The sequence below is a fragment of the Methylobacterium sp. Leaf465 genome, assembly GCF_001424705.1.
Classification (GTDB): Bacteria; Pseudomonadota; Alphaproteobacteria; order Rhizobiales; family Beijerinckiaceae; genus Methylobacterium.
Map to the genome: position 1 here is coordinate 1 of NZ_LMRA01000002.1, position 109,797 is coordinate 109,797.

Below are 109,797 nucleotides of genomic sequence, written 5' to 3' on the forward strand. Positions count from 1 at the left end.
AAGCTGCCGGTTCCCGACAACATCACCCTCTTGTCCCTGCCGGCGCGCTCACCCGAACTCAACCCGGTCGAGAACCTCTGGCAGTTCATGCGGGACAACTGGCTCGGAAACCGGATCTTCCAATCCTACGACGACATCCTCGATCACTGCTGCGACGCCTGGAACAAGATCATCGCCCAACCCTGGCGCCTCATGTCCATCGGACTGCGCCGATGGGCCCATGCGTTCTGATCAGTGAGGATTGGTATGAGTCCCAAAGGTCTTCCTTTTTAGGCGTAAAGCCCAACATCTGTCGGCATATGAACAGTGAAGGCCTTGCCTTCGGAGATCCATCCAGGGCCAGCCGCTCCCTGATTGATGCTGGCGGTCTCTTCGGAAGATGCCGAGAAGTGATGCTGACCCGTCTGGGTATTATAGAAGCGATCAAGTGTCAGGTGTCCTGGCCCAGCCACATCGTTGTATGCTGCGAACGCTACGCCTTCGTAGGTATAATTGGGAATCGTCGCTAGGATGACGTCGCGCTCCGCGACACTGTCCGTCAGGAAGTGCGTTCCCCCCTTCGTATCGAAGAAACGGAAAACGTTGTGGGTATCCGGACCCTTATCGGGTGTTGACCACGCTGCACCCTCGTAATTGAACGTTGGCATGCTTGACTGGATTTGCGCTTTCTCGACTGCGCTTGCCGTGTAGAAATGATTGCCAGTCTGTGTGTCGAAGAAGCGAAAGATTGGACTCAGATGCTCGGGGGCAGCCAAGGCTAAAGCCGCCGGGTAGCTTTGAGCGACTGTCGAAGCTTGCGGCGACGCCGTCGGTTGGACTGATATGGGAGCCTGGACCGGCGCCGTGACCAAATCGGCGTTGTGGACCAAAATGAAATCGCTGGTGCCAACGGCGATCTTGCCGGTGAGTTCGATTTTCAGATCGGCCTTCAGGTTGCCATCTGCATCGACTTCGATCACTGTCGTCGTGCTGGCGTAGGTAGAGCGGAACTGCCAAGCATGGCCGGTGAAGCTCTCGGAATCAAGCCATTGCCAGTCGGCGAACGCCTTGGGCGCACCGGCGATGGAGGCCAGATCGATCCGGTCCTGACCCTGAACGAAATCTCCGATGCGGTCGATGCCATCGTCCGACAGGAATTTGTACACGAAGATATCGTTCCCGATACCGCCAGTGATGAAATCTCGCCCGCCGCCGCCCGCGATGACATCGTCGCCGTCCCCGCCTTCGATATAGTTGGAGTCGCTGCCGCCGATGATGTAGTCGTTCTTCGCAGTTCCTTTGATCGCGGCCCCCGGCGCGCTTGCGGAAATCATATTAAGAGTCAATGGGTCGGGCAGAGATCCGGCTGCTTCGAGGCCCGGTGTCGCAGGTCCTCCGGTGGCGTGAAGGTTGTTGGCATAGACCATATCCTTGGGGCGAGAACTCTGCTCGAGCTCGCCGTATTTGCCGTAATCGACGACGTTACCGGTGATCCTCACGCTGCTCACCGAACCGACCTGGGCGGCGGTGTGGGTCTGGGTCGCGCCGTCAGATACGAGGATGCTGTAGCTGCCCCCTAGAATGATATTGTTCTTGACCAGAACGTCCGAAACGTTGCCCATCTCACCGGTGATACGAACGGCATTGTTTGTTTCGGCTGGCGCATCCTCACGGGAACGCCAATCAATGACGTTCTCGGAGATCACGACTGGGCTGATGGTCTTGCCGATCCAGATCGCGTCCGCGTGTGCGCCAGTCGTATATGCCCCCCCGGCAAAGTAGTTCGCGCTGATTGTTCCGCTCTGAATGGAAACTGCATCAGAAGGCGCATCAAGGAACGTGTTATGGGTGAGAATTGTATTTTCGCCACGCGAGGTAATAAAATCGACATAACCGACCTTGCTGATCTTCAGGCCGTCGAATGTCGATTGATCGACCGTAAGGTTCTTTGTCCCGGGAAATGCATTGATCGCGTAAATACCGGCTGACGCGTCAAAATACGAATTCTTGATGGTAATGTTGTCGGCTTGGATGTTTATGGAAACACCACGGAAGTCATAGCCATCTAGAATGAGGCCAGGCTTTGTGATGGACAGAACATTTAGGTCTTTGTTGTAGTATGCGCCATCAATCGACACCAAATATTTAAAACTCTTCGTTTGTACGACGCCAGTGAGGGCGCCAATCTTTGTATGAAAAGCGCCCACACCCGTTATATCAGATATTTTTGCAATTGCAGCGACGTCATTCGCGCTAAGCATAAATTTACCTGATTAATCTATCGCCGGATCGCTCAATGTTTGAGTATTTATCATTGAAGTTAAGTTTTAAAGTGACGTTAAAGGAATTGGTTAAGTTTTTTGTTGGTTGCTGCTTTTATCGTCGAGGAAATAATTGCGCCGATCATAATCAGGCCCGCTGATGTGGGTCGCGGGCAGATCGCTTGTTTCATGGAGAAAGGTCAGGGTCTGCTATCCATCCTGAGCGGTCATTCAAGCCCCCTTCACCAGCATCTCTTGCAAGGGCTACACGCGCATCCCACGCATAGCTCAATGATGTCGGGTATCCGGTGGTTCTCTCTGCGGAAGCAGCCGTGCCGTGCTATGGTTTCAATCAATGTGGGTTCCATCAGTACCTGTTTTGACGGTGGTAAGTACGCGATCCTCTTTGTCACGGGGCTGAGCTCATATTTGCTCATCAACCTCGCGAGGCTTATTGTATCGCCTTAAGGGTCTTCTGAACGTTCACGACCTGTGAGTAGGAGCTATGCGTTGAGGGCGACCCGATTGTTGAACATAGCAGCGCTGGGCAGCATGCTTGGCTTACCTCCAGCTGTCGCTCATTCAAGTATGCGCCAATTCCTTGAAGGTCGTTGGGTAGGCGACGGTGTTGAAATTCGTGTAGATCAAGACGCAGTTCAAGCAAACGACAGCCCAGATAAGCCATTCGAATGGAGTGCTCTGAATGTACTTGATGTAAATGGAAATATGATCGTCTTTGATATCGGTAAGCGCCGGTACGTTGGCTTGCTTGATGGCGAGCAGATGACAGTTACGATTGCGGGATCAACGGGCTCATATGTGCTGAAAAAAATACATCCTCTATCGATATTTAAGAATACGCCTTATTGAATTGGTATTTCACTCGCAATATTTCAATAAATTTGTCTAAATCTGGGATTACTTTGCTTATAAATTATTAGGCTCATCCGCTCAGTTTGTGCCTTCTTTATAGAATCGGTCTATAATATGTCATGCAATCGCTGTTAATCTGATGCGCCGGCTTTCGTTGGCTTCGTCAGCAGCTGCGTTTGAAGGGTGTGCAGTGCCACAAGGGTATCTCCGTGGGGCGTGATCAGCCCTTGAACCTGGACCGTGTCCTGCCCCTGCAGAACCGTCCCAGGACCCTAGAAACCTGCGCATTTGAGCGTGTTTCCGCCTCGATGACGAAACCGTTGATCCCCATGACCGCGTCGGTCCATTCCGTCTTCACGGGTCGTGCTCCTCACGTTGCGATGCTTTTTGGATCAGTTCCTCCGATCCGCCTCTTCTCTCTCGAAAACCACTTTGGCCATGATGTTCGATTTTTTGAACCCATGTTACCTGATCCAGGCCTGCCACTCGCGGTCGATGATGCGAACCACATTTGGCAGGCTCTTGGCGCCCGACCGGCTGCGTTCTTAGACCTTGACCATGCCGAGGTACCGAGCTTGCCGGATTGCATTCTGGACTGTTGTGCGGGACACCCTGGCACGGGCTGCAATGGCATCGAGACAGAGGGCGCAGACTTGGGGCGCCTTAGGGCGCCACGATCCGTAATCACCCAGTAGAACAGTGACATCCGGCTTGGGCGCGTTGGTGCGTGCAACGACAGCGAGTAGATCCGCTTCATTCATGTTGCGCGGATGGGCGTGGAAGTCGGTCAGGACCGCAATGCGGAGCTTTTGCCCGACCGGCCAGTTGGCTGGCGTGAAGGAGTAACGGGTTAAGCCGCGTCGGTTCGGCTCAACGGCAGTCGCATAGCCGGCCAGGCTCGGGGGGCTGTAGCAGTGAGTGCCGCTGCGAGGGAGGTTCGAGACAGGATCAAGTGCCGTGTGATCATGGAAGAAAATAGCTCCTCGCCCCTGCAAGCATGATGGCAACTTGCGTTGTCGAGCCACTTTAAAATGTGTGGTTCGCCCTACACCACGCAGGTCAGTGAGCTGCCGACCGCGCATTGTTAGGAAGTAAGAGGATAGAAGTGATGAAAAACGCGATGCCTATCCATCTCGAGAATGCCGTGATCTCTTTTGATCGACCACACAACGCACCCTCTTTCGAGAAGATCTCCTGCAATGGAGAGGGCTTCTTCTTCGCCTTTTAAGGCAAGATGAATCTGGACGCTCGACTCGGCTTCAGAGCTGCCAGCCTCCGAGGCTTCGCTCCACTCAATGGTCCAAGACATCGGTCGCCTCCTGATTTGAACTAATGATTCCACCGGATTTCCGGTCAAAGCAACAAGCTAATCTGCGTAACTTCTCACCGACTTGCTGGCCGGACGAGCAGGATTGCGGTGCGAACGGCGACGCGTTTCAGATGGTCGGTGGCCTCTTTGTTCGCGACGGTCACCTTCGGGGCGTGTCGCAAGCTTGGACATATGGCATGGAAGGGACTCTACCGTCCCCCCCCCCCCCCCCAGCCGTCGAACGAGGATCATGAGGGCAACAGCGAGGAGGAAGGCTTGAGCGGAAGAGAGGGTCGCTTTGGGGATTTTCCACAGGCGGCGGATGCGGCTGATCCACCCGAAGAAGCGCTCGACCACCACCGGCGCGGATGCACGGCGAAGCCGACCTGATCCAGAGGCTTGCGCACGATCCGGACGGTGACGATCGAGGCGGCCCGCGGGTGCCCGGCGACGCCGTTGGCCGCCCGTCTTCCCGGCGAGGGATCGGTTCGTGCGGCGCGGACGTTCCCCATGGTGCGTCACAGCATGAGGATGCCGCGATGTCATTGCTGCTCGAAGCCGCCGAAGACCTGGACGCGATGGCGAAGGCGGCGCGCGAGGCCATCGATCGGCGCCTGCGCCTCCTCCAGGGTGAGGATGCCGGGCGCTTCTGGTCCGCCGTGGCGAGGCTCTACGCCCGGGGCCTGCCGGAGATCGCGGCCGCCGCGCCGGTGCGGCGCGCGGAGATCACATCGACTCCAGACCGTACCCTGCCAGGAGCGCCGCCCGCCTGCCGCGCAGCGCCAGCGCTTTGATGGCATGGTTGCGGCTCGTCGTGAGGATCGCGGCCGCCGTCTCCGGTTGCGCGTCGCGCATCGTGTCGGCCAGTGCGGCGAGCTCCGACGCGGCCGCTTCCTCCGCCGCGATGCCCGCCCGGAGGGTATCGAGCACGGCCTGCACCATGGGAATGACCTGCGGGTACCGAACCTCATCTCTCATCCCAGGTCCCTTTCTGCCTGTGCCCCGTCGCGCGCCGTCCGGGAACGGACGCCCACGCGGTGCCTTCGATCGCACCTGATGCGCGACAGGGTAGCGCCCTGGGCTCATGGGGCAAGCGGGCGCGGGCGAGTTCAGGTGCCGCGCCCCGGTGGTGCGCCCTCCGGTCCGGCCGGATGCGGGGGGCCTTATGGCATCGCCGGGGCCGGGCCGCCTGTTGGGGGATCGCCGGTTTCGACGCGTGGGCCGCCACGACCTTCGCTGACCCCCGGCAGGACACGTCCTGCGGTGTCGCATGGGGAGCCGACGCCCCGCGACCACCTGCTCGGAGGGCGCGCTGGCGACGAGGCGCGGGTCGGTCGCGATCACAACCGCAAGAGCGCCGCCGCAATCAACCGGGATAAACCGCCCGATGGATCGGTGGAGATCGTCGAGGGACAGCACCCGCGTACGAAAACGGTTCGTGTCGCAGTTTTGCCGCAATGGTTGCCCGGCGCGGAACTTGAACCCAATTTTGGATAAACTTTGAAACGGTTCCGACGGGACCGCGTTACGGACACATCCACCTCTCACATCGGACATGCTCATGGCGGAACAAGCCCTGGCCGCGACGGCAGACACCACGTCCGCAGAAGGCAAGCCCCCACGCGATTACCTGACCCCCATCGTTCTGGGGTCACTTGCCGTCTTGGAACTGGGATGGGTCGGGCTGTTGGGCTGGGGAGCGCTTTGGCTGATCGGCGCCTAGCTGCGCGGGCTGCTGGCGCTCAGCGGAGCAGGCTAACCGGCACTTCGTCGGGCCAGAGCGGTGCGCGGCCGGCCATCTCCAGCACGAGCGCGAAGCACGCAAGATGGATCGTGACGTAGGCGAACATGGCGTCTTGCGCTTCCTCTCCGCGCACGGACGGCACGGCTGCGGAGCATGCTGCTACGACCATGGGAAATGCGCAATGCGCGTTGTGGAATCGAATGTGCGAACGTGAAGGCTGTGCTTTTAAGACCACCCTCGCACGCTTTTGATGGTGGATCGGCAGCCGATCGCACCGCGCGGGACTCACGTGACCGTGACCAAGACGCTGGCGGGACTCCGCCAGGACTCGCAGAGGCCTGGAACGGGGTGCCCGGCGAGACGCTGTTCCTGACGAGACCTGTCCTGGCCCGTCTCGGCCCCTGCTCCAAATCGATCGCGCGCCGGAGCGCTCCGCCGGCCTCAGTGCCGCGTACCGTCCGGCGGATCGGACAGGGGTTCGATCCCGAGGGCTTCGGTCAGGGGAAACTCCAGCACGATCTCTCCGGTCTGGTCCTCCACGAACAGCACCGCTCGCAGGAGCTGCGGGTCGCTGTCGGCGCCCTGGAGGAGCTGCCGGGCCAGGATCTGGGCCGCGGCCCAGGCGGCGTCCGGGCTCGACAGGTCCCGGCCGTCTGGGTCCACCACCACGTCGTCCCCGATATGCGTATGGAAGTAGTAGCGTGGCATCGAAGCCGGCTCCCGTTCGGCGCGGTGACCCGCGCGCATGACCTGCGCGGGAAGATAGGGGCGCGCGGGCGGGCGGGGCAGGGGCGGGCTGGTCGCTAGCGCTTCTTGCCCAGTTCGGCCGCGATGTCCTTCGTCATCCGGCCGACCTTGCGGTGGGCGGCGGCGAGTTGGTCCTGGGTGACGCCCCAGCGCTTCATCCAGAACTCCACCGCCTTGCGCTCCGAGAGGTCGAGGCGATCCTTGTCGATGAAGCCGCGTTTGTCCTTGAGGCCAGCCATGTCCGTTCCCGTCCGCGCGGCCGCCGGGCGGCGCGGGACCGATATGGGGTGCCGGGCCGGCCGGGGCGAGCCTGCGGCGCGCGCCATCGCGCGCCGCGTCGCGGATCAGCGGGTGGGCGCGCCGGTGCCCTTGCCCGCGGCACCCGGCGAGGCGCCGGATCCGGCATCGTTGGCGCCGGTGCTGTTGGAGGTGCCGGACCGGCTCTTGTCCCCGGTGGAGGGGCCGCTGCCGGCCGCGCCCGGGGAGGAGCCGGCGCCGGCATCGTTCGGGCCGGTGGAGTTCATGGTCCCGGACCGGGTGGTGCCGGAGCCGCCCTCGGCCGCGAGGGCGACCGAACCGAGGGCGAGGGTGCTGGCGAAGGTGCCGGCGAGGGCGAGTGCGAGGGCCTTCATGGCGTTTCTCCCGAATGATTGGCGTGAAACACGCCTCGGGTAACGCCACGCTGACGCCGATGGTTCTGGACGCGGCGGGGACGACACCAGGCCGCCGGGGCCCCATCGCTGCGGACGGGCCGGCATCCCGTCTGACGCCCCGCGCATCCGAGAGCCGCGGCTGTTCCTGTCCGCGCTGCAGGGTTTAAGGCGCAGGCGCCGGCTCAGGCCGCCTGGGCCGGCTCGATGTCCTCGCGGGAGGGCTCGTAGGCGCACCAGTGGCAGTAGCCCTTGTCGGCGACCTTCGGTGCGTTGCGCTGCGAGCAGCGGGGGCAGACCAGCACGGACAGCGTCTGGCCGCGCAGGCGGGCGAAGCCGCGCCCCCGGAAGGTGACGGCCACCGACTCTCCGGCGTGGGAATCAGGGCTGTCGGACATCGAGGCTCCTCGGATCGCGGTCGGCGAGGACCAACGGCCAACCTTGGCATCGGTTCAGGGCCTTCCCCAGGCGAAGGCCGCCCCGCCCTCGAAAAAGGGGCCGGAGGCGACGCCGATGCGCGTCGCCACCGGCCCCCGGCCGTCGCGTGGTGAGGGGCGCCCGCCCTACTCGGCGGCGATCTGCCGGGGCTGGACCGCCTCGACCCGGGCGGCGCAGAACTTGAACTCCGGGATCTTGCCCATGGGATCGAGGGCCGGGTTGGTCAGGAGGTTGGCGGCGGCCTCGGCGTAGCAGAACGGCATGAAGATCATGCCCACCGGCACGTCGCGGTCGGACCGGACCTTGAGCTCCACCGCGCCGCGGCGGGTCTCCAGGCGCATGGTGTCGCCGGGCTCCAGGCCGAGGCGGTAGAGCTCCTTCGGCGCCATGAAGGCCACCGCCTCCGGCTCCAGGGCGTCGAGGACGCCCGAGCGCCGGGTCATCGAGCCGGTGTGCCAGTGCTCCAGCACGCGGCCCGTGGAGAGCACCATCGGGTACTCGGTGTCGGGCACCTCGTCCGGCGGCACGATGTGGGCCGGCACGATCTTGGCCCGCCCGCTCGCCGTCGGGAAGCCGGCGTAGAAGATGATCTCGTTGCCGGGCTGATCGGGACCGTCGACCGGGTAGGTCACGGCGCCCTCGCGCTCCAGCCGCTCCCAGGTGATGTTCTTCAGGGAAGGCATCACCTGGGCCATCTCGGTGAAGATGTCGGCCGGGCCGGTATAGGTCCAGTCGAGGCCGAGACGTCGGGCGAGCTCCTGCAGGATCCACCAATCCTGGCGGGCGTCGCCCGGCGGCGGGACGACGGGCTTGGCGATCTGCACGCGCCGGTCGGTGTTGGTGAAGCTGCCCGCCTTCTCGGCGAAGGCGGAGGCCGGCAGCACCACGTCGGCGTGGAAGGCGGTCTCGGTCAGGAACAGGTCCTGCACCACCAGGTGGTCGAGCATGGCGAGCGCGTGCCGGGCGTGGTTGAGGTCGGGGTCCGACATCGCGGGGTTCTCGCCCTCGACGAACATGCCCTTAATCTCGCCCGTGTGGATGGCGCGCATGATCTCGACCACGGTCAGGCCGTTCTTCGGATCGAGGGACTGGCCCCAGAACGTCTCGAACAGGTCGCGGACGGTCTCGTTCTCCACCGACTGGTAGTCCGGATAGACCATCGGGATCAGGCCGGCATCGGAGGCGCCCTGGACGTTGTTCTGGCCGCGCAGGGGGTGCAGGCCGGTGCCGGGGCGGCCGATCTGGCCCGTGGTGAGGGCGAGCGCGATCAGGCAGCGCGAGTTGTCGGTGCCGTGGACGTGCTGGCTGACGCCCATGCCCCAGAAGATGATCGAGGCCCGGGAGCGGGCGTAGAGGCGGGCCACCTCGCGCAGGGTCTCCGCGTCGATGTCGCAGACCGGAGACATCTTCTCCGGCGTGAACTCGACGATGCGCTCCTTGAGCGCCTCGAAGTTCTCGGTGTACCCGGCGATGTACTGCTCGTCGTAGAGCTTCTCCGTCACGATGACGTTGAGCATGGCGTTCAGCATCGCCACGTCGGAGCCCGGTTTGAAGGCGAGGTGCTTGTAGGCGTGCCGGGACAGGACCTGCCGGCGCGGATCCATGATGATCAGCTTGGCGCCGCGCTCCTTGACCGCGTTCTTGATGAAGGTCGCGGCCACCGGGTGGTTCACCGTCGGGTTGGCGCCGATGATGACGATGACCTCGGCGTCGAGGGCTGCCGAGAACGGGGCCGAGACGGCACCGGAATTCAGGCCTTCCATCAGGGCCGCCACCGAGGAGGCGTGGCAGAGCCGGGTGCAGTGGTCGACGTTGTTCGAGCCGAAGCCGAGGCGCACCAGCTTCTGGAAGAGGTAGGCCTCCTCGTTCGAGCCCTTGGCGGAGCCGAAGCCCGCCAGCGCCTTGCGGCCGACGGTGTCGCGGATCTTTTTGAGTCCGCCGGCGGCGCGCTCCAGCGCCTCGTCCCAGGTCGCCTCGCGGAAATGGGTCCAGGGATTGGCCGGATCGACCTGGTCGTTGGCATCCTTGGCCACGTTGTCGAGGCGGATCAGGGGCTTGGTCAGCCGGTGGGGGTGGTGGACGTAGTCGAACCCGAAGCGGCCCTTCACGCAGAGGCGGTTCTGGTTGGCCGGTCCGTCACGCCCCTCGGCGTAGACGATCTTGTCGTCCTTGACCTTGTAGGAGACCTGGCAGCCGACGCCGCAATAGGGGCAGAGCGAGTCCACCTCGCGGTCGGGATAGACGGTGCGGGTCTGGCTGTCGTCGAGGTAGGCCGACGGCATCAGCGCGCCGGTCGGGCAGGCCTGGACGCACTCGCCGCAGCCGACGCAGGTCGACTGGCCCATCGGGTCGTCGAAGTCGAACACCACCTTGGCGTCCGCCGAGCGGTAGGCCATTCCGATGACGTCGTTGACCTGCACCTCGCGACAGGCGCGGACGCAGAGGTTGCACTGGATGCAGGCGTCGAGGTTGACCCGCATGGCCGGGTGGCTCCAGTCGCCCTCCCAGCGCTGGGCGGCCGGGAAGCGGCTCTCGGTGACCGCGACATGGTCGGCCTGCGCCCAGAAATGCGAGGTCGGGTCGTGCGAGATCTCCCGGGCCGGCTGGTCGGCCACGAGGAGCTCCATCACCATGGCCCGGGCCTTGGTCGCCCGCTCCGAGGCGGACTTCACCTTCATGCCGACGCCCGGCACCCGCTTGCACGAGGCGGCGAGCACGCGCTCGCCCTCGATCTCGACCATGCAGGCGCGGCAATTGCCGTCCGGCCGGTAGCCCGGGGCGGGCTTGTGGCAGAGGTGGGGGATGTGCGTGCCCAGACGCTGGGCGACGGCCCAGATCGTCTCGCCCGGGGCGGCCTCGACCTGCTGCCCGTCGAACTCGAAGATCACGCCCGGGATTCCGGCCGGCATCTCCTTGAGGCCGAAGGTGCCGCTCGGGGCCGGGCCCGCCTGGCCGCCCGACTGGGTGCCCTCGGAATAGGTGCTCCCGGCGCCCGGGTTGGCGCCGTCCGCCTTGCCGCCCGCATCCTGGGGGCCGGTGGGGGTGGTGGCGTGGGCTCCGCTGAGACCACTGTTCTGTGTGCCGCTGCTCATGGTTCCGCTCCAGTCATGGCGCAGGAAAATCGGGGTCGGGCCGCTGCCGCGAGGGGGCAGCCGCGCCGTCGGATCGGGGATGGATCGCTATTCAGCCGCGATCCGCTGCGGCGACGGGAACAGGTCCGGGAAGTACTTGATCACGGTGGTGAGCGGGTTCGACGCCGCCTGGCCCAGGCCGCAGATCGAGGCGTCGCGCATGCACTGCGAAAGCTCGCCGAGGAGATCGGTGTCCCACACGTCATTCTCCATCATCACGCGCGCCTTCTGCGTGCCGGAGCGGCAGGGCGTGCACTGCCCGCAGGACTCGTCCTCGAAGAACCGCATCAGGTTCAGGGCCGCGCCGCGCACATCGTCCTGGTCCGACAGGACGATGACGGCGGCCGAGCCGATGAAGCAGCCGTATTTCTCGAGGGTGCCGAAATCGAGGGGGATGTCGTCCATGCTGGCCGGCAGGATGCCGCCCGAGGCGCCGCCCGGCAGGTAGGCCGCGAAGCGGTGCCCCTCGCTGATTCCGCCGCAATATTCTTCGATCAGCTCCCGGATGGTCAGGCCGGCGGGGGCGAGCTTGACGCCCGGCTCCTTCACGCGCCCCGACACCGAGTAGGAGCGCAGGCCGACCCGGCCGTTGCGGCCGTGGCTCTTCCACCAATCGGCGCCCTTCTCGATCAGGTCCCTGACCCAGTAGAGCGTCTCGACGTTGTTGATCAGGGTCGGGCGGTTGAACAGGCCAACCTGGAACGGGAAGGGCGGCTTGTGCCGCGGTAGCCCGCGCTTGCCCTCCAGGGACTCGATCAGCGAGGATTCCTCGCCGCAGATATAGGCCCCCGCACCCCGGCGTAGGTGGATGCGCGGGCCGCCGGCGGGGAGCCGGGCGATCTCGCGGGCCAGGATCTCGCGGGAAATCGGGTACTCGTCGCGCAGGTAGATGTAGACGTCGGCTGCTTCCACCACGTGGGCGCCGATCAGCATGCCCTCGAGGAAGCGGTGCGGATCGGCGTTGAGGTAGAGCTGGTCCTTGAAGGTGCCAGGCTCGCCCTCGTCGCCGTTCACCGCCATGAGGCGGGGACCGGGCTCGCCGCGCACCGAGCGCCACTTGCGCCCCGTGGGGAAGCCGGCGCCGCCGAGGCCGCGCAGGCCGCCATCGTCGAGGATCTGCAGGATGGCGTCGATGCCAAGCTCGCCGGAGCGCAGCCGGTCGAGGACGGCGTAGCCGCCCCCCGCACGGTAGGCGTCGTAATCGGGATAGGCGGGCAGGTGGGCGTGGGTGTCACCGGCCTCGACGGCCGCCGTGACGCTGGCGACGTCCGCCTTGTGCAGGAAGTTGTGGCCGACCTCGACCGCCGGGGCGTGGTCGCACAGGCCGACGCAGGGCGCGCGCACCACGCGCACCCCGCTGCCGAGGGTCTCGCGCAGGGCTTCCAGCAGGGGCTCGGCGCCGAACATCGCGCAGGTGAGGCTGTCGCAGACGCGCACGGTGAGGGCCGGCAGGTCGGCGTCGCCGTCCTTGAGCACGTCGAAATGCGCGTAGAACGTCGCCGTCTCGAACACCTCGGCGAAGGCCAGGCTCATCTCGTCGGCCAGGGCCGCTAGGTGGGCGGCGCTGATCCGCCCGTAGGTGTCCTGGACGAGGTGCAGGTGCTCGATCAGCAGGTCGCGCTGCCGCGACCGATCGCCCAGCAGGCGCTCGATCTCGACCTTGGCCACGGGTTCGACCTGCCGTCCCTTGGGGACGGGCCTGGCTCGGTTGCGTCCCTTGCCAGGGTGCTCGAAGCGGCGAACCTCGCCGATGTCATGCGCGCTCATGCGTTCATCCTACCCCTTTGGTATTCAAAATACCAGATTCTGCGCAGTGTTCTTATAGGCCTCCCCATAGCAGCACATGAGAAAAATTCGGAAGTGAATTTGGTCGCGCGTCACTGGCCGCCGAACGCGCGCAGCGGCCGCCCGGCCTCCGAGCGCTGGACGAAGGACGGCGGCGCACCGGCCGGCAGCGCGGCGACGCGCGGCCCGACCACGGCGTTGATCTCGAGTTCGAAGGCGTCCAGGGCCTCGTTGATCCGCGCCACGGTGGCGGCATCGAGGGACTCCGCCTGGGGACGGTCGAGGCCGGCCCCGCGCAGGGTTTCCCGAACCGTCTCCAGCAATTCCGGCGTCAGCGGCGGTGCCGCCGCGTCGGCGTAGCCCTGGGCGACGATCCCGGCCCAATCGGCTGTGGATACGGTGTGGGATTCGGTCATCGATGCGGCTCCAAGTCGCGAGTGTCGGGGCATCAACGCGCGGCGCGGCCATTCAGCCGCGCGGTTTCGTCATCGCGCCGATGACGGGCGGTCAGGCCCGGTCGGTGATGCGGATCGACAGGTCGGGCAGGCCGGCGATCTGCCCGAGGAGCACGTCGCCCGGCACCACCGACCCGACATTCTCCGGCGTGCCCGAATAGATCAGATCGCCGGCCTTCAGCTCGAAGGCCTCGGACAGGTTGGCGATCTGCTCGGCCACCGACCAGATCATCTGCGACAGGTCGGCGTCCTGGCGGACCGTGCCGTTCACGCTGAGGCGGATGGCGCCGCGCACCGGGTGGCCGAGGGCCGAGACCGGATGCAGGGGCCCGATCGGCGCCGCCTGGTCGAAGCTCTTGCCGATCTCCCAGGGCTTTTTCTGGTCGCCCATGCCGCGCTGCAGGTCGCGCCGCGTCATGTCGAGGCCGATCGCGTACGCGTAGACATGGTCGAGGGCGGCCTCCTTCGGGATGTTGCGGCCTCCCGACGCGAGGGCGGCCACCAGTTCGAGCTCGTGGTGGTAGTTCCGGGTCAGGGACGGGTAGGGGTGGTCGGCCACGTGGCCGACGGGCACGACCTGGATCGCGTCCGTGGGCTTCTGGAAGAAGAACGGCGGCTCGCGCGTCGGGTCCGAACCCATCTCGCGGGCATGGGCGGCGTAGTTGCGCCCGATGCAGTAGATCCGCCGCACCGGAAAGACCTCGGCGCTGCCGACGATGGGGATCGTGACCGGGGGCAGGGCGAACAGCGGCCGGGGCGCGGCGCCGCCCGGGGCCGTCCCGGCTTCCCCGGCCGTCGCCCCGGTGGACCGAAGGGCAGTGCCGGCGGCGGCCGCGGCCGCGACCCTGAGGGCGTTGCGTCTGTTCGGGGTCATGGGGGATCCGTTCGGATGGGTGTGATCGTGCCGTGGTCGTCCGGTGTAAACGCGGCGCCGCCCCGTGCGTCCCCTCGAGCCGGCGCGCCCGGTGGTCTGGGTGCGCCGGCCCCTGCCCGAGCCCGGCGCCGGTCCGCGCCCTTCCGTGCCGACCACCGCCCTGTCGATCTTCGCCCCGGCGCACCTGCGCGTCACCCGGGTGGGACTCCTCCTCGCCAGCGGCGCCCATGTCCTCGCCAGCGGCGCCCATGTCCCCGCCACCGGCGCCCATGTCCCCGCCACCGGCGCCCATGACGGCGACGCCGCGGTGACGCGCGGGCCGGCGACTTCCCCGCGCACCGAACGCGGCTTCTCCCTTGGGCGGCAACGGCGGCTCCCTCGCGCTCATCATCGTCGGGGCTTTCCCCTGCCGCCGCCGCCGCGGGTGGTCCTCACGGCCTCCGGCAGCGCCAGGGTCTTCGCCCCTCGGGCCCGCTTCCCGCAGGCGGGTGAGCCTGCGGGAAGCGGGGGCGGCGTCGGGCCGGGGCGGCGGGACTATTTCTTGCCGTGGCCGTGGCCGTGGGCATGCCCGTCCGTGTCGGAATGCAGCGGCTTGCCGTCGGGACCCTTGTCCTGCGTCTCCCGCACCCGGGGATCGTCGCTGTGGTTCGGTCCGCCGGAGACGGTGCCGAGGTTCGGCTTCACCTGCTCGGGGTTCGACGCGTTGCCGTGTCCGTCGACGGCGAGGGCCGGGGCCGCCGCGAGCAGGCCGGCGGTGAGGAGGGCGAACATCGTGGTCTTCATGGGTCTGTCTCCGAAGTCGGAGCGGCGATGGCCGCTTCGAACCGGGAGATAGCCGGCCCGTTTGTCGCGCCGTTGCCGCCAGCGTAACGAAGCATGTCCGCGTCCCCCCGCGGGGCGCGGGCCGGGCCCCATGGCTGACGCGGAGGCGCAGGCCCTCAGTAGCCCCGCCTCCGGTCGATCCCTGCCGGCGCACGGCCGGTGCGCCGGAACTCCGCCACTGCCTCGGCGACGAGCGCGGCGGCCGAGGCCATGTTCGTCGGGGCCGCGACGTGGGGCAGGATCGTGATCGCCGGATGGGTCCAGAGGCGGTGATCCGGGGGCAGGGGCTCCTCCGGGAAGACGTCGAGGATGGCGTGGCCGAGGGCGCCCGTCGACAGGGCGGCGAGGAGATCGTCCTCGACCACGTGCGCGCCGCGCCCGAAATTCACCAGGGCGGCGCCCGGCGGCAGGTGGCCGAAGGCGTCGGCGTTCAGGATGCCGCGGGTGTTCGGGGTCAGGGGCAGCAGGTTGACCAGGATGTCGGCCGCCGCGAGGCTCTGCACGAAGCCGTCCGGGCCGGTGGCGACCGGGATCGTCCCGTGCGCGGTGCCGGACCGGCTCCAGCCCCGGACGGGAAAGCCGAGGGCGCGCAGGAGGTCGGCCGCGGCCCGGCCCATCTCGCCGAGGCCGAGGAGCGTCACGCGGCGCGCGCCGGCTAAGCGGACGGGGTGCTGGTGCCACGTTCCCGTGCGCTGCTGGGCGGCATAGAGCGGGAAGTCGCGGTGCAGGTGCAGGACCGCCGCCGCCACCGCCTCCGCCATGGCGCGCGCCAGGGTCGGGTCGACGAGGCGCCGCACGGGCACGTCGGGCAGCGTGTCGTCGAGGACGAGGCGGTCGACGCCGGCCCAGAGGCTCTGGATCCAGCGCAGGTTCGGCAGGCCCGCGAGGGACCCTAGTGGTGGGTTCGCCACGATGGCGACCTCCACCGCGTGCGCCGGGGCGCCCACGGAGGCCGTCTGGATCCGCTCCCCCGGCATGGCGGCGCCCAGGGCGTCCCGCCAGGCCGCCTCGTCCGCGGCGGGAAGGCTGGTCACGAGAAGGAGGGGGGAGGGCATGGAGTCGGATCTCCTCGGGGCCGGCGCATATCGCCGGGCGACGGGATCACCCGCGAGCGGCCCGCCGTCAACGAAGCGCCTTGACCATTCCGGCCCGAAACCTGCCTGATCGCGGGCCTCTTCGATCCGTATCGGAATCCAATGCCCAAGATCGCTTATCCCGGACCTGCCTGCGTCTTCGCCCTCGCGGGCGCCGTCCTCGCCCAAGCCGCCCCCGTCGCGGCGCAGGACCCGGCTTCGGCGCCTTTCCGAGTCGAGGCGGCGACGATCGCGGGGGCGCGCGAGGCCCTCGCCTCCGGGCGGATCACCTGCCGCGACCTGGTCCAGGGCTATCTCGACCGCATCGCCGCCTACGATCAGGCCGGTCCGAAGCTCGCGGCGATCCGGGCGCTGAACCCGCAGGCCCTGACCCAGGCCGAGGGCTACGACGCGGATCGCACGGCGGGCGCGGCCAAGCCCCTCGGTTGCGTGCCCCTGCTCCTCAAGGACAATTACGACACCGTCGAACTGCCGACGACCGGTGGTTCGGCGGCGCTGGCGGGCGCGCAGCCGGCGCAGGACGCCACGGCGGTGGCCCGCCTGCGCGCCGCCGGCGCCATCGTGCTGGCCAAGGCGAACATGCAGGAACTCGCCCTCGGCGGGGTCTCGGTGAGTTCGCTGGGGGGACAGGTCCGCAATCCCTACGACCTGACCCGCACCCCCGGCGGCTCCAGCGGCGGCGTCGGCGCTGGGCTGGCTGCCGGCTTCGCCCTCGGGGGGCTCGGCAGCGACACCGTGAATTCCATCCGCTCGCCCGCCTCGGCCAACAACCTCGTGGGCCTGCGCGTCACCCAGGGGCTGATCAGCCTCGCGGGCATCATGCCGGTCTCGAAGACGCAGGATGCCATCGGGCCGATCACCCGCACGGTGGCGGATGCGGCGACCCTGCTGCAGGCCATGGCCGGCCCCGACCCGGCCGATCCCCTCACGGCCGCGGCGATCGGCAAGGTCGCGCGGAGCTACGCCGATGCGCTGAAGCCCGACGCCCTCAAGGGCGCCCGCCTCGGCGTCGTCCGGGCCCTGTTCGGGACCAAGCCGGAGCACGCGGAGGTCAACCGCGTCATGCAGACGGCCCTCGACGCCCTGGAGGCGGCGGGCGCCACCCTGGTGCGGATCGACGATCCGGCCTTCGAGGCCGACGCCCTCAACCGCGAGGACGACGTTCAGACCTACGAGTACAAGGCGCTGATGAACGGCTATCTGGCCACGATCCCGAATGCGCCGCACAAGGATCTCGCCGGCATCCTGGCCTCGGGCCGGTTCCACCGCGCCGCCCTGGAGTCGTTCCTGACGGCCGCCGAGGCGCGCCAGGACGGCATGGCCGAGCCCGAGTACAGGGCCCGTCTCGGACGGATCGCGGCTCTGAAGGCGCATGTCACCGAGGTTTTCGCGGCGCAGAAGCTCGACGCCCTGGTCTACCCGCTGCAGAAGCGGCTCGTGGTGCCCATCGGCGAACTCAACCAGGCGGATCGCAACGGGATCGTCGCGGGGCTGACGGGCTTCCCCGCCATCGACGTCCCCGCCGGGTTCTCGGCCGCCACCGCGACGGCGCCCGAGGGCGTGCCGGTCGGCATGGACCTGCTCGGCCAGCCCTGGAGCGAGGCGAAGCTCCTCGGTCTCGCCTACGCCTTCGAGCAGGCGACGACCTTGCGTCGGCTGCCGGCGAGCACGCCGCCCCTCGGGGCGCGCTGATCAGGCTGCGCGGGTCGGGGCCGGCACGAGGTCGCGCACCCGCCACATCGCGCGGGCGAGGTGGGAGCGATAGGGTGCGAAGGGGCGCGTGAACGCCTGCGTGTCCGTGCAGCCGGTCAGGCGCCGGAGGCTGCCGACGGCGGCGACGTCGCCGGCCGGCCATATGTCCGGGTCGTGATAGTGGAAGATGCCGATCATGTCGGCGGTCCACTGGCCCACGCCCTTGATGCTGCGCAGGATCGCCGCGCGGTCCGGGTGGGGCAGGGTGGCGAGGTCGGGGCCGAACAGGCCCGCCTCGTCCGCGGCGCGGATGGCCTGGACCGCCCGCACCTTGGCGCCCGAGAGGCCGCAGCCGCGCAGGGTCTCGGCATGGGCTTCGACGAAGAGGTCGCGGGGGGCCACGCTCCGCAGCTGCGCCGCGGCCTCGACGCGGGCCCAGATGGCTGCTGCGGCGCGGACCGAGATCTGCTGGTTCACGACCTCGAGGGCGAGGCGGTCCGCGACATGGGCGTGGGTCGGCGGTTCGACCGCCACCGGCCCGAGGCGCGCGAGGGCGTCGTGCAGGGCATGGGACAACCCCCGGGCGGTGGCCAGGAGGTGGGCGTGCGGATCGGAATCGGGGCGCATGCGGTCCGGCGGGGATTGGGCGGACAGGCCCGGAAAGGCCTCGGCCCCGAGACGGGGCCGAGGCGGTCGGCTTAGCGGTCGCGGCGCTCGCGCGTGATGGTGGTACGCTCCTCGCGACGCTCGATCCGGTCCTCACGGCGATCCGGATCGACACCGAGGACGCCGCCGACCGTGCCGGTGGCCGCGCCGACGGCGCCGCCCACCACGCCGCCGATCGGGCCGGCCGCGCGGTTGCCGTCCTCGACGCCGCGCTCGGCGCCCCGGATGGTGCCCTGGGCCTGCGCCGTGCCCGCGAGGACGACGGGGGTGAGGAGGAGGGCGGTGGCGATGACGAATGACTTCATGAAAGGGACCTCGCGTCGATGGTTCGGGATGGCCGGTCACGCCGTCGCGACCGGTTCGGCATGTCTCATCAACGGCCGAAACGCCGAAAGGTCACAGACTTCGCTGGAATAGGCGCGGGCGCGGGTGGTTTGGGCGGCGCTGCGCTTTCCGTTTTCGCGTCTTCGCGTGCCCTCTGCGGGCGATCGGCGTCGACGCGTTTGAAGCCGGCCGCACGCGCCATCTGCACCCGTCGAACGGCGCGCCCTGCCGCTCAGTAGGTCGCGAACATCGCGGCGATGTCGACCGGATCGCGGGTGCGGGTCAGCGCCAGCCCGAGCAGGATCCGCGCCTTCTGCGGCGTCAGGTTGTCGGCGCTGAGGATCCCGCGTTCGCGCAGGCGGGTCGTGACCGGCACCACGCCGCTGCCGGCGCGGGTGGACTGGACCACCACCACCCCGGCGGCCACGGCCTCGGCCAGGGCGTCGGCCTCGCCCGGGGGCGTCATGCCGGGGGCGAGGCCCGCCGAGACGAGTCCCTGCGCGCCTGCCGCCACGAAGGCGCGCACGGCGGTGCCGTCCGCGTCGGCATAGGCGTAGGCGACGTCGACCCGGGGCAGGGCGGCCCGCCCCTCCAGGGTGAAGGGCGTGCCCGGGGCGTGCCGTCGCTCGGGGCGGCGGTAGTAGCGGACATGCGGTCCATCGACGTGGCCGAGGACGCCGAAATCCGCCGTGCGGAAGGTCTGGAGCCGGCCGACCGAGGTTTTCGTCACCTCGCGGGCCGCCTGGATCTCGTCGTTGAGCACCACCAGCACCCCGCGCCCGCGCGAGGCCGGGTCGGCGGCGACCCGCAGGGCCGCGACGAGGTTGAGGCCGGCGTCGCTCGACAGGGCGCTGATCGGGCGCTGGGCCCCGACGAGGACCACCGGACAGGCCACCGTCAGGGTGAGGCCGAGCGCGTAGGCGGTCTCCTCCAGGGTCGCGGTGCCGTGCCCGATCACGATGCCGGCGAGGTCGGGATGGGCCTCCGCGAGTTCCGCGCAGAGGGCGGCGAGGGCACGCCACTCGGCAAAGCCGATGGCGGGGCTCGCCACCGCGCGGAACGGCACCGCGACCACCTCGGCCACGGTGCGCGCCTCGGGCACCCGCTCGAGGATCGCGTCGGCCGCGAGGCGTTGCCCGGTGGCGGTGTAGTCGAGGACGTCGAGGGAATCCCAGCCGAGGGACGCGATCGTCCCGCCCGTGCCGATGAAGGCCACCTTGGATCGCGTCGCCATCGTGTCGTCGTCTCCGCCTGGTTGCCGGTTCGGCGGCCCTCCCATGCAGGAGGCTTGCCGGAGCGGCCTCCGTCCGTCAGCGGCGGGAGGTCGGCCGGGGCTTCAGGTCGTCGAGGGCGTCGGCATTGGCGCGGCCCCAGGCGTAGAGGAGTTCGACCGGCTCGACGAAGCGGCCCCCGAGCGCGGTCAGGCGATAGTCCACGGCGGGCGGCACCGTGCCGGCCACGTGGCGGGTGAGGAGGCCGCTCGCCTCCATGTCGCGCAGGGTCTGGGTCAGCATCTTCTTCGAGATGCCGGGCAGGCTGCGCTGGAGCACGCCGGTGCGCGCCGCCCCGCCGTGGCGGGCGTGCAGCGTATGCAGGACCATGCTGGTCCACTTGGTGGCGAACAGGTCGAGCACCCGGCGCGGTGCGCAGTCCTCGCGCCACGTCTCGTCCGCACTCAGCCTCTCCATGGTCGTCGCCCTTTGCTGGTTACCGTTTGGTGCCTATGACCCCAATCGGTGCCGTCTGGTCAGGGGCGGACTGTCTCCATAGGTCGGTCTCAGATCAAGACGGAGACTTCCATGACCAGGACGGCCCTCATCGCCGGCGTCAGCGGCATCGTCGGCAACAACCTCGCCCGTCACCTGGTGTCGGAGGGCTGGTCCGTGGCCGGCCTCGCCCGGCGCCCGCCCGCCGACCTGGCCGGCGTCACGCCGGTGGCCGCCGACCTCCTCGACCCCGAGAGCCTGCGCGGCGCGCTGGCGGAGGTCCGCCCCACCGACGTCTTCATCACGACCTGGCTCCGCCAGGAGACGGAGGCGGAGAACATCCGCGTCAACGGGACGATGGTGCGCAATCTCCTCGACGCCCTTCGGCCGAACGGCGGCGTGGCGCATGTCGGCCTGGTCACCGGCCTCAAGCACTATCTCGGGCCGTTCGAGGCCTACGGGAAGGGCACCCTGCCGGCCACGCCGTTCCGCGAGGAGCAGGGCCGCCTCGACGTCGAGAACTTCTACTACGCGCAGGAAGACGAGGTCTTCGCCGCCGCAGCACGGGACGGCTTCGGCTGGAGCGTGCACCGGCCCCACACCATCATCGGCTACGCGCTCGGCAACGCCATGAACATGGGCGTGACCCTGGCGGTCTACGCCACGCTCTGCCGCGAGACCGGTCGGCCGTTCCGCTTCCCGGGCTCGGCCGCCCAGTGGAACGGGCTCACCGACATGACGGATGCGCGCATCCTGGCGCGCCAGCTCGCCTGGGCCGCCACCACGCCGGCGGCCCGCAACGAGGCCTTCAACATCGTCGACGGCGACGTCTTCCGCTGGAGCTGGATGTGGGGCCGGATCGCCGACTGGTTCGGCGTGCAGCCGGCGCCCTTCGACGGCACGGTCCTGCCCCTGGAGCAGCAGATGGACGGCGCCGCCCCGCTCTGGGCCGAACTCGCCGCCCGGCACGGCCTCAAGGAGGCCGATCTCGGGCGCCTCGCCTCGGCCTGGCACACGGATGCGGATCTCGGCCGCCCCATCGAGGTCGTCACCGACATGAGCAAGAGCCGGCGCCTCGGCTTCCTCGACTACCAGGCCACCGACGACGCGTTCTTCGACCTGTTCGCCCGCCTGCGGGCGGAGCGGGTCATCCCCTGACATCCGCCACCGGCCGGGGCTTCGCCCGCGACTTGGCGGACCCGGCGTTTGTCTCCATCATCGCCGGATCCCCCGATGCGCGAGACCCCGATCCGATGAAGCCGTTCGACTGGACCACCGGCTACCCCACCGTGCGGATGCCGATCTTCGGCCGCAACATGGTCTCGACCTCGCACGCCCTCGCGGCCCAGGCCGGCATCCGCATGCTGTGGCAGGGCGGCAATGCGGTCGATGCCGCCATCGCCACGGCGGCGGCCAAGACCATCACCGAGCCCTGCAGCAACGGCCTCGGCTCGGACGCCTTCTGCATCCTGTGGGACGGCAAGGCGCTGCACGGCCTCAACGCCTCGGGCGGGGCGCCGGCGGCCTGGACCCCCGACTACTTCGCCCGGAAATACGGGGCAGCCGAGCGCCCGCCGATGCGGGGCTGGGATTCCGTCACGGTGCCGGGCGCCGTCGCGGCCTGGGTGGCCCTGAGCGAGCGCTTTGGGACGCTGCCCTTCGCCGATCTCCTGCAGCCCGCCATCGAGATCGCCGAGCGCGGCTACCTCGCGCCGGTCGTGGTGCAGCAGAAATGGGCGGCCGCTGCGACGGTCGCCGATCTCGTGAGCAAGCCCGGCTTCGCCGAAACCTTCCTGCCCCGCGGCCGCGCCCCCCATGTGGGCGAGCGCGTCACCCTGCCGGGCATCGCCCGGTCGCTGCGGGCCATCGCCGAGACCAAGGGGTGGGCCTTCTACGAGGGCGAGATCGCCGAGGCCATGGCCCGCCACGCCGCGGCCCATGGCGGCGCCATGACGGTGGCGGACCTTTCCGCCTTCCGGCCCGAATGGGTGACGCCGACGGCCAAGGACTACCGCGGCTACACCCTGCACGAGATCCCGCCGAACGGGCAGGGCATCGCCGCCCAGATCGCCCTCGGCATCCTCGACTCCTTCGACCTTGCGGGCTTGGCCCCCGACGGGCCGGCGGCGCAGCACCTTCAGATCGAGGCGATGAAGCTCGCGTTCGCCGACACCTACCGCTACGTCGCCGACGCGCGCAGCATGGAGGTCAGCCCGGAGGCGATGCTCGACCCCGCCTATCTGGCGGACCGCGCCAAGCTGATCGACCCGCGCCGGGCGCAGGATTTCGGCGCCGGCAACCCGGTGCGCGGCGGCACCGTCTACCTCACGGCGGCCGATGAATCCGGCATGATGGTGAGCTTCATCCAGTCGAACTTCATGGGCTTCGGCTCGGGCGTGGTCGTGCCCGAATGGGGCCTGTCGCTGCAGAACCGCGGCTACGGCTTCGTGCTGGACCCGCGCAGTCCGAACGTGGTGGCGCCGGGCAAGCGGCCCTTCCACACCATCATCCCGGGTTTCCTCACGCAGGGCGGCGCGCCCGTGATGAGCTTCGGTGTGATGGGCGGCAACATGCAGCCGCAAGGCCACCTGCAGACCCTGGTGCGGATGATCGACCACGGCCAGAACCCGCAGGCCGCCTGCGACGCGCCGCGCTGGCGCTTCAACGCGGGCCTGGAGATCAACGCCGAGGCGACGATGCCGGCCGCGACCCTGCAGGGCCTCGTGGAGCGCGGCCACCGGGTCGACGTGATCCAGGACAGCTACCAGGATTTCGGCGCCGGCCAGTTCATCTGGCGCATGGGGGATGCGGGCACCGAGGGCTATGTCGGCGCCAGCGATCCGCGCCGCGATGGGCAAGTGGCGGTTTGGTAATTGGCCGCGCTTGCGCCAGCATCCGCTGGCACGGATAATGTATGCACTTTCGAACGTCTTCCCGGCTCGTGCCGATCGGCCCTCGGGTGCGACCGATCCGCGATCCGGACCGATCCCTGTTCTGAAGGAAGCTTGATGCTGCGTCTGTTCGCTGTCGGCCTCGTCGCGGGCATTGCCGCGCTGTCGCCCGTTCTCGTCGGGGCGTCGCAGGCCCAGACCCTGCGCTTCGGCCTGATGGAGGACCCGGACGCCCTCGACCCGACGCTGGCCCGCACCTTCGCCGGCCGCATGGTCTTCGCCGCCCTGTGCGACAAGCTCGTGGATATCGGCCCCGACCTGAAGCCGGTGCCGCAGCTCGCCACCGGCTGGAGCCTGTCGGAGGACCAGAAGACCCTCACCATGACCCTGCGGCCCGGCGTGCTGTTCCACGACGGCGAGAAGCTCGACGCGGCGGCGGCCAAGTACAGCCTCGAGCGGCACATGAAGCTGCCCGGATCGCAGCGGCGCGGCGAGATCGCACCGATCGACCGGGTCGAGGTCGTCGACGACCTGACCTTCAAGATCCTCCTCAAGACGCCGTTCGCCCCCCTGATGGCGCAGTTCACCGACCGCGCCGGCATGATGGTCTCGCCCAAGGCCGCCGAGCGCCTGGGCGACAAGTTCTCCACCGCTCCCGTCTGCGCCGGGCCGTTCAAGTTCGTCGAGCGGGTGCCGCAGGACCGGATCGTGGTCGAGCGCTTCGACGATTACTGGAACAAGGACCAGATCCACCTTCAGCGCATCGAGTTCCGGCCGATCCCCGACGGCACCGTGCGCCTGACGAACCTCCGCGCCGGCCAGCTCGACCTGCTGGAGCGCCTGACCCCGACCGACCTGCCGCAGGTGAGCCGCGACCCGAAGCTCAAGATCGGCTCGACCATCGAGCTCGGCTTCCAGTCCATCGTGTTCAACCCGAACAGGGCGGGCTCGGCGGTGGCCGACCCGCGCGTGCGCGCTGCCTTCGACCTCGCCATCGACCGCAACGCCCTCAACCAGGTGGTGTTCAGCGGCGAGTTCCTGCCCGGCAACCAGTGGGTCTCGCCCAAGCACCCGGCCTACGTGCAGGCGTATCCGATCCCGAAGCGGGATGTGGCCAAGGCCAAGGCCCTGCTGGCGGAGGCCGGGGTGCCGAAGCCGAGCGTGACCCTCACGGTCTATGCCAACAACGAGGCGCCCCAGGTGGGCCAGGTCATCCAGGCGATGACCCGTGAGGCCGGCTTCGATGTGAAGCTCCAGGCCACCGACTTCACCACCGCGCTGGACGCCGCCGACAAGGGCAATTTCGACGCCTACCTCTATTCCTGGAGCGGCCGGCCCGATCCCGACGGCAACACCTTCAGCTTCCTCGCCTGCAAGACGCCCCTGAACTACGCACGCTACTGCAACCCGGAGGCGGACGCAGCGCTCGGCGCCGAGCGTGCCACGGTCGATCCCGGCCAGCGCGCCGAGGCCTGGAAACAGCTCGCCGACCGGGTGATGGCCGACCGGCCGCTGATCTACCTGTTCCACCGCAAGCTGTTCTGGGCCTACAGCACCAAGCTCACCGGCTTCACGCCCTATCCCGACGGCCTCGTGCGCTTCACCGGCCTCACGCTCAACTGAGGCGGAGGCCCGGCCGATGCTGCGCTTTCTCGTCCAGCGCCTGGCGCTCGCGATCCCAACCCTGGTGATCGCCTCGATGATCATCTTCACCCTGCAGCAATTGCTGCCGGGCGACACCGCGACGGCCCTGTCCGGCGAGGAGCGCGACCCCGAGGTCATCGCCTTCATCCGGCAGAAGTACCACCTCGATCAGCCCCTGCCCGTGCGCTACGCCCTCTGGGCCGGCGGCGTGCTGCAGGGCGATCTCGGCGAGTCGATCCGCCTGCAGAAGCCGGTCCTCGACCTCGTCATCGAGAAGCTGCCGGTCACCCTCGAACTCGCCTGCCTCGCCATGCTGGTGGCGCTCGTCATCGGCGTGCCGATGGGGATCCTGTCGGCGGTCAAGCGCGGAACGGCTGCCGACACCCTGGCCAACGGCATCGCCCTCTGGGGCCTGTCGGTACCGAATTTCTGGCTCGGCATCCTGATGATCCTGCTGTTCTCCGTGCAGCTCGGCTGGCTCCCGGCGTCCGGCTACGTCTCGCCCTTCGAGAGCTTGTCCGAGAACCTGCGCTCCATGGCGATGCCGGCCTTCGTCCTCGGCAACGCCATCGCGGCGGTGATGATGCGCCACACCCGCGCGGCGATGCTGGGCGTGCTCGGCTCGGACTACGTCCGCACCGCCCGGGCCAAGGGCGTCTCGCCCCTGCGCCTGATCCTGCGCCACGCCCTGCCCAACGCCGCGATCCCGATCATCACCCTGGGCGCCCTCGAATTCGGGCAGCTTCTCTCCGGCGCGGTGCTCACCGAGCAGGTGTTTTCGGTGCCGGGCTTCGGCAAGCTGATGGTCGATGCGGTGTTCAACCGCGACTACGCCACCGTGCAGGGCGTCGTGATCTGCACCGCCACCACCTACGTCCTCCTCAACCTCGCGGCCGACCTCCTCGCGGCCTTCGTCAACCCGAAGCTGAGGCGCGCGTGAGCATGGGCGTTGTGCAGGAGCACCGCATCGCGGGGATATCGAGCGCGTCTCTCCTCCCCCTCGTGGGCAGGAGCAGGAGTTGGGGGTGGTTGGGTGACCCTCAGGCGGCGGAGGCTGACGGCGCCACCCTCGATCCCTCCCCACGAGGGGGAGGGAAGCGCGTGATCGCCTGGCAGGAACCGATCGACGGGAGTGGCGCCCGATGACCAAGGCCGCCATCGCCCCGCCCGGCATCGCCCTGCCGGCCGCCGAGCCCGCGCTCCGCGCCGAGCCGAGCCCGATCCGCGAATTCTGGACGCGCTTGAAAGCGCGCCGCACCGCCATGGTGGGCCTCGTCATCGTGGTGGCGCTGATCTTGATGGCAATCTTCGCCGACGGGATCGCGCCCTACGATCCCATCGCCACCGATTGGGGCGCCATCCGCTCTCCGCCGAGCTGGGCGCATCCCTTCGGCACCGACGAGGTCGGGCATGACGTGCTCTCGCGCATCGTCTTCGGGGCGCGGGCCTCCCTCGGCGCCGGCCTGACCTCGGTGGCTCTCGCGGTGGCGCTCGGCCTGCCGTTCGGCCTGCTGGCCGGCTATGCCGGCGGCATGGTCGACCTGGCGATCATGCGCCTGACCGACGCCCTCCTGGCGATCCCGTTCCTGATTCTCGCCATCGCGCTCGCCGCCTTCCTCGGTCCGAGCCTGACCAACGCCATGGTGGCGATCGGCCTCTCGGCCACCTCGACCTTCGTGCGCCTGACCCGGGCGCAGGTGCAGGCGGTGGCGGCGGAGGAGTTCGTGGAGGCAGCCCGCGCCGTCGGCAACCCGCCCTGGCGGATCGCCATCCGCCACATTGTGCCCAACATCGTGCCGGCGATCCTGGTCCAGGCGACCCTGACCATCGCGGCGGCGATCATCGCCGAGGCCAGCCTGTCCTTCCTCGGCCTCGGCCAGCAGCCGCCCGAGCCGTCCTGGGGCTCGATGCTCAACGTCGCCAAGAACTTCCTCGAGCAGGCGCCCTGGATGGCGATCTGGCCCGGGGCCTCGATCTTCCTTGCGGTGCTGGCCTTCAACCTCCTCGGTGACGGCCTGCGCGATGCCCTCGACCCCCGGCAGAGGACCTGACCATGGTTCCGGAGAGCCCGAAGCCCCTGCTCGACGTCCGCGACCTCGGCGTCGCCTTCGACAGCGAGGGCGGCGCGGTCCACGCGGTCAACGGCGTGTCGTATACGCTCAAGGAGGGCGAGACCCTCGGCATCGTCGGCGAATCCGGCTCCGGCAAGAGCGTGCACGTGCTGGCGATGCTGGGGTTGATCCCGCGCCCGCCCGGCCGCATCACCGGCGGGCAGGTTCTGTTCGCCGGCCGCGACCTCTTGCGCCTGCCGGAGCGCGACCTGCGGAAGGTGCGCGGCGGGCAGATCGGCTTCGTCTTCCAGGACCCGATGAGCTCCCTCAACCCCGGCATGACGGTGGCCGCGCAGATCATCGAGCCCCTGCGCATCCATCTCGGCCTCGACGGCCGGGCGGCGCGGGCCCGGGCCCGCGACCTCCTCGACCTCGTGCGCATCCCGAACGCCGGCGCCCGCCTCGACCAGTACCCGCACGAGTTCTCCGGCGGCCAGCGCCAGCGGGTGATGATCGCCATCGGGTTGTCGTGCCGCCCCAAGCTCCTCATCGCCGACGAGGCGACGACCGCCCTCGACGTCACCGTGCAGGCGGAGATCATCGGTCTGGTGCAGGAGCTCAAGCGCGAGATCGGCATGGCGATCATCTGGATCACCCACGATCTCGGCGTGGTGGCGGGCATCGCCGACACCGTGCAGGTCATGTATGCCGGCCGCATCCTCGAGCGCGGCCCGGTGGACGACCTTTTCCGCGATCCGCGCAGCGCCTACACCCTCGGTCTGCTGCGCTCGCTGCCCGACCTCAGCCGCGGCCGGGCCGGGCGCCGGCGCCTGCATCAGATCGAGGGCGCTCCCCCGGACATGCGCCATCCGCCGCCGGGCGACCCCTTCGCCGCGCGCAACGCGTACGCGACGTCGCGCTGCCTCACCGAGGCGCCGCCCCTGGCCCAGGCCCCCGGCGCCGCCCCGGGCCACCTCGTGGCGGCGTGGTACGACCTGCCGGCGCGCCTCGCCGCCGAGGAAGCCGCACGATGAGGCCCGAGCCCGCCGACCGCTATCCGCTGCTCTCGGTGCGCAACCTGAGCAAGCACTACCCCTTGCGCAGCTGGTGGGGCGGCAAAAGCGCGGTGTTCCGGGCGGTCCAGGATGTCAGCTTCGACATCCGGCCGGGCGAAACGCTGGGCCTCGTGGGGGAATCCGGCTCGGGCAAGTCCACCATCGGCCGTGCCGTCACCATGCTGAACCCGCCGAGCGCCGGCACCGTCGCCTTCGAGGGCACCGACCTCGCCAAGCTCTCCGCCGGGGAGATGCGCCGGATGCGCGCCCGCATCCAGATGGTGTTCCAGGACCCCTACGCGGCCCTCAACCCGCGCATGAGCATCGGCGACTACGTGGCCGAGCCGTTCCGGCTGCACCGGCCCGCCATGGCCCGGGGCGAGCGCCGCGACGAGGTCGAGGGCTTGCTGGCCCGGGTCGGACTCGATCCGCGCTTCGCCCGGCGCTACCCGCACCAGTTCTCCGGCGGGCAGCGCCAGCGCATCTGCATCGCCCGCGCGATCGCGCTGAAACCCAGCTTCATCGTCGCCGACGAGCCGATCGCCGCCCTCGACGTCTCGATCCAGGCCCAGGTCGTCAACCTGCTGCAGGACCTGCAGGACGAGCTCGGCATCTCGTACCTGTTCATCTCCCACGACCTGCGCATGGTGCGCTACCTCTGCCAGCGCGTCGCCGTACTCTGGCACGGCCGGGTGGTGGAACTCGCCGAGGCCGATGCCCTCTACGAGGATCCGCGCCATCCCTACACCCGGCGCCTCCTCAGCGCCGTGCCGGTGCCCAACCCCGTGGAGGAGCGCGCCCGCCTGCGCGCCGCCTCCCTCCTGCCCCCCGCCGATCCGGATGCCATCGGCGGCCTGGTCGAGGTCGCTCCCGGCCACTGGGTCGCCGACACCCGCTATTCCTGACCCCCAAGGACCCGACGCCGTGAGAGACTTCTCGAAACCGGGCCGCTCGCCCGTCTATGCCGCCAACGCCGCGGTCGCGACCTCCCATCCCCTCGCTTCGCTGGCCGCCATCGAGGTCCTGAAGGCCGGCGGCAACGCCGTTGACGCCGCCATCGCGGCGGTGGCGGTGCAGGGCGTGGTCGAGCCGGCCATGACCGGCATCGGCGGCGACTGCTTCGCCCTCTACGCGCCGAAGGGCGCCGCCGTGCCGGTCACGCTGAACGGCTCCGGCCGCAGCCCGGCCGCCGCGCACGACGCCTGGTACGTGGAGAACCAGGTGGCGATCGACGCGACCTCGCCGCACGCCGTCACGGTTCCGGGCGCCGTCGCGGCCTGGGCGCGGCTGCTCGCCGATCACGGCACCCGCACCTTGGGCGAGCTGCTGCAGCCGGCGATCCGCTACGCCGAGGAGGGCTATCCGGTGCAGCCGCGCGTCGCCTACGACTGGGCGCGCAACCGCGACAAGCTGCGGGCCGATCCCGGCTCGGCCGCCGCCTACCTCGTCGACGGCGAGGCGCCGAAGGTCGGCACGATCATGCGCCACCCGAAGCTCGGCGCCACCCTGCGGCGCATCGCCGAGCACGGCGCCCCCGGCTTCTACGAGGGCCCGGTGGCCGAGGACATGGTGCGCACCTTGCGCGAACTCGGCGGCCTGCACACGCTGGAGGATTTCGCCAACGCGGCGCCCGAATACGTGACGCCGATCTCGACCCGCTACCGGGGTTACGACGTCTATGAATGTCCCCCGAGCGGCCAGGGCCTCGCCGCCCTGATGATGCTGAACGTGCTGTCGCAGTACGACGTCGGCGCGCTGTCCGAACTGGACCGGGTCCACCTCTTCGCGGAAGCCTGCAAGCAGGCCTACCACCACCGCGACGCGCTCTTCGCCGATCCGGTCGTGAACGCCGTGCCGGTGGAGCACCTGCTCTCCCAGGCCTGGCAGGCGCGGGCGCACGGCGCCATCGACATGGCCCACGCGCAGGCGCCGGTGCTGTGGCCGGAGATCCGGCACACCGACACGGTCTACCTCTGCGTGGTCGACCGCGACGGCAACGCGATCTCGCTGATCAACTCGATCTTCCAGGGCTTCGGCAGCGGCATCACCGCGCCGGAGAGCGGCGTGCTGCTGCACAACCGCGGCTTCTCGTTCCGGGTCGAGCCCGGCCATCCCAACACCATCGCGCCCTCGAAGCGCCCGATGCACACCATCATCCCCGGCATGCTGATGCGCGACGGCGCCGTGGTGGCGCCCTTCGGCGTGATGGGCGGGCACTACCAGGCCATGGGCCATGTCGAGCTGCTCACGGGCATCATCGACCGGGGCCTCGACGTGCAGGAGGCCCTCGATGCCCCGCGCAGCTTCGCCTATGGCGGCGGGGTCGAGTTCGAGGCCGGCTTCGCTCCAGGGCTCGCAGAGGGGCTGGCCGCGCGCGGGCACGTCACGGTGCCGGCCCCGGTCCCGATCGGCGGCGGCCAGATCATCTGGATCGACCCGGCGACGGGCATGCGCGCCGCCGGATCCGATCCGCGCAAGGACGGCTGCGCCCTCGGCTACTGAACGTTCTTCCGGTCGATCGCGTCGATTGGACCGGTCGGGACAGGCCCCCTCTCCCATGGGGAGAGGGTCGGGGTGAGCGCCGTGCCCCATCCGCGGAAGTCACACACCTCGCCCTGTCCCTCTCCTTACAGAAGAGGGGATCCGCGCGCGAAGGGCGCGGGATGAATCGACCGAAGAGGGTCTGAGGCGCGGGCATCCGGCTCACGGGTAGCGCACCGGGGCCGGCTGCTCGGGTAGGGGGATGAACTCGGTTTCCCCCGGCACGGTGTCGAAGCGGGCCTGGCGCCAATCCTCCTTGGCCTGCTCGATCCGCTCGGGCCGGGAGGAGACGAAGTTCCACCAGAGATGGCGCGGGCCGTCCATCGGCTCGCCGCCCAGGACCATGAAGCGGGCGGTCTCGGTCGCCCGCACGCTGATCCGGTCGCCCGGCCGGAAGACTAGGAGCTGGCCCGGGCCGAACCCGTCCCCGGCGATGTCGATGGCGCCCGAGACCGTGTAGATGGCACGCTCGTCGTAGGTCGGGTCGAGGGGCAGCACCGCGCCGGCCTCGAGCCTCACGTCGGCATAGACCATCGGGCTCGAGGTCCGCACCGGCGATGTCGCCCCGAAGGCCTCGCCGGCGATCAACCGGACGGTCTTGCCCTCGCCGCCGAGGATCGGCAGCGCCTCGGCTTCGTAATGCTCGAAGGCCGGCGCGGTCTCCTCGTCCTGGCGGCTCAGCGCCACCCAGCTCTGGAGGCCGAACAGGGTCGAGCCGGTCCGGCGCAGGTCCGCCCCGGTGCGCTCGGAATGGGTGATGCCCCGCCCGGCCGTCATCCAGTTCAGCGCGCCCGGCCGGATCGGCAGCGCGGTGCCCAGGCTGTCCCGGTGCAGGATCTCCCCCTCGAACAGGTAGGTCACCGTCGACAGGCCGATATGCGGGTGGGGCCGCACGTCCATGCCCTGGCCGAGCAGGAACTCGGACGGGCCCATCTGGTCGAAGAAGAAGAACGGGCCGACCATCCGGCACTCGGTCGACGGCAGGGCACGCCGGACCGCGAAGGAGCCGAGGTCCCGCGAGCGCGGCACGATCAGGGTCTTGATCGCGTCGCAGGTGAAGCGGTCGCCCGGGATCGGGTCCTCCGCACTGTGCCAGCTCATTCGATGTCCTCCCGTGTCATGGCCGCCAAGCCGGATCATCCCGTGCCGACCGCCTCGCCCGGCAGGCGGCGCCGGCCCGGGTGCCGGCCCGCTCGCATCTGGAGGCCGGGGGAGGGGATGGGATTGTCGAATCCGGCTTCGCTTTGCACCTTCGCGCCGTGCCTCAGCGCTGGCGGGTCGCCGCCACGCCGATCTGGTCGGCCATGCGCACGAGGTCGGCCAGGGATCGGGCCTGCATCTTCTCCATCACCCGCCGCTTGTGGACCTTGGCGGTGATCTCGGTGATCCCGAGTTCGGCGGCGATCTGCTTATTCATCAGGCCGCCGATGGCGCAGCGCATGACGTCCAGCTCGCGCGGGGTCAGGGCCTGCAGACGCTCGGCCAAAGCCTCCCGGGCGCGGCGGGCCTCCAGGGCCGCCGCATCGGTTTCGAGGGCCCGGTGCACGGCATCGAGCAGGACCTCGGCCACCACCGGCTTCGTCAGGAACTCCACCGCGCCGCCGCGCATCGCCCGCACCGTCATCGGGATGGTGCCGAAGCCGGTCAGGAAGATGATCGGCACGGTGCTGCCGGCCGAACGCAGGGCTTCCTGGACCGAGAGGCCGTTCTCCCCGGCAAGACGAACGTCGAGGAGGATGCATTCCGGTGCCGTCCGGACCCGTGTCGCGGCGAGTGCGGCAGCGTCTCCGTGACCGACCGCAAGCAATCCGCTCGACCGGCACAGACGCATCAGCGCGCAACGCAGGGCCGGATCATCGTCGACGATGTGGACGGTCGCTTCGGACATCTTTCCAAGGAAAGCGAATACACTGGGCAAGCTTACAAGATACGGGCCAGCCCGGTGAATCTTCTGCGGATGAGGCACCTGCGTATCACGGGTGGCGCGTGATGCCGAGGACGCTGCCCAGGCAGTGTTCGAACTGCTCGGCGTCGAAGGGCTTGGCAAGGTAGGCGAAGGCGCCGAAGGCCAGCGCCCGCGCACGGCTCGACTCGCTCGGATAGGCCGTCATCACGATGACCGGCAGCGTCGGTCGGCGCAGGCGCAGGAGCCGCAGGAGGTCGAGACCGTTCAGGCCCGGCATCTGCACGTCCGTGACGACGACGGCGATCCCCGCATCGTCCGCCGCGTTCAGGAGCGGCTCGGCCCCGGCGAAGGAAGCGGGGGCGTAGCCGAGGGAGCGGGCGAGCCGCGACAGGGCCGAGCGGATCGCCGGGTCGTCGTCCACGATGGCGACGACGGGCGCCCGCGAGGCCGCGTTCCGGGTGGCGGAATCTCCGGCGGCGGGCTCAGCCATGGGCGGGTCCGGCGATCGGGAGGGTGAAGTGGAAGGCGGCCCCGCCCCCGGGCGCGGCATCGGCCCAGATGTCGCCGCCATGGGCATCGATGAGGTTGCGGCAGATGGCGAGGCCCATGCCCATCCCGCCCGCCCGGGTCGAGTGGAACGGCTCGAAGATGTGGGCGCGCCGCTCGGGCGCGATGCCGGGGCCGGTATCGGTGACGTCGACCGTCACCGCCTCGCCCGTGGCCCGGATCGTCACGGTGACGTCGCGCGGTCCGTCCCCCTCCGCCATCGCCTGAGCGGCGTTCAGGAGCAGGTTCACGAAGACCTGCTGCAGGCCGATCGCATCGGCGTCGATCCAGGGAATCGCGCCCTCGGCCGCGATGTGGACGGCGGCCCGGTGCAGGCGCAGTTCGCCCTCGACGAGCAAATTCGCGTCGCGGGCCGTCTGGAGGAGGTCCACGGGGGCGGAGGCGCGCGGGGCGTTGCCGAGATAGGACCGGGTCCGGGCGATCACGTCGCGGGCGCGGGTCGCCTCGGTGACGACGTCGTCGAGGGCCGCCGCGGCCTCGCCGATATCCGGCACCGGGCGCCGCAGCCAGCGGGTGGCGGCCTGTGCGTTGGCCAGGATGGCCGCCAGGGGGGAATTGACCTCGTGGGCGATGGAGGCGCTGAGCGCCCCCACGGTGGTGATGCGGGAGGCGCGCGCGAGTTCGGTGTCGGCCCGGGCGAAGCGCTTCTGGGCCTGCTTGAAGGCCGTCACGTCGAGGGCCGTCACGACGATCTCGGAGAAGCCCGCTAGGTCCCGGGGCAGCATGGCGGTGAACAGCATGTCGATCTCGCTGCCGTCGGCGCGCACCACGTGGGCTTCCGAGCGGAAGAAGCGGTCGCCCCGGCCGAAGGCCACCAGCCACTGCACGAAGGTCTGGTCGGTGTCCGGCAGGAGGCGGTCCAGGGGACCCAGATAGGCGTCCTTGCCGGAGGCGCCCGTCTCCTCGACCGTGAAGCCGTTCACGTCGGTGACGATGACCTGCCGGCGCAGGGCGCGAAGCGCCTCCGGCCGGCTCGCGAAGTGGGACTCGATGTCCACCGTGCCGGCCCGGCGCAGGGCCATCACCGCTTCGCCCGCCGCCGTCCAGTCCTCGCGCCACATCGAGATGCCGGACCGCTCGAAGATGGCCTCCAGGCGCGTCTCGCCGATCCAGTACCGCTGCGCCTGTCGGGCCGCCACGGCGAGGGCCGCGCCCCCGGCGACGAGGGCGAGTGCGCCGAGGACGAGGGCGGGCGCCCCGCCCCGGGCCGCGGCGGCCCAGCCGGCGAGGCCGGCGAGGCCCATGGATGGCAGGATCAGCAGGGCCGCCGTGCCGATGGCCGTCGCCCGGGCCCGGCCCCGCCCCGGCGGCGCGGTCAGCATCCAGGCCGGAAGATCGTCGATGCCGATGGGACCGTCATGGGCCGAGGCGGAGGCGCGGCTGGGCCAGCGGGAGAAGACCTGGCGCGGCAGCGCCTGTCGCGAGTCCGTCGGGCGTGCAAACCGTTGCCGCGAGAAACCGTGCCGCATGCACCTCATCCACCGGGGTCCGACAGGATAGCGGGACCGCGCCCGGGGGTCTCCGATACACCTGTATAATGGCGCGCCCGACGCAAGGATTGCACGGTGCGGGCATGGATCTGCACCGGCACAGCGCCCACAAGTTTCCCAGAGCCGGCCTGCTTGCGACCTCCCGGGGCCGGCAGTGGCAGGGGGTCGCGGCGGAGCTGCGCTCGCATCCGGCCGGCGATCTGCCGGCGATCGTACCGACCCAGATGGAGATCACCCTGGCGACGCGCCGCGTTCCGGGGGCGCATGTCAGCCGCAAGGGCGCCGGTCTCCGCCAGCGGACGGCGGTCGAGGCGGGCACGATCTGGCTCTGCCCCGTCGGCGTCGGGGAGGACGACATCAACATTTCGGCCCCGTTGACCGAGATCCTGCACATCTACCTGCCGGCCGAGCGCTTCGCGGCCCTGGCGAACCTCTACGGCGATGCCCGCATCCGCGCCGACACCGTGCGCTACCTCGCCGATGTGCCGGATCCACTGATCCGCCAGATCGGGCTGTCGATCCTCAGCGAACTCGTCCGGGAATCCTCGGCGGGCCGGATGATGGTGGAGGCTGCGGCCCTCGCCCTCACGGCCCGGGTGGCGCAGGCCTACGGCCACGACCGTCCGGACCGGGCCGATCCGGTCTGCGGCGACCACGATTGTCCCGAGCGCATCCAGCGGGCGATCGCCTTCATCCGCGACAACCTCGATCGCGACCTCGGCGTGACCGAACTCGCCGCCGCCGCCTGCCTCAGCCCGTTCCACTTCGCGCGCCTGTTCAAGCGCGTCACCGGCAAGACGCCCTACGGCTTCGTCAGCGCCGAGCGGCTGGCGCGCGCCCGCCGGCTCCTGGCCGAGCGCAAGCTGCCGCTGGTGGATGTCGCCCTTTCGTCCGGTTTCTCGAGCCAGGCCGCCTTCAGCACCGCCTTCAAGCGGGTGACGGGCTGCACGCCGGGGGAATACCGGCAGCTTGCGCCCTGAGGCGCCCGGCAAAGAGCAGGATCGCGTAACGGCCGAGCAAGTCTGCGAAAGACCGTTGCCCCGTCCCGCCGGCAGGGTGTCCTCACCCGAAGGTCTGCTGTGGAGACGAGGATGCATCGGTCAGCCGACACCCCTGCGGCCCGGCTCGCGATTCCGCCGCTGCCGCGCCGCCGGCGGCCAGCCCTGGAGCCCGGCCAGCGCCCGCGCACGGTCGAACCCCCGCGGGAGCCCGGTCCCGAACCCGTTCGCACGACCCGGTCGCCGGATGCGGAGACGGACGGCATCGTGGTCTCGGAGCTCCCCGCCGTCGGGCGAACGACGGCACCGCAGCCGCAGACCTACGGCGAGGGGCTGCTGATCCGCGTGCAGCGGGCCGATGACGGGGGCTGGCCGGCGGGCGGTCCCCTCCGACCCGCCCCCGAGCGCATCTGCGCCAGCGCCGTCACGCTCCTCGATCGCCGCATCAGGCCTCCGGCCAGCCATCGGGGCGTCGCGGTGCAGATCTGGCTGTCGCGCCGGATCCTCGTCGAGGTGGCCGCGAGCATGGGCCTCGGGGACATCGATCCGCTCGAGGCTCTGAAGCCGGTCGACGGCAGGGTCCTGGTCGACCCGACGATCCATGACCTCGCCGCCAGCGCCGCCGCTACGCTCGATCGGCCGGATCGCGGCGCGGCCGTGTTTCGCCTGCAGATCGGCCGGGCCATCGGGGCGCATCTGATCGGCCTCCATGCCGATCCGGGCCTCGCCGCGGAGCTGGCCCGGGGCGGGCTCGCCCCCTGGCAGCTGCGCCGCGCCCAGGACCGCCTGCGCGCAGGGCTGGGCGACACGCCGAGCCTGCAGGCGATCGCGGTGGCGTGCGGCCTCTCCGTGAGCCACTTCGCCCGGGCGTTCCGCCAGTCCCTCGGGGTTTCGCCCCATGTCTGGCTCGTCCGTCAGCGCATCGCCCGGGCCAAGACCCTGATGCGGGGGCCCGGCCCGTCGCTGGCCGAGATCGCGCTCGCCTGCGGGTTCGCCGACCAGAGCCATTTCACCCGCGTCTTCGCCCGCGAGGCGGGTGTGAGCCCCGGGCGCTGGCGCCGGATGGTCGAGCCGGAGGAGCCGGGCGTGGATCCCCGAAAGATCTCGGCGTGAAAGGGCATCGGCGTGACCGCGCCTTAATGTCGAGGCGCCCTGGTGCGCGCGGGCCGACGGCTCCATGATCGCGGAATCACCGGCCGGTCCCGGCACGCCGGACCCGGCTCGGACGGCGACGGCAGGCAGCGAGGCGCGGCCATGAACAGTCCCCTGCACCAGGACGAGACCCGTCGCTTCGCACGGGCCCAGCTGCGCGGGGAGATGCTCGATTGGCTCCTGGCGGGAACCCGGGGGGAGCGCTTCCTCGACGATATCTTCGTGGCATTCTGCCGGCGCCTGCGCGAGGCCGGGATCCCGGTGGCGCGGGGCACGATCCACCTGCGGACGCATCATCCCCTGTGGCTCGGAACCCGCATCCTCTGGCGGACCGGCCTTGAGGCGGCCGCGTTGCAGAACTTCGAGTACGGCATCGTCGAGACCGACCAGTTCAAGCTCAGCCCGGCCGCCGAGATCTTCAACGGCGCGGAGCGGGTCCGGAAGCGCCTGGAAGAGCCGGCGCAGCCGGCGACGGATTACGGGATCTACCGTGACCTGCGCGCGGAGGGCCTGACCGACTACGTCGCCTGGCCGCTGCACTACACCCTCGGCAAGAGCCACATCGTCACCTTCTCGGCCGATCGGCCCGGCGGGTTCGCGCCCGACGACCTCGATCTCCTGGCCTCGCTCCTGCCGGCCCTGTCGGTGGTCACGGAGGTCCGGCACAAGAACCGCCTGACCCGCCTGCTCCTCGACACCTATGTCGGACCGCATGCCAGCGAGATGATCCTCAACGGGGCGACCCGGCGCGGCAGCGGCGTCACCGTGGAGGCCGCCATCATGGTGATCGACCTGCGCGGCTTCACCGAGATCTCCGAGCTGTGGCCGCGCGACGACGTCATCGCCCTGCTGAACGACTACTTCGACGCGATCTCCCTGCCGATCGAGCGGCACGGGGGCGAGATCCTGAAATTCATGGGCGACGGCCTGCTGGCGATCTTCCACCTCGACACGCCGGCCGCCTGCACCGCAGCGCAATCCGCCGCCCTGGAGGCGCGCGCCGCCATGCGAGCGCTGAACGCGGCGCGGGCCGAGCGCGGGCAGCCGCGCCTCGGCTACGGCATCGGCGTCAATGTCGGCGCGGTGATGTACGGCAACATCGGCTCGCGCTCGCGCCTGGACTTCACGATCATCGGGCCCGCCGTGAACGTGGCGGCCCGGCTGGAGAGCCTGACCAAGGTCCTCGACGTCAGCGTGCTGTTCTCGGGCGCCTTCGCGGCCCGCTCCAGCGACGGACACCAGCTCGTGCCCCTCGGGACCTTTCCCCTGCGCGGCGTCGGCGATCCCCTGGAGGTGCTGGCCTTCCCGGACGACGCCGAGGCCGGTGCGTGACGCCGCGGCCGGCGCGCTGAACCGAGGCGCTACCCGAAACCGCAGGACCCCGGAACGGGAAAGGCCAGCCTCGCGGCTGGCCTTCGGGATGGTCGAAGCGGGATCGACGCCGCCGCTTACTCCGCGGCGGTCATTTCGGGCGCGAAGTGGCCGCACCAGTCGGCCGAGCCGACCACCGGCCACAGGCCGTGATCCGACGGACCCGGCTGGCTCACCGGCGGATTGAACCGGCACAGCCCCTCGTCGGCCGCCGCGGCGGCGCCGTTGACCTTGTGCTCGTCGAAGAACTTGCAGCTCTCGCACTTCGCGTTCGCCATGTCGGTGATCTCCATCCTGCGCGGCGTGCCGCCGCTGCTACTTACGAATTAGAACAGATCCAATGTAAGCGTCAACCGTCTTGTCGGGGGGCGGTTCCCCGGTCGCGTCGCAGGATCGGGGATCGGAGCCTTGGGACACGCTGCCCCCGTCGCCTCGGGGGCACCGGAGCGTATTCCGGTCGGTCGCGCTTTGGCCTATCAGGCCTTCATGTCCCCCACGCCCGTCGCACCCGACGACATCGCCCACGTCATCCAGATCGCCCTCGCGCCCGCGTTCCTGCTGACGGCGCTCGCGACCCTGCTCAACGTCTTCTCGACGCGCCTCGGCCGCGTCGCCGACAAGGTCGATGCGGCGGCTGCCGGTCTGCGGACCGCCGACCCGCACGAGGCCGTCCGCCTCTCCCGGCAATTGTCGTATCTGCGGCGGCGCTCCTTCGTGCTGGACGGCGCCGTGGTCCTGGCCTCCGCCGGCGCGGTCATGACCGGTATCGCCGTGCTCACCCTGTTCGTCGGGGCCCTGCGCGATGCCGCGACCGCCTCGATCCTGTTCGCCTGCTTCGGCGTGGCGCTGGTCTGCACCGTGGTCGCGGTCTGCGCCTTCCTGGTCGAGATCCTGATGGCCGGGCGCGGCATCCGGGACGAGGTCGACCGCCAGCAGGAGCATGCGGGGGAACGCGGCGCATCCTGAGCCGCGCGCGGGCCGGCCTCGCGGGGGACGAGGGGCTGGCGTGCGTGCGGGCGGTCTCGATCAACGGGCCGCACCCTGATACGCGCCAGTCCGCCGGCAGGGATGGGACGAGGTCCGATGAGCGTCGAGACAATGAAGGCGGATGTGGTCGTCATCGGCGGCGGCATGGTCGGGCTTGCCTCGGCGATCGCCCTGCGGGACCGGGGCCTCGACGTCCTGCTCTGCGATCCCGGGGAGGCGCGCGCCCGGACCTCCTACGGCAATGCCGGCGTGATCAGCCGGGGCTCGATCTTTCCGATGTCGAGCCCGGCCCTCTGGGCCAAGCTGCCGACCTACCTGCGCAATGCCGACCGGGGCCTGCGCCTGCGCCACACCCACGTCGCCCGCGTGCTGCCCTGGACGGCGCATTTCCTGGCCTCCGCCCGAACCTCCGCCTGGGAGCGGGCCGCCGCGTCCCTGCTGCCCCTGACCAGCGCGGCGCTGCCCGCGCATCTCGCCCTGGCCGAGCGGGCGGGCGCCGGCCACCTGTTGCGCCGCTGCGGCTGGATCAAGCTCTACCGGACGCACGCCGCCTTCGCCGGCGCGGTCCTGGAGCGGGCGATCCTGGGCCGGCACGGCGTCTCCTTCGAGATCCTCGACCCGGACGACATCCGCGCCGCGGAGCCGGCCCTGATCCGGGCCTATGCCCACGGCATGCTCCTGCCGGAGACCGGCGCCGTGAGCGATCCGGGCGGGCTGCTGGAAGCCTATCAACACCTCTATCTCGGGCTCGGCGGACGAACGCTCCGAATGGTTACGACGCACCTCGAGCCCGAGGGGGAGGGCTGGTGCATCCGCCACGACGGCGGCACTGTGCGGGCCCGCCAGGTCGTCCTGGCCGCGGGCGCCGCCTCCGGCGAGATCGCCCGCGGCCTCGGCTACCGCTTCGCCTTCGCGGCGGAGCGCGGCTACCACGCCCACTACGCCCTGCATCCCGACAGCCCGCCGCTGACCCGCCCGGTGCTCGACACCGGCGCCGGCTCGATCATCGCCCCGATGGGTGAGGGGCGCGTGCGCGTCCTCTCCGGCGTCGAACTCAATGCCCGCGAGGCTCCCCCCGACTACGTCCAGATCGAGGCCGCCGCGCAGGAAGCGGGCGGAACGCTGCGCCTGGGCGCGAGCCTCGACAACCGCCCCTGGATGGGCGCGCGCCCCTCGACCCCGGACGGCCTGCCGGTGATCGGCCCGGCACCCCGGCATCGCGGCCTGATCTTCGCGTTCGGCCACGGCCATATCGGCCTGTCCACGGGGCCGATTACGGGGCGCCTGGTGGCCGATCTCGCCACCGGCGCCGCGCCCGCCGTTCCGGTGGCGCCCTTCGCGCCACAGCGCCTCCTCGGCTGGCCGCGGTGGAACCCGGTTCGGGCGCGCGAACGCGCGGATTGACGCCTCCCGCCGGAGGCGCCATGCCGGGGGGCCGCACCACTCCCTCGTCCGAGGACATCCGTCTCCATGCGCCTGAGCGTTCGCCTCGACGGGGGCATGTGCCGCCGTTGGCACCTCCGGCTGATCGAACGCCTCCTGCGCCGCCCCGGGCTCTCGGTGTCCCTCGACCTGTCGCCGGGACCAGGCGCGCTGCCGCCCAACGCCGCGCTGCTGTTCCGGCTCGAGGCGATGCTGCGCCGGCTGCCGCGCACCGGGCCGGCCCTGCGGGTCGAACGCGCGGACCTCCTGGCCGGTGCCGCCCCGGCCGACGGAATGCCCGACCTCGTCCTCGACCTCTGCGGCGACGCGGCGGGTCCGCCGGGCGTGCCGGTCTGGCGCCTCGCCTTCGACGGGGCCTGCGGCGAGGCGGCCCTGCTCGCCTCGCTGCTGGCCGGGCGCCCGCCCGTGGTCAGCCTGACCGACGACGGGCGGATCGTCGCCTCCGGCCGGGTCGGAACCGAGGCGCGGGGCATCATGCTCACCGCCTTCGAGGATGCTCTCGTTCGGACCGTGAGCCTGATCCTGGCCGCCCTCGGCGGAGCGGGGCCGCGGCTCGCGCCCGAGGGTGTCCCGATCCCGGGCCCGGCGCCGACGGGCTTCACGGCGGCCGCCCTCACGGCTCGGGCCGCCCGCACCTGTGCCCGGATGGCCGCCCGCCGGCTCTACGCCCTCTGCACCTGGGCGCCCCATTGGCGGGTCGGCTGGCGCCGGCTCGCCGGTCCCGACCTCATCGACCTCCAGGCCCATCCGGAGACCGGCTGGCACACGCTTCCGGACGACGGGCGCCGCTTCTACGCCGATCCGTTCCCGATCGCCGATGCCGCCGGCACGGTGCTGTTCGTGGAGGATTACAGCCACGTCCTGCAGAAGGGCGTGATCTCGGCCGTGCGCTTCGGCGCCGACGGCCCCCTCGGGACACCGGTGCCGGTGCTGGAGGCCGCCCACCACCTCTCCTATCCGTTCGTCTTCGCGGAGGGCGGTGCCTACTGGATGGTGCCCGAGAGCGGCGCCACCGGAACCCTCGATCTCTACCGCGCCACCGCCTTCCCCGGCGGCTGGGTCAAGGAGGCGACCCTGATCTCCGGCCTGAATGCCAGCGATCCGACTCTTCTCCGGCACGACGGCCGCTGGTGGCTGTTCGCGACGGTGCGCGACGACGGCGAGCATGACGGCCCCTTCGCCGCCTGGGGATCGTATTCCGACAGCCTGCACCTCTGGTCCGCGCCGGATTTCCGCGGGCCGTGGACCGCGCATCCCGGAAATCCGGTGCTGATCGACATCGCCGCCGCCCGGTCCGGCGGCCGCATCGTCGCCCGGGACGGTGCCCTGTTCCGGCCGGTGCAGGATTGCCGCGACGGCTATGGCGGGGCGCTCGGCCTCGCGCGGATCCGGCGCCTCGACGCGGCGGGCTACGCCCAGAGCGTGGAGATGATCCTGCGTGCGGGTCCGCGCTTCCCGGGCACGGGCCTGCACACCCTCAACCGAACGCCGCATTTTGAATTCATCGACGGGGCCGGACGCGTCCGCCGGCGCTTCCGCGGCGGGGCGGGCGGTGCCTCCGAAACCTGACGTTTCGCAGCCACTTACGTCATCACGGACATTTTAATCCCGCCCCAGGAACAATCATCGGCGCGCACGCTTGTGCCACCGCTGGTGGGGGCAAGGAATCCGGTCCCCTGCGAGCCCGATCTCACATCGTCCTGCTCGAACGTCCGGAAGGGCCCCTCATGGCCGAGCCGCTCTCCTCCCGCACCGCTCCGATGCGAAACCCGTCGGCCCGTGTCCTGCGGGGGCTCGATGCGCTCAACTTCTTCCTCGCCGACGTCCGCGATGGGCTTGGTCCCTACCTGGCGATCTACCTGATCGCCGTGCGGGGGCCGGACCAGGGCTGGAACGAGGCCACCACCGGCCTCGTCATGACCATCGCGGGCATCGCCGGCCTCATCGCCCAGACGCCAGCCGGGGCGCTGATCGACCGGACCAATCACAAGCGCGCCATCGTCATCGCGGCGGCCGTCGCAGTCACGCTGAGCTGCCTCGTCCTGCCCTTCATCACGAACTTCTACGTGGTGGCCGCCACGCAATCGGTGGCCGGCATCGCCGGGGCGATCTTCCCGCCGGCGCTGGCCGCCATCACCCTCGGCGTCGTCGGCCCGAAGCTGTTCGCCAAGCGCATCGGCCGCAACGAGGGCTTCAACCATGCGGGCAACGCCGCCTCTGCTGCGATCGCCGGCGGCACTGCCTACTTCTTCGGACCGATCGTGGTGTTCTGGCTGATGGCGCTGCTCGCCGTGTGCAGCATCGGCGCCATGCTGATGGTGCCCGCAGATTCCATCGACGATGATCTCGCCCGCGGCCTCGACCAGACCGAGACGCAGGCCCGGACCGAGGGCGAGGAGGAACCCTCGGGCCTCACCGCGCTCCTGAAGAACAAGTACCTGCTGCTCTTCGCGGTGCTGGCCGCGCTGTTCCACCTCTCGAACGCCGCGATGCTCACCTCGGTGGGGCAGCTGCTCACGAAGCTCTCCGGCAAGGACAACGCCACCTCACTGATCGCGATCTGCATCGTGGCCGCGCAGCTGGTGATGGTGCCGGTGGCGGTGTTCGTCGGCGCCAAGGCAGATGCGATCGGGCGCAAGCCGATCTTCCTCGCGGCCTTCGGCGTCCTGGCGATCCGGGGCGTGCTCTACACCCTGTCGGACAACCCGTTCTATCTCGTGGGCGTCCAGCTCCTCGACGGCGTCGGCGCCGGCATCTACGGCGCCCTCTTCCCCGTCATCGTCGCCGACCTGACCCGGGGCACGGGCCGGTTCAACGTCTCCCAGGGGGCCGTCGCCACGGCCCAGAGCCTGGGCGCGGCGCTGAGCGCAACCCTCGCCGGCCTGATCATCGTGTCGGCGGGCTACTCGACCGCGTTCCTGTCCCTGGCCGCCATCGCGGGTCTGGGCTTCGCCCTCTACCTCTTCGCGATGCCGGAGACGCGCGGCTACGAGCCCGGCCGCTCCGGCGCCGACGGTGGCGGCCTGACGCCCGTCCCTGCGCCGGCGGCCTGACCCCCATGGCCGCCACCGACGACATCCTCGCCTTCGCCCATATCGGCGACCTGCACCTCACCGATGCGGACGCCGACAACGCCCGCGACCTCCACGCCATCGTGGACCAGATCAACGCCGTGGACGGGGTCGACTTCGTCTATCTGCCCGGCGACAACGCCGACAACGGCACGCCCGCGCAGTACGCCCTGGTGCGCGCCGAACTCGACCGCCTGCGCCGGCCTTTCCACGTCATCACCGGCGACCACGACATGGAAACCGGGAGCCTCGCGGCGTTCTATGCCGGCCTCGGCGTGCCGAGGCTGCCCTACGCGGTGACGGTGTCGGGCACCCGCTGCCTGTTCCTCGACATGTGCGGGCCGGGCTCCGGCGGACCGGATTTTCGCCTCGGCGACGGGCAGGTCGCCTGGCTCCGGCGGGAGGCGGACGCCGCCGAGGCGGAAGGGCACGACTGCGCCCTGTTCATGCACAGCTACCCCGCCGACCTGACGGGGGAGGGCGAGGCTGCGACGGTCGCAGAACTCGTGCACGGCTCGCGCATCCGCCTCGTCGAGATGGGGCACACCCACTACAACGAACTCGCCAATGACGGCCGGACCATCTACGCGGCGACCCGCTCGACGGGCCAGATCGAGGAGGGGCCGGTCGGTTACACCATCGCGGCGATCGACCGGGGCGTGGTGAGCTGGCGCTTCAAGGAACTGGCGCAGGGCTGGCCCTTCGTGGTGATCACCGCGCCGGCCGACCGCCGCCTCGCCCATGCCGAGGACCACATCGTCTCGGGCACCACCGAGATCCGCGCCCTGGTGCTCGGTGCCGGCCGGACGGCGGTCTGCGAGTTCAGCATCGACGGCGGTCCCTGGCGCCCGATGCGGCGCGCCGAGGGCGAGCGCCGCTTCCGCGCCACGGTCGACTGGCCCCCCGGCGCGGGACGCCTCACCGTCCGCGCCCAGGATTCCGAGGGCGGCGTCGGCCAGGACCAGATCGAGCCGGCCGGCGACGTCGGCGCCCTCGTCCGCTCCAAGGGCCTCGGCAGCGACGCGGATTCCGTCGGCGCCTGGCCGGACCGGGGCATCCTCGGCACCCAGCTCGGCCCGAACCGCAACGGGCGCCACTGGTAGGGCGCATCCGCCCTGCCCGACTTTCTTTCCGACCAAGGATTCCGAACCCGATGGGTGCGCTGACGCTGACCCCGAACCTCGTCACATGGGCGATCGCCGCCGTGGCCACCCTGGGGGTGATCACCCGTCCCTTCTCCTGGCCGGAGGCGATCTGGGCCGTCCTGGGCGCCGCCGCCCTCGTGGTGTTCGGCCTGATGCCGGCCGGGACCGCCTGGGAGGGCGTCCTCAAGGGTACCGACGTCTATCTCTTCCTCGTCGGCATGATGCTGATGTCGGAGGTGGCGCGGAAGGAGGGCCTGTTCGACTGGCTCGCCGGCATCGCGGTGCGGGCGGCCAAGGGCTCGGCCACCCGCCTGTTCACCCTGATCTACGTCGTCGGCACCGTGGTGACGGTCTTCCTCTCCAACGATGCCTGCGCGGTGGTGCTGACCCCGGCCGTCTACGCCGCCACCAAGGCCGCCAAGGTCGAGAACCCGCTGCCCTACCTCCTGATCTGCGCCTTCATCGCTAATGCGGCGAGCTTCGTGCTGCCGATCTCGAACCCGGCCAACCTCGTGGTCTTCGCCGAGCACATGCCGCCGCTGACGCAGTGGCTGGCGATGTTCGCGCTGCCCTCGGTGCTGGCCATCGTCGCCACCTACGCCACCCTTCGCCTGACGCAGAATTCCGTTCTGCGCGACCAGCAGGTCGCTACCGATGTCGAAACGGTACGCCTGTCGCGGACCGGGCTCGTCGCCGGCCTCGGCATCGTGGCCACCGGCGGCGTCCTCATCGGCGCCTCCGCCCTGGGGCTCGATCTCGGCCTTCCGACCTTCGTGGCCGGTGGCCTCACCACGGCGGCCGTCCTCCTGATGAAGCGCGGCGGCCTCGTCGAGGTCGCCAAGGACGTGTCCTGGAGCGTGCTGCCCCTGGTCGCCGGCCTGTTCGTGCTGGTCGAGGCACTGGAGAAGACCGGCGTCCTGCGCATGATCGCCGATGCGCTGAGGCAGGCGGCCGCCGCCTCGCCCGTCGAGACCGCCTGGGGCGCCGGCACCCTGATCGCGGTGCTCTGCAACCTCGTCAACAACCTCCCCGCCGGCCTCATCGCGGGTGCCGCGGTGCAGACCGCCCACGTGCCCGACACGGTCGCGGGCGCGGTGCTGATCGGGGTCGACATCGGTCCGAACCTCTCGGTGACGGGCTCGCTGGCCACCATCCTGTGGCTGACCGCGATCCGCCGCGAGGGCCAGGACGTCGGCTTCTGGCGCTTCCTGAAGCTCGGGCTGCTCGTCATGCCGCCCGCGCTGCTGCTGGCGCTGGCCGGCCTGCTCCTCGTCTAGATCCCTCGCGTCTCAGCCCGAAGTCCCCCAGCCCAAGGTCCCCCGTGAACGCCGCACTGCTCTATCCCTTCATCCTCGTCGCGGGCGTCCTGCAGGCGCTCGGCAATTCGATGAACGCGCAGCTGCGCGGCCGGCTCGTGAACCCCTGGCTCGCCGCCTCGGTCTCGTTCCTGCCCATCGTGTTCGTGTTCGCCACGCTGTTCCTCGTGATGCCGACGCCGCTCCCCACCCTGGAGACCCTCGGCAAGATGCCCTGGTACGCGCCGCTCGGCGGCGTCGCCGGCGCGGTGGCGGTGTTCGGCGGGCTCGCCTTCATCGACAAGGTCGGTGCGGGGCCGTTCAACGGCCTGACGCTCACGGCCAACATCCTGGCCTCCCTCGCCATGGATTCCTTCGGCCTGTTCGGCCTCCAGGGCGGCGGCTTCAAGCTGATGCCCTGGCTCGGCGGACTGCTGATGGCGATCGGCGTGTTCTTCATCGCCCGCACCACCGCCGACACGGGCGGGGACAAGGATAGCGGTCACGGCCTCAACCCGAAGCTGCTCTACCCCTTCATCGTCATCGCGGGCATCCTGCAGGCCGTCGGCGTCGTCTGGAATTCGCAGCTGCGCGGCGCCCTGGTGAACCCCTGGCTCGCCGCCACCGTCTCCTTCCTGCCCGTCGTGTTCGTGTTCGTGCTGGTGTTCCTCGTGCGCCCGACCCCGCTGCCCACCCGGCAGGACGTGTCCGGCGTGCGCTGGTGGATGCCGCTCGCCGGCATCACCGGGGCGGTGGCGGTGTTCGGCGGCCTGCTCTTCGTCGACAAGGTGGGGGCGGGTGCCTTCAACGGCCTCCTCATCACCGCCAACCTCCTGACCTCGGTGGCCCTCGACCATTTCGGCTGGGTCGGCATGAAGCAGGTCAAGGCCGGGCCCGCCCGGCTCGGCGGTGCGGCCCTGATGGTCGCCGGCATCGTGCTGATCTCGGTGTTTTGAGCGGCCCCTGCGTATTCGAAAACGCGAAGCTTGAGGACAAGCGGTTGCAGCCGCCGGGAAACGTTGGCCTTTTCGGCGCCCGGCGTGCTAAACCTCCGACGATCCCGCCCGGAGCCGATCCGCGTCAAGGGTGTGTGGACAGCCTCTCGTGCCGCCCGATTGCCGTCTCCCGGCCGAGTCCGGCGCGCGTCACGACCTGATCGGTCACCGAAATCCGGCGCCCGGACCGCCCACGCGGCCGCGCCGACGGGCATCTGCGACGCCGCGCCGAGCGCGTGCGGGAGGGTTCAAGGACAGGAATGCAATGAGCGACGAGACCGACGCCCGGACCCGATCCGAGGAGCGCGCCGAGCGGGCCGAGCGGATGGCCAAGGAAGGCGCCCAGGCCATGGCCGAGCATCTCGCCTCGGTGAAGGCCGTGGACGAGCGGACGGTGAAGCTGCGGGCCCTGCGCTTGGCCAAGGAGGCCGCCGACGCCGAAGCGAAGGCCGCCGCCCCGCCGCCCGCGCCCAAGCGCAAGCGGTCCTGAGACGGCCCGGCGGAGGAGAAGCCATGGCATTCGACCGCTCCCGTCGACCGAGCGACCCGCGACAGGCCGCCGAGGCGGCCTTCAAGGCCGCCACCACCAAACCCGTCGAGACCGCTAAGCCCATCGGAACGGCCAAGACGATCTCGGCCACGCCGGCCGCCCCGGCCTCGGTCGTGCCCGGCGCCCGCGAGATGGTCAGCCTGCGCCTCGACCGCGCCGTGCTCGAGCATTTCCAGAAGGACGGTCCGGGCTGGCAGGATCGCATCAACGCGGCGCTCAAGGCCGCCGCCGGGCTCTAGGCCGGGGCCGCACGGCGCAACGCCGCCGCGAGGCCTGGTCGTGGGGGCATCGGCTCTGCCGCACCGGTCGACGATTCGGATTCGGAAGCCTAGCCGAAGCCGCCCCGCTTCAGCCGCATCACGGTGCGGTCGAGGGCGCCGAGGAAGGCCGAGCGGTCGCGGGCCGAGAACGGCTTCGGCCCGCCGGTGATCGCGCCGGCCTCGCGCAGGTCCTGCATCAGGTTGCGCGTGGCCAGCGCCATGCCGATGCCGCTCTCGCTGAAGGGCTTGCCGGTGGGGGCGAGCACGTCGGCGCCCGCCTTCACGCAGCGGCTGGCCAGGGGCACATCGGCGGTGACGACGATGGCACCGGGCCGGGCTCGCTCGGCGATCCAGTCATCGGCGGCGTCGAACCCGTCGCTGACCACCACCCGTTCGATCCACGGCTCCCGCGGCAGCGCCAGGAAACTGTTGGCGACGACACAGACGTGCAGCCCGTATCGGCCGGCGACCCGGTAGGTCTCGTCCTTCACCGGGCAGGCATCCGCGTCGATGTAGACGACGATGGACCGGGTCGGCTCGACCCCGCTCACTGCGCGGCGACCGCGTGCGGCGGTACGCCGGACTCCACCGTCTCCGTCCCGACGCGCTCCAGGGTCGAGACGCTGAGGGGCTGGCCGCGCCCCCGCAGGGCGTGGGCGCCGAGGGCTCGGGCGCGGATGCCCGCGGGCAGGCGCGCGATCCGGGCCAGCAGGTCGTCCGAGACGAGGATCTCGGTGCCGAGGGGCCGGCACAGGGATTCGATGCGCGCGGTGACGTTCACCGCATCGCCGAAATACGCGATCTTGTGCCGGTCGACTCCGACTTCCGCCGTGACGATCGAGCCGCCGTGCAGGGCCGCGCGCAGGCGCGGCACGGTGCCGAACCGCGCCATCCAGGCCTCGGATTCCGCGTCCAGGCGGTCCATCACGTCGAACACGCAGGCGACGCAGCGCGCATCCTTCAGGCCGCGGGCCATCGGCCAGGTGATCATCGCCATGTCGCCGATATAGTCGTCGATGGAGCCGGCGTTGCGCCGGACGGGCTCGGCGAGGGCTGCGAAGACCGCGCCGAGATAGGCCTGGGCCTTCAGGTCGCCGTGGGTTTCGGCGAAGGCGGTCGATCCGACGACGTCGAGGAACAGGAAGATCCGTTCCTCCCGCACGGGCTGGTGGTAGCGCCCCACGAGGAAGTTCACGAACACCTCGCCGCCGATGAGATCGCGCATGCGGATGACGAAGACGAGCATCGCCGAGACCGCGAGGCAGTAGGCCAGCACCCGCGGGGTGATCCGCACCGCGTGGCTGAGGTCGTCGTCGGTGAGTCCGAGAGCCCAGACCAGCAACCCGCCCAGCGCGATCCCGGCGGCGATCATCAGCACGTAGGCGAGCTCGGCCGCCGGCACGTAGAGCTTCGCCGGCATCCGGCGCATCCGCGCCTGTAGGCCGCCCAGGATCATGCCCCGGTCGAAGGCGAGCGTCGTGCCGCCCACGGCCAGGCCGTAGGTCAGGCCGGCGAGGGGCGTCGCGCCGCCGGCGAACAGCACGTTGTAGAGGAGGCCCGCGCCGCCGCAGGCGAAGAGGATGAGGAGCCAGAACCAGCGGTGCTGCGGCAGCATCAGCGGCGTCCCTCGTGCGGTGCCCCGGCGGGGGCCGGCCGCGGCGATCCGGTCAGGATGGGGGAGGGTGCAGCGCTGCGCAACGGATGGACCCCTTCGGGGATGGGTCCGGAGGCGGCGGCGCCCCTTGGCGCGCCGAGCTTCGAACCCCGTCCTGATCATCGCCCTATGATGGCGCGAGTAAGGCCAAGGTGACGCAGGCCCGCGGATCGGGGACCGGTGTGGCCGCCATGCGTTGCCAGAGGAGATCACCATTCTGGGAGCGCGAGGCGGATGCGGAGTAGAACCTTCGGGACGGCGGGGCCGGCGGTGCCCGTCATCGGACAGGGCACGTGGCACCTCGACCAGGCGGACCGCGCCGCCGCGGTCGCGACCCTGCGGGCGGGCCTCGACGCCGGCCTGACGCATATCGACACCGCCGAGATGTACGGCGAGGCCGAGCCCCTGGTGGGCGAGGCCATCGCGGGACGGCGCGCGGAGGTATTCCTGGTGTCGAAGGTGGTGCCCGGCAACGCCAGCCGGGCGGGGGTGGTCGCCGCCTGCGAGCGCTCGCTGAAGCGCCTCGGCACCGACCATCTCGACGCCTACCTGCTGCACTGGCCGGGCCGTTACCCGCTGGAGGACACCATCGCGGGCTTCTCCGCCCTCAAGCAGGCGGGCAAGATCCGGTCCTGGGGGGTGAGCAACTTCGACGTCGCCGATCTCGACGAGGCCCTGGCGATCGCGGGGCCGGGCCAGATCGCCTGCAATCAGGTGCTCTACCATCTGAAGGAGCGCGCCATCGAGCACGCGGTGCTGCCCTGGTGCCGACGCAACGGCGTCGCCCTGGTCGGCTATTCGCCCTTCGGGAGCGGCGACTTCCCCGAGGCCGGACGCGCCGGAGGCCGGGTGCTCGCCCGCCTGGCGGAGGTGCACGGCACCACGGCGCGGGCCATCGCCGTCGCGTTCCTGACCCGGGAGGAGGGCACCTTCACCATCCCGAAGACGGCGCGGCCCGAGCGGGCCCGGGCGAACGCGGCGGCGGGGTCGATCGGCCTGACGCCGGAGGATCGCGCCGCCCTCGAGGCGGCCTTCCCGCGCGGTCCACGCCCGCGCAGCCTGCCGATGCTGTAGCGGCCGGGGCGAAGTTGTGGCCAAAGGCCGGGGAGGATCCGGTGCCGACGGTCGGCGCCGGGCCCCTGTGAGGAATGCGTACGATGGTGCGATGGCTGGATCCGGTCGTCCTCGGCCTGTGCTGCCTCGCCGGCACCCCTGCGCTGTCCGAGGACGCCAAGACCGACAAGAGCCGGCCCGACACGCGCAATCCCGACCAGCCCAACGGCGAGACCCTGACGATCGACGAGAAGGGCATCACCCTGCGCTTCCCCGATGTCGCCAAGCTGCGCATCGGCGGCAAGCTGCAGCTCGATTACGGGGCGGCGGCCATCCGGCAGCCCGGCTTTCCCGAGCCCTTCCCGGAGAATTTCGCGGTGCGCCGGGCCTGGATCGAGAGCTATCTCACCCTTGGCAAGAGCCTGGAGCTCGCCCTCCAGTACGATTTCGCCGACCCGATGCGGCCGATCAATGACGCGGCCGCCGCCTATACGGGCTTCGCGAACACCCTCCTGACGGTAGGCAACATGAAGGAGCCCTTCAGCCTCGACCAGCTGACCGGCGACAACAACACCCTGTTCACCGAGCGCTCGCTCGCCGACGCCTTCGCGCCGGCCCGCAATTTCGGTTTCGCGCTCGGCCGCCACGGAGAGGACTGGACGGTGGTCGCCAGCGTCTTCGGCGGCAACGCCAATACCGGGGTCGGCAGCGAGGGCGTCGCCGCCACGGGGCGCGCCACCTACGCGCCGATCCACGAGGACGAACGGGTGCTGCATCTCGGCCTCGCCGGAAGCTTTCGCGATCTGCCCCGCGACGGGCAGGGGCTGTCGCTGTCGAGCCGGTCCGAGGCGTTCCTGTACCAGCGCGACTTCGTCGACACCGGCGCCATCCGCGACGCGTCGGGCGTCCGTCGCATCGGCCTCGAGGCGGCCTATCGCGACGGCCCGTTCCTGGTCCAGGCCGAGTACATCCGCACGGAGGTGGAGCGCTTCGGGGGCGCCCGCACGGTCGGCTTCCAGGGCGGCTACGTCCAGGCCAGCCTCATTCTCAACGGCAAGGGCCGCGCCTACAAGCTCGCCCCCGATTACGGTGCCACCTACGCGATCTTCTCCGGCGTGCAGGTGGCGGAGGCCGACCGTGTCTCGCGGGGCGGGATCGGCGTCTTCGAACTCGGCACCCGCTTCAGCGCCATCGACCTCGACGATGCCGGCATTCGCGGCGGCATCGAGCGCGACGTCACGGTCGGACTGAACTGGTACCCCGACCGCAACATCCGCGTGGTCGCCGACTACGTCCGCTCGCATACCAGCCCGTCGGCGGTGCAGGGCGGCCGCACCATCGACGCGGACAGCTTCATCGGGCGGTTTCAGCTCTACTGGTAGGCGGTTCGGGATGGCCTAAGCCCGTTGGGCAGGCTTGCGGCCGGCCCCCGGGGCGATGCTACGATGCGCCGGCAGGCCGGGCCGCGCCCGGCGATCCGGGTCGGCATGACGATCCATGGAACGCACGGAAGTCCTGATCGTGGGCGCCGGGCCCACGGGGCTGGTCCTCGCCCTGTGGTTGACACGGCTCGGCATCCGCGTCCGGATCATCGACCGGACAGCGGGGCCCGGCACCGCCTCCCGGGCGCTCGGAATCCAGGCGCGCACCCTCGAACTCTACCGCCTCCTCGGCGTCGCCGAGGCGGTCGCCGCCGCGGGGCACCGGGTGCCGGCCGTCAACGTCTGGACCGCCGGCACCCGGCGCGCCCGCGTGGCCTTCGCGGCCGACCCGCGGAACCCGACGCCCTATCCTTTCCTGCTGATCTACCCGCAGGACGCGCACGAGCGGCTCCTGATCGATCGTCTCGCCGCGGCCGGGATCCGGGTTGAGCGAGGCACCGAACTCATCGGGTTCACGCAGGACAGGGCGCGCGTCGTCGCCACCCTGCGCACGGCCGAGGGAGCGCCGGCCCAGGTGGCGACCGCCTATCTTGCCGGGTGCGACGGCGCCCGCTCGACGGTGCGCGAGACCCTGGGCATCGGGTTCCCGGGCGGCACCTACGATCGCTTCTTCTACGTCGCCGATCTCGCCGCGGACGGCCCGGCCATCGACGGCGAGATCCATCTCAACCTCGACGGGGCCGCCGATTTCCTCGCCGTGTTCCCCCTGGCGGAGCGCGGGCGGGCGCGCCTCGTCGGAACGATGCGCGACGATCAGGCCGGTCGCGGCGAGCGCCTGACCTTCGACGAGATCGCCGTTACGGCGCTGGAGCGGCTGCGGATCGCGCCGCGGACCGTGAATTGGTTCTCGACCTACCGGGTGCATCACCGGGTCGCCGACCGCTTTCGCGACGGGCGCGCCTTCCTGCTCGGGGATGCGGGACACATTCACAGCCCGGCCGGCGGGCAGGGCATGAACACCGGCATCGGCGACGCGATGAATCTCGGCTGGAAGCTCGCCGCCTGTCTCCGGGGGCGGGCCGACGACGCTTTGCTCGACACCTACGAGACCGAGCGGATCGGCTTTGCCCGCCGGCTCGTCGCGACGACGGACCGGGTGTTTACCCTGGCGACGTCGGAGACCCCGCTGGCGCAGCTCGGGCGGACCACCCTCGCGCCCCTGCTGGCACGGCTCGTCGCCGGTTCCCCGGCCCTCCGGCGCTACCTGTTCCGAACGATCGGGCAGATCGCCCTGGCCTACCGGCACAGCGCGCTCAGCGCCGGCCGGGCGGGCCGGGTCCATGGCGGGGACCGGCTGCCTTGGGTGCCGGGCGCGGAGGTGGACGACCCGGAATGGCGGGTGCGGGTCCACGGGGCGGCGGCGCCGGACCTGGCGCGCTGGTGCGGTCAGCAGGGTCTGCGCCTGCACGTCTGCGCCTGGAGCCCCGAGGCCGAGCGCGTCGGCCTTGCCCGGGACGCCCTCTACCTCGTGCGGCCCGACGGCTACGTGGCCCTCGCCGATGGGCAAGCCTCCGTCTCGACGCTGGCCGCCTTCCAGGCGCAGCACGGGCTGACCTGGGGAGCGGACGACTGACATTGGTCCGGCTGGACCGGAGCCAGGACCGTATCCGCCGGCTCGCGCTGCGCCTGGGCGAAGCGCGGACCCGTCACCCCGCAGCAACGATTGGAGGGGATCCGGAGCCGGCGCTACTCGCCGACCCCGAACAGCTTCTCGAGGAAGTTGCGGTCGTCCTGGCTCGGGCCGCGGCTCGCATCCGCGTGGCGGGCGGCCGGGCGCGGCGGGGCGGCGGCCTGCGGCTCGCCCAGGAGGGCGCCGATCAGGCCACCCGGGGTGCTGTTGGTGACGGCGGGCTCGGACGACGGGCCGCGGTTGCGCCAGCGATTGGCGCCGGGGAGCATCACCGGGCTCTGGCCCTTCAGCGCCACGGTCATGTAGGCCTTCCAGATCTCGCCCGGCAGGTTGCCGCCCGAGACCTTCTTCGTCGGCTCGCCGTCGTCGTTGCCGAGCCAGACGCCGGTCACCAGGGTGGCCGAGTAGCCGATGAACCAGGCATCGCGGAAGTCCTGGCTGGTGCCGGTCTTGCCGGCGAGATCCCAGCCCGGAACCTCCGCCTTCCTGGCGGTGCCGCTCACGAAGGTTTCGTGCATCATGGCGTTCATCATCGAGACCGCGTTGGCGTCGATGACGCGGCCGAGGCCGCCGTCCTTGCGCCGGTAGAGCACCTTGCCGTCGGCACTCTTCACGCTGGCGATGACGTAGGGGATCACCCCCGTGCCGCCATTGGCGAAGGCGGCGTAGGCGCCCACCATCTCCAGGGGCGTCACCTCCGAAGTGCCGAGCGCGATCGAACCGTTGGCCTGCAGCGGGGAGGAGATGCCGAGGCGCTGGGCCGTCTGCACCACGGTCTTGGGCCCGACCTCCTGGCCGAGGCGGACCGCCACGGTGTTGAGGGAGAGCGCGAGGGCGTCGCGTAGGGTCACCGCGCCCCGGTAATCGCGGGAATAGTTCTCCGGGCTCCAGCCCCTGATGCTGATCGGGGCGTCCTCCCGCACGGAATCGGGGGTCAGGCCGTGCTCGACCGCCGCGAGGTAGACGAAGGGCTTGAACGACGAGCCGGGCTGGCGCTTGGCCGTGGTGGCGCGGTTGAACTGGCTCTGGGCATAGTCGCGCCCGCCCACCAGGGCGCGGATCGCCCCGTCCGGCTTCATCGAAACGAGGGCGCCCTGGGCGACGTTGTAGCGGCCGCCCTTCTGGTTCAGCTCGTCCACCAGCGCCTTCTCGCCGGCGGCCTGAAGGCCGGTCTCGACGGTGGTGGCGATGACGATGTCGCTCTCGAACTTCGGCACGAAGTCGTCGAGGACATCCATGACGAGGTCGGCGACGTAGTTGGCCGAGCCGCCGCCGCGTACACCGGCGGGCCGGGCCGGGGTCGCGAGCGCCAGCTTGACGTCGGAGGGCTTGGCGAAGCCCAGCTCCTCCATGGCGGCGAGCACCTGGGCGGCACGGACCTGGGCGGCGGGCAGGTTGCGGTTCGGCGCCAGGCGCGACGGCGCCTGCACGAGGCCGCCGAGCATGGCCGCCTCCGCCAGCGTCACGGCCTTGGCGGGCTTGCCGAAATAGCGCTGGGCCGCGGCCTCCACACCGTAGGCGCCGGCGCCGAAATAGACGCGGTTGAGGTAGAGCTCGAGGATCTCGTCCTTGCTGTACTTGTGCTCCAGCCAGAGGGCGAGGATCGCCTCCTGGATCTTTCGCGATGCGGAGCGTTCCGGGGTGAGGAACAGGTTCTTGGCGAGCTGCTGCGTCAGGGTCGAGCCGCCCTGCGACACGCCGCGGCGGGTCACGTTCTGGGCGACCGCGCGGGCGATGCCGACGGGATCGACGCCGAAATGGCTGTAGAAGCGCCGGTCCTCGATGGCCACGAAGGCACGCGGCAGGTAGGGCGGCAGTTCCTTGATGCCGACCACCCGGCCGCCGGTCTCGCCGCGATTGGCCAGGAGCGAACCGTCGCTCGCCAGGATGGCGATGTTGGGCGGGCGCTTGGGGACCGCGAGCTGGTCGATCGGCGGCAGCTGCGACGCGTGGTAGGCCACGAGCCCCGCGATGCCGATCACGCCCCAGAGGCCGAGGACGAGGACGCCGTAGACGAGCCGGCCGAGGATCGAGCGTCGGGCCCGGCGCGGCGCCTTGCGCAGCGCCCGTGATGGGGCGGGGGCACGGCTCTTCGCGCCGCGGCCGCCCCGTGAACCTGACTCGCCTCGTGCCACGCCGCCTCCCGCGCGATCGGCGCGCGAGAGCCGCAGATCGAGATCGGCCGGGTCCCCGACACGGCCCTCGGGCAGGTCGAAGTTCGGCTCCCCCCTGCCCGCGCCTCCACGTCCCTTCGCCATGCGTCCCGTCTGCCCCAAGGTTCGTTCGCGATTCGAGCGACCCTGCTAGCGCACGGTAATTGCGGCGGGTTTAAGGGGTGTTAACCGGCTGATTTTTCAAAGCCTTGAAAAACCAGGGGAAATTCGACGGCCCGCGCGGTTCGTGCACCGGATGTTCAGGGGGCGACCGGGGCGGCGGGAGCGGCCGCGCGGGCGCCCGCTCGACCCCCGCAACCCGGCGGGCCTGCTCACCCCTTCTTGCGCAGGGGCCGGACCGAGACGGAGCCGTGATCGCTGAATCCGGTGGCGGCGCCGAAGGCCTGCAGATCCGCCTGGTCGTGGCGGGCCAGCAACTGAATCTCGCCGCATCCGGCCGAGCGCGCCGCCTGCGAGGCCGCCTTGAGGAGAAGGCGGCCGATACCGCGCCGTCGGGCCTCGGGATCCACCAGCAGGGTGGTGATCTGCGCCGTGGGCAGGCTGGCCGTGAGGGAGGGATACCAGTGCAGGACGACGAGGCCGCTCGGCGGACCCCAGTCGACCGCGACGAAGGCCGCGCCCGAGCCGTGCCGCAGGGCCTCGATCCGCTCGGCCAAAGTCTCGCTCGCGGCGGGGTGGCCGGTGCCGCGCAGAAGTTCGGCGAGGCCCGCCGCGTCGCTGCCGTTCGCCGCCCGGATCTCCAGCCCGTAACGGCTCGCCACGCATCGCTCCGGTCGGCTCCCCCGGCCGGAGCCGGCGGAGCGAGGGTCTTGCGGGTGGTTCTAGTCCCGGCGCATCAGGCCGAACAGGGCGAAACCCGCCAGGGCCGCGAGACCGAGGGCGAGACCGCGATTGTCCTGGAAGCGGCTCGCCACGGCCTGTCCTGCGGCCCGCAGGTCGTTGCCCTGGGGCGAGCCGCTGAGGATGCGCTCGGCCCGGGCATGGTTCTCCGGCCGGGTCGCGATCGACACTTCGAAGGCGTCGTCGTCCACGCGGTCGATCTCGATGCTGTTGCGGGCGAAGCCGGCGCGCGACAGACGATCCCGTGCCACGCGGGCGGCCCTGAGAGACGGAACGGTCACGGTCGCCAACACGCTGTCAGACATCAAGTTTTCTCCCTGTTCGGCAGACCCAACCACGGCCGCGGGAATACGGTTCCGTGATCGCGGGTTCTGAGCGTGACGGGCGGCCCGGCCTTAAGCTTCCCGCAACCACCCTGGACCTAAGCCCGGGCCTCGCCCGGCGGGTTCCCACCCGCGCGGGCCATGACGAGGAGCCTGCCGGACTTGCGCGATCCGTTCGTTCCTGCCGCCCTTGCCGACCGCCTCCGGGAGAAGCGCCGAAGGCCGCGGTCCCGCGACGCCCTGGCCTACGAGCCGGCCAAGCCGGTCTTCGCCGAACTCCTCGATGCGCGCGGGCATGGCACCGGCCAGTTCGTGCGGCTGTCGCAGGGCATGGTGGAGGCGATCACGCGAGGCGCCCGCGCGGACACCTGATCGATCGGGGTCAGCGGTCGCAGCCGATGCAGATGTCGCGCACCATGCGCTCGCGCCCGTGTCCCGTGCGCTGGTTCGGCAGGTGTCCGTCGAAGGCCTGCTCCGCCGCGCGGGTCGGCGGCGGAACCGGCTTCGGCGGCTCGGGCGCGGCCGGTTTCGGCGCGGGGGCGGTCAGGGCCATGTACTGCGCCGCGGCGGGCGCCGGAGCGAAACCGGGCACCAGACCGGCGAGGGCGAGACCCAGGGAGGCCCACCGAGGGCGGGCGCGACCGAGTGGGGCGGTCGCGGGACGTCGCGTGGCCATCGAAGCCTCCGATCGTGGGCTCTCGGTGCGAATCGCCGCCGACCGCCATGCGGCGATCCGGCGTCCGGCCTAACGGGAACGAGGGCAGTCAGGGATCGTTCCCCGTCCCTTTGGCCGGCCCCCGGGGCCGGATGGGACCGCATCCATGCTGCACCTCCTCGTGGCCGATGGGAACGACCGGTCCGGACGGGCCGATCACGTCTCAGCCACCGGCGTCACCTCGGCGGAAGCCTATGCGGAGGTCCTGCGCCAGATCTCACCCGGGGTCGACTGCACCCTGATCACCCCGGCCGACGCCGATGCGGCTTTGTCCCCCGGGACGCGGCTCGCCGGCTTCGACGCCCTCTTCCTCACGGGATCGACGCTCCACGTCTGCGACGCGTCCGACGCCGTGCGGCGCCAGATCGACCTCGTGCGCGAAGCCCTCGGCGCAGGGCTTCCGGTCTTCGGCTCGTGCTGGGGCGTCCAGGTCGCCGCGGTGGTGGCCGGCGGCCATGCGGCCCGCAACCCGAAGGGTCCGGAATACGGATTCTCGCGCGATCTCGTGCGCACCGAGGCCGGGCGGGCGCACCCGCTCCTCGCCGGGCGGGGCGAGCGCTTCGATGCCCCCGCCATGCATCTCGACGCCGTCATCACGCCGCCGGCCCACGCCACGGTGCTGGCGGGCAACGCGGTCCTGTCGGTCCAGGCGATCGAGATCCGGCACGGGGCCGGCGTGTTCTGGGGCACGCAGTACCACCCCGAACTCGATCTCGACGCCCTGGCCGCGATGCTGCGCCTCAGCGCCGAGGACGTGGTGGAGGCGGGCGCGCTGCCCGACCGCGCGGCGGTGGAGGCCTATGCGGCGGACCTCTGCCGCATCCATGCTGACCCGGAGGGACACCGGGACCGGATCGCCCGCCACCGGCTCGGCCCCGACCTGCTGGAGCCGGCCCGCCGGCGGGCGGAGATCGGGAACTTCCTCGACCGTCTCGTCCGGCCGCGGGTCGAGGCCGCGGCCTGAGGGCTCAGACCGCGCGCAGGGCGGGAGCGCCCGGCCGCGGGCGGGCGCCGACGATGTGGAAGGCCCGCGGTCGCACGAACAGGAACGACAGGCGCGTGTGACGGATCATCCGCTCGAAGCCCAGCGGAACCAGGATCGCCACCACCGTGACGACGAGGCTCGCCCAGCCGATGTCGGTGATCGCCCCCGACCGCACGATCAGCGTGCGGGTGAGGGCCATCGGCAGGAAGAACGCGAGGTAGATCACGATCGAGCGCTGGCCGCAGGCCCGCAGCGCCGCCGTCACCGGCCCGCCGGCCCGGGACATCAGGGCCCCGATGGCGACGATCGCGAGGGCGCCGGCGCCGCTCAGGACGAGGGCGAGGCCCGGGAGGTTCGCCAGGACCGGCACGGCTGGGAAGCCCGTGGGGACGAAGACCATCGCGGTGTTGACCATGGCCCAGAGCGCCAGGCCGAGCAGCGCGGCGCGGGCGTGGCGTTGCACGAGATCGGCGAAGGTGAAGATGCGCGCGGCGAAGAGGTAGCCGACCAGGAACCAGACGTAGCGGTCGCAGAACTCGTCGATCAGTTCGAAACCGGTATGGATCGGCAGGACCTGCAGCAGTGCCGCCCCGCCGAGGAGCCAGGCCGTCGGCACCGGCCGCAGCGCCTTGGTCAGCACCGAGAACACCGCCAGCAGGTAGATGAACCACAAGGTCGAGTAGGGTTCGACCACCGCCAGGGCGAGGTGGGCGACGAAGGCGCCCGGCCCGGCTCCGTCGGTGATCGGGCCGTACTTGAAGGCCGACTGGATCAGCACCCAGAGGACGTAGAAGTAGACGAAGTGCACGAGGCGCCGGTCGAGGAACAGGCGCCAGTCGCGGTCGATGACCCGGCCGAGGAACAGGCCCGACAGCAGGAAGAAGTCCGGGATGCGGAACGGGCGCGCGAAGGCCACCACGGTGTGCAGGAAGCCCTCGCCCTCCATCGCGATTCCGGTGCCGAGCGTCGCATGCATCATGACCACGAGGATGATGCACAGGCCCTTGGCGACATCCACCCAGGCGAGCCGGGCGGCATCCCGCGGGGATCCCGCTGCGCGCTGCCCCGTTCCGTCCACCGTTCCTTCCGCCGTGCCTTGTCCCACCGCGACCGCCGCCATGATCCGCCCCCGCCCACAGGACCGCGATCCTTCGGCGCCAGGTCTTAAGGATGGCGATACGGCGAGGACCGCCCGCGGATCATGCCGAACGGAGGGTAAAGGCCGGGCCGTGACCGGCTCCGGTTTGGGCCACGCCTTGCCCGCGTGCGGCCACCCCTCGCCGCCCTCAATGCGGGTCGCGCTTGGCGCCCCGGCGGTCGCGGGTCATGCGGGTCGCGGCGTGAAAGTCGTCCGGCTTGGTGCGGACCCAGGCCAGGAACTCCGCCATCTCGGGCGCCGCCCGCAGGGCATCGACGTCGGCGAGGCGCCGGGCGATCTCGGCCTCGCTGAAGCGGGCGTGGATCGCCGAATGGCAGATCTGGTGCAGGCGCACGGTGCCGGCCCGCGCCCCGCCCTTCAGCTTCGGGGTCAGGTGGTGCAGGCTCGATTTGGCATGGGGCGGGATCGGCCGCTCGCAGAGCGGGCAGATCACCGGAGACTTGGCCTGCGGACCGTGCGTCGCCGGGTCGTCGTCGCGCCAGAGTCGGGCTCGTCGTCCCAAGGGTGTCTCCCGTCGGATGCGTGCGTCAGTGGACCGCTGCCGGAACAGGCCGGCGCTGGGCGGGGTCGTTCGGTTGGAACACGGCCGCGGCCTCGCGGTCCTGGGTCCCGAGAATGGAGACGTGGTCGCCGGCGATGACCGTCAGGCGCGTGCGCGGACCGGCCTGCGCCGCCAGCCGCTCGGCATGCGCGAGGGGCACCACCGGGTCGTCCCGGCCGTGGACGATGACGATCGGACCGCCCTCGGCGGCGATGCGCGCATCAGACCGGAAGGTGTCCCGAAGGAGCAGGCTGGTCGGCAGGAAGGGGAAGCGCCCGGCGACGATGGCGGAGAGGGAGTCGAAGGGCGCCTCGAGATAGAGGCCGAGATGCGGCCGGGCCTCGGCCAGGGCCACCGCCACCGCGGCCCCGAGGGAGTGGCCGTGCAGCAGCACCGGGGTTCCGGGGACCCGCGCCTGGACCATCGCGTAGGCCGCCTGTCCGTCGGCGATCAGCCCCGCCTCGCTCGGACTCCCGGTCGAGCCGGGATAGCCGCGATAGGCGATGGCGAGGACGCCCCAGCCCGCCCCGCGCCAGGGAGCGCCGGCAAAGCGCGCCGCACCGGGCTCCGGCCGCGAGCCGTTGCCATGGAAGCTGAGCACCACGGGACAGCCCGGCTCCGGCGCGCGCCAGAACCCGAACAGCCGCTCGCCGTCGGCCGTGGGCAGGCTGATCGCCTCCGTGCCCGGGGGCGCCGGCCGGGCGGGTGCGGGCGCTCGGCTGCGGAAGGCGCCCGGATAGATCAGGTGCCGCTGGAAGACGGTCAGCAGGGTCACGGCCAGGACGGAGAGACCGAGGATGGCGGTGGCCACGAGGGAAGCGAGAAGGCGCATGCGCTCGATGAAGGGGAAGCCGCGACCGAGCGACGACCCCGGACCGTCGTGGCGGGGCGCCGAACCGCGCCGGACCCTGGGGATGGAGGGGACACTGGGGCGTCCCCGAGAAGTAGGGCTGGACTTTGGCGTGTCACCAGCGATGTTGCGTCGCGTGAATGCTCCCGCGCCCGTCCCTCCCCGAAGCGGCCTCCGGCCCCAAAGCCGCTTCCTGACGACGCGTCACCGGTCCGCCGCGCCCGCACCGGTCCGGCGCGGCGCGGCATGAGGGACGCGTCCGGCCGCGCGGAGGGCATGGGCGGTCCCGGCCTGAGCCCGAACGCGCTCCTCATCGGGCTGATCTTCTGCGGGGTCGGCTTCGGCATCGGCGCCGGGGCGCTCGCGGGCTCGGGCGCCGCCTTCGTGTTCCTGATGTCCGGCTGGGTGCTGGGCCTGTGCCTGCACGAATACGGCCATGCCCGGGCCGCACTGTCCTGGGGCCTGCCCCCGACCGGTGCGCTCAGCCTCGATCCCCTGCGGGCCCCCAACCCCGTGGTGACCATGCTGCTGCCGGCGCTCTTCACCGTCATGGGGGGCGTGGGATTTCCAGGGGGCGCGGGATTGCCAGGCCGCGTCGGCGGTCCGCCCGAGGCCGGGTTGAGCCGGGGACGGCAATCGGCGGTGGCCGCCGCCGGCCCGGCGATGAGCGTCCTCTTCCTCGTCGTTCTCGCGCTGCTCTATGCCCTGGCCAGTCCGGGGGCCGAGACGCTGCGTGCGGTGCTCGCCGTCTCGGTGCTGTTCCAGGGCACAGCCCTGGTGCTCGGTCTGATGCCGATCCCAGGGCTCGACGGCTACGGCATCGTCCGACCTTGGCTCTCCGGCCCGCCGGCTTCGCCGCCATCCCCGCCCTGGGCCTTCGCGGACCGGATGGCCCGGCATTCGGGGCTGGTGCTGCTGGGTCTTTTCCTCGTCTCCGCCGCCTTCACCCGGCCGCTGTTCCGCGCCAGCTTGCTGTTGACGGACCTGCTCGGCATCGATCTCGCAGATGTGATCGCAGGTTTCCGGCTGGTGCGCCTGTGGTGATCCGCTCGTGCGGGGCGACCACCGCGAACGGAAGACTTGAACCCATCGTGGAATGATTTGCCGATGCGGTGTGTACGTTAACGAGCCGAGCCGTACTCTTGCGACGCATGCGGAGCCGGCACGCGGTTCGTCTTGAATTCGGGGCGACGCACCGGCCCGTCGCGATCGTCGAGGCGGGAGGGGGTCATGCGGGACGATGCGCCGGGGCAGGGGACGCCGCCGTCGGCCTACCGCGTGTTGCTGCTGAACAATGCCGGCCGCGTCCTTCGCACCAAGTCCCTCGCGGGCTGCACCGAGGCGGAGGCGCTGGAGCGGGCACGGGCCTTCATGGACGGCCGTTCGGTCGAGCTCTGGGACGGGGGGCGCCTGATCCAGCGGCTCGAGGCACCACACGAACCGACAGCCTGAGCGGAGGAGCGCGGCCCGGGCCTGTCCGCGGCGTTCGGGTCGCGTGGGAACCGGGCTTTCGTGCTAGGTGCGCTCGGTATCCGGATCCGACGCGATCCGGCGCGGCCCGGTGGAGAGACCCTGCGATGGCCCTCAAGACGACGTTCCTGGTGCAGACCTTCGTGCTCAAGCGCAAGCGGCTCTCGCCGGGCGACCGTGAGGTGGCGGTGACGGAGAGCGGGGCCCTGAAGAAGGCCGAGGCGATGGCCGCCCGCTTTCCCGGGACGGCGGCGATCAAGGTCGTGGCCGACGACGAGACGGGGGAACTGGAGAGCGCCACGATCCTCGGCAGCTTCGGCGAGGTGCCGGACGACTTCGCCGAGAGCCTGCAGGGCTCGTGAGGCCCGACGCGTCCGGCCTCCGCACCCCCGATCAAAGTGCCCCGCGGACGCGAAAGGGCCCCGCCGCGCGGCGGAGCCCCTTCTGATCGTCCCGGAGCCTGTCAGCCGTTACGGGCAGGCGTGGCGCTGACCGTCATTGCCGAGATAGGTCCCGGTGCGGCGGTCGTAGGACCGGAAGCGCTGGACGCAGTAGGCGACGTCCTCGCCGCTGGTCGCGACCTCCGGGGTGGCCTCGTAGCCCGTCGCGGCATAGCCGCCACCATAGGGCGCGTAACCGCCGTAATAGGCCGGCGCATAGCCGCCGGCGTAATAGTCGTCGCCGTAGTAGCCGCCATAGGCGCTGCCGAGGCCGTAGCCGATCCCGGCGCCGGCGAGACCCAGGCCGAGCCCGAGGCCGAGGCCGCCATAGCCGCGACGGTAGCCGTAGCCGCGCCCGGCATAGGCGCCACCCCGGTTGAACCCACCGCGGTTGAAGCCGCCGCGATCACCCCGGAAGCCGTTACCGGCAGCGAGGCCCGCCCCGGCACCGACGGCACCGGCGCCCACGCCGATGGTCCCGCCGCGGTTGAACCCGCCGCGGTTGAAGCCACCCTGCGCGAGGCCGCCGCGGAACCCGCCGCCGCCGAAGTTGCCCCCGACATTGCCGCCGCGGAACCCGCCGCCCTGGGCGAGACCACCGCGGAAGCCACCGCCGCCGAAGTTGCCGCCGCGGAATCCGCCGCCACCCAGGCCGCCGCCGTGGAAGCCGCCGCCACCGCCACGGAAACCACCGCCGCCGCCGCCCGGACGTGCGTCCGCGGAGGCGGGAATCATCGAGAGGGCCCCGACCAGGGCGGCCGATGCCAGGAGTATGCGCTTCATGGGAGAACCTGTCGTTCGCATGCCGATCCCGAGGATCGAACTTCTGGTAAAGGAACGCGGGGCCTGACGATAAAGTTCGTTTCAGGCCCTATTCCGTCTCAGTTCGTCGGGCCGGCGATTGACAAAACGGCCGCCGACCTCAAATCTGGAAAAATTCCGAGGGGAGCTCCGAGTGCGGGGGCTGAGATTGGGCGCGACGCCCTGACCCTTGAACCTGATCCGGTTCGTACCGGCGGAGGGACGGGAATTCCAAGACGCGGCGCGCATGTTCAGGCGTCGTCCCATCCGACACCGCCGTTCGCGAGTCCGGATCGTCTCCCACGCCAGGAGCGAACCCGATGAATGCACCCGTTCTTCCGAAGGATCTGCCGCAGGGGCAGGCGCCCACGGTGACCACCGGCCCGATCATGGGCTCGCGCAAGGTCTACGCGGCGGTGGCCGGGCACGACGACATCCGGGTACCGTTCCGCGAGATCACCTTGAGCGATCCGAAGGAGGCGCCGGTGAGGGTCTACGATCCGTCGGGTCCCTACACGGAGACGGATGCGGGGATCGACCTCGGGGCCGGCCTTCCGCTGGTGCGCGAGCCCTGGATCGCCCGGCGCGGCTACGCCACCGTGACCCCGCGCGCGGTCAAGCCCGAGGACAACGGCTTCGTGCCCGAGGACAAGCTCGTGGCCCCGTGTCCGGCCACCCGCGAGATCCGCAAGGCCGCGCCCGGCCAGATGGTGACGCAGTACGAGTTCGCCCGCGCTGGGATCATCACCGAGGAGATGATCTACGTCGCGCACCGCGAGAACCTGGCGCGCGAGACGATGCTGGAGGGCGCCCAGGCGGCCCTGGCCGACGGCAACAGCTTCGGCGCCGCCCTGCCTGCCTTCATCACGCCGGAATTCGTGCGCGACGAGGTGGCCCGGGGCCGCGCCATTATCCCGGCCAACATCAACCACCCCGAGGTGGAGCCGATGGCGATCGGCCGCAACTTCCTCGTGAAGATCAACGCCAACATCGGCAACTCGGCCGTGACCTCGTCCGCCGCCGAGGAGGTCGAGAAGCTGGTCTGGGCGACCCGCTGGGGCGCCGACACGGTGATGGACCTCTCGACGGGCCGCAACATCCACAACATCCGCTCGTGGATCGTGCGCAACTCGCCCGTGCCGATCGGCACGGTGCCGATCTACCAGGCCCTGGAGAAGGTCGGCGGCGACCCGCTGAAGCTCGACTGGGAGGTCTTCAAGGACACCCTGATCGAGCAGGCCGAGCAGGGCATCGACTACTTCACCATCCATGCCGGCGTGCGCCTCGCCCACGTGCCGCTCACCGCCCGCCGCGTCACCGGCATCGTCAGCCGCGGCGGTTCGATCATGGCGCGCTGGTGCCTGGCCGGGCACCGCGAATCGTTCCTCTACGAGCGCTTCGACGAGATCTGCGACATCATGCGGGCCTACGACGTGTCGTTCTCGCTCGGCGACGGCCTGCGCCCCGGCTCCATCGCGGATGCCAACGACGCGGCCCAGTTCGCCGAGCTCGAGACCCTGGGCGAACTGACCAAGATCGCCTGGGACAAGGGCTGCCAGACCATGATCGAGGGCCCCGGCCACGTGCCGATGCACAAGATCAAGGTGAACATGGAGAAGCAGCTCGTGGAGTGCGGCGAGGCGCCGTTCTACACCCTCGGCCCGCTGACCACCGACATCGCCCCCGGCTACGACCACATCACGTCGGGCATCGGCGCCGCCATGATCGGCTGGTTCGGGTGCGCCATGCTCTGCTACGTCACCCCGAAGGAGCATCTCGGCCTGCCCAACCGCGACGACGTCAAGGAAGGCGTGATCACCTACAAGATCGCGGCCCATGCCGCCGACCTCGCCAAGGGCCATCCGGCGGCGCAGCTGCGCGACGACGCCCTGTCGCGGGCCCGGTTCGACTTCCGCTGGGAGGACCAGTTCAACCTCTCCCTCGATCCCGACACCGCCCGCGCCTACCACGACGAGACCCTTCCGAAGGACGCCCACAAGGTCGCCCATTTCTGCTCGATGTGCGGCCCGAAGTTCTGCTCGATGAAGATCACGCAGGACCTGCGCGCCGAGGTGCTGGCGATGGAGGCGGCCGGCCAGGTGCTGGGCGAGGCCGCGCCCTTGAGCGCGGCCGAGCGCGAGGCTGGCATGGCGGCGAAATCGGCCGAGTTCCAGGCCGAGGGTGGCAAGCTCTACGTCGACGCGGCGGAGTAGGCCCCCGCGTCCCGGGCCGGCTAGTTTTCGCTGACCGGCCCGGGACAGGCATCGCGGGGAAGGGCCGCCCGCGGTGCGTGGAATTCCAGAGGCGTGTGCGCGCGCGCGTCGTAGGCATCGGAGAGCGCGCCGATCATGACATCGGCCGCGGCATCGAAGTCGGGCGGCGTGCCCAGCGAAATCTCCCGCTCATAGTTCTCGTTCCGCCGGAACTGCACGAAGCCCAGCCGGTGAAGGGCCGCCTTCGCGGAGTCGGGCAGGGCATCGCCAGACGCCTCCGGCCCCTGCGCGTACCCGCCCGACGCGGCTTCGCAGCGCATCCACGTATCCATGTCGAAGAAGATGCACTGCACGTAGCGCTGATCCGTTCGGACGATGCTCACGGTGAGGAACCGATCCCGGGACGTGCTGCGCGGGCCGCGCAGGTGGATGCTGCTCAGCCGCGCGACCACTTCGCAGCGATGGGCCGCGACGAAGGCGGCGCGGCCGCGAGCGTCCGACGCGGCGTCCGAGGTCGGGACGTGGACGATCCCCGGCAGCGCCGCCGCGAACGGCCGCACCCGATTCCACGCCCGTCCGGTGGGGATCATTCCGATGGCCCTGCGTTTCCGTCCCGGACGGGCGTGCCCGATCGCGCGGAGTGCTATCACAGGTTGTGTGGCGCGGCATCGCCCCGGCGCGGTTCTCCCCCGTCGCGTCACGCGAACAGCCCGTGCACGAACCAGCGCGCGGGCGCCTCCATCGTGGGGAAGCCCTCGCGATAGACCCAGAGGCGGCGGCCGGCCTCGTCTTCGACCACGTAGTAGTCCCGCAGCGGACCCGGCGCCCGCCACCACTCGTCGGCGATGCGCTCGGGTCCGTCCGCATGGGCGACGTGGTGCAGGCGCCGGCGCCAGCGGAAGCGGTGCGGCGGCCCGTCGGGGGCCAGCGCGATGACGTCCTCGGCCGCTTCGCCCCGGCTGAGCAGCACCAGCGGGCGCGGCGGCAGGGGCGCGCGAGCCTCCCCGCGCAGGCGGGCTCCCGGATCGGGTCGGCCCGCCTGCGCGGGGAGGCTCGCGCGCCACGGCTCCACGGCCTCGGCCCGCTCGGGCAGGTGGGTCTGGCGAAACCCGAGGCGCATCATGCGCCGGCCGAGGCGCTGGCGCAGGGCATCGCCCAGATGCTCGGTGCCTTCGCCCCCGCCGGGGGCCTCCATCAGGGCCGTCTGGCGTGCCGCGATCGGGCCCGTGGCGGTGACCTCGAGGCCCACGGTCTCGAAGCCGAAGCCGGCATCGAGGGCCGGGCCGAGGCGGTCGAGGCGCAGGGCGAGCAGGCGTCCGATCTGGGCCGGGCAGCGGGTCGGCAGGCTCAGGCCGAGGTCGAGGCTGCGCAGGATCCCATCGACGCGGGTCAGGGTCAGCCGTACGGCCCGGGCGCCGAGGCCGGCCGCTTCCAGCCGGGGGGCGATGCCCTCCATCAGACCCATGGCGGTGGCCACGATGGTTTCCGGCTGCCCGATCGGTTCGAGGAAGCCGCGCGCCGCCTGGAATTCGCGCGGGTCCTCGGCCGTGACCAGGGGTTCGGGCCGGTATCCGAGGGCCTGGTCGAGGCGCAGCAGCAGGGTTTCGCCGAAGCGCCGGGCCAGCGGCGCCCGGGGCGCCGTGGCGAGGTCGCCGATCCGGTGCAGGCCGAGGCGGGCCAGGGCCTGCGCCGTGGCCCCATCGAGGCGCAGGGCCGAGACGGGCAGGGCGTGCAGGGCCTCCGCGTTGCAGCCCGGGGCCACGAGGCCGCCCCCGCCGTGGCGCGCCAGGGCGAAGGCGCAGGCCGGCGTGTCGGCGAGGGCGATCCGGGCCGGCATGTCGCGGGTCGACAGCCGCCGGGCGAGGTCTTCCACCAGCGCGGCCTCGCCGCCGAACAGGTGGCTCGCCCCCGCGATGTCGAGGAAGAACCCGTCGCCGCCCTCCGCCGGGCCGTAGGGAGCGACGACGGGCGTGTAGCGCTTGGCCCACAGGCAGAGGCGGTGCAAGGCGGCGGCATCGGCCTCCGGATCGGCCGGATGGACGGCGACCGGCATCCCGATCCGGGCGCGGGCCCGGGCCAGGGTTTCACCGGGCACGAGGCCGAGGGCGCGGGCGGCGGAATCCACCGCCACCAGGCGCAGGCCGTTGGCCTCCATGGCGGCCACGACCATCGGGCCGCTGTCGCGGTCGCCGTCAGCCCGAGCGCTGGGCGCGCCGCTCGGGACGGACGGCGCCTGCGTCCGCCTCAGCCGCGTGACCGGCCAGTGCTCCAGCCAGACCGAAACGATGCGCGGCATGATCCCACTCCAGAAGCCAATGTCCGGTCCGCCCGTTGCGGCTCCGGTCGAGGGTCACCTGCCAGCACGGCCGCTCGATGCAGCCGAAGCGGTCGCGCAGGGCCTTGCCGGCGGCGACCCGCCAGCGTGTCGCCGCCACGTTGGGGCTCTCCGCCTCCGGTGGCCTCAGGACAAGGAGGAGCAGGTCGGTCCGGGCCGCCGCGAGGTGGAGCCGGCGGCTCTGGGCGAGGGGCAGGGCGGCATCGATGAGGCCCGCCACGGCCGCCAGCCCCTGCGCGCGCAGGGATTCCTCCAGGGCCCGGTAGGCGTCCCCGTCGCTCGCCACCTCGAACAGCAGCAGGCGGCCGGGATCGAGGCCGAGCCCGGCCAGCCCGTGCCCGTAGGGGAGGGGATGCCCCCGGCCCGCCACGAGCAGGGCCTCGCCGCGCACCCGGGCGAGGTGGCGCGCCACCAGCGCAAGGGCGAAGCCCAGCGCCGCCGGCTCGTCGCCCGCCTGCGCCGGGGCGATCTCGTGCAACTGACCGAGGGCGAGGCCGCCCTGTGCGAGGCGCGTATCGACGTCGTGGATGCCGAGGGGCAGGGCGCCCCGGAGGACGGATGCGCCTCCGCGATCGGCCACGAGGGCGCGCAGGGCCGCCAGATCCGGGGGCGCACCCGGATTCGCGGCATCCGGATTTGGCGGATCCGCCGGCAAAGTCTCGGTCTCGGCATCGGGAGGGTCTTCAGGGCTCTGTCTCATCGGCTCCGCTCCATCCCGCTACGCTAAGAACAAAACAGGAACGCACTCAATCGGTTTCCGGGGGGATTCGGAATTTCGCCTGCCCACAGGGACTTGGCCTGTGGACGGCTGTGGACGCTTGTGGACGATGGTTTCCGGGCCGGCCGATCCGCCGCGCTTGACCCTATAGCGAGGGCAGGGCAGCACTCCTCACCTGCCGCGCACAAGACGCGGATCAGCCGGGAGAACTCCATGCGTTTCGCTCGTGCCCTCGTGGTCCTGTCGGGCCTGATCACCGTCGCGGGCGGCCTCCCCGCCGCCGCGCAGACGGCGGCCCAGCCCCGGGGCGAGGCCAAGGCGCGCCGGCCCCAGGTCGTGTCGCAGCCGATCCAGGTCTACGATGCCCGCTTCGAGAACGGGGACCTGCGCATCTCCGGCAGCGTGCGCAAGCCCGGCACCGTGGTGGTGCTCGACGAGGACATCTCGATCATCGCCGACAGCCGGGGCCGCTTCGTCTTCCGCCTGCCTTACGTGCCCACCAACTGCATCGCCACCCTGAAGGCGGGCGAGGACGAGCGCGAGGCGGTCATCGCCAATTGCGGCCCCGCCGGCCAGCCCGGCCCGAAGGGCGAGACGGGGCAGAAGGGCGACACGGGTGACAAGGGCGAGACGGGCCCCGCCGGCCCGCAGGGCGTCGCCGGCCTGCCCGGTCCCCTGGGGCCCAAGGGCGAGCCGGGTGTCAAGGGCGAGCCGGGTGCCAAGGGCGAGCCGGGTGCCAAGGGCGAGGTCGGACCGAAGGGGGAACCCGGCCCCAAGGGAGAGACGGGTCCGAAGGGGGACGCCGGACCGAAGGGCGAGACGGGCGCGAAGGGGCCGGCCGGCGAGCGCGGCCCGGCGGGACAGAAGGGCGAGCCCGGTCAGGCCGCCCTGGCGGCCGCCGCACCCGCATCCCCGTTCCGGGTGGTGCGCCAGGACACCTGCCCGGCCTCGGGCTGCGCGATCACCTGCGAGGGCACCGAGATCCTCGCCTCGGCCCTCTGCCTGAAGGGCGGCAGCGCCTTCGTGACGGCGGGCGCCGACGGAACCTTGAGCGCGGCCTGCCCCACCGAGAGCCAGGGCCTCGTCGGCCTCTGCGCCCGGCGCTGAGGGGACGAACGACCCGGGCGATCGCCCCTCGCCGAAACGGAGCCGTCCGGTGTAAGGACGCGCTTCGTTTCGCGCCGAAGTCGATCCCACCCGTGTCGATACCGTCCATGCTCCCTGCCCCTGCCAGCCCCGTTCCCCGCGCCCGCGGGGTCGTCCGATGACCCTGGGCATCTGGGGCAAGCTCGGCGGGGCCGGCCTCGGCCTCGCCATCGGCGGTCCCCTCGGCGGCCTCGTCGGCGGGGTGGCCGGGCACTTCCTGGTCGACCGCGAGGGCGCGCTGTTCGGCACCACGCCGCGCGACGTGGTCTTCACCACCGGCCTCGTGGCCCTGGCCGCCAAGATGGCCAAATCCGACGGCGTGGTGACGCAGGCCGAGGTGGAGGCCTTCGCCAAGGTGGTGCAGGTGGACGAGCGCGCCCGGCCCGGCGTGCAGCGCCTGTTCGACCTCGCCAAGGGCACCGCGAACGGCTTCGAGGCCTATGCCCGGCAATTGGCCACCACCTTCCACGACGAGCCGGCCCTGCTGGAGGACGTGCTCGACGGCCTGTTCCACATCGCCAAGGCCGACGGCGCCATCCACGAGGCGGAGGAGCGCTACCTGCGGGCGGTGGCTGAGACCTTCGGCTACGACGAGGCCGCGTTCCGCCGCATCGCCGCCCGCCACGTCCGGCTCTCCGACGATCCCTACCTCGTCCTCGGCCTCGACCACGACGTCGACGATGCCGGGCTGAAGGCCGCCCACCGGGCCCTGGTGCGGGAGAACCATCCCGACCGGGCCATCGCGCGCGGCCTGCCGCCGGAGGCGGTGGCCATCGCCACCCGCCGGCTCGCGGCCATCAACGCCGCCTATGACCGGATCAGCACCGAGCGGGGCCTCACGTGAAACCGACGCCCGAGAGCGCCGTCGCCACCAGCGTCCACCCGTCGCCGAATCACGGCGAGCGGCGGTCCGGCCCGGTGGATCTCCTCATCCTGCACTACACCGGCATGGAGAGCGCGGCCGTCGCCCTGCAGCGCCTTGCCAACCCCGTGGCGGAGGTCTCGGCCCATTACGTGGTGCTGGAGGACGGCCTCGTGGTTCAGATGGTGCCCGAGGGGCGCCGGGCCTGGCACGCGGGCCAGGGCTCCTGGGCCGGGCTCAGCGACGTGAATTCGCGCTCCCTCGGCGTCGAGATCGTCAATGGTGGCCATGCGGGCGGCCTGCCGGCCTACCCCCCGGCACAGATCGAGGCCGTGATCGCCCTGTGCGGCGATCTCGCCAAGCGCTGGAGCCTCGCTCCGCACCGGATCCTCGCCCATTCCGACATCGCCCCCGAGCGTAAGGAGGACCCGGGCGAGCACTTCCCCTGGGAGACCCTCGCCCGCGCCGGCATCGGCCACTGGGTGCCGCCGGCCCCGATCCGCGACGGCCGCTTCTTCGCGCAGGGCGATGCCGGGCCGCCGATCGAGGCGCTGCAGGCGATGTTCGCCCTCTACGGCTACGACCTGCCGGTGAGCGCCACCTTCGATGCCCGCATGGGCGCGGTGGTGACGGCGTTCCAGCGCCACTTCCGTCCGGCCCGCATCGATGGTGTCGCCGACGCCTCGACGATCACGACCCTGCGGGACCTGATCGCGGCGCTGCCGGGACGGTAGGGGACGAGAGGGAGCGCTTCCGCTCGCGTCCTCCTGCGGAAGAGGGTGGGCGCGGAGCCTCTAGAGAGGAAGGCGCCTGCGCCAGGGCCGACGGGCACTTCGCGGGCGTGCGGCCTGCGATCCCGCTCGGGTGAGCCGGGAGATCCCGGCTCACCTCTGGGAGCCGGGTCAGGCCCGGTGCTGTACCGCCCCGCCGCCATGCCCGTGCGCCTCTTCCGTCACCGAGCCGCGGGTGCGCCACAGGCTGTAGGCGATGCCCGCGATGAGGAACACGACGGTGACCGCGAGGGAGACCCACGGCGGCACGTGGACGAGGTCGAAAGTGTCGGCGACCACGATCTTGCCGCCGATGAAGATCAGGATGAAGGCCAGCGCCGTCTTGAGATAGGCGAAGCGGTCCACCATCGCGGCCAGGGCGAAGTAGAGCGCGCGCAGGCCGAGGATCGCGAAGATGTTCGAGGTGTAGACCACGAAGGTGTCGGTGGTGATGGCGAAGATCGCCGGCACGCTGTCGACGGCGAAGATCACGTCGGCGCCGTTCACGAGAATGAGCGCCAGGGCCAGGGGCGTCAGCCAGAGGGCGGTCTTGCCGGTCTTCGGGTCGGGCTTGCGCACGACGAAGTGCTGCCCGTGCAGCTCGGGCGTGATGCGCAGGACCCGCTGCAGGAACCGGACGGCCCGGTTCTCGCGGATGTCGCCCGGCTCCTCGTCCTTCGAGAGCAGCATCTTGAGGCCGGCGAAGATCAGGAAGGCGGCGAAGATCGACAGCACCCAGGCGGCCTGGTGCACGAGGGCCGCGCCGAGGCCGATCATCAGCCCGCGCAGCAGGACGGCCGCGAGGATGCCCCAGACCAGGACCCGGTGCTGGGCGGCGCGGGGGATGCCGAGCGCCGTGAGGATGACGGCGATCACGAAGACGTTGTCCATCGACAGCGACTTCTCGACCACGAGGCCGGCGACGTATTCCTGGCCCGCCTGGGGCCCGAGATACCACCAGACCCAGCCGCCGAAGATCATGCCCAGGGTAAAGTAGAACAGCGTGAGGAGCAGGCTCTCCTTCACGCCGATCTCGTGATTCTTGTCGCGATGCAGGAGTCCGAGATCGAAGGCCAGCAACCCGGCCACGAGGGCGTGGAACCCGAGCCACATCCACACGGGCTTGCCGAGCCACTCGTAATACAGAAAATCAACCATGACGCAGGACCGTCGATGCTTCTTGAGGTGAGAAAGCATCGGCTCCGACATCACGGAACGCATCATGCAGCATCCCGCCAGAGGGGCCCGCAGCCGATGAGGCGCAGTTGGGACTCTGAACCGGGCGAATCAAGGGCATCGGGCCGTCACGCTTGACAGGGCCGGCCCCCGGCGGCTTCCCAAAGCGCATGACTGACAGCGAACGCAACGGCCGCGAGGCTCGCGGCCCCGCGGTGATCGGGGCCGGCCCGGCCGGCCTCGCGGCGGCGGAGGTGCTGGCGCAGGCCGGCCACGGCGTGACCCTCTACGACCGGATGCCGAGCGTGGGGCGAAAATTCCTCATCGCCGGACGCGGCGGGCTCAACCTCACGCATTCCGAGCCGCTGCCGGCCTTCCTGGCGCGCTACCAGCCGGCTGAGGACGCCCTCGCCGGGGCGATCGCGGCGTTTCCGCCGAGCGCCCTGCGCGCCTGGTGCGACGACCTCGGCCAGCCGACCTTCGTCGGGTCGAGCGGCCGCGTCTTTCCCGAGGCCTTCAAGGCCTCGCCGCTGCTCCGGGCCTGGCTCCAGCGCCTCGACGGGCTGGGCGTCCGCATCCGCACCCGTCACCGCTTCACCGGCTGGTCGGACGCGGGCGGCCCGGTCTTCGAGACCCCGGACGGACGGGTCGAGCCCGTGCACCGCCCGGTGCTCCTGGCTCTCGGCGGCGCGAGCTGGCCGCGCCTCGGCTCCGATGGGGCCTGGGTGCCCCTGCTCGAACGGGACGGCATCGCGGTGGCGCCCCTCAAGCCCGCCAATGTCGGGTTCACCGTGGCCTGGTCGCCGGTCTTCGCCGCGCGCTTCGCCGGCACGCCCCTGAAGCGGATCGCCCTCAGCCTCGACGGGATCCGCGTGCGGGGCGAGGCCGTGATCAGCGCCGACGGGATCGAGGGCGGGGCGATCTACGCCCTCGCGCACCGGATCCGGGCCGCCACCGAACGCGGCGAGGCCCGGCTGGAGATCGATCTCCGGCCGGACGTGGAGGAGGCCGCGCTGGCACGGGCGCTCCGCGATCCGAAACCCGGGCTCTCCCTCGCCAACCGCCTGCGCAAGGCCGCGGCGCTGACGCCCGTGGGGATCGGCCTCCTGCGCGAGGCGGCCCACCCGCTGCCCGCGGCCGCCGAGGCCCTGGCGGCCCTGATCAAGGCGGTACCGCTCCGTCTCCTGGCGCCGCGCGGCCTCGACCGGGCGATCTCCACGGCGGGCGGGGTCCGCTTCGGCGACGTCGATGCCGGCTTCATGCTCGTCCGGCGGCCCGGCACCTTCGTGGCCGGCGAGATGCTGGACTGGGAGGCCCCGACGGGGGGCTACCTCCTCCAGGGGGCCTTCGCCTCGGGCCGCGCGGCTGCGGCGGGCATGCTGGCCTGGATCGCGCGGGACGCCGCCCGAGGCGCGTGATTCGCCGTCTCACGAAAAAGGCTCCCTCTCGGGGGAGAGGGAGCCTGATGGTCCGGCGCGGCCGTTCCGGGCCGCGCGCTGCCGGGTCTCAGCGGCAGTACACGTCGCCGTAGGCGTCGCGGTAGGTGCCGTAGGGGCAGCGCGGGGCGGTGGAGGCGCCGACGATGGCACCGCCGGCACCGCCGATGGCGGCACCCGCGAGCGCGCCGCCGGCGCGACCGGTGGCGGCTCCGCCGATGGCGGCACCCGCGAGGGCGCCGAGGCCGGCGCCGCCGAGGGCGCGGTCCTGCGGCGTGTTGCAGGCGCCGACCGAGAGGGCGAGAGCACCCGCGAGGGTGGCGGCGATGAGCTTCTTCATGGTTCCGAGACTCCCTTGTGCGTCGTCGTGACCCGGCCTTCGGCCGTGATGTTCGTGCCGCCCGAGCTTAAGCATTCCGCGCGAGAAATGCACGCGAAACGGCTCAGGTTCCGTCCTGCCTTTCCGTTTCGTCGAAAAACCCTCTAGTGATGCGCCGATCAGGGCCCATCCGGGCGGCGCCGTCCGCCCATCCCGCCGCGAGGACTCCATGCAGCGCGCCACCGCCATCGTCCGCAAGGTCGCCGTCCGCGCCGATGCGATCGTCGACACGATCGTGCTCGACCATGCCGCCCGGCAGGCCCCCCCGGAGAGCCTGACCGGGGAAGGCGGGCTGAGCCTGACCCTCGCGCTCGCCAAGGCGGCGGCCTTCGAGGACGGCGATGCCCTGCGCCTGGAGGACGGGCGCCTCGTCGCGATCCGCGCCGCCGGCGAGCCGCTCCTCGAGGTCCGTGCCGAGAACCCGGCCCGGCTCCTGCGCCTCGCCTGGCAGCTCGGCGGCAGCCACGTGCCGGCCGAGATCGCCGCCGAGGTGCTCTACGTGCCCCGCAGCGCCGCCGAGTTGGTGCGCGGCCAGGGCTGCGCCGCCACGCCGGTCACCCGCGCCTTCAAGCCCGAGCGCGCCGCCCACGACCACAGCCAGTGCGGCCACGATCATCACGATCACGGGCACCACGCGCACGACCACGCGGATCACGACCACGGCCATACCCATGCGGGGCATGACCATGATCACGGCCATGATCACGGCCATGATCACGGCCATGATCACGCGCACACCCATTCCCATGGGCACGATCATGCCCACGCGCACGATCATGCCCAAGACCCTGCCAAAGAGCACGGCGCGCACGGCCACGTGCACGGGCCGGACTGCAAGCACGACCACTGAGCGGAGCCGCCCCGCGTTGAAGCCGGCGGCGCGGACCGTTATGTCCGCCGGATGATCGCCCGCGACCTCCGCTTCTCCGTCGCCCCCATGATGGACTGGACCGACCGTTACTGTCGGGCCTTCCACCGCACCCTGTCGCGGCACGCCCGCCTCTACACCGAGATGGTGACCACCGGGGCGGTCATCCACGGCCCGCGCGACCGGCTGCTCGGCTTCGACGCGCTGGAGCACCCGGTGGCGGTGCAGCTCGGCGGCTCAGATCCGGCCGACCTCGCGCACGCCGCCCGCATCGCCGAGGATTTCGGCTACGACGAGGTCAACCTCAACGTCGGCTGCCCGTCCGACCGGGTTCAGGACGGGCGCTTCGGCGCCTGCCTGATGCGCGAACCCGCCGTGGTGGCCGACTGCGTCGCCGCCATGAAGGCGGCCGTGTCGGTGCCGGTCACGGTGAAGTGCCGCATCGGCGTCGACGACCAGGACCCCGAGCGGGCCCTCGACGCCCTCGCGGACGCCGTGGTCGCGGCCGGCGTCGACGGCCTCGTGGTGCATGCCCGCAAGGCCTGGCTCCAGGGCCTGTCGCCCAAGGAGAACCGCGACGTGCCGCCCCTCGACTATCCGCGGGTGGCCCGGCTGAAGCGGGCCCATCCCACGCTGCCCATCGCCATCAACGGCGGCATCGCCACCCTCGCGGACGCGGTCGCCCGTCTGGCGGAGGTCGACGGCGTCATGATCGGCCGGGCCGCCTACAGCGACCCGGCGATCCTCCTCGACGTCGATCCGGTCCTGTTCGGCGAGCCCGCCCCGGCGGCCGACCCGTTCGCCGCGATCGCGGCCTTCGAGCCCGTCCTCGCCGGAATGCTGCAGGAGGGCGTGCGCCTGCACGCGGTGACCCGGCACATGCTCGGCCTGTTCAACGGCCGCCCGGGCGCGCGCGCCTATCGCCGGCATCTCTCCACCTTCGGCCTCCAGCCCGAGGCCGGCCTCGCGACCCTGCGGGAGGCAGTGAATCGGGTCTCCCGCGGCGGTCAGGCTTCCGATCCGGCCATTCCGGACAGGGACGGGGCACAGGATGCCGCCTGAGCCTCCCCGTCCGGGCCTCTATAACTAGAAGCGGGCGTCTTCTTGTTTGCTGGCGCAATATTCAGGAAGTGCATTGCGATTGTTGCTGATATGGCACGCAAGATCACAGCTTAGATTGTGACATCATTATGAACAATTTACGGCTGTAGTTTTCGGTATTTCAACCATCGATCCGACCAGCGGATTCGATGGGGCGAACGATGCGATTCCAATACAGTGTTTCGAGTGCGGCCATCATTCTCGCGGCATCGGGTATAGCCTCTGCGCAGGCACAGACCGCGACTATCACGCCGTCCAATGCCAATGTGCTGAACCTGCTCGCACCGTTCCTGTCCCTGAACGCCAGTGCGATTGGCCAGGCGACGCTGCAAGGCAACCTCTCGCAAGCCATCGCCATCAACAACCAGTCGACGCCGGACCAGCGCGCCCTCGCCATCAGCGGCAAGGCCCTCCCGGGCGGCACCCCCTTCCTCGGCTCGATCACCCTGGTCGACGGATCGGTGGTGAAGCTCGGACCGGCCGACAATCTGGCCGGCGGCCTCCCGCTCCAGGCCATCCAGAGCAATCCGGGAGTGCCGGGCACGATCAACCCGATCCAGCCGGTGGGTGGTTACGGCCCGGTGCTGGGTCCGCTCTATCAGCAGGGCATCCGCGCCAGCACGGACACGACGGGACCGCTGGCCCGGACTTTTGATTTCCTGAACCGGGCCTACAAGTTCACCAGCTCCGATCTGGGCGTCGCGAAGAACTACTTCGCCAACGGTGCGGCCAACAACCCGAGCGTGACGCCGGCCGGCTATGTCCCGGTTCCCGCCGTCGCGCCTGCCGGATACACGCTGCCCCGCTTCAACGGGCTGCCCAACACGACGACGAGCGTCCTCGATATCGCTGCCGGCGTGACCAACACGCAAGCCGGACAGGACGTCTACGGGAGTTCGCGCCCGGTCCAGGTTCGTCCGAAGGGCATCGACCCGTTCGATCCGACCTCGATCAATGGCCTGACCACCAACCCTTCGTTCCCCAGCGGCCACACCAATTACGGGATTACCGATTCGATTCTGCTCGGCATGCTGACGCCGTCGCTCTACCAGAGCATGCTCATGCGCGGCTCGGAATTCGGCGACAGCCGCATCGTGCTCGGCGTCCATTATCCGCTCGACATCATCGGAAGTCGCGCCTTCTCGGCTTATAATCTCGCGCAGGCCTTCACCAACCCGGCCTATATCGACAATGCCGCCACCACCGGCACGGCCATCAACCTGACCTCGCTCTTCACCCAGGCCCAGGGCGAACTCCAGAGCTACCTGTCGGCCGGCTGCGGCGCCGCCGTCGCGACCTGCGCCACGAGCGCGGCCAACACGGGGGGCAACCCCTATCTCCCGTCCGCCGCCAATCAGGCCTTGTACCAGTCGCGCCTGACCTATGGTTTGCCGGTCCTCACCTTCGCCGAGGCGCCGCGCGAAGCCGCACCTGCCGGCGGGCCGGATGCCGCCATTCTGCTTGCGCCTCTGTATGGCGGTAGCAGCAGCGCGGCCGCGCAGATCGCGCCGAAAGGCGGCCTCTATGGCGCGCTCCAGGACAGCACGATCAATCAGATCATCGTCAACACCGAGACGAACGCGCTCAGCGCCTTCTACGGCATGCCGCTGAGCTACTGGGCGCGCATCGACCTCTACAGCGCCGCCGGCTACTTCCGGAACGTCGTCGGCACGCTGTCGATGGCCGCGAGCGACCGTGTCGCCACCGACGTCACCATCGGCCAGACCGGGGCCCTCTATGCCAACGGCACCATCGCGGGGACCGTCACGGTGGGCACGGGCGGTCTTCTCGGCGGCGCCGGCACGGTGGGCGGGCTCGTGGCCCAGTCCGGGGCCGTGGTGGCGCCGGGCAATTCCATCGGCACCCTGAACGTGGCCGGCAACGCCGCCTTCGCCGCCGGCACCACCCTCCGTGTCGAGGCCAACGCCGCCGGCCAGGCCGACCGCCTCGCCGTGGCGGGGACCGCGACGCTGTCGGGCGGCACCGTCCAGGTGCTGGCGGCCGACGGCGCCTACGATCCGCGCACCCGCTACACCGTCCTGACCGCCGGCGGCGGCGTGCAGGGCCAGTTCTCCGGCGTCACCGCCAACTTCGCCTTCCTGACGCCCACCCTGGGCTATGGCGCGAACGCGGTCGACCTGACCCTGACCCGCAACGACGTCGCCTTCTCCACCATCGCCCAGACCCGCAACCAGGGCAGCGTCGCCGACGCCATCCAGGCGGCCGGGGCGGGCGCCGCCCTCTACGGCCGCACCGTCGGGCTGAGCACGCCCGAGGCCCGCGCCGCCTTCGGGGCGCTCACCGGTGACATCCACGCCAGCGCGGCCGGCGCCCAGTTCGAGACCGCCTTCTTCGTGCGCGAAGCGATCCTCGACCGCCTGCGCTGGGGCGCGGGCGAGGCCACCGACTACGGCGCTCTTCCGGCGACCTACACCGCCGACCTGCCGGGCCGGGCCGCCCCGGTGGTGCCCGTGCCCATGCGGGTGCTCGATCCGCAGGTGTTCGGGCTCTGGGGCCAGGGCTTCGGCAGCTTCGGCCAGGTCCGCGGTGACGGCAATGCCGCGTCCCTGGCGCGCCAGACCTCCGGCTTCGTGCTCGGCGCCGATCTGCGCCTCGAAACCGGCTTCCGCCTCGGGTTCACGGGCGGCTACACGCTGACCAGCCTCGACAGCGCCGGACGGCTCGCCACCGGCACGATCGAGAGCGGCTTCGGCGGCGTCTATGGCGGCTTCGCGCGGGGGGCCTTCGCCCTGCGCCTCGGCGCGGTCTATGCCGATCAGGCGAGCCGCCTGCGCCGGGCGGTGACCTTCGCGGGCGTCTCCGACAGCGACACGGCCCGCATCGGCGGCTCCACCGTGCAGGGCTTCGGCGAAATCGGATACCGGATCGTGCTGGGTGCGGCGCCGGCGCTCGCGCTCCAGGCGTCCGCCCTGCAGCCGACCTCCCTCGAGCCCTTCGTGGGCGGGGCCTACGTGTCGATCGGGCGCGACCGCTTCGCCGAGACCGGGGGGCTCGCCGCCCTGACGGGCGCGGCGCAGACCACCGAGGTGGCGACCTCCACGGTGGGCGTGCGCGGCCAGACCAGCCTGGACCTGGGCCTGGGCTCCGGGGCGCCGGTGTCCCTGCACGGTCTGGTGGGCTATCGCCGGGCCTATGGCGACGTGGTGCCGAAGGCGCTCCTCGGCTTCGGCACCGGTCCGAGCTTCCTCGTGGCCGGCACGCCGATCGGCCGGGACGCGCTGGTGGCCGAGGCCGGCCTCGACGTGCGGGTGGACCGCGCCACCACCCTGGGCGTGGCCTATACCGGCCAGGTCGGCGAACGCGCCCAGGACCACGCGGTGAAGGGCAGCTTCACCTACCGGTTCTGAGACGCGACCGGCCGGGTCGGAGACGCGAAGACGCCGCCCGCCCCGTCGGCCGGGCGGCGTCTCCTTCGGCGAAGAACCTCAGCGGCCGCGCAGCACCAGCCGGTCCCCGCGGACCTCGAAGGAAGCGAGGCGGTCGAGGAAGCTCATGCCGAGGAGGTTTTCGCGCAGGGCGCCCGGCCGGCTCACCAGGGCCGGGACCCGCCGCGCGACGATACCCCCGACCCGGAGGCTGTCGAGGAAGGCCGGGGCCGCCACGGTGACGCCGTTGGCGGTGGAGACCCGGACGCTGAATTCGGACTCCGCCGGGCGGATGCCGAGGGCGGCCGCGCTCTCGGCGGTGAGCACCACGGAGCTGGCGCCGGTGTCGAACTGGAAGCCTTGGGGCTGGCCGTTCACCTCGGCCCGGACGTGGAAGTTGCCGTCGCTGCGCCGGGTGATCGTCACCGTGCCGTCCGACCCCGTTACCGCGCTGCCGGGGCGCAAGGCCCCGAGCATCCGGTCGCCGATGATCCGGGCGTCGTCGCGGTAGGCGTAGCCGGCCACCAGGGCGGCCCCAAGGGCGCCCCAGAGCAGCAGGGCCGTCAGGTTCGCGCTCATGCGGCCCCGGAACTGGTGCCAGAATCCCGCCGCCACCACGGCGAGGAGGCCGGCGCTCATGGCGAGCTGGGCAAACTGGTCCGGCTCCATCCCGGCGATGCGCTGGGTGTCATCGGACAGGAGCAGCACCGCCAGGGCGCCGCCCAGGATGAGCAGTCCGACCAGGATCATGACGCCGCCGGGGCCGGGGCCCGGGTCGGGAAGGCGTTCCGCAGGCGTGCGTCGAGCGTGGCCATCACCGCCCGGCGCTGGGGCTCCGACATCGAGCCCCAGAGGGCGATCTCGTCGCGGGTCCGGCCGCAGCCCTCGCACAGGCCGGTGGCCGCATCGAGGAGGCAGAGCTTCGTGCAGGGGCTGGAGGGTTTGGGGCGGAGCTGGGTCATCGCCCCTGTCCATGCCAGGGCCATGGTGTCCGGATCAAGTCCGGCCGCGGATCAGGCGGGGACCGCCGCCAGGAGACCGATGAGGGCGGCGATCTCGGCCGCCTGCTGGGCGGCACCGACCACGTCGCCGCTCTGCCCGCCGATCATCCGTCGCGCCAGGGCGGTGACCGCGAGGGACGCGCCGAGGCCGAGGCCGAGCATCAGGACGAGGCCGGGCACCGGAAGGCCGAGGACCAGGGCCACCAGGGCGACGAGGAGGGTGAGGGCCCCGGCGGTGGCCAGGGTCCGCCGGCTCGGACGTCCCACGGCGGCGCCGGCGCCGTCCGCACGGGCGGGCGGCAGCAGGGCGAGGGGCGCCAGGGCGGCGCTGCGCGAGAGCGCGGCGGCCAGCAGCAGGGCCGGCGCCGCCAGGAGCTCGACCCGGTCGAGGAGCGTCGCCAGGGCGCCGATCCGCAGGGCCAGGGACAGCATCAGGGCGACGCCGCCATAGGCGCCGATGCGGCTGTCGCGCATGATCTCCAGGCGCCGGGCGGGCGTGGTCCCGCCGCCGAATCCGTCGGCGACGTCGGCGAGGCCGTCCTCGTGCAGGGCCCCCGTCACCAGGACGCCCGCCGTCACCGCGAGGGCGGCGGCGAGGAAGGGCCCGAGGCCGAGGCCCCAGGCGGCGAGCAGCATCCCGGCTCCGGGCAGGCCGAGGAGGAAGCCCGCCAGGGGCAGCATCCGGGGGAGGGTGCGGAAGTCCGGGACCGCGTGCGGGTCGCCCTCGCCGGGCAGCGCCGGCACGGGCAGGCGGGAGTAGAAGCGCAGGCAGCCCGCCAGGTCGTAGGCCAGGCGGGCCCCCGGAAAGGCGGGTTCGGCCTCCTCGTTCATCGCGACCCTGCCTCGCCTTCACCACCCGTGCCCGGAGCGTTATAGCTCCCGCGACGGGCGGCCCGCCATCCTGGCACCGGGGCCGGCCACCGGAATCGCTCCATGACCTCCGAGACGACCGCCCCCGAGAGCCCCTTCGGCGACATCCGCCGCCTCGTCGAATCCCTGCCGGGGCCGGACCGGGACGCGGTGGCGATGGTGGCCGAGCGCGACGCCACCCTGACCAAGCCCGCCGGCTCCCTGGGGCGCCTGGAACATCTCGTCTCCTGGCTCGCCGCCTGGCAGGGCAAGGGCCAGCCGAGCCTCGACCGTCCCCTCGTCTGCGTCTTCGCCGGCAGCCACGGCGTCACCGCCCGGGGCGTCTCGGCCTTCCCGGATGCGGTGAACCGCCAGATGCTCGACAACTTCGCGGCCGGCGGCGGGGCGATCAACCAGATCTGCGCCGCCTACGGCCTGGGCTTCAAGGTGTTCGACCTCGCCATCGACATGCCCACGGGCGACATCACGGTCGGGCCGGCCTTCGACGAGAAGGCCTGCGTCGCCACCATGGCGTTCGGGATGGAGGCGGTGGCCGCCGGGACCGATTGCCTGGCGCTCGGCGAGATGGGCATCGGCAACACCACCGTGGCGGCGGCGATCTACGCGGCCCTCTACGGGGGAGAGGCCGCCCATTGGGTCGGGCGCGGAACCGGCGTCGACGCGGCGGGGCTCGCCCGCAAGGTCGCGGCCGTGGAGGCGGCCCTCGCCCAGCATGCCGGCCACCTCGACGATCCCCTGGAGATCCTGGCGCGCCTCGGCGGCCGCGAGATCGCCGCCATGGCGGGGGCGATCCTGGCGGCCCGCCTGCAGCGGGTGCCGGTGGTGCTCGACGGCTATGTGGCGACCGCCGCCGCCGCGCTCCTGCACCGGCTCGACCCGACGCTCCTCGACCATTGCCTCGCCGGGCACGTCTCGGCGGAGGGGGCGCATGCGGACGTGCTGGAGCGCCTGGGCCTCGTGCCGCTGCTGGCCCTCGGGATGCGCCTCGGCGAGGCCTCCGGCGCGGCTCTGGCCCTGGGCCTCCTCAAGGGCGCGCTCGCCTGCCACCGGGACATGGCGACCTTCGCCCAGGCCGGGGTCTCGGAGCGCAGCGCGGGCTGACGCCCTCAGGCGGCCCGGGCACGCTTCTCGGCGGGGGCGGCCTGGGATTCCCCCGGCACTTCCAGCGCCGGCAGGGTCTCCATCACGCGGCTCGCGGGGAAGATCACCACGACCTCGGTGCCCTCGCGCGGCTTCGACTTCAGCTGGAAGTTGCCGCCGTGCAGGTCGACGAGGCCCTTCACGATGGGCAGGCCGAGACCCGAGCCCTGCTCGGCCGTCTTGATCGCCAGCGACCCGCGTCCGAAGGACGACATCACGGTGCCGATCTCGTCCTCGGGGATGCCGGGGCCGCTGTCCTTCACGCTGACGTACTGGCCCCCGGACGAGGTCCAGCCGACCTTGATGGTGATCTCGCCCCCCGGCGGCGTGAACTTCACCGCGTTCGAGAGGAGGTTCAGCACGATCTGGCGCAGGGCCCGTTCGTCGGCCCAGAGCCGGGGCAGGCTGCCGTCGATGAACTCGTGGACGACCTGGTTCTTGCCGCGGGCGCGCAGGCCCATCATGTGGCGGCACTCCTCCACGGCGTGGCCGAGCTGAACCGCCTCCTCATTGAGCTCGTAGCGCCCGGCCTCGATGCGCGAGAGGTCGAGGATCTCGTTGATCAGGTTGAGGAGGTGCATCCCGCTGTCGTGGATGTCGGAGGCGTATTCCTTGTACGAGGGCGCGACGTGGACGCCGAACACCTCGTTCTTCATCACCTCGGAGAAGCCCAGGATGGCGTTGAGCGGCGTGCGCAGCTCGTGGCTCATGGTGGCCAGGAAGCGGGACTTGGCGAGGTTGGCCTCCTCGGCGCGGCGGCGGGCCTCATCGGAATTGGCCTTGGCCTGCTCGAGCTCGCCGAAGATCGAATCCTTCTCCGCCTGGGATTGCAGCGCCTCCACCGTCGAGGCGTAGACGCGGCGCCCGAGGCCGAGGAAGAACAGCTGCGCGCCGACCACCATGGTGACCAGCATCATCGTGTTCATGTCCTGGGACACCGCCAGGAGCGAGAGGGCGGCGATGCACAGGGGCACCAGGGCGGCCCCGGCGGCGGCCGGCAGGGTCGCGGCCAGCATCGTCGCCATGGCGGCCACGATGACGAGGCCGAACAACACGAAGGTCCGCGCCCCGGAGGCGCCGACCAGCACCATCATCGCCCAGGCCGTGCTCTGGAGGAACTCCGCGGCCATGAAGGTGCGGCGCCAGCTCCGCACCGAGACGAGGTCCGGGTCCTGGGCCAGGAAGCGGCGCGTGAGCAGCTTGGAGACCGTCACCGTCGCCAGGAGGCACAGCCCCCAGCCCGCCGCGAGGGCCGGCGGGGTCCAGACCGCCGCGATCCCCGCCACCGCGAGGCCGAGCAGCGCCAGGGGGATGACCGCGCCCGATCGGTACTGCGCGTAGACCCGGATCAGCTCGTAGTCAAAGGCACGTTCCAGCCCGCTCGTCGAGGTGAGCTTCTCCCGCGCCGATCGCATGTCGCGCGCCACCTCGCGTCGACGGGCCGCCTCCTGGGCGGAGGGGCCGCGGCCGCGCTGAATCATCTCGGCAGTCAGGTCGGTCATCACCGTCGCGAGGAGTCGGAGGGGGCGTCGCGGTCGAGATCGGGACCGCGGAGAGGCCGGGATACAACCGCTCGGAACCTGCGCCGGATATGTTAAGAAGCGCCTGCCGGAACCGGGCGGATTGTCGGAATCCGCATCACGGCGGCGGCCTGTGAACAGGATTCCGGCAAGGATTTCAGGGGCGCGTGGCCACGGCGCGGCGATGGAATGCGGTCTGCCAGGGTGTGCTGCCGCACATGGTTACGATCAAGCAACGCTTAGCCTCGTTCCAAACTGCGATCGGGAGGCCGAGATGCTGAAACTCACCGTCAACGGGGTCTCCCACGAGGTCGATGCCGACCCGGAGATGCCGCTCCTCTGGGCGCTGCGCGACCACCTCAACCAGACCGGCACCAAGTACGGCTGCGGCATCGCCCAGTGCGGCGCCTGCACGGTCCATCTCGACGGCCAGCCCGTCCGCGCCTGCCAGACCCGCATCGGCGATGTGGGCGCGGCCCAGATCACCACCATCGAGGGCGTCTCCGGCAAGGTCGCCGAAGCGGTGCGCACCGCCTGGCGCGGCCTCGACGTGGTCCAGTGCGGCTACTGCCAGTCCGGCCAGATCATGTCGGCGATCGGCCTCCTGTCCGGGAACCCGAAGCCCACCGATGCCGACATCGACGGGGCCATGGACGGCAACGTCTGCCGCTGCGGCACCTACCAGCGCATCCGCGCGGCGATCCACGAGGCGGCGCGAACCCTCGCCTGAGCCTCAGGCCCGCCGCGACCCCGAATTCCCGATCTTTCCGACTCTCGCGTCTGAACTGGAGCCCCCCATGCTGAAGGTCCGTCAGGCCGCCCCGCCCGTGCCGTCCCGCCGCGCCTTCCTGGGCGGAGGCGCCGTGGCCGCCGGGGCCCTCGTCATCGGCTTCACCCTCGACCCGGCGAAGTTCGCCCAGGCCGCCCCCGGCCCCGACCTCTCGGCCCTGCCGCCGATGCCGAACGCCTTCGTGCGGATCGCCGCCGACGACACCGTGACGGTGGTGATCAAGCACCTCGACATGGGCCAGGGCAATACCACCGGCCTCGCCACCATCCTGGCCGACGAGCTCGATGCGGACTGGGCCACCATCCGCACCACCTTCGCGCCGGCCGACGCCACGCTCTACAACAACTTCGCCTTCGGCCCCGTCCAGGGCACCGGCGGCTCCACCGCCATCGCCAATTCCTGGGTCCAGCTGCGCAAGGCGGGGGCGGCCGCCCGCGCCATGCTGGTGGCGGCGGCCGCCGAGCGCTGGACGGTCCCGGCCTCCGAGATCACGGTGGAATCCGGCACGGTGCGCCACGCGGCCTCGAACCGGCAGGCCCGGTTCGGCGAACTCGCGGAAGCCGCCGCGGCCCAGCCGGTGCCGAAGGAACCGCGCCTCAAGGAGGCGAGCCAGTTCACCCTCATCGGCAAGAAGGTGCCGCGGACCGATTCGGTGGCCAAGACCGACGGCACGGCGATCTACTCCCTCGACATCCGCCGCCCCGGGCAGCTGACCGCGGTGGTGGCCCATGCGCCCCGCTTCGGCGGCACCGTGAAGACCGTCGACGACAAGGCCGCCCGCGCGGTGGCGGGCGTGGTCGACGTGCTCACGATCCCCACCGGCGTCGCGGTGCTGGCGCGTGACACCTGGTCGGCCATGAAGGGCCGCGAGGCGCTCAAGATCACCTGGGACGACAGCGCGGCCGAGACCCGCTCGTCCGACGCGATCCTGGCCGATCACCGCAAGCGCCTGGAGACGCCGGGCCTCGTCGCGTCCAAGAAGGGCGATGCCGCCGGCGCGATCGCCGGGTCGGCCAAGGTGCTGGAGGCCGAGTTCACCTTCCCCTACCTCGCCCACGCGGCGATGGAGCCCCTGAACGCCACCATCGAGAAGGCCTCGGACGGCACCTACGACGTCTTCGCCGGCTGCCAGCTCCAGACGATCGAGCAGGCCGTGGTGGCGGCCACGCTCGGGGTGACCACCGACAAGGTCCGGCTGCACACGCAATGGGCCGGCGGCTCCTTCGGCCGGCGCGCGACCCCGGGCGCCGACTACTTCGCCGAGACCGCCTCCATCGTCCGCGCCACCGGCGGCAAGGCTCCCGTCCACCTCGTCTGGACCCGCGAGGACGACATGGCCGGCGGCTTCTACCGGCCGATGGTGGTCCACCGCCTCCGCGCCGGCCTCGACGCCAAGGGCGGGATCACGGGCTGGGAGCACCGGACCATCGGCAAGTCGATCATGATCGGCACCGCCTTCGAGACCATGATCGTGAAGGACGGCGTCGACGCGACCACGGTGGAGGGCGCCTCGGACACCCCCTACGCGCTGCCCGCCTACCGCTTCGAGGTCCACAACGCCCGCGAGGGCGTGCCGGTGCTGTGGTGGCGCTCGGTGGGCCACACCCACACCGCCCAGGCGATGGAGGTGTTCATCGACGAGCTCGCCCACGCGGCCGGCGCCGATCCCGTCGCCTACCGCCTCGGGCTGCTGGGGGGCGCGCCGCGCCTCTCCGCCACCCTGAAGCTCGCCGCCGAGAAGGCCGGCTGGGATCCGAAGAAGGGCGCCGACAAGAATCGCGGCCTCGGCGTCGCGGCGCACGAATCCTTCGGCTCCTACGTGGCCATGGTGGCGGACGTGACGGCCGAGGACGCCAAGGTGAAGGTGAACCGCATCGTGGCGGCGGTGGATGTCGGCATCGCGGTCAACCCGGACGTGATCCGCGCCCAGGTCGAGGGCGCCGTGGGTTTCGCCCTGTCCTCGGTCCTGCGCAACAAGATCACGCTCAAGGACGGCGTGGTGCAGGAGAAGAACTTCGACGCCTACGAGCCGACCCGGATGAGCGAGATGCCGGTGGTCGAGGTCCACATCGTGCCCTCCACCGCGGCGCCCACCGGCATCGGCGAGCCCGGCGTGCCCGTCATCGCCCCGGCGATCTCGAACGCGATCTTCGCCGCCACCGGCCAGCGCCTGCGCTCGCTGCCCCTCGACCTCAGCGGCCTGAAGGGGGCCTGAGCCGGCGCGACGACACGGGCCCTCGCCCGCGGCTCCGGCGCCGCCTATCTCGGAGGGCATCATGCTCTCCGAGATCAAGCCCACCGAGACGCCCTTCGACGCCACCGTGGCGCGCCTGCGCGCCTGCCGGATCTGCCGGGATGCGCCGCGCTACGGCGCGCCCCTGCCGCAGGAGCCGCGCCCCATCGTCCAGGGCCTGGCCTCGGCCCGGCTCTGCGTCGCGAGCCAGGCGCCCGGCAACCGGGCCGACAAGAGCGGCATCCCCTTCATGGATCCCTCGGGCACCCGCCTGCGGGACTGGCTCGGCCTCGACGAAGCGGCCTTCTACGACGCGCGCCGCCTTGCCATCGTACCCATGGGGGCCTGCTTTCCCGGCTACGACGCGAAGGGGGGCGACAAACCCCCGCGCCGGGAATGCGCCGAGCGCTGGCGGGACGAGCTGTTCGCCGGCCTGCCGAACCTCGAACTCATCCTGGTGATCGGGCAATACGCGCAGGCTTGGCATCTCGGCCGCGCCAAGGCCGGGCTCACCGACACGGTGCGGCGCTGGCGCGAGATCCTGGCGAGCCCCGGCACGCCGCGGGTTCTGCCGCTGCCCCATCCCTCCTGGCGCAACAGCGGCTGGCTCAAGGCCAATCCCTGGTACGAGGCCGAGCTGCTGCCGGTCCTGAAGGCCGAGGTGTCGCGAGCGATGGCGCCCCGTTGACGGCGTTCCCCCCGGCGGGATCGCCCGTTGACAGGAACGGCCCTGCGCGGGATCGCTCGCGGCGGAACCGGAGAGCCCCATGACCGCATTGCTGGACCCGCGCGACCGCCTGATCGTCGCCCTCGACGTGGGCACCGTGGACGAGGCCGAACGTCTGGTCGACCGGATCGGCGATGCGGCGACCTTCTACAAGATCGGCTACCGGCTGGCCTATGCGGGCGGGCTCGCCCTGGTGCCGCGCCTCGCCGCCGCCGGCCACAAGGTCTTCCTCGACCTCAAGCTCCATGACATCGGCAACACCGTGGAGGAAGGGGTCCGGGCCCTCACCGACCTCGGCGCCACCTTCCTCACCGTCCACGCCTATCCGCAGACCATGCGGGCGGCGATCCGGGGCCGGGGTGCGAACGGCCCCCGGATCCTCGCCGTCACGGTGCTGACCTCCTACGACGATGCCGATGCGGTGGAGGCGGGCTATGCCCTGCCGGTGGCGGACCTCGTGGCCCGGCGCGCCGGCCAGGCGGCGGAGGCCGGGATCGACGGCATCGTCTGCAGCGCCGCCGAGGCCCCGGCGGTGCGCGCCCGGATCGGGGCGGACCGCGCCATCGTCACCCCCGGCATCCGGCCGGCGGGCGCCGAGGCGGGCGACCAGAAGCGCGTCATGACGCCCGGCGAGGCGCGCCGGATCGGGATCGATCACGTCGTGGTGGGGCGTCCCATCACCCAGGCGGCGGACCCCCGCGCGGTGGCGCAGGGCATCGTCGCGGAGATGCGATAGGGGTTCAGCTCCTGGCGCGCAGGCTTCCCAGCAGGAAGGCGATCATCGCGTCGAGGGGCGGGGCACCGGCGTCCGGGTAATGGCTGACCAGGGCGGGATGGCAGTAGCGGATGACGGCGGTATGGATGCAGGCCGCCGCGGTCGACGGATCGGCGACGTCGAACTCGCCGGCCGCCACCCCCGCCTGGACGAGTTCGCGCAGGACCGAGCCGATCTGGTCCACATGGGCGCGGCAGACGTCCCAGCTCTCGGTGATGGCCGCTTCCACCATCTCGTGGAGGCGCGGGTTCGCTTCGCAACGCTCGACGCAGGCCTGGTGCATGACCGTGACGACCCCGGCGATCCGCGCGGCGGCGGTCCGGTCCGGCGCGGCGGCGGCCTGGGCCACCCGCTGCTCCGTGTCGTCCATCAGGCGCTTGATGACGGCCTCGTGGATCGCCTTCTTCGACTCGAAGAAGCGGTACACGTTGGCTGGGCTCATCCGAAGCGTCTTGGCGATGTCGGCGACGGTGGTCTTCTGGTAGCCGACGAGCCGGAACGCCTCTTCGGCCGTCGCGAGAATGCGGCAGCGCGTGGTGGGGGCCGCTTCGTCGGGGATGTCGCGGACGAGGGCCGCTGTACGGGTCATGGCGTTTAACTAGGCTGTTGCCACGCTGGCGTCAAAAACACGCCGCGCCCTACCGTCCCTCGCCGATGGCCTGCCGACGCACGACGCGGCCCGGCACCGCGCCGGACAGTTTCGGGCTGGAACCGGATCGGAACGGATCAGGATCCGAACTGCGAGCCCAGCTGTTCCAGGTACTCGGCCAGATCGACGCCGCCGATCCGCTTGCCGTAGTCGAAGCGCATGCCCTGGCGGATGTCGACGCTGCTGCTCTTGGTCGTCAACGTGAAGGGCTTCACGCAGACCCAGGCGCCGTCGCGCCGATGTTCGAAGAAATTCAAGATCTCATGCTTGGCCATGAGGGCCTCCCCGGCTGTCTCACCAGACAACGGGCCGGCACGGGAACGGTTGCGCTCCCGGTTAACGAAGTTCGAGCTTGACCGTTAGCTTTGGGCGTCCCCGCGCCGCACTGTCCGATGGTGCGCCGCAGCTATCCTGGTCTTGCGGAGATTGCCGCCGGGTCCGTGGCCGCGGGGGGGATGGCCTCCCGGCGTCACGGAGCCCGGGCGCTCCGGGATCAGGCGGCGCTCTTCAGCGCGCCCGTGCTGTCGTGAAAATCCGGGCCGTTGGTCGTCCGGGTCACGTAGCCGTCGCGGATCAGGTAATCGCCGAACCGTTCGCCGGCCTGCTTGTTCCGGGCATAGGCGGCGAAGAGCGGGTCGAGGAGGGTCTTGATCTCGGAGGCGGTGACATCCTCGGCGTAGAGCTTGCCGAGGCGCGAGCCGTCGAAGGCCGCCCCGAGATAGAGGTGGTAGCGCTCGGGCCCGCGGCCGACGAGGCCGATCTCCGCGATGAACGGCCGGGCGCAGCCGTTGGGGCAGCCGGTCATCCGGATGGTGATCTCGTCGTCCTGCAGGCCGTGGGAGGCGAGGCTCGCCTCCAGCTCGTCCATCAGGCTCGGCAGGTAGCGCTCGCTCTCGGCCAGGGCCAGGCCGCAGGTCGGCAGGGCGACGCAGGCCATGGAGTTGCGGCGCAGGGCGCTGGCGCCCTTCAGCATGCCGTACTGGTCCACCAGGGCCTCGATCTCCGCCCGCTTCTCGGACGGCACGTTGGCGATGATGACGTTCTGGTTGCCGGTGAGGCGGAAGTCGCCTTCGTGGATCTCGGCGATCCGGCGCAGGCCGGTGAGCAGCTGCGGGCCGTTCTCGTAGTCCTTGATCCGGCCCGAGGCGACGTAGAGCGTGAGGTGGTGGCGCCCGTCGTCGCCCTCGGTCCAGCCGTAGCGGTCGCCGTTGGCCGTGAAGGCGAAGGGCTTCGGGTCGGCGAGCGGCTTGCCGACGCGCGTCTCCACCTCGGCCCGGAACGCGGCGAGCCCGTAGCGCTCGATGGTGTACTTCAGGCGGGCGTTCTTGCGGACCTTGCGGTTGCCCCAGTCGCGCTGCACCGTCATCACGGCTTCCGCCACCTTCAGGGCATCCTCCGGCGCCACGAAGCACATCACGTCGGCGGTGCGCGGAAAGGTGTCGGTCTCGCCGTGGGTCATGCCCATGCCGCCGCCCACCGTGACGTTCCAGCCCGTCACCCCGCCCTTCTCGTCGAGGATGGCGATGAAGCCGAGATCGTGGGCGAAGATGTCGACCTCGTTGGAGGGCGGCACGGCGACCACGGTCTTGAACTTCCGGGGCAGGTAGGTCTTGCCGTAGATCGGCTCGATCTCCGCCGCGTCCTCGCCGCCGACCACGCGCTCGCCGTCGAGCCAGATCTCGCGCCAGGCGCTGGTCTTGGGCAGGAGCGAGTCCGAGATGTCCTTGGCGAGCTGGTAGGCGGCCTTGTGGGCGCCGGTCTGGGCCGGGTTGGTCGCCGCCATCACGTTGCGGTTGACGTCACCGCAGGCCGCGATGGTGTCGAGGAGCGTCGCGTCGATGGCCGCCATCGTGCGCTTCAGGTTCGACTTGATGACGCCGTGGTACTGGAAGGTCTGGCGCGTGGTCGCCCGGAGCGCCCCGCCCGCATAGGTCGTGGCGATCTCGTCCAGCGCCAGCCACTGCTTCGGGGTGACGACGCCGCCGGCGATGCGCAGGCGGATCATGAAGCTGTAGGCCTTCTCGAGCTTCTTCTTGGTGCGCTCGGCCCGGATGTCGCGGTCGTCCTGCAGGTACATCCCGTGGAACTTCACGAGCTGACCGTCATCCTCGGAGATGGCGCCGGTGGCGTGCTTGAGGAGGCCGTCCGCCAGTGTGCCGCGCAGGTAGCCGCTGGCGATCTTGATGTGTTCGTTGGCGGCCAGGCCCGCGGCGCGCGCCGCTTCCGCTTCCGAGATCGGGCGGTCGGTGGGCGGGGTCTCGTAGGTGCGGGTGGTGGTCTTGTCGGCCATGGCGGGCATCCGGTTCGGGAACTCTCCTCCCCCCTGTGGGGAGGAGTTGGAGGTGGGGGTGGTGCAGGAGGCACCGCGAGCGCTCGATCCTGTGCCACCCCCACCCTTGGTCCCTCCCCACAAGGGGGAGGGAGGGGTCTCAGTAGACGTCCTGCTGGTAGCGGTGGGCGCGCTCCAGGGCGGCGACGGCGGCCTCGGCCTCGGCGGGGCTGAGGGCCTTCACGTCCTGGAAGGCCTTCACCACGGCGTTGCGCACGTCCTTGGCCATCCGGGTGGCATCGCCGCAGACGTAGAAGCTGGCGCCGCCGTCGAGCCAGGCAACGACCTCCTTGGCGTGCTGGGCGATCCGGTCCTGCACGTAGACCTTCTCGGGCTGGTCGCGCGAGAAGGCCACGTCGATCTGCGACAGCGACCCGTCCTCCAGGGCCTCCTGCCACTCGAGCTGGTACAGGAAGTCGTGGGTGAAGTGCCGGTCGCCGAAGAACAGCCACGAGCGGCCGGGCGCTTCGACGGCGCGGCGCTCCTGCACGAAGGCGCGGAACGGCGCGACACCGGTGCCGGGGCCGATCATGATGATGTCGGTGGCCGGGTCCTGCGGCAGGCGGAAGTGCCGGTTGGGCTTCAGCTTCACCCGCAGCTTGGCGCCGTTGCGGATCCGGTCGGCCACGTGGGTCGAGGCGACGCCGCTGCGCGCCCGGCCGTGGGTCTCGTAGCGCACCGCCGCGATCACGAGGTGGACCTCGTCGCCCACCTCCTTGCGCGAGGACGCGATGGAATAGGCCCGCGGCGGCAGGGGCCGGGTGATGGTGGTGAGGTGCTCGGCCGTGACGGTGGCCGGGAAGCTCTGGATGAGGTCGATGAGGTGGCGCCCCTCGATCCAGGCCTTGGCCTCGCCGCTGTCGATGAGTTTCTGCGCCTCGGCATGGCCCGTCGCCTTGACGAAGCGCTCGACGGTGGTGGCCGACAGGGTGGTGATGTCGCGCTCGGCCAGCAGGGCCTGGCGCAGGGCCGCGTCGCCGGACAGGCCGGTGGCCGCCAGGATCTCGTCCACCAGGGCCGGGTCGTTCTCCGGATAGATCTCCAGGGAATCGCCGGGCTCGTAAGCGGGCGCGCCGTCCTCGAATTCGAGGGCGAGGTGGATCGTCTCCTTGTCGGAGCGCGACGAGTTCAGGTTGACGTGGTCGATGACCTCCACGACCCGGGGCTCGCGGCTCGGCTCGGCCTCCTCGTCCTCGTCGCCGGCAGCGCGCGCGGCGAAGTCCACCGCCACGACGTTGTCGGCGCTCGGGGGCGGCGCCAGTGCCTTGAGGGTATCTTTGATCCAGGCGGCGGCCGGCGTCTCGAAATCGAGGTCGAGGTCGGCGCGGTCATGGGCCCGGGTGCCCCCCAGGGCCTCGAAGCGGGCATCGAGCGCCTTCCCGATGGCGCAGAACTCCGCGTAGGAGGTGTCCCCGAGGGACAGCACGCCGAAGGACACGCCCTCGAGGCGCGGCGCACCGTCGGCCATCAGTTCGTTGTAGGCGCGCACGGCCCGGGCCGGCGGCTCGCCTTCGCCCCAGGTCGCCGCGATGGCGACGATGCGCTTCTCCTTGGCGAGGCTGGCGATGTCGAGATCGGCGAAGTCGAGGACCTTCGGCTTGAAGCCGTTCTTGCGGGCGAGCTTGGCCATGTCGCCGGCGAGCTTCTCGGAGTTGCCCGACTCGCTCGCGAACAGGATGGTCAGCGGCTCGGCGGCCTTGGGCGGCGCGGCCGGGACGGTGGCGGCCTGCGGCGCACCGCTGGCGTCGAGGCCGGCGAGGAAGCCCGCGAGCCAGGCCCGCTGAATCGGGGAGGCGGCGCCGAGGACGGCGTCGAGGCTCGCGCGTTCGGTGTCGCCGAAGGGAGCCGTGCGGGGAATGATCGCGTGTCGTGCCATGTGGGAAGCCATGTCGTCCTGAGAGGCCGGCTGTCAACGGGGTTGTCCGTTTTACAGAACGACGTCACGGTAGAAGGAGCTGCCTGCGTGTGCAGGGCAAAAGAGAATTTTATTCCCCGGCCACCACCGACAGCGTCGGCGTGAAGCGTCCGTTGGCGGGCGGGGCCGGAAGGGGCAGGGCGGTGGTGGACTTGACCTTTTCCATCGCGAACCGGGATGTCACGTTCTTGAGGGGCAGAGTCGCGATGAGGTGCTTATAGAACGTATCGTAGGCGCGCATATCGGCGACGACGACGCGGAGCATGTAATCCACGTCGCCGGCCATGCGATAGAACTCGAGCACCTCCGGCATGGCCGAGACGGTCTCGGCGAAGCGTTCCAGCCATTCGCGCGAGTGATCCGCCGTCTCGATGGAGACGAAGACGGTGAGGCCCAGGCCGAGCTTCACCGGATCGAGCACGGCGACGCGCCGATCGATGACGCCGTCCGCCTCCAACCGCTGGATGCGCTTCCAGCAGGGCGTCTGCGACAGGCCGACCTTCTCGCCGATGGTGGCGATGGACAGGGTGGCGTCCTGCTGCAGCAGCGCCAGGATCTTCAGGTCGATCGAATCCAAGCTGGCCTCGCGGGTTCGTGAGACGCGGCGACGTGCTGGTCGGCACATCGTGGCCGCATAATGAGAAGGAATTTCCTTCGTCGAGCAACAGAATGCCCCTGCGGCCCGTTTCGGCAATGGGGGTGCGGCACCGGGGAGTTGCCCGGTATCGATGGCCGCCATGCCTTGACAGCGTTCGTTATAGCGAACATTTCAGGTGCCAGACAAGTCACATCGCCACATTCGCCGCCAAGCCACCTCCACCACGGTACATCGCGAAGTCTCTCATGAGCTCTCAACTGGAACACGCGGCGCGGGACCTCGCGTCCGCGATGGCGGGCCGCGACCTGAAGGCCCGGATCGCCTTGATCGAGGCGACGGTGCCGGGCCGGCTCGTGTTCACCACCAGCCTCGGCATCGAGGACCAGGCGCTCACGCACGCGGTCGCGATGCACAAGGGCCGGACCGAGATCGTCACCCTCGACACCGGGCGGCTCTACCCCGAGACCTACGACACCTGGACCGAGACCGAATCGGCCTACGGCATCCGCATCCGCGCCTATGCGCCCGAGCGCGAGGCCGAGGAGCGCTTCGTGGCCGAGTCCGGCATCAACGGGTTCCGCCACTCGGTCGCCGCCCGGCAGGCCTGCTGCGGCTTCCGCAAGGTCGAGCCCCTGGGCCGGGCCCTCGCAGGGGCCGCCGGCTGGCTCACGGGCCTGCGGGCCGGGCAGTCGGCCAACCGGGCCGACACGCCCCTGGCCGAGGCCGACGAGGGGCGCGGCCTCCTGAAGATCAACCCCCTGGCCGACTGGTCCCGCGCCGACGTCGAGCGCTTCGTCGCGGACAATTACGTGCCCTACAACGTGCTGCACGATCGCGGCTTCCCCTCCATCGGCTGCGCGCCCTGCACCCGGGCGATCCGCGTCGGCGAGGACGAGCGCGCCGGCCGCTGGTGGTGGGAACAGGCGTCCAAGAAGGAATGCGGCTTGCACGTCCACGCCCCCGAAGAGCAGCCACCCGACGAGCGATCGCCCGAACGGAATGTCGCGCCCGGCCAGGAAGCGGCCGCCTTCGAAACGACCCGAACCTCGAACGCCCTGGAGATGGCCCGATGAGCGCCGCCCCCCTCACCACCCACGCGGCCACCGCCCAAGGGGCGAGCCGGCCCGCCCGGCTCACCCACCTGCAGCGCCTGGAGGCCGAGAGCATCCACATCATGCGGGAGACGGTCGCCGAGACCGAGAACCCGGTGATGCTCTATTCCATCGGCAAGGATTCCTCGGTGCTGCTGCACCTGGCGCTGAAGGCCTTCGCGCCGGGGCGCCTGCCGTTCCCGCTGATGCACATCGACACCACCTGGAAGTTCAAGGAGATGATCGCCTTCCGCGACCAGCGCGCGAAGGAACTCGGCCTCGACCTCATCGTGCACACCAACCAGGACGGTCTCGCCCGCGGCATCGGTCCGGTGAGCCACGGCTCGGAGGTGCACACCGACGTGATGAAGACCCAGGCCCTGCGCCAGGCCCTGGACAAGCACAAGTTCGACGCGGCCTTCGGCGGCGCGCGGCGCGACGAGGAGGCCTCGCGCGCCAAGGAGCGCATCGTTTCCCTGCGCACGGCGCAGCACCGCTGGGACCCGAAGCGCCAGCGCGCCGAGCCCTGGCACCTCTACAACATGCGCAAGAAGCGCGGTGAGTCGCTGCGCGTGTTCCCGCTCTCGAATTGGACCGAGCTCGACGTCTGGCTCTACATCGAGCAGGAGCAGATCCCGATCGTGCCGCTCTACTTCGCCAAGCCCCGCCCGGTGGTGGAGCGCGAGGGCCAGCTCATCATGGTCGACGACGACCGGCTGCCGCTGAACCCCGGCGAGACGCCTCAGGAGGTGTCGGTCCGTTTCCGGACGCTGGGCGACTATCCCCTGACCGGTGCCGTCGAGAGCGGCGCCGCGACCCTGCCGGAGATCATCGGCGAGACCCTGGCCGCCCGCACCTCGGAGCGCCAGGGCCGGGTCATCGACAAGGACGGCGCGGGCGCCATGGAGCGGAAGAAGCAGGAGGGCTATTTCTAAGATGACGATCCACCAGTCACCCGAAGCCTTCGGCTACGACGCGTTCCTGTCCGCCCACCAGAACAAGGAAGTCCTGCGCTTCATCACCTGCGGCTCCGTCGACGACGGCAAGTCGACCCTGATCGGCCGCCTGCTGCACGACACCAAGCAGATCTTCGACGACCAGGTGACGGCCCTGCAGCGCGACTCGCGCAAGCACGGCACGCAGGGCGCGGAGATCGACCTGGCGCTCCTCGTGGACGGCCTCCAGGCCGAGCGCGAGCAGGGCATCACCATCGACGTCGCCTACCGCTTCTTCTCCACCGACAAGCGTTCCTTCATCGTGGCGGACACCCCCGGCCACGAGCAGTACACCCGCAACATGGCCACCGGCGCCTCCACGGCGGACGTGGCCGTGATCCTGGTGGATGCCCGCCAGGGTCTCACCCGGCAGACCCGGCGGCACGCGCTCCTGGTCTCCCTGCTGGGGATCAAGCGCGTGGCGCTGGCCGTGAACAAGATGGACCTCGTCGGCTGGTCGCAGACCCGTTTCGAGGAGCTCCTGTCGGCCTTCAACGCCTTCGCAGGCCCCCTCGGCTTCAGCGAGATCCGGGCGATCCCGCTCTCGGCCAAGAACGGCGACAACGTGGTGCTGCCGGGCGCCGCCGCACCCTGGTACACCGGCACCCCGCTGCTCCAGTACCTCGAAGAGGTCCCGGTCCGCGTCGAGGAGCAGGCCGCCCCGTTCCGCATGGCGGTGCAGTGGGTGAACCGGCCGAACTCGGATTTCCGGGGCTTTGCCGGCCTGATCGCCAGCGGCCGCGTGGCCCCGGGCGACGCCGTCATCGTCGAGCCCTCGGGCCGGACCTCGACCATCGCCCGCATCGTCACCGCCGACGGCGACCTGCCGCATGCGGTGGAGGGCCAGTCGGTGACCCTGGTGCTCGCCGACGAGATCGACGCCTCGCGCGGCTCGGTGATCGTCACCGCGGACGCCCCGATGCGGGTGACGGACAGCCTCGACGCCCGCCTGTTCTGGGCGGCCGAGACCGAGCTGCTGCCCGGCGCCACCCTGCTCGCCAAGATCGGGACCGTGACGGTGAACGCCGTCGTCACCACGATCCGGACCCGGATCGATCCCGAGACCGGCAACCCCGAGCCGGCCGCGCGCCTGACCGCCAACGACATCGCCGACGTGACCCTGACCCTCGACCGGGCGGTGGCGGTGGACGCCTATACGGCCAACCGCGACACCGGCGGCTTCATCCTGATCGACCGCGAGACCACCGACACGGCGGCCCTCGGCCTGATCCAGGCCGATGCGGCGGCGACCCCGGTCAAGGACGAGCCCGCGGAGGTGCGCGAGACGCGCTCCGGCGGCGGCTTCCTGTCGAAGCTACGCTGGGTCTTCGGCGGAATCTGACCGGTCCGGACCCGGCCCGGCAGCGCCGGCCCCGCAGGACCACCCCCGACGGCCTCACCGCCGCGGCTCCTCCCGGAGCCGCGGCGGTTTGCGTTCGCTGCGCGCCGGTGCCGTTTGCAAGGGGGGATCGATGCGGCGGGGGTCATCTCCCTCGCCCATCTCCCTTGCCCGTGCGCGACGGCGCGACTAGGGTCCGCGCCGCTCGATCCGACCTTCGAAAACAGACGGGAGTGACCACCCATGGGCTTTCTGGCCGACGCCTTGTCCCGCGTGAAGCCGTCCGCGACCATCGCGATGACGCAGAAGGCGCGCGAGCTGAAAGCGCAGGGCATGGACGTGATCAGCCTCTCCGTCGGAGAGCCGGATTTCGACACCCCCCAGCACATCAAGGATGCGGCCATCGAGGCGATCCGGCGCGGCGAGACCAAGTACCCGCCCGTCTCCGGCATCGTGCCCCTGCGCGAGGCCATCGCCAAGAAGTTCAAGCGCGAGAACGGGCTCGACTACAAGCCGTCCCAGACCATCGTCGGCACCGGCGGCAAGCACGTCATCTACAACGCCCTCCTCGCCACCCTGAACCCCGGCGACGAGGTGGTGATCCCGCGTCCGTACTGGGTCTCCTACCCGGAGATGGTGGTGCTGTGCGGCGGCACCCCGGTCTTCGCCGAGACCGACATGGCCCATGACTTCAAGCTGCAGCCCGAGGAGCTGGAGCGGGTGATCACCCCCAAAACCAAGTGGATCATCCTCAACTCGCCCTCGAACCCCTCCGGCGCGGCCTATGCCCGCGACGAGCTGAAGAAGATCACCGACGTGCTGATGCGCCACCCGCAGGTCTGGGTGCTCACCGACGACATGTACGAGCACCTGACCTACGGCGACTTCGAATTCGTCACCCCGGCCCAGATCGAGCCCGGCCTCTACGAGCGCACGCTGACGATGAACGGCGTCTCCAAGGCCTACGCCATGACCGGGTGGCGCATCGGCTACGCCGCCGGCCCCGAGCACCTGATCAAGGCGATGGACTTCGTCCAGGGCCAGCAGACCTCCGGCGCCTCGACGATCTCGCAATGGGCCGCGGTGGCGGCCCTCGAGGGGACGCAGGCCCACCTCGCCGAGTTCCGCAAGGCCTTCCACACCCGCCGCGACCTCGTGGTGTCGATGCTGAACCAGACCAAGGGCCTCAAGTGCCCGACGCCCGAGGGCGCGTTCTACGTCTATCCGTCCTGCGCCGAGACCATCGGGCGCAAGACCCCGGCGGGCAAGACCATCGCGACCGACGAGGACTTCGTGGTGGAGCTGCTCCAGGCGGAGGGCGTCGCGGCCGTCCACGGCTCGGCCTTCGGCCTCGGCCCCAACCTGCGCATCTCCTACGCCACCTCCAACGCGGCCCTCGAAGAGGCCTGCACCCGAATCCAGCGCTTCTGCGGCTCCCTGAGCTGACGGCGGCGTCCGGCGCGGCCCGCGGGCCTCGCCCGGATCTTGCGTCCCTCGAACGACCGCGCCCCGGCCGAGAGCCGCGGCGCGGTCGTTCTCGTTTCCGGAGGTCCGTGCCCATGACGACGATCGCCATCCTGGCCGCCGGCGCGATGGGGAGCGCACTCGCCGCGCGCCTCACCGGGAACGGCGCCGAAGTCCTGACCGTCCTCGACGGACGCAGCCCGGGGACCCGGGCGCGGGCGCTCGCCGCCGGCATGACCGACACCGACCTGCCCGGCCTGATGCGGGCCGACCTGCTGCTCTCCATCGTCCCGCCGGCCGATGCCGAGGCCCTCGCCATCACTCTGGCGCCGATCCTCGCGGCGGCGGCGCACAAGCCCGTCTACGTCGATTGCAACGCGGTGAACGTCGTGACGGTCCGACGCATCGCCGGGATCGTCGCGCCGACCGGGGCGGCCTTCCTCGACGGTGCGATCATCGGCCTGCCGCCGAAACCCGGCACGCCCGGTCCGCGCCTTCACGTGTCGGGCGATGCCGCCGAATCCGCGCGACCTCTTCGCGACCTCGGTGTCGACCTCAGGGTGAATACCGGTGGTATCGGCGCGGCCTCGGGCCTGAAGATGGCCTATGCGGGCATCAACAAGGGCCTCACCGCTCTGGCCGCCCTCATGGTGCTGGGGGCCGAACGGGCGGGCGCCGGCGAAGCCCTGCGGGCGGAACTCGCCGAAACCGAGCCGGCTCTCCTCGCGCGCTTCGCCCGCGGCCTGCCCGACATGCTTCCCAAAGCCCAGCGCTGGGTCGCCGAGATGCACGAGATCGCCGATTTCCTCGGTGACGATGCCGCCGGGCGCCAGGTCTTCGCCGGCGCGGCCGACCTCTATGCGCGTCTGTCCGGCGCGGACGAGGCGGGTGACAGCGCCCGCCTGCGAGCCTTCGCGGCGGCGTGCGGATCGTCGCAGCCGTCATGACGCGGGGGAAGCCGGTTGCCGGCTTCATCGGCGCCGCCTACATCGGCGGTCCCTGCTGCCGAGGCGCTCGATGGTTTCGCGAACCCTCTCGGGCTTGGCATGGCAGCGGGGCTTGTCGTGACGGGGCGGTGCGGACCAGTTCTCTGCATGGTTCCTGTGAGGCCTAGTGGGCCGGGTGGCGACAGGCGTGTCAGGGACGCGGGGAACAGGAACCGCAGCCTTGGCGCAAGGCCCACCTCATCGGCCCCGTCTCATCCCGGGACGGTCTTCCGCTGCATCCCGGTCGCGTTCGTTAAGGATCCTCGGCAAGTGTAGGGATCGGCCGGGGAACCGGTCGTGTGCCACTGCGTAGTTTCGGGCCAGACCACTATGAGACGCCTCCTGACGGGCGGCATCAAGGCGATCCTCGCGGTCGCTGCGCTCTCCACCGCCGCTCACTGGACCTTGCGCCTGCAGCGCGAGCCGACCCTTCCGCTCCGCGCTCAGGCGGAGCTTCCCGACCCGATCACCACCGGATCGATCACGCCGCGGCACGCAGAGCCTGCCGTCCCGGCGGAGCCGGCTGCGGACTTTGCCAAGACCCTCGACCAGCGCCACCTTTCCGAACTCTTCGCCGGTGCGGCGCCCGAAAAGGCGAAGGTGCAGAAGACGGCCGTCAAGCGCTAGGACCAAAGTCCCGACTGCCCGTCGGCCGGCCATGCCACGGACCGCACGCCCGAATCCGGGGCGTGCGACCGTCGACGACGGGATCGTGGATCGGTCAGGCGGCGGCGCGGCTGGCGTGATTGCCGTCCTGGATCTCCGCGATGATCTTGGCGCAGAAGGCGTCGAGGTCGCCAGGGTTGCGGCTCGTGATCAGGCCCCGGTCCGACACGACGGGCTCGTCCGTCCAGTCCGCGCCCGCATTCACCACATCCGTCCGGATCGATTCGAACGAGGTCATCCGGCGTCCCTTCGCGGCGCCGACCTCGATCAGCAGCCAAGGCGCGTGGCAGATGGCAGCGACCACCTTGCCGGAATCCACGAAGCTGCGAATCACCGCGAGGGCCTTCGGCTCCAGGCGCAGCTTGTCCGGGTTGATCTGGCCGCCCGGGAGGACGAGGGCATCGTAGTCCTGCGGTGACCCGGACTCGAGATCCTTGTCGACCGCGACGTTCTTGCCCCAATCGGTCTTGTCCCACCCGCGAATGGATTCCTTCGCCGTGCGGGACTGCGGCGCCGCGACGTGCACGGTGGCGCCGACCTCCTTGAGCCTGCTCTGCGGGACGGTGAGCTCGGTCTCCTCGAAGCCATCGGTGGCGAGGATCAAAACCTTGGCCTGCCTGATGTCAGACATGGATTGTCTCCGGAATGCGAAAGATATGGCACTGAACAGGTCCCGTGAGATGCGGGTTCCGCACGGGTAACGGACGGGCCCTTCGGGCGCGGGAACCTGGCCGCGCTCGGCCGTGTTGGTCCGCACATCCCTCAGACAGACAGGAGGCTTCGCATGGCCAATCACGAGATGGCCAATCCCGGCCTGCCGATTCCCGAGCCGCTGCCGGGTGGAATTCCGGGCGATCTGCCGACGCCGCCCCCGCCGGACGAGCAGCCCGATATCGGACCGACGGGGCCGCGCACGCCGTATCCGGTCAACGATCCGGGGATCGACGAGCCGGCCGGCCCGGGCTCGGAGCCGGATTACCTGCCGGGCGGTCCGACCGATCCCGGCGTCCGGATGTAGGGGGGGGTCAGTGGTCCCCGTGCGACGCGCGCACGTCGCGCGGTGCACTCAGGATTTCGGAGAGGCTCGTCGCCACGTGACGGGCCTCTTCATCCGTCAGGCGAAGCTGAAACGGGGGCAGGGCGCCAGCCCGGAGGGCCACGACGGCCTGGCCTTTTTCGTCCGTACCGATCTCGATCGCCGACGACGTGACGTCGAGCATCGCAATCTCCTCGTCGGACATGTCCTCGGGCAGATCGCTGTCGTCGGGTTCGTCGATGGCGGTGAGAAGCTGGCCCACCGCCCGCACCAGGGCGCGAGCCGCCCGGGCATCCATCACGACGGCCGTGGCCTGATCGTCCTTCTGAAATGAAAGCTGGATGTTCGCCCCTTCGAGGGAAACCGAGATGCCCGCCATGAATCGCCTAACCGCTTGCTCAGGAACTCTTATATGCGCTGGGCCGCGCAAATAACACAGGGGACGCCGTTAGGGGCGCTCCGAACCGGGGTCGTTTCCGTCGGGTAGAACGCCTTGTTGCCGCCGCATGATCGGACTACATGAGAGATAGCGGGTATCGGTGAGCTGGGATCTTGTACCGCAAGCGTCTCACGTCCTGCTGATTCCGTCAGGCCTACCGAAGAGGATCTGCCGCTTGTGTCGAGCAGACGCAGGCTGTTGATCGACGAACGATACGAGGATCTATTTCGTGAATACCGGCACTGTAAAGTGGTTCAACGAGACCAAGGGCTACGGCTTCATTCAGCCTGACGACGGCGGCAAGGATGTGTTTGTGCACATCTCCGCAGTCGAGCGCGCTGGCATGCGCAACCTCATCGAGGGTCAGAAGATCTCCTACGAGATTCAGACCGACAAGCGCAGCGGCAAGGACTCGGCTGGTAACCTCCAGGCGGCCTGATGCTCCCGGCGCCAGCCCCCGGGCTGGCGTCACCCTGAAGGGCTTCCCACGAAGCCTCCGCCGCCGGTGACCGACACCCTTCTGGGGAGAAGGGGTTTAGCATCCGGCATATCCCGCAACACCAACGACGCGCGCGGCTCAACCGGCCCGATGCGTCCGAGACACGGCACGCAAAACCTGCACGTTATTGAAAGTACACAAGAAAAATATGTTGTTTGAATATACCCGACGCCGCGGCGTCCGTTCGCCCGTCACCGATGCGGCGACCTTCAAGGTGGGTCACCTGAAGCAAACCATGGCTCATGAGGCAAAGACCGTCGACCTCAGCCATCTGATCGACACCTCCTACAACTACCATTCGCCCCGCGAACTGCGCTGGCATCTGGCCGAGCGGTTCGGCATGGCCCCAGAGGCGGTCGCTCTCCGCGAGCATCACTGATCCGAGGCCGCCCTGATCCTGTCGGGGCGGACCACGCGCCTCGTCATCGAGCCGACGTTACGATCGAGCCCAGCGCCCAGGTGCTGGGCTTTCCTGTTTCGAGACACCCGGGCGCCGCCTCCGCCGGCGTCTTCAGCGGGGTGCCAGCGCCGCCACGACGTCGTTTCGCAAGGTCTGGGACACGGCCACGAGTTCTCCATGCACCGGGTCCGGACGGTTGTAGGTCGTGGGACGGCCTTGAAGATCGCTGACCGTGCCGCCCGCCTCGCGCAGGATCAGGTCGGCACCCGCGAGATCCCAGTCCCGCGCATGGGGCGAGACCAATCCGACATCGATGGAGCCCTCGGCAACCCGCGCGACGCGCAGGGCCAGGGACGGAACCCGCTCGACGGAGACGAGCTCGGCCTGTTGCCCGTTCGTCCCGGCGCCCCGGGCCAGGCGGTCCATCATCGGCTTCGGACCGGTGACGCGAGCCCCTTCGACGGCGCGCTGGCCGGAGACGGTGATGGTCTGTCCGTTGCGGGTGGCTCCCGCTCCCGCGATGGCTTCATATAAGGTATTGGTCACGGGCGCGTGGACGAAGCCGAGGACGGGTTGCCCGGCCGACAGCAGCGCCACGGCGATCGACCAATCGGGATGCCCGGACATGAAGGCGCGGGTCCCATCGATGGGATCGACGATCCAGACGAGACCGGCATCGAGCCGCACCGGATTGTCGCTGGTCTCCTCCGAGAGCCAGGCTGCTCGGGGCAGCATCGCGCTGAGGCGAACCTTCAGGAAGGTGTCCACCGCCACGTCGGCTTCCGTCACCGGCGAGCCGCCCGCCTTCGACCAGACCCGCGCCCCCGTCTGCCCGCCTGCCTTGTAGAACGGCAACGCGAGGGCGGCCGCTTCGCGGATCGTCTCGCGCAGGGCGGGAACGAGGGCGTGTGCGGCTTCCGGGGGGATCGGATCGGACATGCGTCTCCATACGGTTCAGGAGGTCAGGCTGGGCGCTTGTTGAAGAGCCCGTCGCCCCGGCACGGATGCATGGAGGGCGGTGCTTCCTTCGTTGTAGGATGCCGGGCGGGTTGTCACAAGGAGAGCGACGCAGATGTCGATACGGACAAATCTCTTAGATCGAAGCAAGGAAGCGTTGAGCATTCCACGTGCTTCACCCTTGTCCATACTCGCTTAACGCTCACTCTTAAGCTGGCCTGAGGAGGTTAGACGTAAATCTGCTTGTCATAGACGGGTGGCCGACAGAGGTTGCCGGCGCCAACAGGGTGTACGAGCCATGAACACTTTCGCGAACATGAACGACATGTCGGCGGATGCCACCTTCGTCGGCGCTGCCCCCGTTCTGACGCTGTCGCGTCTCCCGGTGATCGACCGCCTGGGCCCGGGGCGGCCCGCCGGCGTGGCCCTCGCCTACGCCGAGGATGATTCGGATGCTTGCGGCGAGGACCGCTTCGACCTCCTCCTCGTCGACGCCACCGGCCGGGTCGTCACCCGCCTCGGACCGTTCTGCGAGGACGAGGTCGTGGCACATTGGCGTGACGTCGCCGCCAAGTCGGGCCTGCCACGGATGATCGTCAAGGAGGACGGCGAACTCGCCAGCGTCTCGAACCAACTCGGCCCGGTAGCCCTGGGCCGGACCCGGACCCGCCGCCGTCACGGCCTCCTCAACGGCCGCCGCCCGCGCTTCCTCGTCCGCCGCAAGACCGGCGCGCTGCCGGTTCGTCCCCTGATCCATCGCGGCGAGAACGAGATCATCTCCGGCGCCCGCTGCTGAGCCGGGTCGCCGTATCCCGAGCGAGACTCAGAGGATGTGCGTCACGGCGGCATCCGCCGCGAGGCCGACAAACAGGATCAGTCCCGCTTCCCGATTGGAGCGGAAGAGCGTCAGGGCACCGCGCCCGTCGCGCGTGTCGAGGCGCAGCACCTGTCGCCCGAGATGGACGCCGAACAGGGCGACGCCGAGCAGGCCCACGGGGCCTGCGCCTGCCAGGACCGCAGCGAGCGCGACGAAGCCGACGCTGGTGCCGTAGCACAGACCGATCGCCCCCCGCATCCGGCGCCCGAAGAAGCGGGCCGAAGAGCGGATGCCCGCGATCTCGTCGTCCTCGATATCCTGTACGGCGTAGATCGTGTCGTATCCGATCACCCAGGCGATGGTGCCCGCGTAGAGCAGCAGGGCCGGGACATCGAGGCGTGCGAACACCGCGACCCAGCCCATCAGCGCGCCCCACGCGAAGGCGAGGCCGAGGACCGCCTGCGGCACCGGCATGACGCGCTTCATGAAGGGATAGATCGCCACCGGGACCAGCGAGGCGATGCCGACGCCGATCGCCGGACCGTTGAACTGGAGCAGTACCGCGAGGCCCATCAGGGCCTGCAGCACGAGGAAGACGGCGGCTTGGCGCGCCCGGACCTGGCCCGAGGGCAGGGGGCGCGAGCGGGTGCGCTCCACCTGGGCGTCTAGGTCCCGATCGGCGATGTCGTTGTAGGTCGAGCCCGCACCCCGCATGGCGACGGCGCCGACGAAGAACAGGGCCAGATGGATCGGGTCAGGGAAAGCGGCACCGGACCGGATGGCCGCGAGGGAGGCCGACCACCAGCAGGGCAGAAGCAGGAGCCACCAGCCGATCGGCCGGTCGATACGGGCGAGGCGCAGGTAGGGCCGGGACCAGCGCGGCGCGATCCGGTCGACCCAATGTCCCGCCACCGCATCGGCGACGCGGCGGTCCGCGTGCGGGGAGCTCACGCCGTCCATGGACGCACGGGCGCGTCGGGCCGACTCGTCCGGAAAGGTTTCAGCACCGGATCAGAGGGCGCCCTGCGGCATCTTCAGGCTGCCCGTGAGTCCGGGGCCGCCGAGGAGGCCACCGCCGCCGCCGTTCTGGGCCTGCGCGCGGGCCTGGGCTTCCATCTTGGAGGCCTGGGCCGCGACGGTGCAGACCTTGGTCTTGATGCCCGACACCTTGAGGTGGTCGGCCTTGAAGCCTTCCGCGAAGGAATCCGGGATCGAGCACCACTCCTTGTTGGCGGTGATCCATTTCAGGCCGGCGGTGCCGTTGGCCTGGAGCTTGCCGAACAGGGTGCAGGCCTCGGCCGGCGTCATCTTCTTCTTCGAGTTCGACGCGGCGTTCGCCTTGCCGATCAGGTCCTTGCGGGCCTGGAGGGTCTGCTGGATCTCGCCGCACTCGGCGGACTGCGCGAAGGCCTGTTCGCTGAAGAGCGCCGTGCCGGCGAGGGCGACGGCCAGCGTCGCGATGGTCTTGAACGACATGCCTTGAGATCCTTTCTCCCCCCATCCGCGATCCGATGGGGGTGAGCCCGGCGACCGGATGCGGAATGGCCTGATGCGTGCCCGGAAGCGCACAAGAGTTCGCGCCTTTCGGTCTTGGTTTCGTTTCGGCATAGGAATGTGGCGTCTTTCGAGCCGCAAACGCCGGGTCGCATTCGAAGGTGGATTTACGGCGCAATGTTGCCGCGTGTTGCGGGTTTGCATCAGCTGCTGCGGTTCGGGACCGCGCCGTTGACAGCCGACTCACCCCACGCGACCACGCCGGGTATGGCCGCTTATGACTTCACCGCCCCACGCCTCTTCGTCGAAGCCGACCTCTCCGTCGGAGCGACGCTGCCCCTCAACCGGGCGCAGGCGAACTACCTCCTCAACGTCCTGCGGCGCGGGCCCTCCGATCCAGTTCTCCTGTTCAACGGGCGCGACGGCGAATGGCGCGCAGAGATCGCCCCGACCGGGCGTAAGAGCGCGGACCTGATCGTGCGGGAGCGCACACGCCAGCAGCCGCCACGCGCGGACCTTCATTACCTGTTCGCGCCGTTGAAGTCGGCCCGGCTCGACTACCTGGCCCAGAAGGCGGTTGAGATGGGGGCCGGCACCCTTCGCCCTGTCTACACCCGCTATACCCAGAGCGAGCGGCTGAATGTCGATCGCCTGCGCGCGAACGCCATCGAGGCCGCCGAGCAATGCGGCATCCTCGATCTGCCGGAGATCCAGGAGGCGGCCAAGCTCCCGGCGGCGCTCGCAAACCTCAACCCCTTGCGCCTGCTCGTGTTCTGCGACGAGGACGCCCCGGTTTCGGATCCTATCCTGGCCCTCCGGCAGGCCGCCGATCCCGCGGCCGCCCCGCCTCTCGCGGTTCTGGTCGGACCCGAGGGCGGGTTTTCACCGGACGAACGCGCCCTGATCCTGGAACGTCCGAACACGGTGGCCCTCTCCCTCGGTCCGCGCATCCTGCGGGCCGACACGGCGGCGGTGATGGTGCTGGCCCTGATTCAGGCGGTGCTCGGCGACGCTCGCTGAGGCGTCGCTTGCCCGCGTTGTTCGCGCGGGTCCCGTGGCCTATGAGGCGCGTTGACCCGATGTAAGGGGCCACGCCGCTGCGGTCCGGCGCGCCTCTCCTTTGAACGACCTTCCTGAAGAGGCAGCGCATGGCGCGCGACACGTCCGATACGACGCCCCTGACCACGCGGGACGAGCTCATCGCCTGGTTCGCGGAGGGCGAGAAGCCGCGCGCGCGCTTCGCGATCGGCACCGAACACGAGAAGGTGCCCTTCTACCGCGACGGACACCGCCCGGTCCCGTATGCGGGTGAGAAGGGCATCCGGGCTCTGCTGGAGGGGCTCGGCCGCGAGACCGGCTGGGAGGCGATCGAGGATGCCGGTAACCTGATCGGTCTCGCCGGTGCCGAGGGCGGCGCCATCTCCCTGGAGCCCGGCGGACAGTTCGAGCTCTCCGGTGCACCGCTGGCCGACGTGCACGCGACGGCCACGGAGTTGCGGACGCATCTCGACGCGACGACCCGGGTTGCAGACGGTCTCGGCATCGGCTTCCTCGATCTCGGCATGAGTCCGAAATGGACGCGGGAGGAAACCCCCGTGATGCCGAAGAGCCGCTACAAGATCATGGCGGCGTACATGCCCAAGGTCGGCAGCCTCGGCCTGGACATGATGCTGCGTACCGCCACCGTGCAGGTGAACCTCGATTTCGCCTCCGAGGCCGACATGGTGGCCAAGATGCGCGTCGCCCTGGCGCTGCAGCCGGTGGCGACCGCCCTCTTCGCCAATTCGCCCTTCACGGATGGGCGTCCCAACGGCTTCCTGTCGCGCCGGTCCGAGATCTGGCGCGACACCGATGGCGACCGCACCGGCATGCTGCCGCGGGCCTTCGAGCCCGGCTTCGGCTACGAGTCCTACGTCGACTGGTTGCTCGACATGCCGATGTACTTCGTGAAGCGCGGCGAGACCTACCACGACGTCTCCGGCGCCTCGTTCCGCGACCTGATGGCCGGCCGGCTCGCGACGCTGCCGGGGGAGCGCGCGACGGTGTCGGATTGGGCCAACCACGCTTCGACCGCCTTCCCGGAGGTCCGGCTCAAGCGCTTCATCGAGATGCGCGGATCCGATGTGGGCGGTCCGTCGATGATCGCTGCGCAGGCTGCTTTCTGGGTCGGGTTGCTCTACGATGAAGCCTCGCTTGCGGCGGCCTGGGACATCGCCAAGAACTGGAACGCCTGCGACCGGGAGGGGCTGCGCGCCACCGTTCCCCGCCTCGGTCTGGCCGCCCGCATCGCGGGTCGATCCCTCGGGGCGGTGGCGGCCGAGGCGCTGACGATCGCCCGCGCCGGGCTTGCCGCCCGGGCGCGACGCGACGCTCAAGGTCGGGACGAGACCCATTTCCTGCAGCCGCTGGAGGCCATCGTCGCCGCCGGACGCTCCCTCGCCGAGGAGCGCCTCGCCGATTACGAGGGCCGCTGGCAGCGCTCCGTGGAGCCTGCTTTCACCGAATGCGTCTTCTGAACGACTCGCGCCGTCGCAGCCGGGCACATTCGCCGGCAAAAGCGCGAAGGTGCTCGAAAACACCCGCCATCCTGGCTTGACTGTTGCGTATCGGGAACGGATCGCCAATTTTGCCGTTTCCA

General features: G+C 70.6%; 107 protein-coding genes, 1 pseudogene and 1 riboswitch. Of the genes and pseudogenes, 56 read left to right on the forward strand and 52 right to left on the reverse strand.

From position 1 onward, the window contains the following. A partial coding sequence (locus tag ASG51_RS02790) for a transposase (RefSeq protein WP_200941319.1) occupies positions 1-231 on the forward strand: 231 nt, incomplete at its 5' end. Positions 232-269: 38 nt separating this feature from the next. Here ASG51_RS02790 and ASG51_RS02795 read toward each other — a convergent pair. Continuing rightward, complete coding sequence (locus ASG51_RS02795; protein WP_082513845.1) at positions 270-2,240, reverse strand: M10 family metallopeptidase C-terminal domain-containing protein; 1,971 nt, start codon at positions 2,238-2,240, stop codon at positions 270-272. 510 nt (positions 2,241-2,750) lie between these two features. Between ASG51_RS02795 and ASG51_RS23820 the strand changes: the two genes are divergently transcribed. Then, positions 2,751-3,110, forward strand: a complete 360-nt coding sequence (locus ASG51_RS23820) for a hypothetical protein (protein ID WP_162245228.1) — start codon at positions 2,751-2,753, stop codon at positions 3,108-3,110. A 1,087-nt stretch (positions 3,111-4,197) separates the two neighbouring features. Here ASG51_RS23820 and ASG51_RS23825 read toward each other — a convergent pair. From ASG51_RS23825 to ASG51_RS02850, 13 genes and pseudogenes are all read right to left on the reverse strand, one after another. Continuing rightward, positions 4,198-4,422 carry a hypothetical protein gene (locus ASG51_RS23825; protein ID WP_156389548.1) on the reverse strand — a complete coding sequence of 75 codons (225 nt, stop codon included), beginning with the start codon at positions 4,420-4,422 and terminating at the stop codon, positions 4,198-4,200. A 228-nt stretch (positions 4,423-4,650) separates the two neighbouring features. After that, a pseudogene (locus ASG51_RS23130) lies at positions 4,651-4,883 on the reverse strand (transposase); the annotation flags it as partial. A gap of 265 nt (positions 4,884-5,148) precedes the next feature. Then, complete coding sequence (locus tag ASG51_RS02800) at positions 5,149-5,364, reverse strand: hypothetical protein (protein WP_156389549.1); 216 nt, start codon at positions 5,362-5,364, stop codon at positions 5,149-5,151. Between the two features lie 1,243 nt (positions 5,365-6,607). Beyond that, entirely contained in the window at positions 6,608-6,874 is a 267-nt protein-coding gene (locus ASG51_RS02805) for a hypothetical protein (protein ID WP_056212344.1), read from the reverse strand. A gap of 95 nt (positions 6,875-6,969) precedes the next feature. Further along, positions 6,970-7,152, reverse strand: coding sequence for a DUF3606 domain-containing protein (locus tag ASG51_RS02810; RefSeq protein WP_055957170.1), 183 nt, complete (start codon positions 7,150-7,152; stop codon positions 6,970-6,972). A 105-nt stretch (positions 7,153-7,257) separates the two neighbouring features. Beyond that, positions 7,258-7,545, reverse strand: coding sequence for a hypothetical protein (locus tag ASG51_RS02815; protein WP_056378979.1), 288 nt, complete (start codon positions 7,543-7,545; stop codon positions 7,258-7,260). A gap of 203 nt (positions 7,546-7,748) precedes the next feature. Next, positions 7,749-7,961: a hypothetical protein gene (locus ASG51_RS02820; protein WP_056378981.1), complete on the reverse strand. Its 213-nt coding sequence runs from the start codon at positions 7,959-7,961 to the stop codon at positions 7,749-7,751. A 165-nt stretch (positions 7,962-8,126) separates the two neighbouring features. Next, the gene (gene fdhF, locus ASG51_RS02825; RefSeq protein WP_156389553.1) at positions 8,127-10,898 is read right to left on the reverse strand and encodes a formate dehydrogenase subunit alpha; all 2,772 of its coding nucleotides are present in this window, start codon (positions 10,896-10,898) and stop codon (positions 8,127-8,129) included. A 282-nt stretch (positions 10,899-11,180) separates the two neighbouring features. Then, positions 11,181-12,899 carry an NAD(P)H-dependent oxidoreductase subunit E gene (locus ASG51_RS02830; RefSeq protein WP_056378984.1) on the reverse strand — a complete coding sequence of 573 codons (1,719 nt, stop codon included), beginning with the start codon at positions 12,897-12,899 and terminating at the stop codon, positions 11,181-11,183. 110 nt (positions 12,900-13,009) lie between these two features. Continuing rightward, positions 13,010-13,333: a hypothetical protein gene (locus tag ASG51_RS02835; RefSeq protein WP_056378986.1), complete on the reverse strand. Its 324-nt coding sequence runs from the start codon at positions 13,331-13,333 to the stop codon at positions 13,010-13,012. A 91-nt stretch (positions 13,334-13,424) separates the two neighbouring features. Further along, the gene (locus tag ASG51_RS02840; protein WP_056378988.1) at positions 13,425-14,246 is read right to left on the reverse strand and encodes a fumarylacetoacetate hydrolase family protein; all 822 of its coding nucleotides are present in this window, start codon (positions 14,244-14,246) and stop codon (positions 13,425-13,427) included. Between the two features lie 534 nt (positions 14,247-14,780). Then, the gene (locus ASG51_RS02845; RefSeq protein ID WP_056212328.1) at positions 14,781-15,029 is read right to left on the reverse strand and encodes a hypothetical protein; all 249 of its coding nucleotides are present in this window, start codon (positions 15,027-15,029) and stop codon (positions 14,781-14,783) included. 155 nt (positions 15,030-15,184) lie between these two features. Beyond that, positions 15,185-16,123 (reverse strand): glyoxylate/hydroxypyruvate reductase A, encoded by a 939-nt coding sequence (locus ASG51_RS02850; RefSeq protein WP_056378990.1) that lies wholly within the window; start codon positions 16,121-16,123, stop codon positions 15,185-15,187. A gap of 141 nt (positions 16,124-16,264) precedes the next feature. On the opposite strand from ASG51_RS02850, the gene ASG51_RS02855 reads away from it, so the two are divergent. Next, the gene (locus ASG51_RS02855; RefSeq protein WP_082513846.1) at positions 16,265-17,854 is read left to right on the forward strand and encodes an amidase family protein; all 1,590 of its coding nucleotides are present in this window, start codon (positions 16,265-16,267) and stop codon (positions 17,852-17,854) included. Here ASG51_RS02855 and ASG51_RS02860 read toward each other — a convergent pair whose 3' ends face one another. The 4 genes from ASG51_RS02860 to ASG51_RS02875 form a co-directional block, all read right to left on the reverse strand. Beyond that, a complete protein-coding gene (locus tag ASG51_RS02860) occupies positions 17,855-18,481 on the reverse strand; it encodes a hypothetical protein (protein WP_056378992.1) in 627 nt (208 codons plus the stop codon). A gap of 71 nt (positions 18,482-18,552) precedes the next feature. After that, entirely contained in the window at positions 18,553-18,825 is a 273-nt protein-coding gene (locus ASG51_RS02865) for a hypothetical protein (protein ID WP_056212321.1), read from the reverse strand. Positions 18,826-19,076: 251 nt separating this feature from the next. After that, complete coding sequence (locus ASG51_RS02870) at positions 19,077-20,078, reverse strand: asparaginase (protein WP_056378994.1); 1,002 nt, start codon at positions 20,076-20,078, stop codon at positions 19,077-19,079. Between the two features lie 76 nt (positions 20,079-20,154). Next, positions 20,155-20,532 carry a helix-turn-helix domain-containing protein gene (locus ASG51_RS02875; RefSeq protein ID WP_056212318.1) on the reverse strand — a complete coding sequence of 126 codons (378 nt, stop codon included), beginning with the start codon at positions 20,530-20,532 and terminating at the stop codon, positions 20,155-20,157. Between the two features lie 111 nt (positions 20,533-20,643). Here ASG51_RS02875 and ASG51_RS02880 point away from each other — a divergent pair, with 111 nt between their 5' ends. The 8 genes from ASG51_RS02880 (at position 20,644) to ASG51_RS02920 (ending at position 30,693) form a co-directional block, all read left to right on the forward strand. Then, the gene (locus ASG51_RS02880) at positions 20,644-21,708 is read left to right on the forward strand and encodes an SDR family oxidoreductase (RefSeq protein ID WP_056277964.1); all 1,065 of its coding nucleotides are present in this window, start codon (positions 20,644-20,646) and stop codon (positions 21,706-21,708) included. A 95-nt stretch (positions 21,709-21,803) separates the two neighbouring features. After that, positions 21,804-23,423, forward strand: a complete 1,620-nt coding sequence (locus ASG51_RS02885; protein WP_056378996.1) for a gamma-glutamyltransferase family protein — start codon at positions 21,804-21,806, stop codon at positions 23,421-23,423. A 135-nt stretch (positions 23,424-23,558) separates the two neighbouring features. Then, positions 23,559-25,064, forward strand: a complete 1,506-nt coding sequence (locus ASG51_RS02890; RefSeq protein WP_056212312.1) for an ABC transporter substrate-binding protein — start codon at positions 23,559-23,561, stop codon at positions 25,062-25,064. Between the two features lie 16 nt (positions 25,065-25,080). Next, positions 25,081-26,025 (forward strand): ABC transporter permease, encoded by a 945-nt coding sequence (locus tag ASG51_RS02895; RefSeq protein ID WP_056277975.1) that lies wholly within the window; start codon positions 25,081-25,083, stop codon positions 26,023-26,025. 280 nt (positions 26,026-26,305) lie between these two features. Next, a complete protein-coding gene (locus ASG51_RS02905; RefSeq protein WP_274534722.1) occupies positions 26,306-27,136 on the forward strand; it encodes an ABC transporter permease in 831 nt (276 codons plus the stop codon). A gap of 2 nt (positions 27,137-27,138) precedes the next feature. Continuing rightward, positions 27,139-28,170, forward strand: a complete 1,032-nt coding sequence (locus tag ASG51_RS02910) for an ABC transporter ATP-binding protein (RefSeq protein ID WP_056212308.1) — start codon at positions 27,139-27,141, stop codon at positions 28,168-28,170. Further along, entirely contained in the window at positions 28,167-29,096 is a 930-nt protein-coding gene (locus ASG51_RS02915; RefSeq protein ID WP_056378999.1) for an ATP-binding cassette domain-containing protein, read from the forward strand. Before ASG51_RS02910 ends, ASG51_RS02915 begins: the two co-directional genes overlap by 4 nt. A 19-nt stretch (positions 29,097-29,115) precedes the next feature. Further along, positions 29,116-30,693, forward strand: coding sequence for a gamma-glutamyltransferase family protein (locus ASG51_RS02920; RefSeq protein ID WP_056379001.1), 1,578 nt, complete (start codon positions 29,116-29,118; stop codon positions 30,691-30,693). Positions 30,694-30,894: 201 nt separating this feature from the next. On the opposite strand, the gene ASG51_RS02925 is transcribed toward ASG51_RS02920, so the two are convergent. The 4 genes from ASG51_RS02925 to ASG51_RS02940 form a co-directional block, all read right to left on the reverse strand. Next, on the reverse strand, positions 30,895-31,833 hold the full coding sequence (locus ASG51_RS02925) for a pirin family protein (RefSeq protein WP_056379003.1): 939 nt from the start codon (positions 31,831-31,833) through the stop codon (positions 30,895-30,897). A 163-nt stretch (positions 31,834-31,996) separates the two neighbouring features. Continuing rightward, a complete protein-coding gene (locus ASG51_RS02930; protein WP_056379005.1) occupies positions 31,997-32,620 on the reverse strand; it encodes a response regulator in 624 nt (207 codons plus the stop codon). Positions 32,621-32,705: 85 nt separating this feature from the next. After that, positions 32,706-33,128, reverse strand: coding sequence for a response regulator (locus tag ASG51_RS02935; RefSeq protein WP_056379008.1), 423 nt, complete (start codon positions 33,126-33,128; stop codon positions 32,706-32,708). Continuing rightward, positions 33,121-34,674, reverse strand: coding sequence for an ATP-binding protein (locus ASG51_RS02940; protein ID WP_056379010.1), 1,554 nt, complete (start codon positions 34,672-34,674; stop codon positions 33,121-33,123). Before ASG51_RS02940 ends, ASG51_RS02935 begins: the two co-directional genes overlap by 8 nt. A gap of 68 nt (positions 34,675-34,742) precedes the next feature. Here ASG51_RS02940 and ASG51_RS02945 point away from each other — a divergent pair, with 68 nt between their 5' ends. The 3 genes from ASG51_RS02945 to ASG51_RS02955 all read left to right on the forward strand — a co-directional run bounded on the left by ASG51_RS02945 (position 34,743) and on the right by ASG51_RS02955 (position 38,177). Further along, on the forward strand, positions 34,743-35,675 hold the full coding sequence (locus tag ASG51_RS02945; RefSeq protein ID WP_200941320.1) for an AraC family transcriptional regulator: 933 nt from the start codon (positions 34,743-34,745) through the stop codon (positions 35,673-35,675). 111 nt (positions 35,676-35,786) lie between these two features. Beyond that, positions 35,787-36,806 carry an AraC family transcriptional regulator gene (locus ASG51_RS24860; RefSeq protein WP_056379014.1) on the forward strand — a complete coding sequence of 340 codons (1,020 nt, stop codon included), beginning with the start codon at positions 35,787-35,789 and terminating at the stop codon, positions 36,804-36,806. Positions 36,807-37,010: 204 nt separating this feature from the next. Further along, the gene (locus ASG51_RS02955) at positions 37,011-38,177 is read left to right on the forward strand and encodes an adenylate/guanylate cyclase domain-containing protein (protein ID WP_244479810.1); all 1,167 of its coding nucleotides are present in this window, start codon (positions 37,011-37,013) and stop codon (positions 38,175-38,177) included. A 116-nt stretch (positions 38,178-38,293) separates the two neighbouring features. Here the strand turns inward: ASG51_RS02955 and ASG51_RS02960 are convergent, their stop codons facing one another. Further along, on the reverse strand, positions 38,294-38,494 hold the full coding sequence (locus ASG51_RS02960; RefSeq protein WP_056278476.1) for a hypothetical protein: 201 nt from the start codon (positions 38,492-38,494) through the stop codon (positions 38,294-38,296). A 208-nt stretch (positions 38,495-38,702) separates the two neighbouring features. On the opposite strand from ASG51_RS02960, the gene ASG51_RS02965 reads away from it, so the two are divergent. From ASG51_RS02965 to ASG51_RS03005, 9 genes are all read left to right on the forward strand, one after another. After that, positions 38,703-39,182, forward strand: coding sequence for a DUF2721 domain-containing protein (locus ASG51_RS02965; RefSeq protein WP_056379143.1), 480 nt, complete (start codon positions 38,703-38,705; stop codon positions 39,180-39,182). Between the two features lie 117 nt (positions 39,183-39,299). Further along, complete coding sequence (locus ASG51_RS02970; protein WP_056379016.1) at positions 39,300-40,607, forward strand: FAD-binding oxidoreductase; 1,308 nt, start codon at positions 39,300-39,302, stop codon at positions 40,605-40,607. Positions 40,608-40,673: 66 nt separating this feature from the next. After that, complete coding sequence (locus tag ASG51_RS02975; protein ID WP_056379018.1) at positions 40,674-42,215, forward strand: hypothetical protein; 1,542 nt, start codon at positions 40,674-40,676, stop codon at positions 42,213-42,215. Between the two features lie 158 nt (positions 42,216-42,373). Further along, positions 42,374-43,699: an MFS transporter gene (locus tag ASG51_RS02980; RefSeq protein ID WP_056379020.1), complete on the forward strand. Its 1,326-nt coding sequence runs from the start codon at positions 42,374-42,376 to the stop codon at positions 43,697-43,699. Positions 43,700-43,704: 5 nt separating this feature from the next. After that, complete coding sequence (locus ASG51_RS02985; RefSeq protein WP_056379022.1) at positions 43,705-44,820, forward strand: metallophosphoesterase; 1,116 nt, start codon at positions 43,705-43,707, stop codon at positions 44,818-44,820. Between the two features lie 50 nt (positions 44,821-44,870). Then, on the forward strand, positions 44,871-46,139 hold the full coding sequence (locus tag ASG51_RS02990) for an arsenic transporter (protein ID WP_056379024.1): 1,269 nt from the start codon (positions 44,871-44,873) through the stop codon (positions 46,137-46,139). 44 nt (positions 46,140-46,183) lie between these two features. After that, positions 46,184-47,113, forward strand: coding sequence for a DMT family transporter (locus ASG51_RS02995; protein WP_056379026.1), 930 nt, complete (start codon positions 46,184-46,186; stop codon positions 47,111-47,113). Between the two features lie 304 nt (positions 47,114-47,417). Next, on the forward strand, positions 47,418-47,642 hold the full coding sequence (locus tag ASG51_RS03000) for a hypothetical protein (protein WP_055956977.1): 225 nt from the start codon (positions 47,418-47,420) through the stop codon (positions 47,640-47,642). A 23-nt stretch (positions 47,643-47,665) separates the two neighbouring features. Then, positions 47,666-47,941, forward strand: coding sequence for a BrnA antitoxin family protein (locus ASG51_RS03005; protein ID WP_056212274.1), 276 nt, complete (start codon positions 47,666-47,668; stop codon positions 47,939-47,941). Positions 47,942-48,030: 89 nt separating this feature from the next. On the opposite strand, the gene ASG51_RS03010 is transcribed toward ASG51_RS03005, so the two are convergent. Next, a complete protein-coding gene (locus tag ASG51_RS03010) occupies positions 48,031-48,513 on the reverse strand; it encodes a YaiI/YqxD family protein (RefSeq protein ID WP_056379028.1) in 483 nt (160 codons plus the stop codon). Continuing rightward, positions 48,510-49,577: an adenylate/guanylate cyclase domain-containing protein gene (locus ASG51_RS03015; protein WP_056212270.1), complete on the reverse strand. Its 1,068-nt coding sequence runs from the start codon at positions 49,575-49,577 to the stop codon at positions 48,510-48,512. The genes ASG51_RS03010 and ASG51_RS03015 overlap by 4 nt, the downstream gene beginning before the upstream one ends. Before the next feature lie 273 nt (positions 49,578-49,850). Between ASG51_RS03015 and ASG51_RS03020 the strand changes: the two genes are divergently transcribed. From ASG51_RS03020 to ASG51_RS03030, 3 genes are all read left to right on the forward strand, one after another. Next, complete coding sequence (locus tag ASG51_RS03020) at positions 49,851-50,690, forward strand: aldo/keto reductase (RefSeq protein WP_056379030.1); 840 nt, start codon at positions 49,851-49,853, stop codon at positions 50,688-50,690. Between the two features lie 83 nt (positions 50,691-50,773). Continuing rightward, positions 50,774-52,051, forward strand: coding sequence for a porin (locus ASG51_RS03025; protein WP_082513848.1), 1,278 nt, complete (start codon positions 50,774-50,776; stop codon positions 52,049-52,051). A gap of 115 nt (positions 52,052-52,166) precedes the next feature. After that, positions 52,167-53,684 (forward strand): FAD-dependent monooxygenase, encoded by a 1,518-nt coding sequence (locus ASG51_RS03030; RefSeq protein WP_056379032.1) that lies wholly within the window; start codon positions 52,167-52,169, stop codon positions 53,682-53,684. 113 nt (positions 53,685-53,797) lie between these two features. Here ASG51_RS03030 and ASG51_RS03035 read toward each other — a convergent pair whose 3' ends face one another. From ASG51_RS03035 to ASG51_RS03045, 3 genes are all read right to left on the reverse strand, one after another. Then, positions 53,798-55,999: a PBP1A family penicillin-binding protein gene (locus tag ASG51_RS03035; protein WP_056379035.1), complete on the reverse strand. Its 2,202-nt coding sequence runs from the start codon at positions 55,997-55,999 to the stop codon at positions 53,798-53,800. 227 nt (positions 56,000-56,226) lie between these two features. Continuing rightward, positions 56,227-56,676, reverse strand: coding sequence for a GNAT family N-acetyltransferase (locus tag ASG51_RS03040; protein WP_056379037.1), 450 nt, complete (start codon positions 56,674-56,676; stop codon positions 56,227-56,229). A gap of 60 nt (positions 56,677-56,736) precedes the next feature. Beyond that, positions 56,737-57,060, reverse strand: a complete 324-nt coding sequence (locus ASG51_RS03045; protein WP_056379039.1) for a hypothetical protein — start codon at positions 57,058-57,060, stop codon at positions 56,737-56,739. A 180-nt stretch (positions 57,061-57,240) separates the two neighbouring features. Here ASG51_RS03045 and ASG51_RS03050 point away from each other — a divergent pair, with 180 nt between their 5' ends. Then, a complete protein-coding gene (locus ASG51_RS03050) occupies positions 57,241-57,450 on the forward strand; it encodes a hypothetical protein (RefSeq protein WP_056212257.1) in 210 nt (69 codons plus the stop codon). 10 nt (positions 57,451-57,460) lie between these two features. Here ASG51_RS03050 and ASG51_RS03055 read toward each other — a convergent pair whose 3' ends face one another. Continuing rightward, positions 57,461-57,754: a hypothetical protein gene (locus tag ASG51_RS03055; protein ID WP_056379041.1), complete on the reverse strand. Its 294-nt coding sequence runs from the start codon at positions 57,752-57,754 to the stop codon at positions 57,461-57,463. A 145-nt stretch (positions 57,755-57,899) separates the two neighbouring features. Between ASG51_RS03055 and ASG51_RS03060 the strand changes: the two genes are divergently transcribed. Continuing rightward, complete coding sequence (locus tag ASG51_RS03060; protein ID WP_056278051.1) at positions 57,900-58,757, forward strand: gamma-glutamyl-gamma-aminobutyrate hydrolase family protein; 858 nt, start codon at positions 57,900-57,902, stop codon at positions 58,755-58,757. Between the two features lie 4 nt (positions 58,758-58,761). On the opposite strand, the gene ASG51_RS03065 is transcribed toward ASG51_RS03060, so the two are convergent. From ASG51_RS03065 to ASG51_RS03075, 3 genes are all read right to left on the reverse strand, one after another. Further along, positions 58,762-59,898, reverse strand: coding sequence for an acyltransferase family protein (locus ASG51_RS03065; protein WP_082513849.1), 1,137 nt, complete (start codon positions 59,896-59,898; stop codon positions 58,762-58,764). Positions 59,899-60,064: 166 nt separating this feature from the next. Continuing rightward, positions 60,065-60,439 (reverse strand): hypothetical protein, encoded by a 375-nt coding sequence (locus ASG51_RS03070; protein WP_056278054.1) that lies wholly within the window; start codon positions 60,437-60,439, stop codon positions 60,065-60,067. A gap of 25 nt (positions 60,440-60,464) precedes the next feature. Beyond that, positions 60,465-61,310 carry an alpha/beta hydrolase gene (locus ASG51_RS03075; RefSeq protein ID WP_056212249.1) on the reverse strand — a complete coding sequence of 282 codons (846 nt, stop codon included), beginning with the start codon at positions 61,308-61,310 and terminating at the stop codon, positions 60,465-60,467. Positions 61,311-61,574: 264 nt separating this feature from the next. Here ASG51_RS03075 and ASG51_RS03080 point away from each other — a divergent pair, with 264 nt between their 5' ends. The 3 genes from ASG51_RS03080 to ASG51_RS03090 all read left to right on the forward strand — a co-directional run bounded on the left by ASG51_RS03080 (position 61,575) and on the right by ASG51_RS03090 (position 63,160). Further along, positions 61,575-62,372 (forward strand): hypothetical protein, encoded by a 798-nt coding sequence (locus ASG51_RS03080; RefSeq protein ID WP_056379043.1) that lies wholly within the window; start codon positions 61,575-61,577, stop codon positions 62,370-62,372. 186 nt (positions 62,373-62,558) lie between these two features. Further along, a complete protein-coding gene (locus ASG51_RS03085; RefSeq protein ID WP_056354824.1) occupies positions 62,559-62,780 on the forward strand; it encodes a hypothetical protein in 222 nt (73 codons plus the stop codon). A gap of 125 nt (positions 62,781-62,905) precedes the next feature. Next, the gene (locus ASG51_RS03090) at positions 62,906-63,160 is read left to right on the forward strand and encodes a hypothetical protein (RefSeq protein ID WP_056354828.1); all 255 of its coding nucleotides are present in this window, start codon (positions 62,906-62,908) and stop codon (positions 63,158-63,160) included. 108 nt (positions 63,161-63,268) lie between these two features. Here ASG51_RS03090 and ASG51_RS03095 read toward each other — a convergent pair whose 3' ends face one another. Next, positions 63,269-64,021 carry a BA14K family protein gene (locus ASG51_RS03095; protein WP_056354831.1) on the reverse strand — a complete coding sequence of 251 codons (753 nt, stop codon included), beginning with the start codon at positions 64,019-64,021 and terminating at the stop codon, positions 63,269-63,271. Between the two features lie 149 nt (positions 64,022-64,170). Then, positions 64,171-64,279: riboswitch (TPP riboswitch) on the forward strand. Between the two features lie 80 nt (positions 64,280-64,359). On the opposite strand from ASG51_RS03095, the gene thiC reads away from it, so the two are divergent. Beyond that, entirely contained in the window at positions 64,360-66,252 is a 1,893-nt protein-coding gene (gene thiC / locus ASG51_RS03100; RefSeq protein WP_056212238.1) for a phosphomethylpyrimidine synthase ThiC, read from the forward strand. Positions 66,253-66,272: 20 nt separating this feature from the next. On the opposite strand, the gene ASG51_RS03105 is transcribed toward thiC, so the two are convergent. From ASG51_RS03105 to ASG51_RS03115, 3 genes are all read right to left on the reverse strand, one after another. Next, positions 66,273-66,842 (reverse strand): hypothetical protein, encoded by a 570-nt coding sequence (locus ASG51_RS03105; protein WP_056379045.1) that lies wholly within the window; start codon positions 66,840-66,842, stop codon positions 66,273-66,275. A gap of 107 nt (positions 66,843-66,949) precedes the next feature. Then, the gene (locus tag ASG51_RS03110; RefSeq protein ID WP_082513850.1) at positions 66,950-68,548 is read right to left on the reverse strand and encodes a DNA polymerase Y family protein; all 1,599 of its coding nucleotides are present in this window, start codon (positions 68,546-68,548) and stop codon (positions 66,950-66,952) included. Then, entirely contained in the window at positions 68,445-69,287 is an 843-nt protein-coding gene (locus ASG51_RS03115) for an ImuA protein (protein ID WP_244479808.1), read from the reverse strand. The genes ASG51_RS03110 and ASG51_RS03115 overlap by 104 nt, the downstream gene beginning before the upstream one ends. A 231-nt stretch (positions 69,288-69,518) precedes the next feature. Here ASG51_RS03115 and ASG51_RS03120 point away from each other — a divergent pair, with 231 nt between their 5' ends. The 3 genes from ASG51_RS03120 to ASG51_RS03130 all read left to right on the forward strand — a co-directional run bounded on the left by ASG51_RS03120 (position 69,519) and on the right by ASG51_RS03130 (position 72,047). Beyond that, positions 69,519-70,412 carry a collagen-like protein gene (locus tag ASG51_RS03120; RefSeq protein WP_056379048.1) on the forward strand — a complete coding sequence of 298 codons (894 nt, stop codon included), beginning with the start codon at positions 69,519-69,521 and terminating at the stop codon, positions 70,410-70,412. Between the two features lie 157 nt (positions 70,413-70,569). Beyond that, positions 70,570-71,295, forward strand: a complete 726-nt coding sequence (locus ASG51_RS03125; protein WP_056379050.1) for a molecular chaperone DjiA — start codon at positions 70,570-70,572, stop codon at positions 71,293-71,295. Further along, a complete protein-coding gene (locus ASG51_RS03130) occupies positions 71,292-72,047 on the forward strand; it encodes an N-acetylmuramoyl-L-alanine amidase (RefSeq protein WP_056379052.1) in 756 nt (251 codons plus the stop codon). The genes ASG51_RS03125 and ASG51_RS03130 overlap by 4 nt, the downstream gene beginning before the upstream one ends. A 168-nt stretch (positions 72,048-72,215) precedes the next feature. On the opposite strand, the gene ASG51_RS03135 is transcribed toward ASG51_RS03130, so the two are convergent. Continuing rightward, positions 72,216-73,241 carry a TerC family protein gene (locus ASG51_RS03135; RefSeq protein WP_056212355.1) on the reverse strand — a complete coding sequence of 342 codons (1,026 nt, stop codon included), beginning with the start codon at positions 73,239-73,241 and terminating at the stop codon, positions 72,216-72,218. Between the two features lie 188 nt (positions 73,242-73,429). Here ASG51_RS03135 and ASG51_RS03140 point away from each other — a divergent pair, with 188 nt between their 5' ends. Next, a complete protein-coding gene (locus ASG51_RS03140) occupies positions 73,430-74,677 on the forward strand; it encodes a TIGR03862 family flavoprotein (RefSeq protein WP_056379054.1) in 1,248 nt (415 codons plus the stop codon). A gap of 88 nt (positions 74,678-74,765) precedes the next feature. Here ASG51_RS03140 and ASG51_RS03145 read toward each other — a convergent pair whose 3' ends face one another. Next, positions 74,766-75,035, reverse strand: coding sequence for a hypothetical protein (locus ASG51_RS03145; RefSeq protein WP_056212224.1), 270 nt, complete (start codon positions 75,033-75,035; stop codon positions 74,766-74,768). 208 nt (positions 75,036-75,243) lie between these two features. Here ASG51_RS03145 and ASG51_RS03150 point away from each other — a divergent pair, with 208 nt between their 5' ends. The 3 genes from ASG51_RS03150 to ASG51_RS03160 all read left to right on the forward strand — a co-directional run bounded on the left by ASG51_RS03150 (position 75,244) and on the right by ASG51_RS03160 (position 80,411). Next, positions 75,244-75,924 carry an urease accessory protein UreE gene (locus ASG51_RS03150; RefSeq protein ID WP_056379056.1) on the forward strand — a complete coding sequence of 227 codons (681 nt, stop codon included), beginning with the start codon at positions 75,244-75,246 and terminating at the stop codon, positions 75,922-75,924. 51 nt (positions 75,925-75,975) lie between these two features. Then, the gene (gene dusA, locus ASG51_RS03155; RefSeq protein WP_082513851.1) at positions 75,976-77,004 is read left to right on the forward strand and encodes a tRNA dihydrouridine(20/20a) synthase DusA; all 1,029 of its coding nucleotides are present in this window, start codon (positions 75,976-75,978) and stop codon (positions 77,002-77,004) included. A 305-nt stretch (positions 77,005-77,309) separates the two neighbouring features. Beyond that, complete coding sequence (locus ASG51_RS03160) at positions 77,310-80,411, forward strand: autotransporter domain-containing protein (protein WP_244480045.1); 3,102 nt, start codon at positions 77,310-77,312, stop codon at positions 80,409-80,411. A 78-nt stretch (positions 80,412-80,489) separates the two neighbouring features. On the opposite strand, the gene ASG51_RS03165 is transcribed toward ASG51_RS03160, so the two are convergent. From ASG51_RS03165 to cobS, 3 genes are read right to left on the reverse strand one after another with little or no spacing between them, the layout of a single operon-like run. Then, a complete protein-coding gene (locus ASG51_RS03165) occupies positions 80,490-81,179 on the reverse strand; it encodes a TIGR02281 family clan AA aspartic protease (protein ID WP_056212218.1) in 690 nt (229 codons plus the stop codon). Continuing rightward, the gene (locus tag ASG51_RS03170) at positions 81,176-81,391 is read right to left on the reverse strand and encodes a DUF1289 domain-containing protein (RefSeq protein WP_056212216.1); all 216 of its coding nucleotides are present in this window, start codon (positions 81,389-81,391) and stop codon (positions 81,176-81,178) included. Before ASG51_RS03170 ends, ASG51_RS03165 begins: the two co-directional genes overlap by 4 nt. 51 nt (positions 81,392-81,442) lie before the next feature. Then, positions 81,443-82,261, reverse strand: a complete 819-nt coding sequence (gene cobS, locus ASG51_RS03175) for an adenosylcobinamide-GDP ribazoletransferase (RefSeq protein WP_056379059.1) — start codon at positions 82,259-82,261, stop codon at positions 81,443-81,445. A gap of 102 nt (positions 82,262-82,363) precedes the next feature. Here cobS and cobT point away from each other — a divergent pair, with 102 nt between their 5' ends. After that, complete coding sequence (cobT, locus tag ASG51_RS03180; protein WP_056212212.1) at positions 82,364-83,401, forward strand: nicotinate-nucleotide--dimethylbenzimidazole phosphoribosyltransferase; 1,038 nt, start codon at positions 82,364-82,366, stop codon at positions 83,399-83,401. Positions 83,402-83,406: 5 nt separating this feature from the next. Here cobT and ASG51_RS03185 read toward each other — a convergent pair whose 3' ends face one another. Beyond that, entirely contained in the window at positions 83,407-84,942 is a 1,536-nt protein-coding gene (locus tag ASG51_RS03185) for a HAMP domain-containing sensor histidine kinase (RefSeq protein WP_056278104.1), read from the reverse strand. Positions 84,943-85,234: 292 nt separating this feature from the next. Here ASG51_RS03185 and ASG51_RS03190 point away from each other — a divergent pair, with 292 nt between their 5' ends. The 4 genes from ASG51_RS03190 (at position 85,235) to pyrF (ending at position 89,446) form a co-directional block, all read left to right on the forward strand. After that, positions 85,235-85,690, forward strand: coding sequence for a (2Fe-2S)-binding protein (locus ASG51_RS03190; protein ID WP_056212209.1), 456 nt, complete (start codon positions 85,235-85,237; stop codon positions 85,688-85,690). A gap of 67 nt (positions 85,691-85,757) precedes the next feature. Next, positions 85,758-87,965, forward strand: coding sequence for a xanthine dehydrogenase family protein molybdopterin-binding subunit (locus tag ASG51_RS03195; RefSeq protein WP_056379061.1), 2,208 nt, complete (start codon positions 85,758-85,760; stop codon positions 87,963-87,965). A gap of 61 nt (positions 87,966-88,026) precedes the next feature. After that, entirely contained in the window at positions 88,027-88,671 is a 645-nt protein-coding gene (locus ASG51_RS03200; protein WP_056379063.1) for a uracil-DNA glycosylase family protein, read from the forward strand. Between the two features lie 79 nt (positions 88,672-88,750). Beyond that, positions 88,751-89,446 (forward strand): orotidine-5'-phosphate decarboxylase, encoded by a 696-nt coding sequence (gene pyrF / locus ASG51_RS03205; RefSeq protein ID WP_056354867.1) that lies wholly within the window; start codon positions 88,751-88,753, stop codon positions 89,444-89,446. Between the two features lie 4 nt (positions 89,447-89,450). Here pyrF and ASG51_RS03210 read toward each other — a convergent pair whose 3' ends face one another. The 5 genes from ASG51_RS03210 to ASG51_RS03230 all read right to left on the reverse strand — a co-directional run bounded on the left by ASG51_RS03210 (position 89,451) and on the right by ASG51_RS03230 (position 94,955). After that, positions 89,451-90,074 (reverse strand): TetR family transcriptional regulator, encoded by a 624-nt coding sequence (locus ASG51_RS03210; protein ID WP_056379065.1) that lies wholly within the window; start codon positions 90,072-90,074, stop codon positions 89,451-89,453. A gap of 137 nt (positions 90,075-90,211) precedes the next feature. Beyond that, a complete protein-coding gene (locus ASG51_RS03215) occupies positions 90,212-90,409 on the reverse strand; it encodes a hypothetical protein (RefSeq protein WP_055956893.1) in 198 nt (65 codons plus the stop codon). Positions 90,410-90,627: 218 nt separating this feature from the next. Then, positions 90,628-92,424 carry an NADPH-dependent assimilatory sulfite reductase hemoprotein subunit gene (locus ASG51_RS03220; protein ID WP_082504676.1) on the reverse strand — a complete coding sequence of 599 codons (1,797 nt, stop codon included), beginning with the start codon at positions 92,422-92,424 and terminating at the stop codon, positions 90,628-90,630. 139 nt (positions 92,425-92,563) lie between these two features. After that, positions 92,564-94,339, reverse strand: a complete 1,776-nt coding sequence (locus tag ASG51_RS03225; RefSeq protein ID WP_056379069.1) for a flavodoxin domain-containing protein — start codon at positions 94,337-94,339, stop codon at positions 92,564-92,566. A 109-nt stretch (positions 94,340-94,448) separates the two neighbouring features. Next, positions 94,449-94,955, reverse strand: coding sequence for an Lrp/AsnC family transcriptional regulator (locus ASG51_RS03230; protein WP_056212195.1), 507 nt, complete (start codon positions 94,953-94,955; stop codon positions 94,449-94,451). 266 nt (positions 94,956-95,221) lie between these two features. On the opposite strand from ASG51_RS03230, the gene ASG51_RS03235 reads away from it, so the two are divergent. The 6 genes from ASG51_RS03235 (at position 95,222) to ASG51_RS03260 (ending at position 101,478) form a co-directional block, all read left to right on the forward strand. Further along, on the forward strand, positions 95,222-96,049 hold the full coding sequence (locus ASG51_RS03235; RefSeq protein ID WP_056212193.1) for a phosphoadenylyl-sulfate reductase: 828 nt from the start codon (positions 95,222-95,224) through the stop codon (positions 96,047-96,049). Beyond that, entirely contained in the window at positions 96,046-97,002 is a 957-nt protein-coding gene (gene cysD, locus ASG51_RS03240) for a sulfate adenylyltransferase subunit CysD (protein WP_056379072.1), read from the forward strand. The genes ASG51_RS03235 and cysD overlap by 4 nt, the downstream gene beginning before the upstream one ends. A 1-nt stretch (position 97,003) precedes the next feature. After that, positions 97,004-98,404 (forward strand): sulfate adenylyltransferase subunit CysN, encoded by a 1,401-nt coding sequence (gene cysN / locus ASG51_RS03245; protein WP_056354885.1) that lies wholly within the window; start codon positions 97,004-97,006, stop codon positions 98,402-98,404. A 240-nt stretch (positions 98,405-98,644) separates the two neighbouring features. Next, entirely contained in the window at positions 98,645-99,847 is a 1,203-nt protein-coding gene (locus ASG51_RS03250) for a pyridoxal phosphate-dependent aminotransferase (protein WP_056212186.1), read from the forward strand. A gap of 113 nt (positions 99,848-99,960) precedes the next feature. After that, on the forward strand, positions 99,961-100,812 hold the full coding sequence (locus ASG51_RS03255) for an NAD(P)-dependent oxidoreductase (RefSeq protein WP_056212184.1): 852 nt from the start codon (positions 99,961-99,963) through the stop codon (positions 100,810-100,812). Positions 100,813-101,181: 369 nt separating this feature from the next. After that, entirely contained in the window at positions 101,182-101,478 is a 297-nt protein-coding gene (locus tag ASG51_RS03260) for a hypothetical protein (RefSeq protein WP_056278139.1), read from the forward strand. A 94-nt stretch (positions 101,479-101,572) separates the two neighbouring features. On the opposite strand, the gene ASG51_RS03265 is transcribed toward ASG51_RS03260, so the two are convergent. Then, positions 101,573-102,148, reverse strand: coding sequence for a type 1 glutamine amidotransferase domain-containing protein (locus tag ASG51_RS03265; protein WP_056379073.1), 576 nt, complete (start codon positions 102,146-102,148; stop codon positions 101,573-101,575). A gap of 168 nt (positions 102,149-102,316) precedes the next feature. On the opposite strand from ASG51_RS03265, the gene ASG51_RS03270 reads away from it, so the two are divergent. Then, on the forward strand, positions 102,317-102,535 hold the full coding sequence (locus ASG51_RS03270; RefSeq protein ID WP_055957152.1) for a hypothetical protein: 219 nt from the start codon (positions 102,317-102,319) through the stop codon (positions 102,533-102,535). Between the two features lie 7 nt (positions 102,536-102,542). On the opposite strand, the gene ASG51_RS03275 is transcribed toward ASG51_RS03270, so the two are convergent. Then, complete coding sequence (locus ASG51_RS03275; RefSeq protein ID WP_056379075.1) at positions 102,543-102,932, reverse strand: hypothetical protein; 390 nt, start codon at positions 102,930-102,932, stop codon at positions 102,543-102,545. 289 nt (positions 102,933-103,221) lie between these two features. Between ASG51_RS03275 and ASG51_RS03280 the strand changes: the two genes are divergently transcribed. Further along, complete coding sequence (locus ASG51_RS03280) at positions 103,222-103,431, forward strand: cold-shock protein (RefSeq protein WP_055956856.1); 210 nt, start codon at positions 103,222-103,224, stop codon at positions 103,429-103,431. Between the two features lie 208 nt (positions 103,432-103,639). Further along, the gene (locus ASG51_RS03285) at positions 103,640-103,870 is read left to right on the forward strand and encodes a hypothetical protein (RefSeq protein ID WP_056212176.1); all 231 of its coding nucleotides are present in this window, start codon (positions 103,640-103,642) and stop codon (positions 103,868-103,870) included. A gap of 132 nt (positions 103,871-104,002) precedes the next feature. On the opposite strand, the gene ASG51_RS03290 is transcribed toward ASG51_RS03285, so the two are convergent. Continuing rightward, a complete protein-coding gene (locus ASG51_RS03290; RefSeq protein WP_056379077.1) occupies positions 104,003-104,830 on the reverse strand; it encodes a 3'(2'),5'-bisphosphate nucleotidase CysQ in 828 nt (275 codons plus the stop codon). Between the two features lie 343 nt (positions 104,831-105,173). Between ASG51_RS03290 and ASG51_RS03295 the strand changes: the two genes are divergently transcribed. Beyond that, positions 105,174-105,644 (forward strand): DUF6101 family protein, encoded by a 471-nt coding sequence (locus ASG51_RS03295; RefSeq protein WP_056212352.1) that lies wholly within the window; start codon positions 105,174-105,176, stop codon positions 105,642-105,644. Positions 105,645-105,671: 27 nt separating this feature from the next. On the opposite strand, the gene ubiA is transcribed toward ASG51_RS03295, so the two are convergent. Together ubiA and ASG51_RS03305 are read right to left on the reverse strand one after the other, a co-directional pair. Beyond that, entirely contained in the window at positions 105,672-106,625 is a 954-nt protein-coding gene (ubiA, locus tag ASG51_RS03300) for a 4-hydroxybenzoate octaprenyltransferase (RefSeq protein ID WP_056379079.1), read from the reverse strand. Positions 106,626-106,676: 51 nt separating this feature from the next. Beyond that, the gene (locus tag ASG51_RS03305) at positions 106,677-107,141 is read right to left on the reverse strand and encodes a hypothetical protein (RefSeq protein WP_056212170.1); all 465 of its coding nucleotides are present in this window, start codon (positions 107,139-107,141) and stop codon (positions 106,677-106,679) included. A 285-nt stretch (positions 107,142-107,426) separates the two neighbouring features. Here ASG51_RS03305 and ASG51_RS03310 point away from each other — a divergent pair, with 285 nt between their 5' ends. After that, positions 107,427-108,179 (forward strand): 16S rRNA (uracil(1498)-N(3))-methyltransferase, encoded by a 753-nt coding sequence (locus ASG51_RS03310; protein ID WP_056379081.1) that lies wholly within the window; start codon positions 107,427-107,429, stop codon positions 108,177-108,179. 128 nt (positions 108,180-108,307) lie between these two features. Further along, positions 108,308-109,675 (forward strand): glutamate--cysteine ligase, encoded by a 1,368-nt coding sequence (locus ASG51_RS03315; protein WP_056379083.1) that lies wholly within the window; start codon positions 108,308-108,310, stop codon positions 109,673-109,675. Positions 109,676-109,797: the final 122 nt, after the last annotated feature.

Excerpts from the sequence above, each read along its gene's own strand:
- ASG51_RS02795 (WP_082513845.1), bottom strand. The coding sequence starts at position 2,240 with ATGCTTAGCGCGAATGACGTCGCTGCAATTGCAAAAATATCTGATATA.
- ASG51_RS23825 (WP_156389548.1), bottom strand. The coding sequence starts at position 4,422 with ATGTCTTGGACCATTGAGTGGAGCGAAGCCTCGGAGGCTGGCAGCTCT.
- ASG51_RS02800 (WP_156389549.1), bottom strand. The coding sequence starts at position 5,364 with ATGGTGCAGGCCGTGCTCGATACCCTCCGGGCGGGCATCGCGGCGGAG.
- ASG51_RS02805 (WP_056212344.1), bottom strand. The coding sequence starts at position 6,874 with ATGCCACGCTACTACTTCCATACGCATATCGGGGACGACGTGGTGGTG.
- ASG51_RS02810 (WP_055957170.1), bottom strand. The coding sequence starts at position 7,152 with ATGGCTGGCCTCAAGGACAAACGCGGCTTCATCGACAAGGATCGCCTC.
- ASG51_RS02815 (WP_056378979.1), bottom strand. The coding sequence starts at position 7,545 with ATGAAGGCCCTCGCACTCGCCCTCGCCGGCACCTTCGCCAGCACCCTC.
- ASG51_RS02820 (WP_056378981.1), bottom strand. The coding sequence starts at position 7,961 with ATGTCCGACAGCCCTGATTCCCACGCCGGAGAGTCGGTGGCCGTCACC.
- ASG51_RS02830 (WP_056378984.1), bottom strand. The coding sequence starts at position 12,899 with ATGAGCGCGCATGACATCGGCGAGGTTCGCCGCTTCGAGCACCCTGGC.
- ASG51_RS02835 (WP_056378986.1), bottom strand. The coding sequence starts at position 13,333 with ATGACCGAATCCCACACCGTATCCACAGCCGATTGGGCCGGGATCGTC.
- ASG51_RS02840 (WP_056378988.1), bottom strand. The coding sequence starts at position 14,246 with ATGACCCCGAACAGACGCAACGCCCTCAGGGTCGCGGCCGCGGCCGCC.
- ASG51_RS02845 (WP_056212328.1), bottom strand. The coding sequence starts at position 15,029 with ATGAAGACCACGATGTTCGCCCTCCTCACCGCCGGCCTGCTCGCGGCG.
- ASG51_RS02850 (WP_056378990.1), bottom strand. The coding sequence starts at position 16,123 with ATGCCCTCCCCCCTCCTTCTCGTGACCAGCCTTCCCGCCGCGGACGAG.
- ASG51_RS02855 (WP_082513846.1), top strand. The coding sequence starts at position 16,265 with ATGCCCAAGATCGCTTATCCCGGACCTGCCTGCGTCTTCGCCCTCGCG.
- ASG51_RS02860 (WP_056378992.1), bottom strand. The coding sequence starts at position 18,481 with ATGCGCCCCGATTCCGATCCGCACGCCCACCTCCTGGCCACCGCCCGG.
- ASG51_RS02865 (WP_056212321.1), bottom strand. The coding sequence starts at position 18,825 with ATGAAGTCATTCGTCATCGCCACCGCCCTCCTCCTCACCCCCGTCGTC.
- ASG51_RS02870 (WP_056378994.1), bottom strand. The coding sequence starts at position 20,078 with ATGGCGACGCGATCCAAGGTGGCCTTCATCGGCACGGGCGGGACGATC.
- ASG51_RS02875 (WP_056212318.1), bottom strand. The coding sequence starts at position 20,532 with ATGGAGAGGCTGAGTGCGGACGAGACGTGGCGCGAGGACTGCGCACCG.
- ASG51_RS02880 (WP_056277964.1), top strand. The coding sequence starts at position 20,644 with ATGACCAGGACGGCCCTCATCGCCGGCGTCAGCGGCATCGTCGGCAAC.
- ASG51_RS02885 (WP_056378996.1), top strand. The coding sequence starts at position 21,804 with ATGAAGCCGTTCGACTGGACCACCGGCTACCCCACCGTGCGGATGCCG.
- ASG51_RS02890 (WP_056212312.1), top strand. The coding sequence starts at position 23,559 with ATGCTGCGTCTGTTCGCTGTCGGCCTCGTCGCGGGCATTGCCGCGCTG.
- ASG51_RS02895 (WP_056277975.1), top strand. The coding sequence starts at position 25,081 with ATGCTGCGCTTTCTCGTCCAGCGCCTGGCGCTCGCGATCCCAACCCTG.
- ASG51_RS02910 (WP_056212308.1), top strand. The coding sequence starts at position 27,139 with ATGGTTCCGGAGAGCCCGAAGCCCCTGCTCGACGTCCGCGACCTCGGC.
- ASG51_RS02915 (WP_056378999.1), top strand. The coding sequence starts at position 28,167 with ATGAGGCCCGAGCCCGCCGACCGCTATCCGCTGCTCTCGGTGCGCAAC.
- ASG51_RS02925 (WP_056379003.1), bottom strand. The coding sequence starts at position 31,833 with ATGAGCTGGCACAGTGCGGAGGACCCGATCCCGGGCGACCGCTTCACC.
- ASG51_RS02930 (WP_056379005.1), bottom strand. The coding sequence starts at position 32,620 with ATGTCCGAAGCGACCGTCCACATCGTCGACGATGATCCGGCCCTGCGT.
- ASG51_RS02935 (WP_056379008.1), bottom strand. The coding sequence starts at position 33,128 with ATGGCTGAGCCCGCCGCCGGAGATTCCGCCACCCGGAACGCGGCCTCG.
- ASG51_RS02940 (WP_056379010.1), bottom strand. The coding sequence starts at position 34,674 with ATGCGGCACGGTTTCTCGCGGCAACGGTTTGCACGCCCGACGGACTCG.
- ASG51_RS02945 (WP_200941320.1), top strand. The coding sequence starts at position 34,743 with ATGGCGCGCCCGACGCAAGGATTGCACGGTGCGGGCATGGATCTGCAC.
- ASG51_RS24860 (WP_056379014.1), top strand. The coding sequence starts at position 35,787 with ATGCATCGGTCAGCCGACACCCCTGCGGCCCGGCTCGCGATTCCGCCG.
- ASG51_RS02955 (WP_244479810.1), top strand. The coding sequence starts at position 37,011 with ATGCTCGATTGGCTCCTGGCGGGAACCCGGGGGGAGCGCTTCCTCGAC.
- ASG51_RS02960 (WP_056278476.1), bottom strand. The coding sequence starts at position 38,494 with ATGGCGAACGCGAAGTGCGAGAGCTGCAAGTTCTTCGACGAGCACAAG.
- ASG51_RS02965 (WP_056379143.1), top strand. The coding sequence starts at position 38,703 with ATGTCCCCCACGCCCGTCGCACCCGACGACATCGCCCACGTCATCCAG.
- ASG51_RS02970 (WP_056379016.1), top strand. The coding sequence starts at position 39,300 with ATGAGCGTCGAGACAATGAAGGCGGATGTGGTCGTCATCGGCGGCGGC.
- ASG51_RS02975 (WP_056379018.1), top strand. The coding sequence starts at position 40,674 with ATGCGCCTGAGCGTTCGCCTCGACGGGGGCATGTGCCGCCGTTGGCAC.
- ASG51_RS02980 (WP_056379020.1), top strand. The coding sequence starts at position 42,374 with ATGGCCGAGCCGCTCTCCTCCCGCACCGCTCCGATGCGAAACCCGTCG.
- ASG51_RS02985 (WP_056379022.1), top strand. The coding sequence starts at position 43,705 with ATGGCCGCCACCGACGACATCCTCGCCTTCGCCCATATCGGCGACCTG.
- ASG51_RS02990 (WP_056379024.1), top strand. The coding sequence starts at position 44,871 with ATGGGTGCGCTGACGCTGACCCCGAACCTCGTCACATGGGCGATCGCC.
- ASG51_RS03000 (WP_055956977.1), top strand. The coding sequence starts at position 47,418 with ATGAGCGACGAGACCGACGCCCGGACCCGATCCGAGGAGCGCGCCGAG.
- ASG51_RS03005 (WP_056212274.1), top strand. The coding sequence starts at position 47,666 with ATGGCATTCGACCGCTCCCGTCGACCGAGCGACCCGCGACAGGCCGCC.
- ASG51_RS03015 (WP_056212270.1), bottom strand. The coding sequence starts at position 49,577 with ATGCTGCCGCAGCACCGCTGGTTCTGGCTCCTCATCCTCTTCGCCTGC.
- ASG51_RS03020 (WP_056379030.1), top strand. The coding sequence starts at position 49,851 with ATGCGGAGTAGAACCTTCGGGACGGCGGGGCCGGCGGTGCCCGTCATC.
- ASG51_RS03025 (WP_082513848.1), top strand. The coding sequence starts at position 50,774 with ATGGTGCGATGGCTGGATCCGGTCGTCCTCGGCCTGTGCTGCCTCGCC.
- ASG51_RS03030 (WP_056379032.1), top strand. The coding sequence starts at position 52,167 with ATGGAACGCACGGAAGTCCTGATCGTGGGCGCCGGGCCCACGGGGCTG.
- ASG51_RS03035 (WP_056379035.1), bottom strand. The coding sequence starts at position 55,999 with ATGGCGAAGGGACGTGGAGGCGCGGGCAGGGGGGAGCCGAACTTCGAC.
- ASG51_RS03045 (WP_056379039.1), bottom strand. The coding sequence starts at position 57,060 with ATGTCTGACAGCGTGTTGGCGACCGTGACCGTTCCGTCTCTCAGGGCC.
- ASG51_RS03055 (WP_056379041.1), bottom strand. The coding sequence starts at position 57,754 with ATGGCCACGCGACGTCCCGCGACCGCCCCACTCGGTCGCGCCCGCCCT.
- ASG51_RS03060 (WP_056278051.1), top strand. The coding sequence starts at position 57,900 with ATGCTGCACCTCCTCGTGGCCGATGGGAACGACCGGTCCGGACGGGCC.
- ASG51_RS03065 (WP_082513849.1), bottom strand. The coding sequence starts at position 59,898 with ATGGCGGCGGTCGCGGTGGGACAAGGCACGGCGGAAGGAACGGTGGAC.
- ASG51_RS03075 (WP_056212249.1), bottom strand. The coding sequence starts at position 61,310 with ATGCGCCTTCTCGCTTCCCTCGTGGCCACCGCCATCCTCGGTCTCTCC.
- ASG51_RS03080 (WP_056379043.1), top strand. The coding sequence starts at position 61,575 with ATGAGGGACGCGTCCGGCCGCGCGGAGGGCATGGGCGGTCCCGGCCTG.
- ASG51_RS03085 (WP_056354824.1), top strand. The coding sequence starts at position 62,559 with ATGCGGGACGATGCGCCGGGGCAGGGGACGCCGCCGTCGGCCTACCGC.
- ASG51_RS03090 (WP_056354828.1), top strand. The coding sequence starts at position 62,906 with ATGGCCCTCAAGACGACGTTCCTGGTGCAGACCTTCGTGCTCAAGCGC.
- ASG51_RS03095 (WP_056354831.1), bottom strand. The coding sequence starts at position 64,021 with ATGAAGCGCATACTCCTGGCATCGGCCGCCCTGGTCGGGGCCCTCTCG.
- thiC (WP_056212238.1), top strand. The coding sequence starts at position 64,360 with ATGAATGCACCCGTTCTTCCGAAGGATCTGCCGCAGGGGCAGGCGCCC.
- ASG51_RS03105 (WP_056379045.1), bottom strand. The coding sequence starts at position 66,842 with ATGATCCCCACCGGACGGGCGTGGAATCGGGTGCGGCCGTTCGCGGCG.
- ASG51_RS03110 (WP_082513850.1), bottom strand. The coding sequence starts at position 68,548 with ATGCCGCGCATCGTTTCGGTCTGGCTGGAGCACTGGCCGGTCACGCGG.
- ASG51_RS03115 (WP_244479808.1), bottom strand. The coding sequence starts at position 69,287 with ATGAGACAGAGCCCTGAAGACCCTCCCGATGCCGAGACCGAGACTTTG.
- ASG51_RS03120 (WP_056379048.1), top strand. The coding sequence starts at position 69,519 with ATGCGTTTCGCTCGTGCCCTCGTGGTCCTGTCGGGCCTGATCACCGTC.
- ASG51_RS03125 (WP_056379050.1), top strand. The coding sequence starts at position 70,570 with ATGACCCTGGGCATCTGGGGCAAGCTCGGCGGGGCCGGCCTCGGCCTC.
- ASG51_RS03135 (WP_056212355.1), bottom strand. The coding sequence starts at position 73,241 with ATGGTTGATTTTCTGTATTACGAGTGGCTCGGCAAGCCCGTGTGGATG.
- ASG51_RS03140 (WP_056379054.1), top strand. The coding sequence starts at position 73,430 with ATGACTGACAGCGAACGCAACGGCCGCGAGGCTCGCGGCCCCGCGGTG.
- ASG51_RS03145 (WP_056212224.1), bottom strand. The coding sequence starts at position 75,035 with ATGAAGAAGCTCATCGCCGCCACCCTCGCGGGTGCTCTCGCCCTCTCG.
- ASG51_RS03150 (WP_056379056.1), top strand. The coding sequence starts at position 75,244 with ATGCAGCGCGCCACCGCCATCGTCCGCAAGGTCGCCGTCCGCGCCGAT.
- dusA (WP_082513851.1), top strand. The coding sequence starts at position 75,976 with ATGATCGCCCGCGACCTCCGCTTCTCCGTCGCCCCCATGATGGACTGG.
- ASG51_RS03165 (WP_056212218.1), bottom strand. The coding sequence starts at position 81,179 with ATGATCCTGGTCGGACTGCTCATCCTGGGCGGCGCCCTGGCGGTGCTG.
- ASG51_RS03170 (WP_056212216.1), bottom strand. The coding sequence starts at position 81,391 with ATGACCCAGCTCCGCCCCAAACCCTCCAGCCCCTGCACGAAGCTCTGC.
- cobS (WP_056379059.1), bottom strand. The coding sequence starts at position 82,261 with ATGAACGAGGAGGCCGAACCCGCCTTTCCGGGGGCCCGCCTGGCCTAC.
- cobT (WP_056212212.1), top strand. The coding sequence starts at position 82,364 with ATGACCTCCGAGACGACCGCCCCCGAGAGCCCCTTCGGCGACATCCGC.
- ASG51_RS03185 (WP_056278104.1), bottom strand. The coding sequence starts at position 84,942 with ATGACCGACCTGACTGCCGAGATGATTCAGCGCGGCCGCGGCCCCTCC.
- ASG51_RS03190 (WP_056212209.1), top strand. The coding sequence starts at position 85,235 with ATGCTGAAACTCACCGTCAACGGGGTCTCCCACGAGGTCGATGCCGAC.
- ASG51_RS03195 (WP_056379061.1), top strand. The coding sequence starts at position 85,758 with ATGCTGAAGGTCCGTCAGGCCGCCCCGCCCGTGCCGTCCCGCCGCGCC.
- ASG51_RS03200 (WP_056379063.1), top strand. The coding sequence starts at position 88,027 with ATGCTCTCCGAGATCAAGCCCACCGAGACGCCCTTCGACGCCACCGTG.
- pyrF (WP_056354867.1), top strand. The coding sequence starts at position 88,751 with ATGACCGCATTGCTGGACCCGCGCGACCGCCTGATCGTCGCCCTCGAC.
- ASG51_RS03210 (WP_056379065.1), bottom strand. The coding sequence starts at position 90,074 with ATGACCCGTACAGCGGCCCTCGTCCGCGACATCCCCGACGAAGCGGCC.
- ASG51_RS03215 (WP_055956893.1), bottom strand. The coding sequence starts at position 90,409 with ATGGCCAAGCATGAGATCTTGAATTTCTTCGAACATCGGCGCGACGGC.
- ASG51_RS03220 (WP_082504676.1), bottom strand. The coding sequence starts at position 92,424 with ATGGCCGACAAGACCACCACCCGCACCTACGAGACCCCGCCCACCGAC.
- ASG51_RS03225 (WP_056379069.1), bottom strand. The coding sequence starts at position 94,339 with ATGGCACGACACGCGATCATTCCCCGCACGGCTCCCTTCGGCGACACC.
- ASG51_RS03235 (WP_056212193.1), top strand. The coding sequence starts at position 95,222 with ATGAGCTCTCAACTGGAACACGCGGCGCGGGACCTCGCGTCCGCGATG.
- cysD (WP_056379072.1), top strand. The coding sequence starts at position 96,046 with ATGAGCGCCGCCCCCCTCACCACCCACGCGGCCACCGCCCAAGGGGCG.
- cysN (WP_056354885.1), top strand. The coding sequence starts at position 97,004 with ATGACGATCCACCAGTCACCCGAAGCCTTCGGCTACGACGCGTTCCTG.
- ASG51_RS03250 (WP_056212186.1), top strand. The coding sequence starts at position 98,645 with ATGGGCTTTCTGGCCGACGCCTTGTCCCGCGTGAAGCCGTCCGCGACC.
- ASG51_RS03255 (WP_056212184.1), top strand. The coding sequence starts at position 99,961 with ATGACGACGATCGCCATCCTGGCCGCCGGCGCGATGGGGAGCGCACTC.
- ASG51_RS03260 (WP_056278139.1), top strand. The coding sequence starts at position 101,182 with ATGAGACGCCTCCTGACGGGCGGCATCAAGGCGATCCTCGCGGTCGCT.
- ASG51_RS03265 (WP_056379073.1), bottom strand. The coding sequence starts at position 102,148 with ATGTCTGACATCAGGCAGGCCAAGGTTTTGATCCTCGCCACCGATGGC.
- ASG51_RS03270 (WP_055957152.1), top strand. The coding sequence starts at position 102,317 with ATGGCCAATCCCGGCCTGCCGATTCCCGAGCCGCTGCCGGGTGGAATT.
- ASG51_RS03275 (WP_056379075.1), bottom strand. The coding sequence starts at position 102,932 with ATGGCGGGCATCTCGGTTTCCCTCGAAGGGGCGAACATCCAGCTTTCA.
- ASG51_RS03285 (WP_056212176.1), top strand. The coding sequence starts at position 103,640 with ATGTTGTTTGAATATACCCGACGCCGCGGCGTCCGTTCGCCCGTCACC.
- ASG51_RS03290 (WP_056379077.1), bottom strand. The coding sequence starts at position 104,830 with ATGTCCGATCCGATCCCCCCGGAAGCCGCACACGCCCTCGTTCCCGCC.
- ASG51_RS03295 (WP_056212352.1), top strand. The coding sequence starts at position 105,174 with ATGTCGGCGGATGCCACCTTCGTCGGCGCTGCCCCCGTTCTGACGCTG.
- ubiA (WP_056379079.1), bottom strand. The coding sequence starts at position 106,625 with ATGGACGGCGTGAGCTCCCCGCACGCGGACCGCCGCGTCGCCGATGCG.
- ASG51_RS03305 (WP_056212170.1), bottom strand. The coding sequence starts at position 107,141 with ATGTCGTTCAAGACCATCGCGACGCTGGCCGTCGCCCTCGCCGGCACG.
- ASG51_RS03310 (WP_056379081.1), top strand. The coding sequence starts at position 107,427 with ATGGCCGCTTATGACTTCACCGCCCCACGCCTCTTCGTCGAAGCCGAC.
- ASG51_RS03315 (WP_056379083.1), top strand. The coding sequence starts at position 108,308 with ATGGCGCGCGACACGTCCGATACGACGCCCCTGACCACGCGGGACGAG.